The sequence below is a fragment of the Pedobacter sp. KBW01 genome, from assembly GCF_003852395.1.
GTDB lineage: Bacteria > Bacteroidota > Bacteroidia > Sphingobacteriales > Sphingobacteriaceae > Pedobacter.
This window is the reverse complement of the sequence record NZ_QAJQ01000010.1, coordinates 173,015-288,357: the sequence shown is the minus strand read 5'-3', so window position 1 is coordinate 288,357 and position 115,343 is coordinate 173,015. Positions and strand designations below refer to the sequence as shown.

96 protein-coding genes and 1 pseudogene (2 of these 97 running past the window's edge) are annotated in these 115,343 nt (G+C 39.9%); 43 read left to right on the top strand and 54 right to left on the bottom strand.

Annotation, left to right across the window (positions count from 1 at the left end):
- The 5 genes from DBR40_RS11820 to DBR40_RS11800 all read right to left on the bottom strand — a co-directional run.
- Positions 1 to 1,408: the 5' portion of a SusD/RagB family nutrient-binding outer membrane lipoprotein gene (locus DBR40_RS11820; RefSeq protein ID WP_124559944.1), read on the bottom strand. The gene continues 176 nt to the left of window position 1, outside the view; 1,408 of the gene's 1,584 nt are visible here — the first part of the coding sequence; the start codon lies at positions 1,406 to 1,408; its stop codon lies off the left edge, out of view.
- A 10-nt stretch (positions 1,409 to 1,418) separates the two neighbouring features.
- Positions 1,419 to 4,913: a SusC/RagA family TonB-linked outer membrane protein gene (locus tag DBR40_RS11815; protein ID WP_233603871.1), complete on the bottom strand. Its 3,495-nt coding sequence runs from the start codon at positions 4,911 to 4,913 to the stop codon at positions 1,419 to 1,421.
- 119 nt (positions 4,914 to 5,032) lie between these two features.
- The gene (locus DBR40_RS11810) at positions 5,033 to 6,037 is read right to left on the bottom strand and encodes a FecR family protein (RefSeq protein WP_124559943.1); all 1,005 of its coding nucleotides are present in this window, start codon (positions 6,035 to 6,037) and stop codon (positions 5,033 to 5,035) included.
- 123 nt (positions 6,038 to 6,160) lie between these two features.
- Complete coding sequence (locus DBR40_RS11805) at positions 6,161 to 6,727, bottom strand: RNA polymerase sigma factor (protein ID WP_124559942.1); 567 nt, start codon at positions 6,725 to 6,727, stop codon at positions 6,161 to 6,163.
- A gap of 63 nt (positions 6,728 to 6,790) precedes the next feature.
- Positions 6,791 to 8,080, bottom strand: coding sequence for a sterol desaturase family protein (locus DBR40_RS11800; protein ID WP_233603870.1), 1,290 nt, complete (start codon positions 8,078 to 8,080; stop codon positions 6,791 to 6,793).
- Positions 8,081 to 8,183: 103 nt separating this feature from the next.
- Between DBR40_RS11800 and DBR40_RS11795 the strand changes: the two genes are divergently transcribed.
- From DBR40_RS11795 to DBR40_RS11775, 5 genes are all read left to right on the top strand, one after another.
- Complete coding sequence (locus DBR40_RS11795) at positions 8,184 to 8,942, top strand: ROK family protein (protein WP_124559941.1); 759 nt, start codon at positions 8,184 to 8,186, stop codon at positions 8,940 to 8,942.
- Positions 8,943 to 9,043: 101 nt separating this feature from the next.
- The gene (gene gndA / locus DBR40_RS11790; RefSeq protein WP_124559940.1) at positions 9,044 to 10,459 is read left to right on the top strand and encodes an NADP-dependent phosphogluconate dehydrogenase; all 1,416 of its coding nucleotides are present in this window, start codon (positions 9,044 to 9,046) and stop codon (positions 10,457 to 10,459) included.
- A gap of 30 nt (positions 10,460 to 10,489) precedes the next feature.
- Entirely contained in the window at positions 10,490 to 12,004 is a 1,515-nt protein-coding gene (gene zwf, locus DBR40_RS11785; RefSeq protein ID WP_124559939.1) for a glucose-6-phosphate dehydrogenase, read from the top strand.
- Positions 12,005 to 12,113: 109 nt separating this feature from the next.
- A complete protein-coding gene (gene pgl / locus DBR40_RS11780) occupies positions 12,114 to 12,839 on the top strand; it encodes a 6-phosphogluconolactonase (RefSeq protein WP_124559938.1) in 726 nt (241 codons plus the stop codon).
- A 6-nt stretch (positions 12,840 to 12,845) separates the two neighbouring features.
- The gene (locus tag DBR40_RS11775) at positions 12,846 to 13,202 is read left to right on the top strand and encodes a DUF5655 domain-containing protein (protein WP_124559937.1); all 357 of its coding nucleotides are present in this window, start codon (positions 12,846 to 12,848) and stop codon (positions 13,200 to 13,202) included.
- A 45-nt stretch (positions 13,203 to 13,247) separates the two neighbouring features.
- Here DBR40_RS11775 and DBR40_RS11770 read toward each other — a convergent pair whose 3' ends face one another.
- The 3 genes from DBR40_RS11770 to DBR40_RS11760 all read right to left on the bottom strand — a co-directional run bounded on the left by DBR40_RS11770 (position 13,248) and on the right by DBR40_RS11760 (position 16,889).
- Complete coding sequence (locus DBR40_RS11770) at positions 13,248 to 14,129, bottom strand: exopolyphosphatase (protein WP_124559936.1); 882 nt, start codon at positions 14,127 to 14,129, stop codon at positions 13,248 to 13,250.
- Positions 14,129 to 16,189: a polyphosphate kinase 1 gene (gene ppk1, locus DBR40_RS11765; RefSeq protein ID WP_124559935.1), complete on the bottom strand. Its 2,061-nt coding sequence runs from the start codon at positions 16,187 to 16,189 to the stop codon at positions 14,129 to 14,131. The genes DBR40_RS11770 and ppk1 overlap by 1 nt, the downstream gene beginning before the upstream one ends.
- A 100-nt stretch (positions 16,190 to 16,289) precedes the next feature.
- Positions 16,290 to 16,889 (bottom strand): hypothetical protein, encoded by a 600-nt coding sequence (locus DBR40_RS11760; protein WP_124559934.1) that lies wholly within the window; start codon positions 16,887 to 16,889, stop codon positions 16,290 to 16,292.
- Between the two features lie 76 nt (positions 16,890 to 16,965).
- On the opposite strand from DBR40_RS11760, the gene DBR40_RS11755 reads away from it, so the two are divergent.
- From DBR40_RS11755 to DBR40_RS11745, 3 genes are all read left to right on the top strand, one after another.
- Positions 16,966 to 17,457, top strand: coding sequence for a YajQ family cyclic di-GMP-binding protein (locus DBR40_RS11755; protein ID WP_124559933.1), 492 nt, complete (start codon positions 16,966 to 16,968; stop codon positions 17,455 to 17,457).
- Between the two features lie 136 nt (positions 17,458 to 17,593).
- Positions 17,594 to 18,037 (top strand): GNAT family N-acetyltransferase, encoded by a 444-nt coding sequence (locus tag DBR40_RS11750; RefSeq protein ID WP_124559932.1) that lies wholly within the window; start codon positions 17,594 to 17,596, stop codon positions 18,035 to 18,037.
- A 146-nt stretch (positions 18,038 to 18,183) separates the two neighbouring features.
- Positions 18,184 to 19,797, top strand: coding sequence for a S8 family peptidase (locus DBR40_RS11745; protein ID WP_124559931.1), 1,614 nt, complete (start codon positions 18,184 to 18,186; stop codon positions 19,795 to 19,797).
- 47 nt (positions 19,798 to 19,844) lie between these two features.
- Here DBR40_RS11745 and DBR40_RS11740 read toward each other — a convergent pair whose 3' ends face one another.
- Positions 19,845 to 20,891, bottom strand: a complete 1,047-nt coding sequence (locus DBR40_RS11740; protein ID WP_124559930.1) for an NAD(P)-dependent alcohol dehydrogenase — start codon at positions 20,889 to 20,891, stop codon at positions 19,845 to 19,847.
- Between the two features lie 195 nt (positions 20,892 to 21,086).
- Here DBR40_RS11740 and DBR40_RS11735 point away from each other — a divergent pair, with 195 nt between their 5' ends.
- On the top strand, positions 21,087 to 21,740 hold the full coding sequence (locus DBR40_RS11735; protein WP_124559929.1) for a YceH family protein: 654 nt from the start codon (positions 21,087 to 21,089) through the stop codon (positions 21,738 to 21,740).
- A 246-nt stretch (positions 21,741 to 21,986) separates the two neighbouring features.
- On the opposite strand, the gene fabF is transcribed toward DBR40_RS11735, so the two are convergent.
- The 3 genes from fabF to DBR40_RS11720 form a co-directional block, all read right to left on the bottom strand.
- A complete protein-coding gene (gene fabF, locus DBR40_RS11730) occupies positions 21,987 to 23,237 on the bottom strand; it encodes a beta-ketoacyl-ACP synthase II (protein ID WP_124559928.1) in 1,251 nt (416 codons plus the stop codon).
- Positions 23,238 to 23,399: 162 nt separating this feature from the next.
- The gene (locus tag DBR40_RS11725) at positions 23,400 to 24,164 is read right to left on the bottom strand and encodes an SDR family oxidoreductase (RefSeq protein ID WP_124559927.1); all 765 of its coding nucleotides are present in this window, start codon (positions 24,162 to 24,164) and stop codon (positions 23,400 to 23,402) included.
- Between the two features lie 12 nt (positions 24,165 to 24,176).
- Positions 24,177 to 24,662, bottom strand: coding sequence for a PaaI family thioesterase (locus tag DBR40_RS11720; protein ID WP_124559926.1), 486 nt, complete (start codon positions 24,660 to 24,662; stop codon positions 24,177 to 24,179).
- A 248-nt stretch (positions 24,663 to 24,910) separates the two neighbouring features.
- Between DBR40_RS11720 and DBR40_RS11715 the strand changes: the two genes are divergently transcribed.
- From DBR40_RS11715 to DBR40_RS11705, 3 genes are all read left to right on the top strand, one after another.
- Positions 24,911 to 25,822: a helix-turn-helix domain-containing protein gene (locus DBR40_RS11715; protein ID WP_124559925.1), complete on the top strand. Its 912-nt coding sequence runs from the start codon at positions 24,911 to 24,913 to the stop codon at positions 25,820 to 25,822.
- Positions 25,823 to 25,905: 83 nt separating this feature from the next.
- Entirely contained in the window at positions 25,906 to 26,745 is an 840-nt protein-coding gene (locus DBR40_RS11710) for an SDR family NAD(P)-dependent oxidoreductase (RefSeq protein ID WP_124559924.1), read from the top strand.
- A 28-nt stretch (positions 26,746 to 26,773) separates the two neighbouring features.
- Entirely contained in the window at positions 26,774 to 27,625 is an 852-nt protein-coding gene (locus tag DBR40_RS11705) for an SDR family oxidoreductase (RefSeq protein ID WP_124559923.1), read from the top strand.
- 89 nt (positions 27,626 to 27,714) lie between these two features.
- Here the strand turns inward: DBR40_RS11705 and DBR40_RS11700 are convergent, their stop codons facing one another.
- The 3 genes and pseudogenes from DBR40_RS11700 to DBR40_RS27270 all read right to left on the bottom strand — a co-directional run.
- Complete coding sequence (locus DBR40_RS11700; protein WP_124559922.1) at positions 27,715 to 28,134, bottom strand: arsenate reductase ArsC; 420 nt, start codon at positions 28,132 to 28,134, stop codon at positions 27,715 to 27,717.
- Positions 28,135 to 28,146: 12 nt separating this feature from the next.
- Positions 28,147 to 28,713 carry a DUF6428 family protein gene (locus DBR40_RS11695; RefSeq protein WP_124559921.1) on the bottom strand — a complete coding sequence of 189 codons (567 nt, stop codon included), beginning with the start codon at positions 28,711 to 28,713 and terminating at the stop codon, positions 28,147 to 28,149.
- Between the two features lie 157 nt (positions 28,714 to 28,870).
- Positions 28,871 to 29,080: pseudogene (locus DBR40_RS27270) on the bottom strand (ArsR/SmtB family transcription factor); the annotation flags it as partial.
- A 140-nt stretch (positions 29,081 to 29,220) separates the two neighbouring features.
- Between DBR40_RS27270 and DBR40_RS11685 the strand changes: the two are divergent.
- Positions 29,221 to 29,634 carry an EamA family transporter gene (locus DBR40_RS11685; protein ID WP_124559920.1) on the top strand — a complete coding sequence of 138 codons (414 nt, stop codon included), beginning with the start codon at positions 29,221 to 29,223 and terminating at the stop codon, positions 29,632 to 29,634.
- A gap of 124 nt (positions 29,635 to 29,758) precedes the next feature.
- Here the strand turns inward: DBR40_RS11685 and DBR40_RS11680 are convergent, their stop codons facing one another.
- On the bottom strand, positions 29,759 to 32,044 hold the full coding sequence (locus DBR40_RS11680) for a GH92 family glycosyl hydrolase (protein WP_199748323.1): 2,286 nt from the start codon (positions 32,042 to 32,044) through the stop codon (positions 29,759 to 29,761).
- 320 nt (positions 32,045 to 32,364) lie between these two features.
- On the opposite strand from DBR40_RS11680, the gene mnmA reads away from it, so the two are divergent.
- On the top strand, positions 32,365 to 33,456 hold the full coding sequence (gene mnmA, locus DBR40_RS11675) for a tRNA 2-thiouridine(34) synthase MnmA (RefSeq protein WP_124559919.1): 1,092 nt from the start codon (positions 32,365 to 32,367) through the stop codon (positions 33,454 to 33,456).
- Between the two features lie 124 nt (positions 33,457 to 33,580).
- Here the strand turns inward: mnmA and DBR40_RS11670 are convergent, their stop codons facing one another.
- Entirely contained in the window at positions 33,581 to 33,895 is a 315-nt protein-coding gene (locus tag DBR40_RS11670) for a hypothetical protein (protein ID WP_124559918.1), read from the bottom strand.
- A gap of 291 nt (positions 33,896 to 34,186) precedes the next feature.
- Between DBR40_RS11670 and DBR40_RS11665 the strand changes: the two genes are divergently transcribed.
- Positions 34,187 to 34,549 carry a response regulator transcription factor gene (locus tag DBR40_RS11665; RefSeq protein ID WP_124559917.1) on the top strand — a complete coding sequence of 121 codons (363 nt, stop codon included), beginning with the start codon at positions 34,187 to 34,189 and terminating at the stop codon, positions 34,547 to 34,549.
- 48 nt (positions 34,550 to 34,597) lie between these two features.
- On the opposite strand, the gene DBR40_RS11660 is transcribed toward DBR40_RS11665, so the two are convergent.
- Positions 34,598 to 35,194: an FMN-dependent NADH-azoreductase gene (locus DBR40_RS11660; RefSeq protein WP_124559916.1), complete on the bottom strand. Its 597-nt coding sequence runs from the start codon at positions 35,192 to 35,194 to the stop codon at positions 34,598 to 34,600.
- A 196-nt stretch (positions 35,195 to 35,390) separates the two neighbouring features.
- On the opposite strand from DBR40_RS11660, the gene DBR40_RS11655 reads away from it, so the two are divergent.
- Complete coding sequence (locus DBR40_RS11655; RefSeq protein ID WP_124559915.1) at positions 35,391 to 35,615, top strand: hypothetical protein; 225 nt, start codon at positions 35,391 to 35,393, stop codon at positions 35,613 to 35,615.
- Between the two features lie 44 nt (positions 35,616 to 35,659).
- Here DBR40_RS11655 and DBR40_RS11650 read toward each other — a convergent pair whose 3' ends face one another.
- On the bottom strand, positions 35,660 to 36,484 hold the full coding sequence (locus tag DBR40_RS11650; protein ID WP_124559914.1) for an ion transporter: 825 nt from the start codon (positions 36,482 to 36,484) through the stop codon (positions 35,660 to 35,662).
- A 304-nt stretch (positions 36,485 to 36,788) separates the two neighbouring features.
- On the opposite strand from DBR40_RS11650, the gene DBR40_RS11645 reads away from it, so the two are divergent.
- Positions 36,789 to 38,138 carry an alpha-L-fucosidase gene (locus tag DBR40_RS11645; protein ID WP_124559913.1) on the top strand — a complete coding sequence of 450 codons (1,350 nt, stop codon included), beginning with the start codon at positions 36,789 to 36,791 and terminating at the stop codon, positions 38,136 to 38,138.
- Positions 38,139 to 38,239: 101 nt separating this feature from the next.
- Here the strand turns inward: DBR40_RS11645 and cobA are convergent, their stop codons facing one another.
- Positions 38,240 to 39,004 carry a uroporphyrinogen-III C-methyltransferase gene (gene cobA, locus DBR40_RS11640; RefSeq protein ID WP_124559912.1) on the bottom strand — a complete coding sequence of 255 codons (765 nt, stop codon included), beginning with the start codon at positions 39,002 to 39,004 and terminating at the stop codon, positions 38,240 to 38,242.
- A gap of 241 nt (positions 39,005 to 39,245) precedes the next feature.
- On the opposite strand from cobA, the gene nirB reads away from it, so the two are divergent.
- Genes nirB through DBR40_RS27010 form a run of 7 tightly spaced genes read left to right on the top strand, consistent with a single transcriptional unit; the run spans position 39,246 to position 49,589 of the window.
- Complete coding sequence (gene nirB, locus DBR40_RS11635; RefSeq protein ID WP_124559911.1) at positions 39,246 to 41,756, top strand: nitrite reductase large subunit NirB; 2,511 nt, start codon at positions 39,246 to 39,248, stop codon at positions 41,754 to 41,756.
- A 43-nt stretch (positions 41,757 to 41,799) separates the two neighbouring features.
- The gene (gene nirD / locus DBR40_RS11630; RefSeq protein WP_124559910.1) at positions 41,800 to 42,150 is read left to right on the top strand and encodes a nitrite reductase small subunit NirD; all 351 of its coding nucleotides are present in this window, start codon (positions 41,800 to 41,802) and stop codon (positions 42,148 to 42,150) included.
- Between the two features lie 51 nt (positions 42,151 to 42,201).
- Positions 42,202 to 42,597: a hypothetical protein gene (locus tag DBR40_RS11625; protein WP_233603869.1), complete on the top strand. Its 396-nt coding sequence runs from the start codon at positions 42,202 to 42,204 to the stop codon at positions 42,595 to 42,597.
- Positions 42,598 to 42,633: 36 nt separating this feature from the next.
- The gene (locus DBR40_RS11620; RefSeq protein WP_124559909.1) at positions 42,634 to 44,001 is read left to right on the top strand and encodes an MFS transporter; all 1,368 of its coding nucleotides are present in this window, start codon (positions 42,634 to 42,636) and stop codon (positions 43,999 to 44,001) included.
- 40 nt (positions 44,002 to 44,041) lie between these two features.
- Positions 44,042 to 47,587, top strand: a complete 3,546-nt coding sequence (locus DBR40_RS11615) for a nitrate reductase (protein WP_124559908.1) — start codon at positions 44,042 to 44,044, stop codon at positions 47,585 to 47,587.
- A 15-nt stretch (positions 47,588 to 47,602) separates the two neighbouring features.
- Entirely contained in the window at positions 47,603 to 48,100 is a 498-nt protein-coding gene (locus DBR40_RS11610) for a nitrate reductase associated protein (RefSeq protein ID WP_199748322.1), read from the top strand.
- Between the two features lie 10 nt (positions 48,101 to 48,110).
- Positions 48,111 to 49,589 carry a rubredoxin gene (locus DBR40_RS27010; protein WP_124559907.1) on the top strand — a complete coding sequence of 493 codons (1,479 nt, stop codon included), beginning with the start codon at positions 48,111 to 48,113 and terminating at the stop codon, positions 49,587 to 49,589.
- Positions 49,590 to 49,600: 11 nt separating this feature from the next.
- On the opposite strand, the gene DBR40_RS11600 is transcribed toward DBR40_RS27010, so the two are convergent.
- Together DBR40_RS11600 and DBR40_RS11595 are read right to left on the bottom strand one after the other, a co-directional pair.
- Positions 49,601 to 50,185 carry a molybdenum cofactor guanylyltransferase gene (locus DBR40_RS11600; RefSeq protein WP_124559906.1) on the bottom strand — a complete coding sequence of 195 codons (585 nt, stop codon included), beginning with the start codon at positions 50,183 to 50,185 and terminating at the stop codon, positions 49,601 to 49,603.
- Between the two features lie 11 nt (positions 50,186 to 50,196).
- A complete protein-coding gene (locus DBR40_RS11595) occupies positions 50,197 to 50,841 on the bottom strand; it encodes a Crp/Fnr family transcriptional regulator (protein WP_233603868.1) in 645 nt (214 codons plus the stop codon).
- A gap of 236 nt (positions 50,842 to 51,077) precedes the next feature.
- On the opposite strand from DBR40_RS11595, the gene DBR40_RS11590 reads away from it, so the two are divergent.
- On the top strand, positions 51,078 to 51,287 hold the full coding sequence (locus tag DBR40_RS11590; protein WP_124559904.1) for a hypothetical protein: 210 nt from the start codon (positions 51,078 to 51,080) through the stop codon (positions 51,285 to 51,287).
- A 46-nt stretch (positions 51,288 to 51,333) separates the two neighbouring features.
- Here the strand turns inward: DBR40_RS11590 and DBR40_RS11585 are convergent, their stop codons facing one another.
- Genes DBR40_RS11585 through DBR40_RS11575 form a run of 3 tightly spaced genes read right to left on the bottom strand, consistent with a single transcriptional unit; the run spans position 51,334 to position 56,310 of the window.
- Positions 51,334 to 52,647: a PepSY-associated TM helix domain-containing protein gene (locus tag DBR40_RS11585; protein WP_124559903.1), complete on the bottom strand. Its 1,314-nt coding sequence runs from the start codon at positions 52,645 to 52,647 to the stop codon at positions 51,334 to 51,336.
- Positions 52,648 to 52,686: 39 nt separating this feature from the next.
- Entirely contained in the window at positions 52,687 to 53,913 is a 1,227-nt protein-coding gene (locus tag DBR40_RS11580) for a DUF4374 domain-containing protein (RefSeq protein ID WP_124559902.1), read from the bottom strand.
- A gap of 30 nt (positions 53,914 to 53,943) precedes the next feature.
- Positions 53,944 to 56,310 (bottom strand): TonB-dependent receptor, encoded by a 2,367-nt coding sequence (locus tag DBR40_RS11575; protein WP_124559901.1) that lies wholly within the window; start codon positions 56,308 to 56,310, stop codon positions 53,944 to 53,946.
- 251 nt (positions 56,311 to 56,561) lie between these two features.
- On the opposite strand from DBR40_RS11575, the gene DBR40_RS11570 reads away from it, so the two are divergent.
- Positions 56,562 to 57,149, top strand: coding sequence for a DUF4142 domain-containing protein (locus DBR40_RS11570; protein WP_124559900.1), 588 nt, complete (start codon positions 56,562 to 56,564; stop codon positions 57,147 to 57,149).
- A gap of 36 nt (positions 57,150 to 57,185) precedes the next feature.
- Here the strand turns inward: DBR40_RS11570 and DBR40_RS11565 are convergent, their stop codons facing one another.
- Both DBR40_RS11565 and DBR40_RS11560 read right to left on the bottom strand, forming a co-directional pair.
- Complete coding sequence (locus DBR40_RS11565; protein ID WP_124559899.1) at positions 57,186 to 57,581, bottom strand: LytR/AlgR family response regulator transcription factor; 396 nt, start codon at positions 57,579 to 57,581, stop codon at positions 57,186 to 57,188.
- A 169-nt stretch (positions 57,582 to 57,750) separates the two neighbouring features.
- Positions 57,751 to 58,413: a competence protein gene (locus DBR40_RS11560; protein ID WP_233603867.1), complete on the bottom strand. Its 663-nt coding sequence runs from the start codon at positions 58,411 to 58,413 to the stop codon at positions 57,751 to 57,753.
- A 194-nt stretch (positions 58,414 to 58,607) separates the two neighbouring features.
- On the opposite strand from DBR40_RS11560, the gene DBR40_RS11555 reads away from it, so the two are divergent.
- The 6 genes from DBR40_RS11555 (at position 58,608) to DBR40_RS27120 (ending at position 64,183) form a co-directional block, all read left to right on the top strand.
- Positions 58,608 to 58,826 carry a DUF6965 family protein gene (locus DBR40_RS11555; protein WP_124559898.1) on the top strand — a complete coding sequence of 73 codons (219 nt, stop codon included), beginning with the start codon at positions 58,608 to 58,610 and terminating at the stop codon, positions 58,824 to 58,826.
- Positions 58,827 to 58,887: 61 nt separating this feature from the next.
- Positions 58,888 to 59,271 (top strand): transmembrane 220 family protein, encoded by a 384-nt coding sequence (locus DBR40_RS11550; RefSeq protein ID WP_158674035.1) that lies wholly within the window; start codon positions 58,888 to 58,890, stop codon positions 59,269 to 59,271.
- 139 nt (positions 59,272 to 59,410) lie between these two features.
- On the top strand, positions 59,411 to 61,498 hold the full coding sequence (gene pta / locus DBR40_RS11545) for a phosphate acetyltransferase (RefSeq protein WP_124559896.1): 2,088 nt from the start codon (positions 59,411 to 59,413) through the stop codon (positions 61,496 to 61,498).
- A gap of 1 nt (position 61,499) precedes the next feature.
- Positions 61,500 to 62,702: an acetate/propionate family kinase gene (locus DBR40_RS11540; RefSeq protein WP_124559895.1), complete on the top strand. Its 1,203-nt coding sequence runs from the start codon at positions 61,500 to 61,502 to the stop codon at positions 62,700 to 62,702.
- 74 nt (positions 62,703 to 62,776) lie between these two features.
- Positions 62,777 to 63,847 carry an aminotransferase class V-fold PLP-dependent enzyme gene (locus DBR40_RS11535; RefSeq protein WP_124559894.1) on the top strand — a complete coding sequence of 357 codons (1,071 nt, stop codon included), beginning with the start codon at positions 62,777 to 62,779 and terminating at the stop codon, positions 63,845 to 63,847.
- 201 nt (positions 63,848 to 64,048) lie between these two features.
- Complete coding sequence (locus DBR40_RS27120; protein ID WP_255420103.1) at positions 64,049 to 64,183, top strand: hypothetical protein; 135 nt, start codon at positions 64,049 to 64,051, stop codon at positions 64,181 to 64,183.
- 191 nt (positions 64,184 to 64,374) lie between these two features.
- Here the strand turns inward: DBR40_RS27120 and DBR40_RS11530 are convergent, their stop codons facing one another.
- The 6 genes from DBR40_RS11530 to DBR40_RS11505 all read right to left on the bottom strand — a co-directional run bounded on the left by DBR40_RS11530 (position 64,375) and on the right by DBR40_RS11505 (position 71,615).
- Positions 64,375 to 66,939, bottom strand: coding sequence for a M1 family metallopeptidase (locus DBR40_RS11530; protein WP_233603866.1), 2,565 nt, complete (start codon positions 66,937 to 66,939; stop codon positions 64,375 to 64,377).
- Positions 66,940 to 66,943: 4 nt separating this feature from the next.
- Positions 66,944 to 68,128 carry an NRAMP family divalent metal transporter gene (locus tag DBR40_RS11525; RefSeq protein ID WP_124559893.1) on the bottom strand — a complete coding sequence of 395 codons (1,185 nt, stop codon included), beginning with the start codon at positions 68,126 to 68,128 and terminating at the stop codon, positions 66,944 to 66,946.
- Positions 68,118 to 68,885, bottom strand: a complete 768-nt coding sequence (locus DBR40_RS11520) for a LamB/YcsF family protein (protein ID WP_124559892.1) — start codon at positions 68,883 to 68,885, stop codon at positions 68,118 to 68,120. Before DBR40_RS11520 ends, DBR40_RS11525 begins: the two co-directional genes overlap by 11 nt.
- Positions 68,882 to 69,883 carry a biotin-dependent carboxyltransferase family protein gene (locus DBR40_RS11515; protein ID WP_124559891.1) on the bottom strand — a complete coding sequence of 334 codons (1,002 nt, stop codon included), beginning with the start codon at positions 69,881 to 69,883 and terminating at the stop codon, positions 68,882 to 68,884. Before DBR40_RS11515 ends, DBR40_RS11520 begins: the two co-directional genes overlap by 4 nt.
- Before the next feature lie 3 nt (positions 69,884 to 69,886).
- Positions 69,887 to 70,624 (bottom strand): 5-oxoprolinase subunit PxpB, encoded by a 738-nt coding sequence (gene pxpB, locus DBR40_RS11510; RefSeq protein WP_124559890.1) that lies wholly within the window; start codon positions 70,622 to 70,624, stop codon positions 69,887 to 69,889.
- A gap of 208 nt (positions 70,625 to 70,832) precedes the next feature.
- Complete coding sequence (locus DBR40_RS11505) at positions 70,833 to 71,615, bottom strand: LytTR family transcriptional regulator DNA-binding domain-containing protein (protein ID WP_124559889.1); 783 nt, start codon at positions 71,613 to 71,615, stop codon at positions 70,833 to 70,835.
- A 223-nt stretch (positions 71,616 to 71,838) separates the two neighbouring features.
- Here DBR40_RS11505 and DBR40_RS11500 point away from each other — a divergent pair, with 223 nt between their 5' ends.
- Together DBR40_RS11500 and DBR40_RS11495 are read left to right on the top strand one after the other, a co-directional pair.
- Positions 71,839 to 72,147, top strand: a complete 309-nt coding sequence (locus DBR40_RS11500) for a hypothetical protein (protein WP_124559888.1) — start codon at positions 71,839 to 71,841, stop codon at positions 72,145 to 72,147.
- A gap of 97 nt (positions 72,148 to 72,244) precedes the next feature.
- Positions 72,245 to 72,469 carry a helix-turn-helix domain-containing protein gene (locus tag DBR40_RS11495; protein WP_124559887.1) on the top strand — a complete coding sequence of 75 codons (225 nt, stop codon included), beginning with the start codon at positions 72,245 to 72,247 and terminating at the stop codon, positions 72,467 to 72,469.
- Between the two features lie 13 nt (positions 72,470 to 72,482).
- Here DBR40_RS11495 and DBR40_RS11490 read toward each other — a convergent pair whose 3' ends face one another.
- Both DBR40_RS11490 and DBR40_RS11485 read right to left on the bottom strand, forming a co-directional pair.
- Positions 72,483 to 73,256 carry a GDSL-type esterase/lipase family protein gene (locus DBR40_RS11490; protein WP_124559886.1) on the bottom strand — a complete coding sequence of 258 codons (774 nt, stop codon included), beginning with the start codon at positions 73,254 to 73,256 and terminating at the stop codon, positions 72,483 to 72,485.
- Between the two features lie 46 nt (positions 73,257 to 73,302).
- Positions 73,303 to 74,586, bottom strand: coding sequence for an ATP-binding protein (locus DBR40_RS11485; RefSeq protein WP_124559885.1), 1,284 nt, complete (start codon positions 74,584 to 74,586; stop codon positions 73,303 to 73,305).
- A 233-nt stretch (positions 74,587 to 74,819) separates the two neighbouring features.
- On the opposite strand from DBR40_RS11485, the gene DBR40_RS11480 reads away from it, so the two are divergent.
- The 4 genes from DBR40_RS11480 to DBR40_RS11465 all read left to right on the top strand — a co-directional run bounded on the left by DBR40_RS11480 (position 74,820) and on the right by DBR40_RS11465 (position 77,661).
- Positions 74,820 to 76,406, top strand: a complete 1,587-nt coding sequence (locus DBR40_RS11480) for a 7TM diverse intracellular signaling domain-containing protein (protein WP_124559884.1) — start codon at positions 74,820 to 74,822, stop codon at positions 76,404 to 76,406.
- Between the two features lie 209 nt (positions 76,407 to 76,615).
- Positions 76,616 to 76,804, top strand: coding sequence for a hypothetical protein (locus tag DBR40_RS11475; protein ID WP_124559883.1), 189 nt, complete (start codon positions 76,616 to 76,618; stop codon positions 76,802 to 76,804).
- Between the two features lie 150 nt (positions 76,805 to 76,954).
- Complete coding sequence (locus tag DBR40_RS11470) at positions 76,955 to 77,272, top strand: hypothetical protein (RefSeq protein WP_124559882.1); 318 nt, start codon at positions 76,955 to 76,957, stop codon at positions 77,270 to 77,272.
- A gap of 14 nt (positions 77,273 to 77,286) precedes the next feature.
- Positions 77,287 to 77,661: a response regulator transcription factor gene (locus DBR40_RS11465; protein WP_124559881.1), complete on the top strand. Its 375-nt coding sequence runs from the start codon at positions 77,287 to 77,289 to the stop codon at positions 77,659 to 77,661.
- A 42-nt stretch (positions 77,662 to 77,703) separates the two neighbouring features.
- On the opposite strand, the gene cysM is transcribed toward DBR40_RS11465, so the two are convergent.
- From cysM to DBR40_RS11445, 4 genes are all read right to left on the bottom strand, one after another.
- A complete protein-coding gene (cysM, locus tag DBR40_RS11460) occupies positions 77,704 to 78,576 on the bottom strand; it encodes a cysteine synthase CysM (RefSeq protein ID WP_124559880.1) in 873 nt (290 codons plus the stop codon).
- Positions 78,577 to 78,588: 12 nt separating this feature from the next.
- The gene (locus tag DBR40_RS11455; RefSeq protein ID WP_124560070.1) at positions 78,589 to 79,401 is read right to left on the bottom strand and encodes a serine O-acetyltransferase; all 813 of its coding nucleotides are present in this window, start codon (positions 79,399 to 79,401) and stop codon (positions 78,589 to 78,591) included.
- Positions 79,402 to 79,582: 181 nt separating this feature from the next.
- Entirely contained in the window at positions 79,583 to 81,466 is a 1,884-nt protein-coding gene (locus DBR40_RS11450; protein WP_199748321.1) for a heparinase II/III family protein, read from the bottom strand.
- A 6-nt stretch (positions 81,467 to 81,472) separates the two neighbouring features.
- Positions 81,473 to 84,082 (bottom strand): c-type cytochrome, encoded by a 2,610-nt coding sequence (locus DBR40_RS11445; protein WP_124559879.1) that lies wholly within the window; start codon positions 84,080 to 84,082, stop codon positions 81,473 to 81,475.
- A 476-nt stretch (positions 84,083 to 84,558) separates the two neighbouring features.
- Between DBR40_RS11445 and DBR40_RS26690 the strand changes: the two genes are divergently transcribed.
- The 3 genes from DBR40_RS26690 to DBR40_RS11435 all read left to right on the top strand — a co-directional run bounded on the left by DBR40_RS26690 (position 84,559) and on the right by DBR40_RS11435 (position 86,361).
- Complete coding sequence (locus DBR40_RS26690; RefSeq protein ID WP_158674034.1) at positions 84,559 to 84,726, top strand: hypothetical protein; 168 nt, start codon at positions 84,559 to 84,561, stop codon at positions 84,724 to 84,726.
- Positions 84,727 to 84,979: 253 nt separating this feature from the next.
- On the top strand, positions 84,980 to 85,567 hold the full coding sequence (locus DBR40_RS11440) for an SGNH/GDSL hydrolase family protein (RefSeq protein ID WP_124559878.1): 588 nt from the start codon (positions 84,980 to 84,982) through the stop codon (positions 85,565 to 85,567).
- Positions 85,568 to 85,632: 65 nt separating this feature from the next.
- Positions 85,633 to 86,361, top strand: a complete 729-nt coding sequence (locus DBR40_RS11435) for an esterase family protein (RefSeq protein ID WP_233603865.1) — start codon at positions 85,633 to 85,635, stop codon at positions 86,359 to 86,361.
- A gap of 20 nt (positions 86,362 to 86,381) precedes the next feature.
- Here DBR40_RS11435 and DBR40_RS11430 read toward each other — a convergent pair whose 3' ends face one another.
- On the bottom strand, positions 86,382 to 86,912 hold the full coding sequence (locus DBR40_RS11430) for a hypothetical protein (RefSeq protein WP_124559877.1): 531 nt from the start codon (positions 86,910 to 86,912) through the stop codon (positions 86,382 to 86,384).
- Positions 86,913 to 87,116: 204 nt separating this feature from the next.
- Here DBR40_RS11430 and DBR40_RS11425 point away from each other — a divergent pair, with 204 nt between their 5' ends.
- Positions 87,117 to 87,899, top strand: a complete 783-nt coding sequence (locus tag DBR40_RS11425; RefSeq protein WP_124559876.1) for an HAD-IIA family hydrolase — start codon at positions 87,117 to 87,119, stop codon at positions 87,897 to 87,899.
- Between the two features lie 244 nt (positions 87,900 to 88,143).
- Here the strand turns inward: DBR40_RS11425 and DBR40_RS11420 are convergent, their stop codons facing one another.
- The 11 genes from DBR40_RS11420 to DBR40_RS11370 all read right to left on the bottom strand — a co-directional run bounded on the left by DBR40_RS11420 (position 88,144) and on the right by DBR40_RS11370 (position 107,623).
- Entirely contained in the window at positions 88,144 to 89,553 is a 1,410-nt protein-coding gene (locus DBR40_RS11420; RefSeq protein ID WP_124559875.1) for an alkaline phosphatase, read from the bottom strand.
- 28 nt (positions 89,554 to 89,581) lie between these two features.
- Entirely contained in the window at positions 89,582 to 89,854 is a 273-nt protein-coding gene (locus DBR40_RS11415) for a hypothetical protein (protein ID WP_124559874.1), read from the bottom strand.
- A 538-nt stretch (positions 89,855 to 90,392) separates the two neighbouring features.
- Complete coding sequence (locus DBR40_RS11410) at positions 90,393 to 91,895, bottom strand: alpha-L-fucosidase (protein ID WP_233603864.1); 1,503 nt, start codon at positions 91,893 to 91,895, stop codon at positions 90,393 to 90,395.
- Positions 91,896 to 91,911: 16 nt separating this feature from the next.
- Positions 91,912 to 93,498 carry a beta-N-acetylhexosaminidase gene (locus DBR40_RS11405; protein ID WP_124559872.1) on the bottom strand — a complete coding sequence of 529 codons (1,587 nt, stop codon included), beginning with the start codon at positions 93,496 to 93,498 and terminating at the stop codon, positions 91,912 to 91,914.
- Positions 93,498 to 94,886 (bottom strand): alpha-L-fucosidase, encoded by a 1,389-nt coding sequence (locus tag DBR40_RS11400; protein ID WP_124559871.1) that lies wholly within the window; start codon positions 94,884 to 94,886, stop codon positions 93,498 to 93,500. Before DBR40_RS11400 ends, DBR40_RS11405 begins: the two co-directional genes overlap by 1 nt.
- 52 nt (positions 94,887 to 94,938) lie before the next feature.
- Positions 94,939 to 96,306 (bottom strand): M60 family metallopeptidase, encoded by a 1,368-nt coding sequence (locus tag DBR40_RS11395; RefSeq protein ID WP_124559870.1) that lies wholly within the window; start codon positions 96,304 to 96,306, stop codon positions 94,939 to 94,941.
- An 11-nt stretch (positions 96,307 to 96,317) separates the two neighbouring features.
- Positions 96,318 to 97,766: a hypothetical protein gene (locus tag DBR40_RS11390; protein WP_124559869.1), complete on the bottom strand. Its 1,449-nt coding sequence runs from the start codon at positions 97,764 to 97,766 to the stop codon at positions 96,318 to 96,320.
- A 358-nt stretch (positions 97,767 to 98,124) separates the two neighbouring features.
- On the bottom strand, positions 98,125 to 99,870 hold the full coding sequence (locus DBR40_RS11385) for a RagB/SusD family nutrient uptake outer membrane protein (RefSeq protein WP_124559868.1): 1,746 nt from the start codon (positions 99,868 to 99,870) through the stop codon (positions 98,125 to 98,127).
- Positions 99,871 to 99,880: 10 nt separating this feature from the next.
- The gene (locus tag DBR40_RS11380; protein ID WP_124559867.1) at positions 99,881 to 102,970 is read right to left on the bottom strand and encodes a SusC/RagA family TonB-linked outer membrane protein; all 3,090 of its coding nucleotides are present in this window, start codon (positions 102,968 to 102,970) and stop codon (positions 99,881 to 99,883) included.
- 108 nt (positions 102,971 to 103,078) lie between these two features.
- The gene (locus DBR40_RS11375) at positions 103,079 to 104,707 is read right to left on the bottom strand and encodes a RagB/SusD family nutrient uptake outer membrane protein (RefSeq protein ID WP_124559866.1); all 1,629 of its coding nucleotides are present in this window, start codon (positions 104,705 to 104,707) and stop codon (positions 103,079 to 103,081) included.
- A 9-nt stretch (positions 104,708 to 104,716) separates the two neighbouring features.
- The gene (locus DBR40_RS11370) at positions 104,717 to 107,623 is read right to left on the bottom strand and encodes a SusC/RagA family TonB-linked outer membrane protein (protein ID WP_124559865.1); all 2,907 of its coding nucleotides are present in this window, start codon (positions 107,621 to 107,623) and stop codon (positions 104,717 to 104,719) included.
- A gap of 756 nt (positions 107,624 to 108,379) precedes the next feature.
- Between DBR40_RS11370 and map the strand changes: the two genes are divergently transcribed.
- The gene (gene map / locus DBR40_RS11365) at positions 108,380 to 109,180 is read left to right on the top strand and encodes a type I methionyl aminopeptidase (RefSeq protein ID WP_124559864.1); all 801 of its coding nucleotides are present in this window, start codon (positions 108,380 to 108,382) and stop codon (positions 109,178 to 109,180) included.
- Between the two features lie 143 nt (positions 109,181 to 109,323).
- On the opposite strand, the gene DBR40_RS11360 is transcribed toward map, so the two are convergent.
- The 3 genes from DBR40_RS11360 to DBR40_RS11350 all read right to left on the bottom strand — a co-directional run.
- Complete coding sequence (locus DBR40_RS11360; RefSeq protein ID WP_124559863.1) at positions 109,324 to 111,531, bottom strand: alpha-galactosidase; 2,208 nt, start codon at positions 111,529 to 111,531, stop codon at positions 109,324 to 109,326.
- Between the two features lie 38 nt (positions 111,532 to 111,569).
- Complete coding sequence (locus DBR40_RS11355; RefSeq protein WP_124559862.1) at positions 111,570 to 113,540, bottom strand: alpha-galactosidase; 1,971 nt, start codon at positions 113,538 to 113,540, stop codon at positions 111,570 to 111,572.
- Positions 113,541 to 113,619: 79 nt separating this feature from the next.
- Positions 113,620 to 115,343: the 3' portion of a glycosyl hydrolase family 95 catalytic domain-containing protein gene (locus DBR40_RS11350; RefSeq protein WP_233603863.1), read on the bottom strand. Its footprint extends 619 nt past the window's final position; only the last 1,724 of its 2,343 coding nucleotides appear in the window; its start codon lies beyond the right edge, outside the window; its stop codon occupies positions 113,620 to 113,622.

Genomic DNA, 115,343 nt, shown 5'->3' with positions numbered 1-115,343 from the left:
GACGGAATTCAACCCATTGTTGCAAATCTTCCAAAAACAACGTGTAGTATTTTTGCAAATGGATTTGCTCCATATGATCATCAACCGAACCTGCTGGCGACCAAACGATATCTGCATCAGTTAAATAGGTTAAAAATGCAGCATCAGTAATGGTTGCTGGCGTAGTTGGTGTGGTAGTAGCCGTTAGGTTAGGCCAAATTGGCAACCATGTAGTAATTGTACTTAAAATACCTGTTTTATAATAATTATCAGCTGTTCCAGTGGTAATGAAGCCTTTTAATGCAGCTTCTGACAGAATAAAGTTTAACTCTCCATAGGTCATAATCATACCATCTAAAGGCTCTACCTGAAGATTTGTAACCAATGCACTGCTTACAGTAGATGCACTTGAATAAAAATAGGCTTGCTTTGCTATACCTGCTCCTGGAAGGTAACCGCCAGGTACACCAACAAAACCATTCGAACCTTGTGCTATTCCCCATCTGTTTACTCCGCCTTTACCATATTTGGTAATATCTAAACACGGATGTTGCCAGTCTCTTAAGTGATCGATAAAGAATGAACCAATTGAAGGTGCGGTAAAATCCTGCGTACGTACGTTGGTTACATATGGATTGGTATAAGGGCCTGTTCCCACCCATCTTAAAATTGCCGAATCGTCGTTACTCGTCATTTTAGGATATGTAGAGGCTTTGGTATCAACCATCTCTTTAATCTTTGCAATCATATCCGAAGACACTTCTGCCTTACCCGACAAACGCAACAACATTCTCAAATACAAAGAATTACCAAATTTTCTCCATTTAGAAACGTTTCCTGAATAAACAGGATCACTCGATGCTAAAACAGCCGGACCTGTTGCCAATAAAGTATTAGCTTCTTCCAGTTTTTTAAACAAATCGAGATAAATATCCTTTTGAGTATCAAATTTCGGTTCCGTAATACCGTTTTTTGCCTGATTAGATTCAGAGTAAGGTGCATCACCATAGGCATCGGTTATCATTGAATAAATCCATGCCTGGCAGATTAAAGCAATACCTTGATACGATTTATTTGCGGTTAAAGGTTCGCCTGCTTTTGTATAAATATCTTTAAAATTAGTTAATTGAACATACCAGTTATTCCATAAATAATCTGCGTAGGTTCTTCTGTATTCGTACCGGAATACTTGCGCATCTGCATCGCTTAGCGATACGGTAACCTGCATTAATTCGTTATTAAAGTTACGGTTACGAACCATATTTGCCGTTACTGTGTTGACTAAAGCGGGTGCCAGCAATTGTGCCGGTGTACTTGTTGGCGAATTGTTTGGATCTGTATTGATTTCGGTGAAATCTTTTTTACAAGCGGGTAATACCATCATACTAATGGCTACCATACCGATAAATGTATATAATCTCTTTTTCATATTATTAGAATTAAAAACCAACCGTTAATGTTACCCCAAATGTTCTGGTTGATGGAAATTGTGCTGTTTCAAAACCTTGTACAATATCAGTTCCTGAAAGCGTACCAAACTCCGGATCGAAAATTGGCCATGGCGACCAGATAAATAAATCACGACCGTATACACCAACTGAAGCTCTTTGTAAACCTAATTTTCTGGTTAATTTAGGTGTTAAAGTATAATCTAAACGGGCCTCTCTGAATTTTAAGAAATCGGTACTAAACGTACTTCCTTCAGCGTTATCTGCTCCCATTTGCGCCCTGTAATAGGCATCAACATCATAGGCAACTACATCATTCGGGCGATATGTTCCGTTAGTATTTTGAACAACACCAGTACCAATTATACCATTGTATCTTCCCGGAAGTGTATTGGTTGTTTTTCCTTGCTCCACTAATTTGTAGTTGGTTAAAGAGTGTGCTACTGCACCAACCTGTGCATCGAACAATACGTTTAAGCGAAATTGTTTGTACCTAAACTCTGATCCAAAACTTGTTTTAAATTTTGGTGATGTATTTCCTAAATAAACAACATCGTCGGTAATTTTTGCAGTTCCGGTAGTTGCATCGTACACAATTTGTCCATCAGGAGAACGTACAAATCCACGACCATATAAATCGCCCATGCTACCGCCAACCTTCGCTACAACCTGTCCACCGGCAACAGGTCCGGTTCTTAATACTACTGAGCTATCGCCATTTATATCGACAATCTTATTTCTATTGGCAGCATAGGTAAAATTCGCGTTCCAGCTAAAATCTTTTCCTTTTATTATCGTTCCGTTAACCGCAAGCTCAATACCTCTGTTATCTACACGACCCGCATTGATAACCATTTGATTATAACCTGTTGAACGATCCAGAATACGGTATAAAATTTGATTTTTTGAATTACCAGCATACATAGCAAAATCAAAATTCAATCGATTCTTAAACAAACGTATATCGGCACCCACCTCGTAAGTACTGGTGGTTAATGGTAACAAATCCGGATTAGGTAATATGGTTGGGTTTTGCAATGCACCACCCGTATACAAACCACCAGCAGCTGACGGATAAGTATAAGAAGTGATGTAAGGTGTATTTGTGGTACCACCTACTTGCGAATACGAAGCCCTTAGCTTGGCATAATTAATAACTTTGGGTAACTTAACTACTTCAGATAAAATAAAACTTAAACTTGCTGATGGATAAAAGAATCCAACATTGTCTGTTCTTGAAGGTGTTGCCAAAATACTAGACCAATCCTTTCTACCCGTTAAATCTAAATACAGGTAATTTTTATAGGTTAATGAAAGCAAACCATAAAAACTATTGGTAGCATATTTATTCCGAAGCGGTAAGGTTACCAATGGGCCTGCTGCATTCGAAAAAGAATACAAGCCTGGATAGATTAACGAATCGGCTCTGATTTCATCTCTAATGTATTTATTCTTAAGCATGCTACCACCTGCTGTCGCGGTTAATTCGAAATCCTTTGTTACTTTTTTGTTATATCTTAATAAGAAATCGGTACTGGCTTCCTGCGAATAAATATTTTGCGTACGGTATGATCCTTTTGGTAATTTAGTACCTGCATCATACGGACGATCTTGTTCACGTTGCTCGTAACTAAAATCGAGCGATGTTCTCACTTGTAAGCTTAATTCCTTAGTAAAACTATAGGCAGCCTGCACATTTCCAGTCATTCCGTTTCGTATCGATTTATTTATAAATTCGTACGAAATAGCATATGGGTTTTCAGGAAATGAACTAAATGGATATTGAATTGCTCTACCTTCCTGACCAGTTTTCCAATAATCTCTTAATCCATTTGGATCAGCATTTGGTTGCCAGAAAATGTACCAGTACATTAACGATTGGTTGCCATAACCTGCACCGGGTAAGTTATCGCTAAACTTGTTGGTATAGTTAATTTTAGATGAAATAGTTAACTTATCGTTTACTTTCGAATTAACCGATAAAGCTACCGAATTACGTCCGTAACCTGTATTTGGTGTAATCCATTTATTATCTACATTGGTAAATGAGAAACGGGCCGTAGTTTTATCGGTACCACCATCCACACTTATCGAATTGGTATATGTTTGGCCGGTTTTAAAAAAATCGTTTACTCCGTTTACATACGGAACCCATGGAGTTCTTTCGGTACCCACTTTTTGGGTAGCCGGATCGTATTGGTAAAACATTTGACCATTAAACCTTGGTCCATATGCCGAACTCGTACCACTCGTACTTGCTCCGTCTGCACCAGCACCATACGAATAATAATCGGCACCCGCTAAACCCTGTCCGTATTCATATTGTAAATCTGGAGAGCGGTTCATGCTCTCGAAAGAAGCATTCGAATTAACAGTAATTCCCAATCCTTTACGTTTTGGATTACCAGATTTTGTGGTAATCAAAATAGCACCATTTCTACCACGTTCGCCATAAAGTGCAGCTGCACCCGGCCCTTTTAAAATTGAAACCGATTCTATATCCTCCGGATTAATATCATTTAAACCACTACCGTAATCGGCAGGCATATTATCGCTGCTTGTTCCGTACACAGATTCGCCAGCAATTGCCGTAGAACGACCACTACCACCGCTAATTGCAACTCCATCAACTACGATTAACGCTTCACTACTTCCACTTAAATCGCTCTCGCCACGTAAAACTACCTTAATTGATCCTGTAGGACCTCCATTTGAGCGTATTAAATTTAGACCGGCTACTTTTCCCGAGAGGGCATCCAACCAGTTACCCGAAATGGCATTCGTTAACGCTTCGCCTTTAACGGTTGTATTGGCGTACCCCAATGCTCTTTCTTCACGTTTAATCCCTAAAGCAGTAACCACAACCTCATTAAGCGAATTATCTGCCGATTTAAGCGTAAAATTTATTTTTGTAGTTAATCCATTGCTTACTTTTATCAATTGTTTCCGCGCAATTTCATACGAAATAAACCGGGCTTCAACAGTATAAATTCCTGGCGTTACATTGAGGTTAAACTCGCCATTATTATTGGTTTGCACCGACAAATTTAGCTCTACAACCCTTATGGTTACTGCGGGTATAGCCACATTGGCTTCGTCTACAACAATCCCAGCAAGCTTGCCTGTGCTCATGTTCTTTGCCGTAATTACAATATTATTACCGCTTATTTTATAGCTAAAAGGCAATCCCTTTAAAAGCAGGTCCATCACTTCGCCTACCGAACGCTGCCCGCGCGAAACATAAACCTTTTTCTGATCGTTTAACTGGGTATTGTTGTAAGCAATAGTATTTCCGCTAAGCTTCTCTACACTTTCAAAAGCTTTTTTCAGTGTAATTCCATCTGCTTCGAATAAAATTTTCTTATCCGATTGAGCATATGCATTATTCATAATCGAGAACATACTAACGGCAATGAATACCATCATTATGATCAGTTTTGAGTGATACTGATGGATGTTTTTCATCCACCCGGTATTAATTTTCATATCTTTACTAAGTTTTACTTTTTCAAATGAGTTTAAACAGTTTTCCGGGTCCGGAATGTGTCCAGCATTTCGGACCATTTTCATTTTTGTAACCTTTATATCATATCTACTTTCATAATTTATTGTTCATAAATAATTACCTTGTTTTCATAGATTTTATATTTTGAACCAGATAGTTTGGCAATAACTTCCATAACCTGGTTTACGGCACTCTTGTTAAATTTTGCGGTAAGTTTCATTGCTTTTAAGCTTTTGCTTTTAATTTCCACTTCCACATCATACTCGCGCGCTATGACATCGGCAATCTCGCTAAGCGGTTTATCATAAAAAAACAGCTTATACTCCCGCCAGCTGTCAAAATCAACTGCATTTACCACCTCTCTTGTGGCCACCCCACTTTCTTTTATAATGTTTAGCTGTTCGTTAGGTAAAAGAAATTTAACAGGATCTGCTTTGCCTTTATTTTTAACAATTACGCCTACCTTACCGGTTTGTACAGTAATGCTGATGGTTTTGGCAGATGTATAGGCGTTAATGTTAAATGAGGTACCTAAAACGGTCGTACTAACCTTTCCGGTATAAACCACAAATGGCTGTTTATCCCGATGCTGCACATCAAAAAAAGCTTCACCTTCCAGGTAAACTATTCTTTTACCTGTATTAAAGTTTTGGGCATAACGGATTTTACTATCCCCATTCAGGTAAATATTCGATCCATCGGGCATGGTTACTAGTCTTTTCTGGCCTTTTGGATTATAAATTTGATGGTAGGCAATACTAACAACAGGTTTTGAACGGTTTACATTAAAATAGATGACTGGCAACATTAAAATAACAATTGCAGCGGCAATGCTGATGTACCTGCGGTAGTTTAGCTTGCTAATCACTGCGGCCTGAACAGACGTATTTTTTGCCGTGTGCTGCTGAATGGCTGCCCAGCTTTTATGTTGATTTGCCGGCTTGTTCAAAAATTGATCTGCTGTTTCGAAAGCCTGAAGGGTTTCCCTAAAAAGTTGTTGGTTTTGCTGATTGCTGTCAACCCAGATCAATAAATCGGTAAGATCTTCGCTTCGGATAGTTTTCTTGCTGTAATCTTCAATTAATTTATAATAATGTTCGTCCATTTAATTATGCTGTTCTATGGGTAAGACAGCAGAAACGGAAAGAATACGTAGTTAAAAAAGTTAAGTTTAGATTAATAAAATGTTAACACCATTAAAAAGGTAACATCGAATTAAAATAACGGATTAAATGGCCGATCTGTCAGCCGCGAGATGCCTGAAGCTTTTTACAGCCTGATACAATAGTGTTTCTACGGTTCTTACAGATATTCCCAATATTTCCGAAATCATATTTTTTTCGAGCAAGTCTATCCGGCTCATTAAAAGTACCTCGCGCTGGCGCCCAGGCAATAAATTAATTAAATTTATAATCTCAGAATATGATTCGCGACTAGCAAGCAGATCGTGTGGATTTAAGTAAGTATCGGGATAATTTAAGCTATCTTCATGATCGTTTAAACTGAGGGTATTTAATTTCACCCGTTGTATTTCGTTAAATGAAAGATTCTTGGCCGAAGCAAAAAGATATTTCCTGATCGATTTGATCTGTAGCTCATTCCGTTTGTCCCACAGTTTCATAAACAAATCTGCTATAAGTTCTTCAGCTTTGTTATAATCCCTGATGTAAATAGATGTAAACTTACATAAGGCGGGGTAATACCTGTTGAATAGGGTTTCAAGAGCAAGACTATCCTCATTGATTAACAAAGACACTAAATCTTCGTCACTTTTGCCAAAATACATATCCTTCATCTGGTAGCAAAATTAGACTGCTAACGTTAGGGAATTATTAAGAAGACTTTGCGTTTAGGTTACCTATGTATTAATTTGGTTGGATTCATATTTAAAAACATATTTCTTATACAGCTTGTTCAACGAAAAAACACGTTCCAAAATAATTAATCCCACAACTGGAAATATGAGTAACTCCAGAATATTAAACTGGTAAAAAAAGAAAGCAAAAAGCACAATCAGCCTAAAACATTCCAGGTAATAAATCCACCTGCGCTGTTCTAACAATGCGCCGATGTTAACGAGAGTAATGAGGATAAAACTTAAAATAGCCGCTTTATTAACCCCAGTTAGAAATTGGTAATACATGGTGGCAAAGGTTAACAAACCTACCACCAGCAAAAGCTGTAAATTTAAATAGATTTTGAATGTAGGTTTACTGGCAGGTGCTATCTTATCCTGGAAATAACGCTTTTCCAAAACCGGCCTGATATTCTGATCCATTAAGGCCGGGCTTCCAAAAACAGCATTCCACTTGGCCTTAAAACCACTTGCTCGCCTGTAAGCCTCTCCTATCTCGAGGTAATAATGAAAATGTTGCCACAAAAAGCTATAACTTTTAATGGGATGCGTTAACCCATACTTAGGAGCTTCCTCTTCAGCTTGGAAAGTCCCGAAAAGCTTATCCCAAAAAACAAAAACATCGCCATAATTTTTATCCAGGTATTTTTCATCCGATGCATGATGCACGCCATGCAATGAAGGCGTAATCAGTACGTTTTCCAGCCAGCCAATTTTGCCAATTAGTTGTGTATGCGTAAAAAAAGAATAAGCCCCATGTGCCAATAATATGGCAATAATCATATTGGGATGAAAACCGATTAACGGCAGTATACACCAAAAAACATTGCGAAAAACGGCCTGAATAGTCGTAATCCGTGCGGCTGCAGAAAGATTAAATTCTTCGCTTTGGTGGTGTACTATATGTGCCGCCCATAAAAAGTTAATTTCGTGCCCTAACCTGTGGTACCAGTACCAAACCAAATCGGTTGATAGCAGTAATAAAATCCACACGTACCAGGCTGTAGAAATATTAAACAAGGCATAATTTGCATATACCCATTGGTATACCTGATAAAAACTGGCTGCTATAAACAAATTCAATAAACGCTCGGCAATACCTACACTAAAATTTGCCACTGTACTTTCGTATTTAAAAACCTTAGCCCTCTTTTGGTGCTGAGCTATTTTAAATTCAATAAAAACGAAAATAAAAAACGCAGGAATAGCAAATGCAAGGTAGTTTACCGTCATAACAGTTTTAATATTTTTAAGTTTAACGCTGCAAACATAAATATATTCTACTAAATACATAGATTTTATAGATTTATTTTATTACATATTGATTACTACTATATCTATTTATAGTTTGCCGTTTTAAAATATTTGCAGAACTTCGATCCCATAAATACATACTATGGCTACACAGAAAAAAGTTGACAATAACAATATATTATCTATCGATATTGGCGGCACAAGTATTAAATCGGTGCTGTTGGATGAAAGCGGCAACATGCTTAACGAATATGTAAAAAGTAAAACACCGCCAGAGGCTACACCTAAGGATATTGTTAGCGGAATAGCAGAACTGGTAAAACCTTTCCCTCAAACCTACAACCGGATTTCGATTGGTTTTCCAGGTTATGTTAAAAATGGCGTGGTTAAAACGGCCCCTAACCTGGCTAAAAACAAGTGGGAAGATATAGATCTGGCACAGCGCGTAGCCAATGTATTGGGGCACCCCGTGCGTTTGGTTAACGATGCCGACCAGCAAGGTTTGGGCGTGGTAGCTGGCAAAGGCTTTGAAATTGTTTTTACCGTAGGTACAGGCTTTGGTACAGCTTTATTATTTGATGGCGAACTGTTGCCTCACTTAGAACTGGCCCACTTTCCCATTAGTAAAGAAGAAGATTACGACGATTATATTGGCAATAAAGCCTTTGAAAAAATTGGTGCTGAGCGCTGGAACAAAAGGCTAAAAAAGGTAATCGAAACCTATAAAACAGTATTTAATTACGATACGCTCTACATAGGTGGTGGTAATTCGAAGCAGATTGATTTTAAACTCGAAAGTAATATTAAGATTGTAACCAACCGCGATGGCATTAAAGGTGGTGCAAAACTCTGGAAACTGGCCGATAAGTACAATATTTTCACGGTATCTCCAAAAAAATAGCACTACTTTATAAATTCACTGTTTATTACAATCTTTTAACAACAAAATCTGCAATATTAATTTGTAAACCCTATTTTTGGGTGCATTCAAAAAAATAAAAAATGGCAAATAACGATTCGAAAAAATATAAATTGGGAATGATTGGTTTAGGCACTATGGGCCGTAACCTTTTGTTAAACATGGCTGATAAAGGTTTCTCGGTAACCGGTTATGATAAAGACACCAAAATGATTGCTAAGCTTGAAGAAGAAGGCAAAGCACATCAGCTGGAAGGATTTAACAACATTGAAAGCTTTATTTCGAGCTTACAAACACCGCGTACCCTGATTTTATTGGTACCTGCAGGCCCGATTGTAGATAGCGTTATTGCCGAATTGAAACCACTTTTAAGTAAAGGCGATATTATTATCGATAGCGGAAACTCACATTTTACCGATACTAACCGCCGTGTAGATGAACTTGAAAAAGATGGTTTACATTTCTTTGGTATGGGTATTTCTGGTGGTGAAGAAGGTGCGCGTTTCGGTCCGAGTATGATGCCAGGCGGTGATAAACAGGCCTACAACGTAGTAAAAGATGTTTTTGATGCCGTAGCAGCTAAAGTTGGTACCGATCCTTGCGTAACTTACATTGGCCCGGGTGCTTCTGGTCACTTTGTAAAAATGGTACACAATGGTATCGAGTATGCCATTATGGAACTGATTGCCGAAGTATATGGTATTCTTAAAAATGGCCTGGGTTATTCGAACGAGGAGATTTATAAGGTATTCAAAAAATGGAATGAAGGTAAATTGCAGTCCTTCTTGCTAGAAATTACTGCGGAAATTTTCTTGGTTAAAGATACTGAAACCCAAAACGATCTTTTAGATCAGATTAAAGACGAGGCTCGTTCAAAGGGAACCGGAAAATGGACTTCAGAAGTTTCTATGGAACTTCAGTTACCTGTACCAACCATTAACGAAGCTGTTTCTAACCGAGATTTATCTAAGTTTAAAAAATTAAGGGTATCGCTTGAAGAAGCATTTGGTAAAAAAGACACTAAAATCGATGTTACCGTTGAAGAATTAGAAGATGCTTTCTATTTCTCTATGATCAGCGCTTATGCACAAGGTATGCACTTATTGGTGCAGGCATCAAAAGAATACCAGTACGATTTACAATTGCAGGAAATAGCAAAAATCTGGCGTGGTGGCTGTATCATCAGAGCTACTTTCTTAGCCGATATCTATAAAGCTTACGATAACAACAATGCTTTAGAACACCTTTTTGGTGATGCCGGAATCCAGCAGATCATTAAAGGTACTTTAGCGGGAACACGCAAAACAATAGCTGCCTGTATTAACTCTGGCTTAGGCATCCCTGCATTTGCTTCTACGCTAACCTATTTCGATACCATTACCACTGGCCGTATGCCTTCTAATTTAATACAAGCTCAAAGAGATTTCTTTGGGGCACACACTTTTGAACGTATTGATAAAGATGGTGTTTTCCATGCCGATTGGAATAAATTATCATAAACTATACTAGACTCACGGAGAAAAAATAAAATGAAAACTAAAACCGCATTAAACCCGACCATATTCGTAATATTTGGCGGAACAGGTGATTTAAACAAAAGAAAATTAGCGCCTGCCCTATACAATTTATTTATGGAGGGTTACATGCCAAATAAGTTTGCCATTATTGGTACCGGTAGAACCGAATTTACTGATGATAGCTACAAAGCTGCCCTGGAAGATGCTGTTAACCAATTTTCGCGTAGCGGAAAAGTTAAAAAAGACAGATGGGATGATTTTGGAAACACCATTCACTATTGCCCAACTGATTTTGCGCAGCCTAAAACATTCGAAAACCTTAAAGCAGCAGTAGAAAAATACCAGAAAGAATATGGTGTTGGCACACAGGTAATTTTCTACCTTGCCGTTGCACCTAACTTCTTCCCTATTATTGCCGAGTGTTTACAGAAATATAAACTTACGCAAGATGAAGATAACAGCAGAATCGTAATCGAAAAACCTTTCGGTCATGATTTAGAATCTGCAAAAGAGCTGAATACTTTATTGAGCACCATTTTTACCGAAAAACAGATCTACCGTATCGATCATTATTTAGGTAAGGAAACTGTTCAGAACATGATGGCTTTCCGTTTCGCTAATGCGTTATTCGAACCACTTTGGAACAGATCTTATATCGACCACGTACAGATTTCAGTAACCGAACAGTTGGGTGTTGGAGATCGTGGTGGTTACTATGAAGGTTCGGGTGCTTTAAGAGACATGATCCAGAATCACTTGTTACAGCTACTCTGCCTGATTGGAATGGAAGCCCCGATTAATTTTGACGCCGATGAGATCAGAAACCGTAAGGTAGAAGTTTTAAAAGCCATGCGTCCATTCTCTGCCGAAGATATCCGTTTCCATACCGTTCGTGGTCAATACAGCAAAGGCTGGGTTGAAGGCAAGGAGGTTCCGGGTTACCGTCAGGAGAAAGGTGTTGATGATCATTCAAATACAGAAACATTTGCGGCGGTTAAGTTCCATATCGATAACTGGAGATGGCAGGGCATTCCGTTCTACTTAAGAACAGGAAAACGCTTAAACCAAACTTCATCGTTAATTACTATCCAGTTCAGAGATGTACCACACCAGATTTTCTCTTCAGGTGTAACTGAAAACTGGCAACAAAACCGTTTGGTAATCAGTATTCAGCCAGAAATGAGTATCCGTATGCAAGTACAGGCTAAACGTCCTGGATTAGATATGGTATTAAACCCGGTTGATATGGTTTTCGATTACAAAGGAACTTACGAAGGTGATACCCCCGAAGCTTACGAAACTTTGTTACTGGATGCAATGATGGGCGATCAAACCCTGTTTATGCGCGGCGATCAAGTAGAAGCAGCTTGGGAATTGGTGATGCCGATCTTAAACACCTGGGAAAGCAAAAAATCAATCAATTTCCCTAACTACCCTGCCGATAGCTGGGGACCTGAAGAAGCTGAAGCACTGATTGCAAGAGATGGTTTCCATTGGTTTAACCTGCCACTGAAGAATAAGGATTAAACAAAAAACCCGTCATTGCGAGGTACGAAGCAATCCTACTACGTTTGTTGTTCAAAACCAGACGCTTTAAGATTGCTTCGTACCTCGCAATGACGATTAACTTATAAAAATGAATCTACTTATATACAAAACCCTCGAAGAGTTAAACCAGGATTTAGCTGACTACGTAATCAAAATCGCTGAAATGTCGATTGAAGAAAACGATCGCTTCAATTTTGTTTTAACCGGAGGAAGTTCTCCAAAAGCCTTATATCACCTTTTGGCTACAGAGTGCCAACACAGAATTGACTGGGAAAAAGTTTATTTCTTTTTCGGCGATGAGCGTAATGTACCCGCCAACGATGATAACTACAATGGATTAATGGCTAAAAAAGCAATTTTAGATCCATTGGGCATTAAAGAAGATCATATTTTTTATGTAGATACCACTTTAGCACCTGAAAAAGCGGCTATAGAATATAAAAAAGCAATTGATAAGCATTTTAATGGCGAAGATATTGCGTTCGATCTTATTCTTTTAGGTATGGGCGATGATGCACACACGGCATCTATCTTCCCACATACTACTTTGGTTAAAGATGAGGAGGTAAACGTAGCTTCGGTATTTGTTGAGAAATTAGATACCTATCGCATCAGCTTTACTGCACCATTAATTAACAAGGCAGATAATGTGGCCTTTTTAGTTTTCGGCGAGAATAAGGCTGAGGCTTTAAAGCACGTGATTGGCGATGAGCAGAAAGATGTAAATACCTACCCTTCTCAACTGATCAATCCAATTGACGGAAAATTAACCTGGTTTACCGACGAGGCAGCTACAAAATTATTAGAAGATTAAAATACCATGTCTGACGAGCAACAATTATCAGACTTTTTAAACGGAAAAACGGAATATACCTTAGGGTTATTCCGTTTTTTTATTGCACAACTTACCGGGTTGGGCACAGTTAACTTACGTCCTACTAAATCGATGGTTGCCATTGAAGGCAAAAAAAGCTTTGCCTACATTACCCAACTGGGTAAAAATTTCATCCATGTCGTTATTCCTTTCGATAAAGCTTATGAAGACAACCTTTGCTTTACCAAAATTGTACAGGTACCTGGAACCAATCAGTTTAACCATCATTTAAGGATCTTTTTTGAAGAAGATGTAAATGATGAAGTGAAAGGATTTCTGAAAATGGCTATGGAAAACGACTAGCTGGCCTTGGCTCGTGCAGACACGAACCAAGAACTAGCAACCAACTTAATCCAGTTTTTCTTCTATCAACAGCTTAATGATACCATCAGCTAATCCTACCTTCGGCACATAAATTTGCTTAATGCCCGTCCATTTCATTAAGGTCAGGTAAATCTCGCAGGCTGGAATAATTACATCGGCACGATCAGGATTTAAGCCCAAAGTGTTGATCCGTTCCTTTAAGGAGTAACTGGTTAACTTATTGTACATCGCATTGAGCTTTTGCAGTGACAAAGGCGCGTTTTCCTTCTCGTCCGACATGCGGAAAAGCTTGTTAATGTTTCCACCCGTTCCAATACCAGCCAAATGTTTGTAAGCTTTGGTATGCTCTTTTACCCAGTCTTTCATTTCATCCCAGGTTTCTTCCTTATCCTGATTATCAAGCATCCTGATGGTACCGATATTGAACGATCTCGAAGCCTCGGGCACCCCCTTTACAAAGACAGATAATTCGGTACTACCACCACCTACATCAATGTACAGGTAGGTTTTATTCTCATCCAGTTCCTCTTCAATATGGTTGGCGTAAATAATATTGGCTTCACGTTGTCCTTCGATAATTTCCAGCGTCACATCGGTTTGTTGCTTAATCAGCTTTACAATATCCTGTCCGTTGTTGGCTTCACGCATAGCTGAAGTTGCACAGGCCAGGTATTCGGAAACGTGATAAACATCCATCAGGTTTTTAAAAGCCGTCATGGTTTTTACCAGATCTGCCGATTTTTTCTCAGAAATATGCTGATCCAAAAAAGCATCATCGCCAAGCCTTAATGGCACACGGATGAGTGTATTTTTCTTGTATTTGTATTTTCCGTCCTGTTTGCTGATATCGGCAATGAGTAACCTCACGGCGTTCGAACCGATATCTATAGCTGCGTATCTTAACATTATGATTGATGCTTGGTTTTTAAATAGTTGTAGATGTCTACCTGCGCTCTTATTTTTTTACTTAATCTGTTTTTATGGTATTTATTGTTGTTTAGGGCATTAATTTGCCTCGATTTGGTATTATCCTGCAATTGCAGATCAATAATATCCTGTATCTCCTGTTTAACATCCTGGTCCAGTACCGGAAAACCTACCTCTACGCGGTGTTCAAAATTCCGGCTCATCAAATCGGCTGATGATAAATACATATCGTTTTTGCCGTTATTACCGAAAATGTAAACACGTGCATGCTCTAAAAACTTATCGATAATGCTGATGGCCGTAATATTTTCGCTAAAGCCCTTAACACCCGGAATTAAGCAACAAATACCACGCACAATCAGTTGAATTTTAACACCTGCATTGCTGGCATCGTAAAGCTTAGCTATAATACCTTCATCAGCCAAACTATTCACTTTAAGCAAGATATAAGCAATTTTGCCGGCTTTGGCATTTCTAATTTCGCGGTTAATGAAATTAACCAATTTCGACCGGCTTTCTAATGGCGAAACAATTAAATGCTTAAAGCCACCAGTAACCGTTCTTTTGTTCAGGGCATCGAAAAGTTTCACCAAATCGTTGGTAATTTCCTTTCTGGCCGTAAAAATACTATGGTCGCAATATAAACCTGCTGTTTTCTCGTTAAAGTTACCGGTAGCCAGATTGGCGTAATATACTGGCTTATCTTTCTCTATCCGTTTAATCAGACAGATTTTTGAGTGCACTTTATAATCGGTAAGGCCATAATTTACCTTTACGCCTTCTTCCATTAAACGGGTTGTCCAGAAAATGTTGGCCTGCTCATCAAAACGGGCTTTAAGTTCTAGTACAACCGAAACAGTTTTACCGTTTTTAGCAGCGTTGATTAAAGCATTGATTACTTTCGAATTTTCGGCCAAACGATAAAGTGTAATCTGTATTTCGGTTACTTTAGGATCGATAGCCGCTTCGCGAAGAAACAAAATGATATAATCGTACGATTGGTATGGCAGGTTAACCAGATAATCCCTTTGTGCAACCTTGGCAAAAACACTTTGCGTACGATGCAAATCGCGCACTTTTAGCGGAACATTAGGCGTATACTCCAATTCCTTTTTACCCACATTTGGGAAAGCAATAAAATCTCCAAATTTGTGGTAGCGGTTACCCGGAATTAAACTCTCGGCCTCCAATTTTAGTTTGTTAACCAAAACAGTAAGCATATTTAAAGGCATGGCCGAATCGTATAACAAACGCATCGGTTTACCTTTTTTACGCTTTTCAAGGCTGTTTTTAAGGTCTTCGATAAACTTATCACTCACATTGTTATCAATATCCAGCTCCGCATCTCGGGTTAACTGAATAGAGTAAGCTTCTAAATTATCGTAAGTAAAAATATAGAAGATATCGTCCAGGCAATAGCGGATAATATCTTCGGCCATGATGATAAATTTTAAATCGTTTGTTTCGGGGAGAACGAGAAAGCGCGGTAAACTGGGCGGAATTTCGATCAGGGCATATTTTTCCCTTAACTTGGTATCCTTTTTCGATAATTTAACGAAGAAATACAAAAACCTATCCTTTAATTCGGGAAAAGGTTTATCCATATCCAGCATAATGGGTACCAGATTCGATAAGATTTTATCTCTGAAATGGTTTTTAACAAACTCGCCCCGACTCACATTGAGCTGAGTATCGTTTAAAATAAAAATCCGGTTCTGAGCCAGCTCATTAATTAGGGTTGCCTGAAAAAGCTGATCAAATTTGCGTTCCTGTTTTACGACTATGTTTTTAATCTCATTCAGGATTTTTTTAGGGTTAAATCCTAAGAGTGCTTTGGCTTTATCGTTCAGATTAGTCAACCGGGTCATGGTAGCTACACGAACGCGGTAAAACTCTTCTAAATTTGACGAAAAGATAGAAAGAAACTTAATGCGTTCAATTAGCGGCACAGTTTCATCGGCTGCTTCCTGCAGCACACGCTCATTAAAATAAAGCCAGCTAATTTCGCGGTTAAAAAACGGTATCTTCTTCTTACTCATTTAAAAAAATAAAAAATCCCTGCCAAAACAGGGATGTTCAAAACTGCATATTAATTTGTTAAATCGATGTTAATTAATTGACGCATTAACGTTAACAAATTTATTTTTTGGCTGGTGTTTTAGCTGTTTTCTTAACTGGTGTGGCGGCTTTTGTTGTTGTTTTCTTAACTGGAGCAGCCTTTTCGGTTTTCGGAGCAGTTACCGTTTTTGCAGGTACCTTACTTGCGGGCACAGCTTTTTTAACGGCTGGGGCTACTTTCGTCACAACCTCTTTAACTGCTGCAGCTGGTTTGGCCAGTACTTTTTCGACTTTTTCTTCGGTGGCAATTGCGGCAACTTTCACACTCTGTACCACGGGTTTAGCTTTAGCAACTGCTTTTTTAACCGTTTTTTCGGCAGTTTTTTCCGATTTACTTAATGGCTTTGCCGCCGTTTTTTTAACTTCTTTAGCTTTCTCTTTTGATGAATGTACCAGATCATCTATTTTTTGTCCAACCTCGGCTTTTACAATGGTAAATTTCTTGGTCAGTTTTTTTGCAACGCGCTTACTGGCTTTCCCTACTTCCACACTGATTTCCGATACATCATGACCTAAACTTTTGATTACTTCCAGAAATTTGTCGGTGATAGATTGCTCCAATTGTTTCTTAACTTCCTTTTTCGTTATCTTTTTTTGAGACTTCGGTTTAGTGGTTTTCATATTATTTTTCGTTTTTTTGTGAGGACAGAATAATTTCTACTAAATCTACTTATTTTTTTACTTTAAAGCTAAAACCATGCCTTCTTTTGATATAGTAAGTAAAGTTGATGCGCAAACGCTCGACAATGCCGTTAACAATGCAAAAAAAGAAATCCTTAACAGATACGACTTTAACGGTTCGAAAAGCACCATCGATCTGGATAAAAAAGCAAACGTAATCACCATTGTTACCGAAGATGATATGCGTTTAAAAGCCATTGAAGATTCGATCATTTCAAGGATGATGAAACAGAACCTTGATCCAAAAAGTTTAGATTTTGGCGACGAACAACACTCTTCGGGCAATATGATCCGCAAAGAAATCAGCATTAAAGAAGGATTAGACAAAGAAGCCGCCAAAAAAGTGGTTGCGAAGATCAAAGCCAGCGGCTTAAAAGTACAACCCTCTATCATGGATGATCAGGTAAGGGTTACCGCTAAAAAAATCGATGATTTACAGGCGGTGATCAGTTTATGCCGGGGCGAAGATTTCGGACAACCATTGCAGTATATTAATATGCGTAACTAATAGGGTTAACTGTCTTAGATGGTTAACTGTTTAAACTGGTTAATCGGTTAACTGTTTTGGTGGATTCCATCAGTTAACCAATTTATACAATTAACCGATTAACCATTAGATACGCTTAACCGATTAACCTAAAAAAATGGAAATCAGCGAAAACGGATTCATATTCTCTGATAAAAAGGAGCTTTTAAATATCGAAGCCATACACCATTATTTAAGTGTAGAATCGTACTGGGCAAAAAATATCCCGTTAGAAACGGTAAAACGCTCAATTGCAAATTCACTTTGTTTTGGTATCTATAAAAACCAGGAACAGGTGGGTTTTGCCCGTTGGGTAACTGATAAGGCAACATTTGCCTGGCTTTGTGATGTTTACGTAGCGGAAAATTACCGTGGACAAGGTTTATCTAAAAAACTGATGTCGTTTATGATCTTCCACTCCGATTTGCAGGGGCTGCGCCGCTACCAGCTGGCTACTTTAGATGCACATGGCTTGTACGAACAGTTTGGCTTTGCAGCAATCGAAAACCCCGAAAGGCAAATGGGTATTGTAATCCCCAATATTTACAGCGAGCCTAAATAAATTAACTTATTTTAAAAACATACAATCCAGATGAAAAACCTTCTGGATTTTTTTATTTGGAATGTGCCGAAAACATCATTTTTAATACATTTTCGTCTAATAGAAAAATTAAAATTAACTTTCGGCGTTTAATTCAAAAATATAGAATGAATAAAAGTAGAATTTTCAGCGCGCTTTTAAGTGCAGCGCTCGTAAGTGCGGTACCAGCTTTGGTGCAGGCACAAAAAGCAAACTGGCAAAATCTTGATCTTAAAAGTGATAGTACATTCGGTATCAGTACCGAAAAAGCATATAAAGAGCTTTTAAAAGGCAAAAAATCGGTTAAGGTAATTGTTGCCGTTAACGATGGTGGTGTGGAAGCTACACATGAAGACTTAAAACGCATCATGTGGGTAAACAAAAAAGAAATTGCCGGCAATGGTAAAGACGATGATAAAAACGGTTATGCCGATGATATTAACGGCTGGAACTTTATTGGTGGCCCAAAGGGATCGGTAAACTTTGAAACCTTAGAGTTAACCCGTTTGGTACGCCGCGATATGGCCCGTTTTGCCAATACAACTGATGCAAACGTTGCAGAAAAAGACAAAAAAGACTGGGAAACTTTTAAGGCAGAAAGAGCTGACCTCGAAAAACAACTGGGAGAAGCCAAAGCAAACTTAGCCGGTATTAGCGGATTTAAAAATGCACTTGATGCTGTGGTAAAAAAAATCGGTAAAGAAAATCCTACTGCCGAAGACTTTAAAAACTTTAAACCTAGCACACCAATTGAAGGCCGTATACAAAGTGTATTGGCAAAACAGCTTGAAGAAGGTAGTTTTAAAGATTTTTACGAAGATCAGATTAAGGAAGGTTTCGATTATTACACCCGTCAGGCAGAATATAACCTAAACCTTGATTATAACCCACGCGATATTGTTGGCGATAATCCGGATGATGTTAACGAGAAATTTTACGGAAACAATGATGTTGCTGGTCCGGATGCCATGCACGGTTCGCACGTTGCCGGTATTATTGCGGCAGATAGAACCAATAAAATTGGAATCTGGGGCGTTGCCGATAATGTTGCCATTATGGGCGTACGTTGTACACCAAACGGCGATGAGCGCGACAAAGACGTAGCAAACGGAATCCGTTATGCGGTTGATAATGGCGCTAAGGTAATTAATATGAGCTTTGGTAAAGCCTATAGCTGGAATAAAGCTATTGTTAATGATGCCATGAAATATGCTGCTTCTAAAGACGTATTGATTGTACAAGCTGCCGGCAACGAAAACAAAGATATCGATGTAGAAACCAATTACCCTAACCATAAAGACCTGGATGAAAAAACCATCGCATCGTGGATTACAGTTGGCGCTTCTGGCCCAACTGACGATGAGACATTAAAAGCCAGTTTCTCTAATTTTGGTAAAACACAGGTTGATGTTTTTGCGCCAGGTGTACACATTTACTCTACTGTACCGGGTTCTAAATACAAAAACTTAGATGGTACCAGTATGGCCTCTCCTGTTGTTGCAGGTTTAGCGGGTTTAATCCGTTCTTACTATCCGAAATTAACGGCTGCTCAGGTTAAAGAAATCATTGTTAAATCGGTCACAAAAGTAAACCACAATGTTTCTTATGCTAAAGGCGAAGAGCCAGGTGCTGAGAAAGTATCAGTTCCTTTTTCTGATCTTTGTATCAGTGGAGGTATCGTTAATGCTTACAATGCGTTGAAATTAGCAGCTACCTATTCAGGTAAAACTACTGCTAAATAAATATTTTTAAAGAAGTCAAGTTTTAAAAACTTGACTTCTTTATCGAATTACAATGTATCCATATCAATTACAAAGCGATACTTTACATCGCTGTTTAATACCCGCTCGTAGGCTTCGTTTACGTAATTGATGTTAATTACTTCCACCTCCGAAACGATATCGTGCGCTGCACAAAAATCGAGCATCTCCTGTGTTTCTTCAATACCACCAATACTCGAAGCTGTTAAAGCCCTGTTGCCATGCATTAAAGCCGAACCCGGGAATTTAATTGGCTCTGCCGGTAAACCTACGCAAATGTGTACACCATTAACCTTTAAAAGCTTAAAGTACATTTCGTAGTTATGTGGTGCTGAAACCGAATCGATAATAAAATCGAAATGCTTGGTATATTGAGCCAGTTGTTCAGCATCTTTTGTTACTACAAAATTATGGGCACCTAATTTTCTGGCATCAGCTTCTTTTGAAGGCGAAGTACTTAAAACCGTAACATCGGCACCAAATGCAACGGCAAATTTAACCGCCATATGACCTAAACCACCAAGACCTAAAATGGCAACTTTATGTCCTTTGGTAATGCCCCATCTTTTAATGGGCGAATAGGTTGTAATTCCGGCACAAAGCAAAGGTGCTACCCCAGCCAGCGGAAGTTTATCTGATACATGAACCACAAATTCTTCGGTACACACAATTTTGTTCGAGTAGCCACCGTAAGTTGGCGTAGTTTTATCGCGCTCTACGCTGTTGTAAGTCCAAACGGTTTCGCCTTTTTCGCAAAACTGCTGCTGACCGCCTTTACAGGTTGGGCATTCCTTACAACTATCAACCATACAGCCAATACCAGCTAAATCGCCTACTTTAAATTTAGATACCGCCGAACCTACTTCGGTAATACGGCCCACAATTTCGTGGCCCGGAACCATTGGGTACCTCGCAGGCCCCCACTCGCTACGCACCTGGTGAATATCGGAATGACAAATTCCGCTGAATAAAATTTCGATCAATACATCTTTTGGTCCAACGTTTCTTCTTTCGAAATTCCATGGAGCCAGTTTATCGGTTTGGCTGTGAACAGCGTATCCTTTTGCAGCTATCATATATTTTAAGTTTTATTCAAAGCTAGAAGATTAAGCTTTAGCATTCGTCATGCCTGCTTCATTTCGGGATATGCCATATTGTTGCATTTCTATTTTCAGCGACTAAAAAAACGAGCTATTTTACACTAATCCCTTATAAATTAAGCTATAGCAAAATAATTTTCAAAATATTCATTCAATTTATATTTTTATAAAATGGACAACGTAAAACCACTACCCGATTTATCTGCAGAAGAACAACGTGTTTTAGGCGCATTAATAGAAAAAAGCCGAACCACACCCGATTATTACCCAATGACGCTGAATAGCTTAACCGCTGCATGCAACCAAAAAAGCTCGAGAAACCCGGTAGTAAATTACGATGAAGAAACAATTACCTTAACCTTAAACCAGCTTAAAATTAAAGGGTTAATCTCAACAGCTACAGGTGGTTCCAGTCGTGCAACTAAATATAAACACAACCTGGCAATCGTTTACCTACTGTTACCTTCTGAGTTGGCCATTATTTGTCTTTTATTATTACGTGGTCCATTAACCCCGGGCGAAATAAATAGTAATTCGGGCAGGTTATATGAGTTTGAAAACATTGAAGAAGTTTTAACACAGCTGGAAAAACTATCAGAAGATGAACCCGGTTTTGTAAAACAGCTGCCCAAAAGAACCGGACAAAAAGAAGCACGTTTTGCACATTTATTAGGCGAACAGGCAGAAACCACTACAGAACCCGAAACAGAAAGCTCCCCGGTGGTCTCCGCTTTTGATTCAACCGAATTGGAAAACCGTATCGAAAAACTGGAAAAGGAAGTAGAAGAGCTGAAAGAACTGGTTAATTTGTTGATGGATAAATAGTTTGGTCGTCAATGGTTTATTGGTCAATAGTTCATTATTTCTACCCATAGCCCAAACGTCATTTCGAGCGGAGCTAAATCTTCATAGCCAAACCGTCATTTCGACCGTAGCGGAGAAATCTATTTAGTCTCTCGATCATTACCCAATAATTTCTCCGTGTTTTTCCGTGCCTCCGTGGCAAAAAACTCAAGGAAAAAAAAATGCCCGGCTATGAACCAGGCAATCACTTTATAATAAAAAAATAAATTAAGCCGTGTACTTTTTAAATATCGTACTGGCGGTATGCCCTCCGAAACCAAAAGTGTTGTTTAATACATAATTAATTTCTTTTTTAATTGGCTCGCCCAGAACAATATTTAAACCTTTAGGAATATTTTCATCCAGGTTTTTCGTATTAATTGTTGGCGGAATAATACCATCTCTGATGGCTAAAATGCTGATCACACTTTCAATCGCACCAGCCGCACCTAACAAGTGACCCGTCATAGATTTAGTTGCACCAATTACCACAGGCAAGCTATTAAAGACGCGATTGATAGCCTGTAGCTCACTCAAATCGCCCAAACCGGTTGAAGTAGCATGTGCATTAATGTAATCAATCTGATCAGCAGTAATTCCTGCATCTTTTAAAGCGCTGGTCATACCCAATCCGGCACCAACCCCATCAGGAGGCGTTCCGGTTAAGTGATAAGCATCTCCGGCCATACCGCCACCAACAATTTCGGCATAAATATGTGCACCACGGCTAACAGCATGCTCCAGTTCCTCTAAAATCAAGGCTCCTGCTCCTTCACCCATCACAAATCCGTCGCGATCTGTATCAAAAGGTCGTGACGCACCCTGTGGATCATCATTTCTTTTCGATAAAGCCTGGGCTGCATTAAATCCACCTACTGATGATTTGGTAATGGCAGCTTCCGAACCTCCGGCAATCATAATGGCTGCTTTACCCAAACGAATGGTATCAAAAGCATTAATAATAGCCGTGTTAGAAGAAGCACAAGCGGAAACGGTACAATAATTTGGACCGCGTAAACGGTGTCTGATCGAAATTACACCTGCTGCGATATCCACAATCATTTTAGGGATAAAAAACGGGCTAAACCTCGGCGTACCATCACCAGCATGGAATTCTTCAAGCTGCGCTTCAAACGTACCGATACCACCATTTCCGGTTGCCCAGATTACCCCTACTTCGGCCAGTTCATCATCGATCATTGTACTAAAATCGAGGCCCGAATCGGTTATCGCCTGATCGCTTGAAGCGATTGCATACTGCGTAAAAACGTCGTATTTTTTTATTTCCTTTTTATCCAGAAAGGTCTCGGCATTAAAGTCTTTTACCTCGCTTGCAAACTGGGTTTTAAACTTTGAAGCATCAAATTTTGTAATCGGACCAACACCACTTTTGCCAGCCAGTATCTGTTGCCAAAAGCTTTCAACGGTATTTCCAAGTGGGGTTATTGCGCCCAAACCTGTTACTACTACTCTTTTCATGTTAATTATTTTTAGTCAATGCCTTTAAATCAGCTTGTAATTAAAGGCAAGCGCAAATCCGGGATTTACACTTATCGCGGCAAAAGTACTATTCCTGTAGCTAAAATTGATATGATAAATGTAAAGCCTGAATCCTTTTTGTTCCTGCTTATCCCCTGCTTGTTAAACAGATTCAATCCAGGCTTTTCGGTTTGCATTCATGACATTTAAGGCATCTGCAGGCGATTGTCTGTATAATTCGTATATTTTTGCCGTATCACCAACCCTGATTTCAAAATCATCGTTTGCCAAAGCAGCAATCAGTTCATCAGCTACCATACTTGGTTTTATACCGTTATGCCCACCAATTTCTTTAGAGAATTCGGTATCAACCAATGGCGGCATCAATTCGAAAACCTTAACAGGCGATCCTTCCAAACTCAACCTTAACGAAGTAGAATAAGAATGTAAAGCTGCTTTACTGGCCGCATAGGTTGGCAAGGTAACGCCTGGTACATAAGCCACAATTGAAGAAACATTTACAATAGCTGCTGATTCTTGCTGAGTTAGTACAGGCAGTAATTTCTGATTAACCCTAATGATGGATAAATAATTGGTCAGCATTTCGTCTGCTGCATTGGCATAAGCATCCTCATTATGATCTGCCAGGTTATACAGAATGGCTCTCCCAGCATTATTAATCACGATGTTTAACTGCGGATAATCGGCTTTAATACGTGCTACCAAAGCCTCTACATCTTCGGCCTTGCTTACATCCGACAGGATGGTTGTAACATTACTTAACGATGCCGCAACAGCGTCTAAACGCTCCTGGTTCCTTCCGGTAACAATTACATGGTTGTTTAAAGCAGTTAATTGTTTAGCAATTTCTAAACCGATACCGGCAGTACCGCCGATTAATAAAACAGTATTTTGTGAAGTTTTCATTTTATATTTTTTTTAAAATTTTAAGATTAAACAAGTGCTCACCGCGTGAGCATAAGTGGTATTATTTTCATCAAGTAATTGAGCTTCAAGCAAAGCAGTGCGACCACCCAGATTAATCACTTTAGCCTGTGTTTTTAATTTTCCGGTTTTGATGGTAACCGCTTTCAGGAAATTTACTTTAAGTTCTAAGGTGGTGTAGCCCGTTCCGGCGGGCAAAAGCGAATGCACCGAACAGCCCATAGCCGAATCTAAAATAGCCGTAATTACGCCACCATGCACTGTTCCGATAGGATTATAATGGAATTCCTGTGGGGTAAATTCGAAAACTACATTCCCTTTTTCTATTTCGGTTACGCTAAAATCCAAAGTGTATAAAAGTGGTGGCAAGGGAAACTGATTGTCACGCATGGCCTCTAAATAAGCTATACCATCCATTTTCATGGCTTCTTGTGCGCCTTTCATTGGGTCTTCCCAGGTTATTTCTTTAGTTCGTTTCATATTAAATACCGATCGGTATATTTTATAGCAAAAAAAATATTTTTCAGGCTCTGCTTCTTTCCTTCATCTCGAAATACAAGATTTCCAGACATCAATTCATAATAACAGGACAAATATATACCGATCGGTATATTTATTTGTCACCAGAAAATCTTTTTTTCAAGTGGAGTAGAATACTGGCTGAATTGCTTTGTATAACAGGAAAGCAGATTTTAGTTTTAACGTTTGAATTTTGTAACTTTGATTTTATGAGCAAACCAGAGAGCATAGAAGATTTTTACAGAAACAAATTCAGTTTTCTACCCGAAAACCTACAGAATGACGTAGGTCACTTTAATGTTTTTAAGCTGGAAGACTGCCTGAAAGAAGACGCCAGACCGATGAGCTATAACCGCCGTGATTACTATAAAGTTTCGCTGATTCGCGGTCACAACGTATATCACTACGCAGATAAAAGTGTAGAGATAAATGGCACCGCATTGATATTTTTCAACCCGCTTGTTCCTTACACCTGGGAATTGGCGAGCGGGCAAAAAAGCAATGTTACCGGTTTCTTTTGCATTTTTACTGAATCCTTTTTTAAGGAAAAAATCCGCGGGAACATTGGCGACTTACCCATGTTTATACCCGGTGGCAAGCCAGCTTACATTTTAAATGAAGCACAGGAAGCACATGTAGAAAGCATCTTTTCGAAAATGTTTGAAGAGATTAATACCGATTACGTGTATAAATACGACCTCTTAAGGAACTACATTACCGAGATTACGCACTTTGCCTTAAAAACACAGCCTTCGGAAGCTTTATTTAAACATGTAGATGCAAACAGCCGGATTACATCGGTATTTACCGAGCTGCTGGAACGCCAGTTCCCAATCGAAAATACTACCCAGAGGTTAACCATGCGCTCGGCAAAAGATTACGCCTCGCAACTTTCGGTACATGTTAACCACCTTAACCGCGCCATTAAAGAAACTACAGGTAAAACCACTACCCATTACATTACCGAACGCTTACTAAGCGAAGCTAAAGCCTTATTAAAGCATACCGACTGGAATATATCGGAAATTGGTTACTGCCTGGGCTTTGAAGAACCTACCCATTTTAATAACTTTTTCAAAAAATTAACCAACCACACCCCTACCTCTTACCGAATTGTTTGAATTTCGTAATCATCGGTTTGAATCATGTAATAGGTAGCATGCCTCTTGTTTGTAATTTTGTCTAAACAAAAAAAGATAAAATTATGGACAAGAAAAAAGTTTGGTTTATTACCGGAGCTTCGAAAGGCTTAGGATTAAGTTTGGTTCATCAATTGTTAAAAGCCGGCCAATATGTTGCAGCCACTTCGAGAAATATTGCCGAACTGAAACAAGCAGTAGCTACTGATTCGAAAAAATTCCTTCCGCTTTCGGTTAATCTTTCAGACGAACAAAGTGTAGAAAAAGCCATTAAAGCAACTGTTACCCAATTCGAACGCATTGATGTGATTATCAATAATGCTGGTTATGGCATTGGCGGCAGTATAGAAGAACTTAGCGATGCAGAAACACGCAATAGTTTCGACGTAAATGTATTCGGTACCTTAAATGTAATCAGAAAAGCTTCTCCTTATTTGAGGGCGCAACGCTCAGGGCATATTATCAATATTTCTTCAATTGCCGGCATTACAGGCGCAACTGGCTGGGCTATATACGCTGCTGCTAAATCGGCAGTAATTTCCCTATCCGAAATATTGGCCGAAGACCTTAAAGATTTTGGCATTAAAGTTACCGTAGTTGCACCTGGTGCATTCAGAACCAGTTTTTTAACCGCCGAATCTTTGGCACTGGCCGCTAATCCAATTGCCGAATATGAAGCAGTAAGGGAAACGCACGCCCGGTATCTAAAAATGGATGGCCAGCAAATAGGCGATCCGGAAAAAGCAGCTGCAGCCATGATTTCGCTTGCCAGCATGCCCAACCCACCATTGCACTTATTATTAGGTAGAGATGCATTTGACCGCGCTACAGCCAAAATTGAAGCATTAAGTAAAGAAATTAATGCATGGAAACCGATTTCTATCTCAACAGATTTCGACCAGTAAACCCTATTTAAAATTTAAGAAAAAGATTATGGACAACCAGAAAGTATGGTTTGTAACCGGCGCTTCAAAAGGCCTGGGACTAACCTTAGTAAAAAAATTATTGGGCAATGGATATCATGTTGCAGCAACTTCGAGAAATTTAAGCGATTTATCCAAAGCAGTTGGCGAACACGAAAACTTTTTGCCCTTAGCTGTAGATTTAATCAACGAAGGCAGTGTAGAAGCGGCGATCAGCCAAACCATCAGCAAATTTGGCCGTGTAGATGTAGTGGTTAACAATGCAGGCTACGGCATGTTGGGTGCGCTTGAAGAGTTGAGCGACAAAGAATCACGTGAGAATTTCGACATCAATGTTTTCGGTTCACTGAATGTAATTAGAAAGGTATTGCCACAAATGCGAAAACAGCAATCAGGGCATATTTTCAATATTTCATCTATCGGTGGTTTCTCAGGAAATTTCCCTGGATTTGGCATCTATTGCGCTACCAAATTTGCTGTAGCAGGCTTTACCGAATCGCTGGCGGCAGAAGTAAAATCGCAAGGTATTAAGGCAACAGTAGTAGAACCGGGTTATTTCCGGACAGAATTTCTGAACGCAAGCTCTTTAGCTGTTCCGGCGAACCCTATCGATGCCTACAAAGAAGTGCGCGATTCGCAGGCTATGCACCAGAACGATATTAACAACCAACAGCCCGGCGACCCGGCCAAAGCTGCTGAAGTAATGATTGAAGCTGCTAAAAGCGAAAATCCACCATTGCATTTATTCCTGGGACCCGATGCCTATCAGGTTGCAGAAGCAAAAATAACTGATGTACAAAGGGATATGGCTAACTGGAAATACCTGGCAACAGCTACGAACTTTGAAGCGGCGAATGCTTAATTAGAATTTTATCACGAACTGGCAGATTAGCGGGTTCGTGATAATTCTTTTTATCCTATTAATATAGTGTACAAACATTTATTGCCAGGCTACTCGCTTAAATTTTTGCTAACAAAATCTTCCATGTAAACCTTTACCAAATCTCTGGTTCTCTTAAATTCAGCCATAATTTCTGTTTCCGTACCAATAGCTTTTGCCGGATCGGGAAAATTATGGTGCAGCTTGATGGCTTGTGTTGGAAAATACGGACAGCTTTCTTTCTCATGATCGCAAACCGTAATCACATAATCAAACGGAACATCAACATATTCATTAATATTGTTTGACGTTTGACCGGATATATCAATTCTATCTTCTGCCATAATCAATACCGCTTTGGGGTTAACACCATGAACTTCAATTCCGGCACTGTAAATTTTAGCTTTGGTTTGCGCAAAATGTTTCAGATAACCTTCTGCCAGCTGACTTCTGCAGCTATTACCTGTACACAGCACTAATACATTTTTCATAAATTTAAGTGATTAACAACAGCCGCTTCCAAGTTTACAATTGGTTTCGTTTGCAGCCAAATTTACCAGCTCAACTTTTCTTTTTTCAGGTTGTACTGGCGCACAACACTCTTCGCCTGTTGCTGTAGTTCCGCAGCTGCCACCTCTGCCAATGGCTTTACATTGTGTTGCATCGGGTGTTAGGTCCAAAATCAGGTTTTCGCCATCAATTTTAAATTCACCAGGAAACATTTGCCTGGTGTCAAAAGCAGAATTTCCAAATTCAATTTTAACAATGACATTAGGGTTTAACGGCAGTTTACTTTCAACTAAATCGATGATAGACAATGCCTTTTTCACCTGCATGGCCCTAGCTTCTTCCTGCATTTCAGGTTCCCAAAGCTGCACAATAATTTCGGTCCATACGTTCATTACTCCACCACAATCAACCGACACAATGGGGGCCTGTTTAATTTCGGTGATGTGATAATTGGCTTTAACCAATTTATCAGAGGCATACCGGAATTGTAGTACCAATTCTGGATGTTGTTGAAGTTCAGTTTTGAAACTGCTCCAATCAATAGAGATGTTATTAATCATAATATTGCAATTTAACGATTGATTTGTATAAAAAATTTTAACAGCAGTTTTGCTCACCCTGATATGATGAGAAAAAATCGCCAAGTTGTTTTTGTAAGAACTTCAACATTTTAGATTCAATACAATAGCAAATGCTTACTCCTTCTATGGTTCCCTAGATAATACCTGCATTTTTAAGTTCTTTTAAATGCTGCGAAATGGTTGCTTGTGCTAAACCAATTTCCTCTACCAAATCGCCACAAATGCAGGTATTTGACTTAAGAATACGCTGTAGAATAGCAATACGGGCAGGATGTGCCATCGCCTTAAGCAGTGCTGCCAGCTGGTTTTGTTCTTCGGTAAAAATTTCTGTTTTAGTAAGTCCCATAATTATATATCGCAATATTACGATAGTTAGATTGAATATTAAAATTTATTTCCAGTATAATGGCCAAATACAACCTTACAATAGATTTGGACGTTCTGTTTAGTGAATAAAAATTAGTAATTTAATAAAAAAATCAATCTATGTGGAAATTTTACGCCATACTTTCGGCCTTATTTGCTGCTGCAACAGCCATTTTAGCTAAAGTTGGGCTTAAAGGGATTAATGGAAATGTTGCAACGGCCATTAGAACGGTTTTAATTCTGTTTATTGCCTGGGGCATTGTACTGGCAACCGGAGAAATTACCCAACTCAAAACATTGAGCAAAAACAACCTCCTCTTTTTAGGATTATCCGGGCTGGCAACTGGCCTTTCGTGGATTTTTTACTTCAAAGCGCTCGAAACCGGCGATGTTTCTAAAGTAGCACCCATTGATAAACTCAGTGTGGCCATTGCCATGGGACTTGCATTTTTAATTCTAAAAGAACCCATCGATGCTAAAACACTTATTGGTGGCGGGCTGATTGTTGCCGGAAGCATTGTAATTTTGCTATAGTTTTTTATCCTAAAAACATAAAAACTACCTTAAAACCTTATACTCGAAACCTTAAAAATTTCAACAAAAAAAACCGCTGACTAATACATAGCCAACGGTTCTACATTTATATAGGGATGAGTAATTACTTTTTCGGTTTTGCGCTCATAAAGAAAGTAAGTTTACCACCATTGGTAATATCCGCATGTTTAATTTTATGATTGCTGATTTCTTTGCCGTTCAATAAAACTTTTTCTACATACACATTTTTGTCACTTTGTTTAATGGCCTCAACGGTGAAGGTTTTGCCATTTTCTAAATTGATTACCGCATGGCTAACCAGTGGACTACCCAACGAATACACATCAGAACCTGGTGCCACCGGATAAAATCCAAGCGAAGAGAACATATACCAGGCGCTCATTTGTCCGCAGTCATCATTTCCGCCCAAACCATCGGCAGTTGGTTTATATTGCATGTTTAAAATGTGGCGTACCTGAGCCTGTGTTTTCCAGGGCTGATCGGCCCAGTTATACAGGTAAGCAATGTGATGCGCAGGCTCATTTCCATGAACATAACCACCAATAATGCCTTCGCGTGTAATATCTTCGGTGTGTGCAAAAAATTCATCAGGTAAATGCATGGTAAATAAAGTATCCAGGCGTATTGCGAATTTCTTTTTGCCACCCATCATTTCAATCAGCGTTGCCGGATCTTGTGGTACAAAGAAACTGTAGTTCCAGCTGTTACCTTCAATAAAACCCTGTCCTTCGGTATCTTTCGGATCGAATTGTTTTTTAAAGGTACCATCGGCCAGTTTAGGGCGCATAAAGCCTGTGGCGCTATCATAGTTATTTTTCCAGTTGTTAGACCGTTTAATAAATTCATCATAAACATCCATACGGTTCAGTTTCTTAGCCAGTTGGGCAATTGACCAGTCGTCGTAAGAATACTCCAGATTGTTAGAAACAGAGATACCCGATTTTTCGGCAGGAATGTAACCCTTATCCATATAGTAACCAATCCCTTCGTAATCGCGGTGCTTCGCTGTAGCTATACAAGCATCCAATGCCTTATTCGCATCGCCTGTATAGGTACCTTTAATAATAGCATCTGAAATAACTGAAACGCTGTGGTAACCACTCATACACCAGTTATCGTTGGCATAGTGCGACCAGATTGGCAACATGTGTAAACTGCTTTGATCGTAATGAGCGAGCATCGATTTCACCATATCGTTACTGCGGCCAGGCTGCGTAATGTTAAAAAACGGATGTAATGCCCGGTAAGTATCCCAAAGTGAAAAAGTAGTGTAATTGGTAAAACCATCAGCTTTATGTACCCCCTGATCTAAACCTTTATATTCGCCGTTAACATCGGTGTAGGTTGTAGGGTTAATGTAAGCGTGGTATAAAGCAGTATAAAAATTAATTTTATTATCCTTAGAGGTAGTTACCTGCACTTTATTCAACTCCTTGTTCCAGGTAGCCTGCGCCTGTGCTTTAACTTTTTCAAAATCCCAGCCCGAAATTTCGGCACGCATGTTCTGCAAGGCATTTTCCTGGCTAACCGGCGAAAGCGCAAACTTAATTTTCACCTTCTCTCCTTCCTGCGTATCAAAATCGAAGAACATTTTTAACTTTTTGCCTGCAATTTCAGGGAAGTTCTGTTCCTGATTAAATTTACCCCAGAATCCGCGGTAAGCTTGTTTGGCATCGTAACTTTTACGCCCATAGCTTTTAAAAGGTTTAGAAAAACTCATCGCAAAATATACTGTTCTGGTTCTGGCCCAGCCATTGGTTTGGCGATAGCCGGTAATCAGCGTATCGTTTACTACGCGAACATAGGTCCAAACTGTTTTTTCTTCATAATTATAAATCCCGGCCATCAAATCTAAGATAATATGCGATTGATCTGATTTAGGAAAAGTATATTGATGCATCCCCACGCGTGTGGTCGAAGTAAGTTCTGCAGTGATATTATCATCATCCAGCTTCACTTTGTAATAACCTGCTTCGGCCACTTCGTTTGCATGCGAAAAAGCCGAACGGTAACCGCCTTTAGGATTTGATGCAATACCCGGATTTAACTGTAGCTTGCCTTGCGTTGGCATGATTAAAAAATCGCCCAGATCAGAATGTCCGGTCCCGCTAAAATGGGTATGGCTAAATCCGGTAATGGTTTTATCTTCATATTTATAACCCGCGCAATATTTGTACACGTCACCATTGTACTTACCGTTTACTTCGTAAGATAAGGTATCGGTTTCGGGACTTAACTGTACTGCACCAAAAGGAACAGTTGCACCGGGATAGGTATGCCCCATTTTTGAAGTACCAATAATCGGCTTAACATACTGCACCAGATTCTGCTGTGCCGAAGCAACCATGCCTGAAAGCAAAAGACAGGGCAGCATAACTTTTTTAATCATATCCGTTTTGAGATTAGCTTGTTTTCTTTAAAATTCTAAGGTAGAAATTTATTTTCAAATATGCGCAAATAACAAGACTAAAACGTTTAAGTAAAACAAAAAATACATTTTATATGGTTTAAATTTAGGGAAACCCGGTTTATTGGTTAACCGGTTAATTGTTCAAACTGCTTAACCAGAGATGCTCAACAATCGGGCAATTTAGCAATCGCACAATTCTATTTTACGGATTTTACAATCCAAAGCTTTTTACAAGTAACTGACTTCCTTTAAACAATTTCAGCTAAATAAACCTTATTTTTGCATCCTATATTTTTAAAATGAGTAAACACGGTAGAATTCTGGTTGCCATGAGTGGCGGGGTTGATAGTTCGGTAGCGGCTGTAATGTTGCATGAGCAAGGTTACGAGGTGATTGGATTAACCATGAAGACCTGGGACTATGCTAGCTCTGGCGGTAGCAGTAAGGAAACTGGTTGCTGCTCTTTAGATAGCATTAACGATGCCCGTACACTTGCTGTAAACTATGGTTTTCCGCATTATATATTGGATATCAGAGACGAATTTGGCGATTATGTAATCGATAATTTTGTAGATGAATACCTGGCCGGAAGAACACCAAACCCATGCGTATTGTGCAACACGCACATTAAATGGGAAGCTTTATTAAAACGTGCCAATAAACTCGACTGCGAATTTATTGCAACAGGGCATTATGCTAATATCCGCCAGCAAGATAGTGGCCGTTATGTAATTTCGAAAGGAAAAGACGAAAATAAAGATCAGTCGTACGTATTGTGGGGTGTTTCGCAAGAAAACCTTTCGCGCACCAAATTTCCTCTTGGAAGCTTCGCAAAATCTGAAATCAGACAAATGGCTTTAGATATGGGTCAGGAAGAGTTGGCTAAAAAATCGGAGAGTTACGAAATTTGTTTCGTTCCGGATAACGATTACAGGGCTTTCTTAAAACATAAAGTTGAAGATTTAGAAGACAGAGTTGCGGGTGGTAATTTCATATTGAGCAATGGCATGGTGGTGGGCCAGCACAAGGGCTACCCTTTTTATACCATTGGCCAGCGCAAAGGCCTGGGTGTTGCTTTTGGCGAGCCTATGTTTGTAACCCAGATCCTGCCCGAAAGCAATACGGTGGTTTTAGGCAAAGCCGAAGAACTGGAGCGCCGCGAAGCGATGGTAAGGAATATTAACCTGATTAAATACGCCAGCATTGAAGAACCGATGAGCGATATCATCACTAAAATACGCTACAAAGATGCAGGGATGCTGAGCACAATTGTGCAGGAAAAAGATAAAATGCGCGTAGTGTTCGATCACAATGTATCGGCTATTGCACCCGGCCAATCGGCAGTGTTTTACGAAGGAAACGATTTATTGGGTGGTGGTTTTTTAATTTAAGAGGAGCGTCATTTCGAGCGAAGTGCAACACAGCCGAGAACCACGGAGTGCTCAGCGAAGCTAAATCTAATTACAAAAGATCTCTCCGTTTCGCTGCGCTTCAGTCGAGATGACGAACACCCTATTATTCACTCCCTTTAAAAACATTTAGGGTAGCTGTTTTCCAATGAATATATCCTAAATCACCGCACACCTGAGCAACAAAATGCTCTACATCTTCGGGTACATCATTTACTACGCGCCACCTGATTTTGTATTTGGGGTTATAACTCACGTAAACTACTAAATCATCATTTCGCTGCCCCACTGAATGTAAAGATTGCAGGTGAATATCCTGTAAATCTGCAGCAGCTATCCTTAATCTTTCATTCATAATTTTCCCTAAGGAAAGATCGGGTCTGAAATCTGTTTCAAATATGGCTAAAACGGTAACGGTCATAAAAAATAAATATATCAGCAAACAAACGAAGCCATAAGCTTTTTGTTTAAAATAATTACACACCATACGTTGGGTTTAAACATCAGCCTAACGTATTTTCGGTTTCTCCAAAAGCAAATCTATACTAAAAAAATTAGTATCAAAATTTATTCTGACATTTTTTTCAGTTAAAGTAAAAATTAGATACAGCCATGACAAGGGCATTATCAATGGTGAATAACTTGATAAATGTGTACAACTATTTTAAACATCTGATAACTAGATCGGTTATCTATTTTAAAAGGAGGACTTATGAAAAAGTGCATCTATGTTGTAGAAGATAATCCAAATATCAGGGAGATTATAGAATTTCTGTTGATTGAGGAGCTTTACGAAGTAAAAACCTGCCCCAACACCAGCGACTTCTGGTTACAAATGAATAATCACCTGCCTGATATGGTGATTTTAGATGTGATGTTGCCTGATGGCAACGGACTGGATATTTGCAATACTTTAAAAGAAAATATTAAAACACACAACATTCCGGTAATGATGATGTCGGCCAATAACCACTTAAATACAGTTAAAGCCAAATGCGCAGCGGAAGATTTTATTAATAAACCTTTCGACCTGAACGATTTTGCAGGAAGAATAGAAAAACACCTGATGAATTAAATTTAGTATTTCAACAGCGGCAAATCTGCCGCTGTTGAAATATATTAACTATAAAGCTATTGCTGCAACAGCTTTATCCAAAGCTTCGTCTTTCAGGTTTGGCATGCTTAAGCCCTCTACCCTATAAGCGGTAACATCTACCATTCCTAAAAAGCCCAATACCGATCTCAGGTACGATTCTGTAAAATCGTAAGCCTTCATTGGCCCGTCAGAATATACTCCGCCTGATGAAATGGCCAGATAAACCTTTTTACCTTTTACCAATCCCTCAGGACCATTTTCCGAATAACTAAATGTTTGGCCAGCACGCGCAATGTGATCGATCCAGGCCTTTAAAGTAGAGTGAATCCCAAAATTGTACATGGGCACGCCAATTACAATGACATCAGCAGCTTTAAGCTCAGCAATTGATTCATTAGAGTGCTGAACCGCTTCGGCCAGTTGAGGGGTATGGTTTTCGGCCGGCGTAAAGAAAGAGTTGATATGCACCTCTTCTAAATGCGGAAAGGGTGTATTGGTAAGATTGCGGGTAGTTACCGTACTACCCGGATTTGCAGCCTGTAACTTTTCTACAATCGCATCCCCTAATTTAACACTGAAAGATGCTTCGCCTCTTGGGCTTGATATTAAATGTAATATTTTCATTTTTTGCCTTTATTTATATCTGGCAAAATTATAGACACGAGCTATCAAAAAGTTATTACTATACTAAAGGATAGCGCTATCCTTTAGTATAGTAGCGGCAGCAAAGTAGCTAAAAACAGCTACAACCATGATGGTTTAACATTTTAATTTTCTATAAACTTAATCCAGCCTCAATCTGTTTATAAAAGAAAATGCTATGGAAAATCAGGAAAACAATCAACCAAAAGATGATGAATACACGGAAGATGAAGTGCAATTTGCTGGTGGCGAAGGCACGCAACCGAATGAACAAATTACTGGCCCCGACGATGAGGACGAGGATGATGAAGAAGAAGCAACAGATGATTACAACGAATCGGACATTGAAGAACTCGATAACGATCCCAATGCTTACGATAAAGATGATAGCGAAATGTTATAAATCAGAAAAAAAATGCCAGATTGATAGCCACTCTGGCATTTTTCTTATCTAAACAACGATGATCCGCAATATTTACAAAACAAAGCATCGCTGTCATGCCCTTCCCTGCTACAACCAGGGCACGATTCGGGTAATTCCTTTTTATGCCTGGCAGCCATGGCTATATCGTGCGTAATAATGCCGGTAGGCACCGCAATAATAGCATAACCAATTAACATAACAACCGAGGCCACGAATTTACCCAATGGCGTAATTGGAGAAATATCGCCATAACCCACCGTTGTAATGGTAACAATGGCCCAATAAATACTTTCTGGGATATTTGAAAAACCATTTTCGCGCTGCTCTACCAGGTACATTACCGAACCAAGTATAACTGTAATGGTTAAAACCGTTAGTAAGAAAATACTGATTTTGCGGATACTGTTTTTTAAAGCAGTTGTTAAAAAATTAATCTCTGTTAAAAAATGTCCGAGTTTAAAAATCCTAAAAACCCGTAATAAACGCAGCGCCCTGAATACCAGCAAAGATTGTGCGCCAACAAAGAATATACTTAAATACGAAGGCAGTAAAGCAACCATATCAATAATGCCCAGCGGACTAAACACATAGCTCAGTGGCTTACGGATACTGATGAGCCGCAAAATGTATTCGACAGTGAAAAGTGCGGCGAAACCCCATTCCATCACATTAAAAAGCTTACCGTAGTGTTGATGAATACTCACCACACTATCGAGCATCACAACAATAATACTCGAAAAAATAGCAATCAGAAGCCCTACATCGAAAGCCTTACCCGCCGGCGTATTCGATTCGTAAATAATTTCGTGCAATTTAAAACGCCAACCTTTCGAAGGACCTGATACCATGTAAGCTTTTTTGACTAAGATACAGAATTAACCATTAATCACTTCGCCGCCTATTATTAAAGCAATTTTACCATTAAGTTTTGCCGCAGCTTTGCAACCCGATTTGCTAATATTTCAGGTTAAACTTCTCTTCTAAAACAAACAAGCTTAAGAACTGTAAAGTTTTACAATCAAAAATTAAGCTAATTTCAATACCCGCATTCATACATGGTAATTTAGCTTAATCATTTGCTCATATCCGATTATTTTGATCAGATGTACCTCATTAAATTAGCTCTTCATATCCTAACCAAAAAACCACACAATGAAAAAACCAATTTTACTTATTTTACTATTGCTCAATCTGGCTCTAACCGGTTCGGCACAAAAAAGACTGGGTAAAGAAACTGCCGAAGAAAAAACCAAAAGAATGGAATGGTGGACGGATGCCCGCTTTGGTATGTTTATACACTGGGGCTTATATGCGCTACCTGCACGTCACGAATGGGTGAGAAATTATGAGCACATTACCAATGAGAACTACCAAAAATATTTTGATAATTTTAATCCCGATTTATTCAACCCAAAACAGTGGGCAAAGGAAGCCAAGGCTGCCGGCATGAAATATGCTGTTTTAACTACCAAGCACCACGAAGGCTTTAACCTGTTTGACAGTAAATACACCGATTATAAAGCCACCAATACACAGGCAAAAAGGGATCTGGTAAGAGAATTTGTTGATGCTTTCCGCGCAGAAGGTATAAAAGTTGGTTTCTATTATTCGCTTATTGACTGGCACCACCCCGACTTTACGGTAGACAGGGTTCACCCTTTACGTCCTGAAAAAGAATCTGAAGAGGCTTATGCAGCCTTAAATAAAGGTAGAGATATGGCCAAATACCGTAAATACCTATACGATCAGGTAACAGAACTCCTAACCAAATACGGCAAAATTGATATCCTTTGGGCCGACTTCTCTTATCCTGGTAAATATGGCAAAGGTAAAGACGACTGGGGATCGGTTGAATTACTTAAGCAAATCAGAAAACTGCAGCCGGGCATTATTGTAGATAATCGCTTAGATTTAAATGATTACGAAGACGGTACCGATTTTGAAACACCTGAACAGGTTGGACCGAAAGAACTGGAAAAATACCGCGGAAAGGTATGGGAAACCTGCCAAACCTTTTCAGGATCATGGGGCTACCATCGTGATGAAAATACCTGGAAAAGTAACAGAAAACTACTGGACTTACTAATTACATCAGTAGCAAATGGCGGTAATTTACTATTAAACGTTGGGCCAACCGCCCGTGGTGAATTTGATTACAGAGCTGAAACGGCATTAGATAGTCTCGGTATCTGGATGCATGCCAATTCTAAATCTATTTACCATTGTACTTTTGCACCGTCAGCTTTTAAAGCAGCCGAAGGGACCCGACTTACTTACAATAAAGATACAAAACGTTTATATGTTCACCTGTTCGAATACCCTAATACCGGCACCATTGCTTTAGACGGCTATAAAGACAAAGTAAAATACGCACAGTTTTTACATGATAATTCGGAACTTCAGGTTGACACCGAAAAATCTAAAGACAATACCCTGGTTTTAAAATTACCGAAGAAAAAACCCAACTTCGAAATACCAGTAATCGAACTAATATTAAATTAACCCATTAATATTAATAATCGGGCCTGCAAGCTAAACCTTGCGGGTTTTTTTTTAACCCAATCTCGATCATCCATCTCACCTCTTCCATCATCCATCATATTTTACGCCGACAACAAATCCGACTGATGCAAAGCAGCATAAGCTTTTGCCTGAACTACATTACCTATAATAATAATAGCAGGATAAGTTAAACCAGCATCTTCAGCTGCTTCCTGCAGGTTATTAGCCAAACATACCACCTGTTTCTGATTAGGAAGTGTAGCATGCTGAATAATTGCAGCTGGCATGGTACCTAAACCTGCATCACAATAAGCTTTAGAAATTTCGGCAACCTTTTTCATACCCATATAAATAACTACAGTTGCCGAGCTCTTCATTGCACATTTTAAATCTTCGGTTAAACTTCCATCCTTTTTGGTACCGGTTAGTATCCAAACACTCTCGCTAATGCCGCGATGGGTTAAAGGAACATCAATAAAACCAGCCCCCTGCATGCTGCTGATACCTGGAATATAGTGACATTTAATGCCCCGGGCTTCCGCATAAATCAATTCTTCGAAGCCACGGCCAAAAATAAAGGGATCGCCACCTTTTAAACGCACTACTACCTTATATTGATGTGCATTTTCTACAATTAATTCATTTATTTTCTCTTGTGGTGTATATTCTCCATAAGGTTGCTTACCAACATAAACCATTTTACATGTTTTCGGTGCAATTTCAAGCAATTTTTCATTACTTAAGTTATCATACAGTATAACTTCTGCTCTTTTTAACACATTAAACGCTTTCATAGTGATCAATTCCGGATCACCAGGACCTCCACCCATTACAAATACTCCAAAATCTCCTGTTTTTTGATTCATAATTTTAATGTTTTAACTATTTAAAGATAAAAGTGATGAAAATATCTTAAAAAATTAAATATTTTATGATAAAAATCACAAAATAATAAGTTTTAACTCATTTTTAACCTATATTTGAATATTAAAAATCATAAAACAAACAAATAAAGTGTTTTTAAAATCAAAACAACCTAAAAAAACACAACAAATAAACCAAACAACTAAAAAACAATACCATAATCACAATATACCTTTAAGATTTATGAAAGAACCACAAATAATCGTAATCGGAAATGGAATGGTGGGATACAAGTTCTGCGAAAAACTGAGATCAAAAACATCTTCCTTTAATCTTATCGTTTTTGGAGAAGAACCCCGCAGGGCATATGACCGTGTTCACCTAAGCGAATACTTTAATGGTAAAACAGCAGACGATCTTTCGCTTTCTACCGAAAACTGGTACCAGGAACAAAACATTACACTCTTTCTAAACAATCCTGTAGTTAAAATAGATCGCGAACAACAAAAGGTATATACTGGCAATGGTTTAGAGTATATTTATGATATATTGGTTTTTGCCACGGGCTCCGGCGCCTTTGTTCCGAACATCCCAGGCATAGAAAAAGAAGGCGTTTTTGTTTACCGTACCCTCGAAGACCTCGACCTGATTAGCGCATACGCAAAAAAAGCAAAAACAGCCTCAGTTATAGGTGGTGGCTTGCTTGGTTTGGAAGCCGCAAAAGCACTAATAGATTTAGGAATCGATAAAACCAGTATCATCGAATTTGCTCCGCGTTTAATGCCCAGACAAATTGATGCCGCAGGTAGTGATATGCTAAAATCGAAATTAACTGACCTGGGCTTACAAATCCACTTAAACAAAAACACCTCTAATATTGAAGGTGAGGGCAAGATTACTGCATTAAAATTTACTGATGACACAATACTAGAAGCCGACATGCTGGTTATATCGGCAGGTATTAAACCCAGAGATGAACTGGCAAAAGCCTGTGGAATTGAAGTAGGTCCGCGTGGTGGTATTGTTGTGGACGAGAAAATGCAAACCAGCGACCCGGCAATATTTGCTATTGGCGAATGCGCCCTGTTTGATGACATGATTTACGGATTGGTAGCACCTGGCTATGAAATGGCCGAAGTTTTAGCCACCAACCTGTGTGCAGGCAATAAAAACTTCAGCAGCTTCGACATGAGCACGAAGCTGAAACTCATTGGTATAGATGTAGCCAGTTTTGGCGATAACTTTATTACCGAACCTGATTGCCGCACCATTATTTTCGAAAACAAACACAAAGGTGTTTATAAACGGATTAATGTAAGTAACGACGGACAATACCTTTTAGGCGGTATACTTATTGGAGATGCATCGGCCTACAACATGCTCTTACAAACGGCCATCAATAAAATTGCATTACCCGAAGACCCTGAAGAATTAATACTGGGTTCACGTGGTGGCAGCGAGCCGGCAGGCGCAGGCATTACCAGTTTGCCCGATAGCGCGTTAATTTGCAGCTGCGAGGGAGTTAGCAAAGGCGATATCTGCGCTTCGGTTACCAGCGGTGGATGCGAAAATATAGATGATGTAAAAAAATGCACCAAAGCCGGTACAGGTTGCGGCGGTTGTATGCCAATGGTGAAAGATCTATTGAACTACACTTTAAAATCGCAAGGCAAATACATAAAAAATGTGATCTGCGAGCACTTTAACTACAGCAGACAGGAGCTTTACGACCTCATCCACATCCATGAGCTGAAAAATTACGACGAAGTATTGAATGCTTTGGGCGAAAACGATGGTTGCGAGATATGTAAACCATTGGTTTCATCAATCCTGGCCAGTCTTTGGAACGAAATGATCCTTAAAAAAGGAAACGATGTAGCTCAAGACAGTAATGACCGCTTTTTGGCTAACATCCAAAAAGGAGGCTCCTACTCTGTGGTACCACGCATACCTGGCGGAGAAATAACTCCTGAAAAACTGATCGTTATTGGCGAAGTAGCTAAAAAATACAACTTGTACACCAAGATCACCGGCGGTCAGCGTATCGATTTGTTTGGTGCACACCTGAACGATTTGCCTGTAATCTGGGAAGAACTGATTGCCGCAGGCTTCGAAAGCGGCCATGCTTATGGAAAAGGATTGAGAACGGTAAAAAGCTGCGTGGGCAGCACCTGGTGCCGTTTCGGATTGCACGATAGCGTAAGCTTTGCCATCCGCATTGAAGAAAGATACAGAGGTATACGTGCCCCACATAAATTTAAATCGGCAGTAAGTGGCTGTATCAGAGAATGTGCAGAGGCTCAAAGCAAAGACTTCGGCATTATTGCTACCGAAAAAGGCTGGAATTTATACGTGTGTGGTAACGGCGGTAGTAAACCGCAGCACGCACTCTTGCTTGCCACCGATTTAGATAGCGAAACCTGCATCAAGTATATCGATAGGTTCTTAATGTTCTATATCCGCACAGCCGATCCACTTACCAGAACCGCAACCTGGTTAAATAAAATGGAGGGTGGCATCGATTACCTGCGCAACGTAGTGATCAACGACAGTTTAGGCATGGCCAAACAATGGGAGCACGAAATTGAAAAACTGATCAGCTCGTACAAATGCGAATGGAAAGAGGCAGTAGAAAACCCGGCAATCAGAAAACGTTTCTCTCATTTTGTAAATGCACCTGAAGAGAAAGATCCTTCGATCGAATTTGTAGAAATGCGCGGACAAAAAAGAACCGCTGAATGGAAAATAGTCTAACCAAATATAATCAACCAACAATTTTCAATTTAAACTTAATCTTATGACAGAAACAACAAACAACTGGTTAGCCGCATGTCGTGTTGAAGACGCAGTAGAAAATGGCGGGGTATGTGTAAAACACGGTAAAGAACAAATTGCGTTATTCTATTTTACCAGAAGAAATGAGTGGTATGCCACCCAAAATGAGTGTCCCCACAAAAAGCAAATGGCTTTAAGCCGTGGAATGATTGGCTCTATTACCGACGAACCTAAGGTAGCCTGCCCTTTCCACAAAAAAACGTTTTCGTTAAACACCGGTGAATGCTTAAGTGGCGATGAATGCGCCATAAAAACCTACCCGGTAAAGGTAGAAAATGGAACTGTTTATGTTGGAATCAATCCAAAATCTTAAATTGTATTATTAAGAGAAAACAAACCAAAGTTCAACCTAAACCAAACCAAAATGAAAACTCAAAATCGCGTAGCTATTATTAGCTGCTTAGTATCCACTGTGTTCTTTTTTCAAGCCAAAGCACAAACCAAAGCTGTTTTATTTGATGGCATTTTAACTGCAGGCTATGTTGACCACGGCGCTTTTATAAATTGTGCAGGTCCAAGTATCAAATTCAGCAAAAAGCCTTATACAGTTTTACTAGGCATGTTACCTAGCTTAAGAATTAAGGAAGATAAAGTTGCAACTGGTGCTACCAAAAACTCAGTACTTACCCCTAATCTGGGTTTTGGCTTAACTGCCGCCTTCCGTCACATTGCCATTCAATTACCCGTTTTTTACAATGCTAAAACTGCGGTAAAAAATGGTGAATGGAACCTGGGTGCTGGCCTGGGCTATAAATTTTAATCCAACCATTAAATCAACCCCGCTTAACTGAACATTATGACAACTAACCTTAGCCCCAAACCGTTAGATAAACTGAATATATTTTCGCTTAAAGGCGTTCAGATGAAAACCTTCCACATTACCTGGCTTACCTTTTTCTTCTGCTTTTTTGCCTGGTTCGGAATGGCTCCACTGATGAAAATTGCCCGCGAGCAGCTGCATTTAACCAAAGATCAGGTTGGTAATATCCAGATTGCCTCAGTATCAGCCACTATTATTGCACGCTTGCTGATTGGAAGACTGATTGATAAATTTGGCCCGAAACTCATTTATACCTGGTTACTCGTACTTTGTGCCATTCCGGTGCTGTTAATTGGCACCAGTCAGTCTTACACTTCCTTTTTGCTTTTCCGTTTGGCTATTGGCGTAATTGGCGCATCATTCGTTATTACACAGTTCCACACCTCTATTATGTTTGCCCCAAACATTAAAGGCACAGCCAACGCTACAGCAGGTGGTTTTGGTAATGCAGGTGGCGGTGCTGCAAATTTGTTTATGCCCCTGATTGCCTCTGCGTTGACTGCTTTAGGCTTTTGCAGTACTGAAGATAGCTGGCGTTATGCCATGATTTTCCCTGGAGTAATGCTTTTAATCTGCGCTTTCTTATATAATCGCTACACGCTCGATAGTCCGCAGGGAGATTTTAAAAACATTAAAGACGAAAACATCAAAAGCACCCAAAACACTTTCCTGATTGCAGCAAAAGATTACCGTACCTGGATTTTAACCATTGCCTATGCAGCTTGTTTCGGTGTAGAAATTACGGTCGACAATTTTGCGCCGATTTTCTTTACCGATTCATTTGGTGCAACAATAGCTGTAGCAGGCATGGTTGCAGGTATTTTTGGCTGGATTAACGTTTTTGCCCGCCCACTTGGTGGCATCGTAGCCGATAAAATAGGTAAAACCTGGGGCTTTGACGGCAAAACCCTCTTGTTAGCCATATTATTACTTGTAGAAGGTGTTGGATTGATCTGGTTTGCCAAATCCGGCAATATCAGCATGGCTATTTTCATGATGTTCGTATTTGGCCTGAGCCTAAAAATGGCCAACGGAGCAACCTATAGCCTGGTTCCCTTCATCAATCCGCTTGCTGTGGGCAGTGTGGCAGGTATTGTTGGGGCCGGCGGAAATATCGGTGCCATGTTAATTGCCTTTATGTTTAAGGCTAAAGCCAGTCATGCTTCAAAAAACATAGTCGAAAATGGCATAAACGTACATAAAGACTTAATTGATTACACCAGTGCATTTACCTTACTGGGCTTCATCATTTTAGCAATCGGCGTTGTGGTATTCATTTTCAGAACGATTATGGCTCAGAAAACTGTAGAAATGGATGAGTTGGTACTAAGCACCGGTAAATAAAGACTTAATCCGAAAAACTACCTATAACCTTGTTTATCATTTGAACAACGAAACAAACATATCGCCAAATACCACTACCTGCTGCTATTGTGGCGTGGGTTGTGGTATTGTGGTAAATAAAGACATCCACGAAAGGATTACGGTTGAAGGCGACAAAACCCACCCGGTAAATAAGGGCATGTTGTGCAGCAAAGGGCTGAACCTGCATTATACCGCAAACGATAAAAGCGACCGCCTGCTTTATCCTGAAATGCGCTACAATAAAAACATGCCTTTGCAACGGGTAAGCTGGAATACGGCGCTGGATAGAACCGCAGCGGTATTTAAAGCGCTTATTAAAAAATATGGCCCTGATAGTGTAGCCTTTTATGCCAGCGGGCAATGTTTAACCGAAGAATATTACGTAGTAAATAAATTAATTAAAGGTTTTATCGGTAGTAATAACATCGATACCAACAGCCGCTTATGTATGAGCAGTGCGGTTGTTGGTTATAAAATGAGCCTGGGCGAAGATACCGTACCCATTAGCTACGACGATATTGAAATTGCCGATTGCATTTTTGTGGCTGGCGCAAACCCGGCTTGGTGCCATCCCATCCTGTGGCGCCGGGTTGAAGCCGCTAAACTAAATAACCCCAATTTAAAAATTATTGTCAGCGACCCGCGTAAAACCCAAACCTGCTCACTCGCAGATGTGCATTTACAACTAAACCCGGGTACAGATATTACGCTGCACCATGCTGTTGGCCGCTGCCTGATTGAAGACGGGAAAGCAGATGCTGATTTTATCATCAACAGTACCAACGGTTACGAAAAATACCATGAAACTGTTTTTCAAACCACCATAGCAGAAGCCGCTGCCATTTGTGGCATCGAAGAAAGCGCCATCCGTTTAGCTGCCAGTTACATTGGCAATGCCAAAGGTTTTATTACCATGTGGACCATGGGGCTTAATCAAAGCGTGGTGGGCACCAATAAAAACCTTTCGTTAATTAATCTCAACCTGATAACGGGGCATATTGGCAAACCCGGCAGTGGTCCATTTTCACTGACCGGGCAACCTAATGCCATGGGCGGTCGCGAAGTAGGCGGATTAAGCAATTTATTACCCGCGCACCGCAACCTTGCCAACGAAAACCACCGTAACGAGGTAGAAAAATTTTGGCAAATCCCTTTGGGCACCATCCAGTCTAAACCGGGCTTAACTGCCACAGAAATGTTTGACGAGCTGAACTCAGGAAAACTGAAAGCTGTTTGGATACTCTGTACCAATCCCTTAATCAGCCTGCCCGATGTACGTATAGCAGAAGCTGGCCTAAAGAATGCCAGATTCGTAGTGGTGCAAGACATCAGCAATAAGGTAGAAACACTGAAATATGCCGATGTAGTACTACCCGCAGCCGCCTGGGCCGAAAAAGAAGGCACCATGACCAACGCAGGACGTTATATTGCCTATCTGAGTAAAATTACCGAGGCGCCCGGAGAGGCTTTACCCGATTCGGAAATCATTTGCCGCTTTGCACAAAAAATGGGCTACAGCGGTTTTGGCTTTAAAAATGCTGCTGCTATTTATGATGAACATGCAGCACTTACCGAAGGTACCAATATTGATATAAGCGGGCTTAACTACCAGATTTTAAAAGAAAAAAGAGCGGTACAATGGCCATACCCAAAAAACAAAAACACAGAGGGAACTGCGCGTTTATTTACCGATCATCAATTCTTTACACCCGATAAAAGAGCTAACATTGTATCGGTGAGCGATGCCAACCAATCGGAAGCCCTCAGCCCTGAACACCCACTGATTTTAACCACAGGCAGGATCAGAGACCAGTGGCACACCCGAAGCAAAACGGGGAAGGTTAACAAACTGAACCAACACATCAGCGAATCTTTTTTAGAAATAAATCCGGTTGATGCAGCAGCAAGAAACATCAAAGACAACGATATAATCGAAGTGTTAAGCTTACGCGGTAATGTGCGTGTAAAAGCCAAATACTCTACCGATATTAAACCCGGTGTTGTTTTTATGCCCATGCACTGGGGATTGATTTTAAAAAGCGATTTAAACCGCGTAAACAACCTAACCAACAACCTGGTTGATCCGTTAAGTAAAGAACCCGATTTCAAGTTTACCGCTGTAGAAGTAAAGCTATATAAAAAAGCAAGGCAAAAAATTATTGTAATTGGTGCAGGAGCCGGAGCCTGCGGTTTTGTTAAAAGCTACCGGGCACTAAACACAACCGACGATATCGAGATTTTTAGCAAAGAAGATTTCCCTTTTTACAACCGCGTACTCCTTCCCGATTACATTATCGGTACGCTCCCATGGCACAACCTCATCAAAATGAGCGATAGCGAAGAGGAAGATTATAGAATTAAGCTACACCGTGGCTTAAGTATCGAAAAAATAAATAAAGCAGATAAAACCGTTACCGATAGCAAAGGAAAAACGCATCATTACGATGTACTGCTCCTTGCAACCGGAAGCAGAGCATTTGTGCTTAAAGACCTGCCCAAACTGAATGGCATTTTTACCATGCGTAGTCGTACAGATGCAGATGAATTTAAGAAACATGTACCCCAAACCAATGGCAAAGTAGTCATTGTAGGTGGCGGTTTGCTGGGAATCGAACTGGCTACATCACTAGCCGAAACAGGCTCAAAAGTAGCCATAATCCAAAGGATTTCGCGTTTAATGGGCCGCCAGCTCGATGCTTTAGGTAGCCAGCTATTACACGAAGAATTGATTAGCAAGGGCATCGAAATCTTTTACAACGATGAGGTAGACCGTGTGATCGGCGAAAAAAACATCACTGGTGTACGTTTAAAAAGCGGGTTGATGATTGATTGCGAATCTTTTGTAACTGCCATCGGCACCGTACCCAATATCGAATTAATTAAAGAGGCTGGCATAACCTGCAAAAGAGGTGTAGTGGTTGATGAATACCTGCGAACCAACGAAGAAGACATTTTTGCCATTGGCGAAATTGCCGAATTTAAAGGTGAAATGTATGGCATTACCGCAGCAGCAGAGCAACAGGCAGAAATAGTAGCACGATTTCTATGTGGCGATATTGCCAAATTTTACCAGGGCAGTTTGCTGATGAATATTTTGAAAATGCACAGTCTCGAACTTTGTTCGTTAGGTCTGGCCGAAATACCCAACAACGACCCTACCTACGAAGAAATTGTTTTTATTGACAAGGCCAAACGCTATTATAAAAAATGTATTGTACACAACGACAAACTGGTAGGCGCAATATTAATTGGCGATAAAGGCGAGTTCCTGGAGTTCCGCAACCTGATTGAAAACAAGATGGAGCTGAGTGAAAAAAGGCTTCAGCTTTTAAGAAGCGGCAAAACAACGGAACCGCTTATTGGCCGAACCGTTTGCAGCTGTAACAATGTGGGCGAGGGTAACTTAATCAACAAAATAAAAGATGGCTGTAAAGATCATTTACAACTTTGCCAGCTAACCGGGGCAGGCATGGGCTGTGGCAGTTGCCGCCCCGAAGTTAAAGCCATTCTCGATTCTTTTGTAAACGTACTCAAAACCGAACCTAAAGCCGCTCTGGCCGAATAAATTAAACTGAAAGCGATGATGAAAACAACTCTTGGTCCTTCTGAATTTATTAACGTTAAAGGCATCGAATATTTTAAGTTCGAAGAAGATTTTATTGAAGAAAATGTACGTTGCATCCCGATGATTGTCCGTTTTAAAATGGATGCTGCAGGGATAAAACTCAAACTGGCCGAATGGAGCAGGTTTCATCCGCAAGAGCGGGTTCAACTGGCCTTACTGCCTGTATTTACGCAAGAGGAAACCAACAAATACCACCAGTTCTTAATTAGCCTGATTGCCAAATACACCGGAAACCAGGCTACCACCCTCCCTATTGATCCGCTGCCCGACTGGGCCAATTTACACCAAATCCCAGCCATGCTTCAGGAGAAACTGGCAGAACTACAGCTACAGATTTCCATTAGCCAATGGCGAAAGCTCACTAATATACAGCGATTTGCGCTTTTAAAATTATGCAGGCCCGGGCACGAAAACAAGAACTTCCCCAAAGCCATTATCGAATTTGGAATTTAACCAGCTGAGCATGTACAAAACAATTATTATTAACTTTCCAGGGGGCATTATCTCGCCCGGCAAGCTATTCAACATCCTTGTAGCAGCGAGTAAAGCACGCATTCAATACGTACGCTTTGGCCTGCGCCAACAGTTATTAATCGATACCACGACTTACAACATTGATATTTTTACGGCAGAACTAGATAAGCTGGAAGTTGACTATGAAGAAAACACCAATAATTCCCCCAACATCATTAGTTCTTACCCTGCAGAAGAAATTTTTATCCAAAAAACATGGCTAACAGAAGGCGTATATAAGGATATTCTTGATAGTATCGACTTTAAACCAACTATAAAAGTAAACATTTGCGATAACGACCAGAGTTTCACTCCGATGTTAACGGGTAACATTAACTGGATAGCCTCTTCACAATCGCAACATTACTGGCATCTGATTATCCGTTTTCCGAAAACCAATGTAATATACGAGTGGAACCAGCTCTGCTACACCAACCACATTGCCCAGGTTACAAAAGCTATAGAAACGATTATTAAGAACAACCCTGATAAATTTATCGATAATCCCACAGCCAATGGCGAGGAATTGTTTGCAGCACTGGCGCATGATCATTTCATCATTAAACCTGCACAGCAGTCCGTTTCCTTATCATCATTTAACCTTCCATATTACGAGGGCTTAAACCGTTATAACAATAAATACTGGTTAGGCATATACCGCCGCGATGAGCTGTTTAGCATAGCCTTCTTAAAAAAACTATGTCAGCTCTGTTTGGCTACCAAATTAGGTCAGCTTTGCTGTACCTCGTGGAAAACGATTATTATCAAAGGAATTAACGAAGAAGACAAAAAGCTTTGGAATACCCTGCTCGAAGAGTTTGAAGTGAACATGCGCCACGCCGCCAATGAGCTTAATTTTCAGGTAGAAGACAATTGCAATGAAGGTTTGGCGCTCAAAAATTTTCTGGTAAAAAGCTTAAGCATTGATGATACCCGCACCTTCGGGATTTGTTTCGGCATTAAAACCCGCAAAAAGAGCGAAGTTTTTAGCAGCATATTGATTCAAAAACGACATTTAATCGATTTGTTTGGCCTAAAACTCTTTCCGGTATACGATATTCTATGCGCCAAAGATTTTAACCCTAATGAGCGCACGGGAGAAATTTTTAGTCGCAGTAACCCAAGCTTTCTGCTACCTGAGCAAGTGAGGCGTGCGGTGTTCAAATTTTACAAATACCGTTTAAATACCATCAAAACAGATCAGCAGCAACCCATTATTACAGAAGAACCTGCTAAAAAAGGAAGCGATTTTTTGTACCAATGCAACAGTTGCCTCACGGTGTATAACGAAAAAACGGGAGATGAAACTCAGGGTATTTTACCGGGCACAACATTTAAAGATTTGCCAGAAAACTATTGCTGTCCACTTTGTGAAGGAGATAAAAATGATTTTAGCAAGATCGATCAATCTGCATTGCAATTGTTGTAAACACAATCGCCTTACAATCCATTAATTTCGGCATGGGAATTAAAATTCCCGAAAAAACGATCGTCGTTATCTTCAACAGCTATTTCGCACACCTGCAGCTTACTCAATACAAATTTCATACTGTGTTTGGTTAACTGATGCGTTTGTAATAAATGCCAGATGCTTTTTAAACCTTTGGCGGTATAAATACCACACAAAGGCTCTTGTTGGCCATTCCGCGTAAAAATATAGGCATCGAAAGCCTCAGCGGCAAGGTACGCTTCTGATAATTGATTGAGCAACCGGTTCTCCATCAGCAGTAAATCGCAGGCCAGTACAAATAAATCATGCCTGGGGCTTAACAAATGCGCAGAAAGTACGCCAAGTAGTGGTCCTCTAAAGTCAAGCGAAGTATGATCGGCCACTAGATGCTCTTCTCCGAAATAGCCTGCATAAGCTACCTGTTGGATGGCATTAACAGAAAATATAACCGGAATTTGCAATAAAGCAAGTTTATCGGCAGCCAATTGTGCCCAAAGCTTATCCTGATGGCTTAACAACCCCTTATCGGAGCCCATCCTTAAACTTTGACCGCCACATAAAACTACGCCTAACATAGCCAATTGCTTTATTTATTACTCAATTCTTTTAGCCCCGCTTCATTTAAAATACCAATTTGCTTACCCGCTACCACAACCAGTTGCTCTGCAAGCAACTCGTTCATGGTCCTGAAAACCGTTTCGTAAGTTGCACCAGTATAAGCTGCCAAATCTTGTCTGCTTAAAGCCAGGTTTAAAAAACCACCTTCATTTAAGCCAAACTGATCTTTAAGGTTCAAAATAGCCATAGCCAACCTGCCTTTAACCGACATTAAGGCCAGGTCTCTCATTTTCTTCTCAGAAGTATGCAGCTCATCGGCATAAAACATTAACAAACCATAGGCAAACTCCTGGTTTACTTTTATGGTAGCTTTAAAAAATTCGATATCAACAAAACAAAGCTGTGTTGTTTCTAAAGCTGTTGCCGATATCGGGTAAGTAGAAATGTTATTGCTGATTCCCCGATGGCCGATAATTGCACCATCGTTGGCAAAACGCAAAATCAGTTCTTTATCGCCCCAATGCTTATGCACTTTTACATTACCCGAAGTTACGAAATAAACCCCGCTCACGGGATCGCCTTCTTTAATAATCACCTCTCCTTTTTTGGCTGTAAAATTCCTTTTATGGTTATCAATAGCTGCATGCCATTCTTTTAAGGTAAGTTGGCACATAAAGCAAGTTTTAAGATCGCAACTACTGTTTTTTTTCATTTATAATGGGGATATAAACGTAAAATTAACAAATGTTACCAGCTTTTGGTCCTTTTCTCCCCAAATACCTGCTTATTAACCATTGTTGAAAATTTTATTACAACAAAACTCCCTGAATGTGAACGTTTAGCGTTTTTTGCCGGCTAACTATGCATAAAGAAGTTTAAAGATATGCCGTCAAATTTTAATTTTGTGTTATGGCAAATACGAACGTTAGAAAATCAATTCAGAATAAAATCGAATCATTGGGTAAGGAAATTGAAACCCTGCAAGGCGAATTAAAAAGATGGGAAAAAATCGCTGCTGATTATGAAACCAACTCAGAAAGTATCGATCTGATTTTATCGATTCAATTACCTGAAAAAGCTGAACCTAAAGCTAAAAAAAGTAAAGCCGTATTGGCTTAAAAAAGAATTCCCGGACAATGTCCGGGAATTCAACTCATTCAAAATCTCAGTGTTCATATGCAGCAACAGTTTCGCCTGTTTTACGTGCCGGAATTTTTGCCCTTGGCTTTACCTGTGCCAGCAAAGCTTTACCCCCTGTTTGTACGGGTTCCTTTTTCGTTGATTTTTTCTTGAATTTACGTCCGTACCAGATCAGAAAACCGGTAATGGGCAAGCTTGCACCAATTAAAGCGGCCAAAAATGCAAGCACTTTCCCCGGAAAACCTAAAATGCTGCCCACATGGATATCGTAATTCATTTTTCGCAGCTTACCACCAAAACCTGCCTCATCGTAAGGAATGGCATAAACTCCCTTTCTCTGAAATTCTTTTAAGGTATGCTGATCAAAAGTATAGCCCTGGTTATTGTAAAACTGACCTTTGTTGGGATAAACTGTAATGTTGATGGTAGCTTTCGCTTTACTGGTATCGGGGAAATTATAATAAAACCCTGCTGATTTCGGGTGTCTGCTGATTACTTTGTTCCAGGCCAGATCCATGGCTTTTTGTGGGGTATAAAATTTACCTAAAGCCAGCGAATCGGATTCTAAACGCTGAAAATCACCCAGCTTATCGCCACCCGAGGTTACCCAATAAAGGCCTTCGCTATACCACCTGATACCGTATACCATACCAGTTAGTGCAATAAACAATAAAAAGATAAGCGAATAAAAGCCCAGTACGTTGTGCAGGTCTAAATTAACCCGCTTAAATGAGGCACCCCACTTAATCTTGAAACTCTTATCGCGGGTAGATTTGTTCCATTTTTTAGGATACCACCAAATCAGTCCGGTAATGAGCAAGACCACGAAAACCAGCGTACCATAGTTTACAATTGGCCGGCCAATGGCATAAGGCAACCACAAAAAGCGGTGCCCGTTTAAAATAAACCTGAAAAAGTCTACCTCGCCTTTTTTATGCACCACCGTGCTGATTACCTCGCCAGTATATGGATTGATTTTAAGGCTTGTTCCGCCACCTCTTCTGCCCTCGTCTTTTTTGCCCCTTAAATTTAAATTAATAGCCCTTCCCTGCTGGTACTGGGCATAAGAAGGCACCTTATCCGGGTAAAGTTTAAAAGCAATAGCGCTCAGCTGCGAAGGTGGAATAACCGGTGTATCCTGTCTTTCAATTTTCGTTTCCGGTTCTAACAAGGCAGTAATTTCTTCGTTAAAAACCCAAATACAGCCTGTAATACAAACAATTAGGACAATAACGCCCGAAACCAGGCCCAGCCAGAGATGAAGCCATTTATTGATCCTGTTAAATAACGAATCTTTATTCTTTTTCTTTGCCTGAGTAGTTTTGATTACCGTTGCCATTGTCCTGTTTTGTTTGATGTTGAAATGATGATTTTAAGCTTATTTTAAATGCTGGATTGCGGTAATTAAACCACCTTCTACTTTTAGTCCTTTTGTTGCGGTTAGTGCTGATGCATCAACTTTGTACACGTAGCTGGTTCCATCTTTCAGGTTTAAACCGATGTAAGCTGTTTTACCATCTTTGGGTGTATAATTATTGGTGGTAATGCTCGAAATATCAGTAGAAGCAGGTATTCCGTTAACTTTTTTAAATGTTTTATCAACCACATTCAAAATTCCGATCGTTTTTCCTACTGTATAAGCACCTTTTTCTGCTTTTGGTATGGCGTTTACCACAAAATTATTGTTACCGATATACAACCAGTTGGTAATTACGTTACCACCAGAAACTGATTCAAAATCAACAAAATAACTTAAATCGAATTCGGTAGTACCGGCCTTAATTTTGGTAATGGTTGATGGCTTTGTAGAGCTTAACACACCATTGGTAACGGCTACAGAAGAAGAGAAAGCATACACATCACCATTTTCTACCAAACCTAAACCATCGGTAAAATACCTGCCGATAAAGCTGGTTCTGTCGTCTTTAATTACCTTTTCAAGTTTCATTTCCGGGTAAGAATAAACAGCAATCCAGGCATTGTTAGGGAAATTTGTACCAAAAGATTCACCACAGCAGGCCTTAATTGAAAAGTACGGCGCATAAACCTTATTGCCTACTTGTTTAATCCAACTAAAGTGGGCCGATTCGCCGTTGTTTGATGGCGCCTGAACATCAATGGTTCCTTCGCCTGCAATTAATAAACTATTGGTATTTACCCTGTACCAGTTGGCCAGTGGCGTAGCAATATTTCTCGGTATTTTAACCAAAAGGATATCATCGTTTACAGGAGCAAAAGCCTGCACCGTTTCGGTCTGGAAATTAGATAGTTTATTTAGCTTACCCGACAGGATGTTGTAAGTAGTTACAGCACCTGGATTTCCCTGCCCGTAAAGCATGCTGAAAAATTTATTGTTGTGAGTAACATAGTAACGGTAGGTTCCGTCTTGTTCTACCCCATTACCAACGGTAGAAATGCTGCCTTTATCTAAATCGCTTGCAGTAAGCAGGTAATCGGCTACTCCGGTTGATGCTACTGGTGTTACTGCCAGAATAAAATTACCCGGGTTGTTGGGAATACTTTCGCCTTCTTCTTTTTTAGAACACGAGGTTAGCACAGCAGCAAAAGCTAAAGCTATAAACGCTTTGGTTAAATTTGTTTTCATTATGAACTGTTTTAATAATTAATTATTGATTTAATTGATAAAATATCTTAGGTTCAGGTAGAAAGCCCTACCCGGTTTTTGGAGACTAAAATTGTCGAAGAGATTGGCGTTGGTGATATTTTTGGCTTCCAAACCAATGTTGTAGCGACCTTGTTTTAAGCTGTAAACGAGATTTACATCGTGATTAAATTGTTGAGGAATAACCTTTTTATCGTCGCTGATGGTTTTACCACCCTGGCTTGGCCAGTACAGCCAAAAGGCATGCACATATAGTAAATTATAGCCTATAGTAAGGTTATTGCCTTTATGACCTACATCTTTTAGCGATACCGAAACATCTCCGTTTCCGTACAAATAAGGGATATTGGGCATCTGATCGAGGTATACGATACTGATTGAAGCGAATTTTTGTCCGGTACTGGGGTCGGTTTCGTATTTCTGCAGGTTTTTAAGGTTTTGATAGGTTACGGTTGTACCTATGCTTAACCAATTTTTGTAAGAATACCTGATTTCTGCATCACCACCAACTGTTCTTACTCCGTCGCGGTTATCGGCTACCAATTTGGATTGGTTTTGGTTTAAACGGCTATAAATGAAATTGGTAGCATTTCTATAAATTCCATTGGCCGAGAAAGCAAAGTTATGATCGTGCGAAACCGAAAAAGCATAGCTCAATCCCAAATTAAAATTATCGCTTTTTTCGGGTTTTAAGCTAGGGTTGGCATCCTGGTTTTCTACATCACCAAATATTTCCTGGGCTTCGGGCATGCGGTTGGTTAATTCGTACGAAGCTTTTAACTGAAGGTTTCTGTTTAAAAAATAACTGGCTGCTGCACCATAACCCAAACGCTCCAGATTATTTTTACCTGCACCAGTACCGCTTCCGTTAACATTATTCTGGTTAATGTATTTACCAAAAACCGTAGCACTCCATTTATTTTTTACGTCAAAATTATAACCCAGACCTAAAATATTCTTGTTGGTTTTCTTTGTACGTTCGTGCTCTGCATTGGTTGGATTCAGTTCATCACTTCCCTTACGGTTAAAAGTGCTGAAAACATTGCTCAGCGCTACCGATTGATTATCGTTAATGCGGTAATTGAGCATGGTTGTGGCCAGGCCATTGTTGTTTTTGTATTTGTATAAACTTCTTGCGCGCTCGCCATTCGATCCGTTTGGTTTACTATTGCCATACCAATCGTAACGTACATTTAGTGTATCGATATTTTGCTCGTTACCCAGGTTGTAATTGGCATTGATGGTTACATCCAGCCCTTTAACCAGGTTTTCTTTCTTGTATTTTAAGCTGGGCATTAAAATATTCCCCCGGCGGTGCCAGCCTCCAAAAACCGAAGCCATCCGGGCACCAGTTTGTATTTCTTTATAATTCTGACCAACAGTAACACCAAATAAGAGTTTATCGGCATAGCTTTTTCCTACTACGCCTACATTGGCAATTAAAGTTTCGTTATGGTAGGTATCGTTAAACCTCCGAAGTTTAGCGGCTGGTGCATAAGCCCCGGTCCAGATATCTGATGCTTCAACGGTTACTTTGTAGTCGTTATCAGAATAGTTCTGAAATGCATTTAACTGAATAGTAAAGCCATTTTTTGAAGTTGTGGCGGCATTAATTACGCTTCTGTGGGTGTTAAACGAACCAAAAGAATAAGAAGCATCGATATAGTTGCGGTAGCGATCGCCGGTTACAATGTTAATTGCACCACCAAGGGCATCCGACCCCAGCCACATCGGCACCACGCCTTTATATACTTCAACCCTGTCTGCAATGTTAATCGGGATATTGTTAATCTGAAACGAGGAACCAAAATTATCCATTGGTATCCCATCTATAAAATACCTTACGTGGTTGCCCGAAAAACCATTTAATGAAAGGTTAAAGTTAGAACCCACCCCGCCCGATTCTCTTACCCGTATGCCTGCAACGCGATCGAGGGCTCCCGAAATATCGAGTGTGGTATTGTACAGCTTTTTGGCATCTACCGCAGTTACGTTAAAAGCCTGTCGGTTTACCTCCTGCGTAGCCGTTCTGCCAATTACATTCACGGTTTCCATCTGTTCTGCAGATTCGGAAAGATTAAAATTGAGTCCGCTTAACGGTTTATCGCCAATGGTAATTTCTTTCTTAAGGGTTTTAAAACCAATGGCCGATACCTGTAAAGTATAATTTCCGGCGGGGATTTGTACGATTTTAAAATTACCGCTACCATCGGTAAGGGTACCAAAATTTGTTTTATTAACTTTTACGGTGGCACCAGGAAGCGGATCGCCGCCGCTGGTTTTAACTTGTCCTGAAATGCCCGGTATTGGATTTTGGGCTGAAGCAAAAATTACACAGGCACATAGTATGCCCAATAGCAAAATTTTCTTAATTTGCATGGCTTTTAATGGAGATTAAAGGTGAGCCGGATTTCCGGTTTAGCCACACGGGTCCGAAACCGTGTGGCATTTTTATTCCGGGCAAAGATAGTCTCTATTTAGATCAAGTCCAAATAAGAATAAATAAATGTTAAATTTCGTTAATCCCCACCTTTAAGCCTGGCAGAAAAAACACTTACGATAAATCTTTTAAAACACTCAAACCCTTTCACTTAAAAACATGTTCTTCCTATACAACAAAAACAATGTATATGAAAAATTTAATTTATTTGATGGCCATTTCGGCATCGGTTTTAACTTTCCAGGCATGTAGCGGAGGGAATAAAGATGCTAAAGAAAGTGCCGACAGTTTAAACATGGCGAAAGATACCACAACAAATGTGGCGGCTACCGGTGGAATTGCAGTAGACGAAGCTGATGCCAAATTTACCACTCAGGCTGCTGTGGGCGGCATGGCCGAAGTAGAACTGGGAAAAATGGCGCTCGAAAAAAGCAGTAATGCAAAGGTGAAAGAATTTGCCACCATGATGGTAAAAGACCACGGCATGGCCAATACCGAATTAATGGCCATAGCCAAACTCAAAAACATTACCTTACCAGGTACGGTTGATGATGAGCATAAACAGAAAATGGACGACCTGAGTAAAAAAGCAGGGACAGATTTTGATAAAGCTTATGTAGATGCTATGGTAAGCGGGCATAAATCTACACTGAAATTAATGGAAGATGAAGCTAAAGACGGAAAAGATGCCGATCTCAAATCATTTGCAACCAAAACTGCTCCGATCGTTCAGAGCCATTTGGTAATGATCAATAAGATAAACGATAGTATGAAATAAAAAACGTTAATCACCTTCAACAATGGTTGAAGGTGATTAATAATTGCCTTTAAAATTATCTCTTTTAACCAAATGGGCAATTGCCTGCCTGATTTGCTCGTAACCAACAGGTTTTACAAAGAATTTATCGCAATACACCCTAAAGGCATCGAGCGCATGCCTTTCATGGGCAGTCACAAAAATGAGGTACTTAACGCGATCGCGTATTACTTTGGCTATATCAATGCCCGACACTTCCATGCCAATATCAAGGAAAAGGAAATCAATTTCACCATATGCGCGGATCGCCTCAACCCCAGCAATCGGATCGGTATAGGTAGCTAACATGGTAAATTCTTTTATGCGCGAAATATAAGCTTTCAGGATATCGATACTGATCTGGTCATCATCGATTATGACACAGGTATATGGTTCAAGATGAGGTAACTGCATTAACTTTTCTAACCAGTTAGCAAAGCTCAAGCCAAACCTGAAGGTAAGCCAGGCAAATTGAGCTGTTTAATCGCTAAACCCCTTTAAAACACGACCTATACAAATGGTTATTCCCCTTAAAAAATAGCCTTAAAACACATTTAAACAACGATTTTAGCTTGGTCTGAAATTATAACTCTGGTGGTGTATAACGTTCTATAAATGTCTTCCGGCTTAGCAATTTTAAATAGGGATAATTTCCGTTTAACTGCGGTCTTTGCTTAAGTTCATATAGAAAATGGCCGCCTAAATCGATGATAATCTTTGCGGTAGCACTATACCATACCATATGAGGCTGTTTCCAGCAAAAAGAATAGAGATTGGAAGTGAATTTTATGTCCTTTAACTCACTGTGGTAAAAATTCAACGGTTTGGGGAATAAATTCCCCTGTTCTATCTCTACTTTCCTCACCATCGAAAGATGATCGCTATGGCAAAACTCATAGTCCATTAATTTAGGATCATCCACATCTGGAAGGTGTTTAAGCACTTTAAAGCCTTTAAATTTCTTTCCATTCAGCACCCAAATCAGGTTTGGATAGAAAGCTTCCCGGCTATTTAATTCGACCAGTGTAATTGGGGAATTCTGAAACTCTATGGTATAGCCCGAAGGCGTAAAAATATCAGCCCGGTGCAGGTTATTATTGGCCGCATCGTAAAAGGCAATTTCCCGGAAAGAAGGCGGAAAAGCCAGTTTCCAATCGCGGTGCCAGACGGTTTCTTTTCTATAAAATTCTTCTTTTAGCATAGAAACATCCAAAACGGGTTCGGGAAGGGGATTAAATTTCTTCATCAGCTATTGCCCGCAAAATTGCTTAATTAGGGATACGCAAAATTAGACTAAAAATATTAGCATACAAAAAATATATCCACTCCCGGTATGACTAAATACTTCGAACTGAAATTATTCGGTCTGAACCAGAGCCATATATCAGATTAAAACAAACTTGTTTTTAAGGACCAGCAGTATAATGGTAACTTTGTGGCATGACCGTGGAAGAATTAAAACAGTTAGAAGATTTTTTTGCCAACGCCGAGCCCCAGCAGGTTCCAATCTATCTAAACGAGGCTACCGTAATTACAGATTATAAACATTTTCTGGAGAGCCATTTTCTTCCTTTAAGGCTTAATCCCGATGCCAAGGTAAATGCGCCGCTGGTATACCGGCTTAAAATGCTGAAGTTGCTGATCGAATCGAATGCCTAAATACACTACTCATTTTTTTTAATAAAATGGTGTATTTTAGCCTATTAAACAAATTCAAAATTTGAAAGCTTTTAATCTCTTATTCTGCATCCTGTTTATTGTTTCTGCCGGTTTACAGTACAACGATCCCGATCCCTATGTTTGGATGCCCATCTATCTTTTTGGCGCCTGGCTATGTTGGATGTATTTCCGTGGAAAATATTACCGCAAAGCTTATTTAGGTGGAATACTGGCTTACAGCGTGTATGCCATATACCTGTTTTTTGATAAATACGGCGTATTGAACTGGTATAACGACCATGCTGCCGAAAACATAGCCATGAGTATGAAAGCAACCAAACCATGGATAGAAGAAACCCGCGAATTTGGGGGCTTACTGATCCTGATTGTTGTACTTGCCATTGATTATCTAACCACCAGGGTAGCTTCGAAACGACTGGCCTAAAGTAGCTTTTAACTGATAAAAGTAAAATTTAGAATTATTGCGGGCAGATTTTAAAACTTGACGAGCATCAGTTTTTAAAACAAATATTTCCAACTATATTGGGCATAATTGGTTATACCTATACCTTGATGCTTCCTTTATGACAAAAAATATTTTCATTGCCTCGGCCGAACCTTATACCGGAAAATCGGTAATCGCTTTCGGCATGATCAATATGCTGTTGGCAAAAACCCAGAAAGTAGGTTATTTTAAACCCATTATTGCCCAGGATGACCCGAATGTTAGAGACGAACATGTAGAGGCCATGCTCGATTATTTTTCGCTCCCGGTTAAATACGAAGATGCTTTTGCTTTTACCCGGCAGGAAATGCTGCATCAATCAGACGATAGCAGTACCATCATCAATACCATTATCAGTAAGTATAAAAAACTGGAAGACAATTATGATTTCACGGTAATTGAGGGTAGCGATTTTTTAGGCGAAGGCATGGCATTTGAGTTTGAATCGAATGCGCTGATGGCAAAAAACCTAGGTGCACCGGTGCTTATTGTCGTATCAGGAAAAAACAAAACAGCCAGTCAGCTTTTTAAAAGCGCCATTAATATTTACCGCAATTTTTTATTAAGGGATGTACAGGTGCTTGGCGTGGTGGCCAATATGGTTAATCCCGAAGAGGCCGAACGCATTAAACAGGCGCTAACCAACCAGCTACCAGCCGAACTATTGATAGCGGTAATACCAACAGAAACCGGATTGCAAAGCCCAACCATGAAAGAAATTACATCGGCACTGGGTGGTGAAATACTTTTTGGTACAGAGTTGCTCGACAATCAGGTTGATAATTTTGTAACCGGTGCCATGATGTTACCTAACTTTTTAAGACACATTAAAGATAACCTGCTTATTGTTACGCCAGGCGATCGTGGCGATATTATTATTGGTGCACTTCAGGCCAATTTATCGGCCAATTACCCAAAAATCGCGGGTATTGTTTTAACAGCTGGCAGTTTACCCGATGAGCCGATAATTAAACTGATAGAAGGTTTACAGACCATTATCCCAATAATTGCAGTACAAAAAGGAACTTTCGAAACCACTACTACCATTGGTGGTATTCATTCTAAAATTACCATAGCCAACAAAAAGAAAATTGCCCTTGCCATTGAGTTGTTCGAAAAATATGTAGACAGCAAGGCCCTGGATAATAAAATTATTACTTTTAGCTACCAGGGGATTACGCCGCACATGTTCCAATACCAGCTGGTTAAATGGGCCAAACGCGATAAAAAACACATTGTTTTGCCAGAAGGAAACGACGAGCGGATTTTAAAGGCAGTAGAAAAACTTATTGCCCAGGATATTGTTGACATTACACTCCTTGGCGACCCGGTTGAAATAGGCAACAGCATAAAAAGGCTTGGTCTTAATCTGGATATCAATGTGTTAAAAATTTACGATCCTATCCATTCTGAGCAGTATAATAATTATGTAGATACACTGCACGAATTGCGCAAAGCCAAAAATGTAAACCTCGAAATGGCCAGGGATATGATGACCGATGTTTCTTACTTCGGCACCATGATGGTCTATAAAGGCGATGCCGACGGCATGGTATCAGGCGCAGTACACACTACTCAGCATACTATCCGTCCGGCGCTGCAATTTGTTAAAACGAAGCCGGGGGTATCGGTTGTGTCGTCTATTTTCTTTATGTGCCTGCCAGAACGTGTGGCCATATTTGGCGATTGTGCGGTTAACCCCAATCCTACTGCCCAGCAACTTGCCGAAATTGCCATTTCTTCGGCTGAGAGTAGTGCCAGGTTTGGCATCGAGCCCCGCATAGCCATGCTTTCCTATTCGTCGGGTACATCGGGCGAAGGCGAAGATGTAGAACGGGTAAGAGAAGCTACGGCAATTGTAAAAAGCAGGTTTCCTGAATTAAAAATTGAAGGGCCAATACAATACGATGCCGCTGTTGACCCTTTGGTTGGCCAGCAAAAACTACCAGGATCAGAAGTAGCGGGCCGTGCGAGTGTACTTATTTTCCCGGATTTAAATACCGGTAACAATACCTACAAGGCAGTACAGAGAGAAACTGGCGCACTGGCCATTGGCCCCATGCTGCAGGGTTTAAACAAACCCATAAACGATTTAAGCCGTGGCTGTACGGTAGATGATATTTTTAACACTGTTGTTATTACAGCAATTCAATGCCAGGATCTTTAATATGAACATTTTAGTAATCAATTCAGGAAGCAGTTCTTTAAAATACCAACTCTTTAAAATGCCAGAAAAAAGCCCCGTTTGCAGTGGCTTGGTAGAACGCATTGGCATTGAAGGCTCCTTTATAAAACATACCGTTTATACAGCGTGCAGTAAACACAGTATAGAACAATCGGCATTTATTGCCAGCCACAGCGAAGGCTTAAAACAGGTACTCGCGCTACTAAGTGAAGGTAAATATGCCGTAATAGCAAGTCCTGATGATATTGCTGCTGTTGGCCACCGTGTTGTACATGGTGGTGAGCATTTTAACGGACCAGTGCTGATTACCGATGAAGTAAAAAAACAGATCAAAAAGCTGTTCTCACTCGCTCCCTTGCATAATCCGGTCAATTACAAATGTATTGAAGTAGCCGAAAAGACTTTTACCAAAGCCAAACAGATTGCCGTTTTTGATACTGCCTTTCATCAAACCATACCCGAGCAGGCTTACCGTTATGCCATCCCCGAGTGGTACTATAAAGAAGATGCCATCAGGGTTTATGGTTTTCATGGTACCAGTCACAAGTATGTGAGCGAACAGGCTATAAAATGGCTGGGTAAAAGTGATACAAAAATTATCAGTGTCCACTTAGGAAACGGCTGCAGCATTACAGCCATTAGCAATGGCAAATCGGTTGATACGAGTATGGGTTTTGGCCCATTAAGCGGTTTGATGATGGGAACGCGATCTGGCGATATCGATCCTTCGGTTATTTTTCACCTCATGGAGCATTCTGGCTATACTTTAGAGCAGCTAAGCACTTTACTCAATAAACAATCAGGGCTTTTGGGCGTTGGCGGATCGAGTGATATGCGCGACATTAGAAAGCTGGTAGCAGAAGGTAACCAGGCTGCTGTTTTAGCCCTTAAGTTATATGCCTACCGCATCAGGAAATTTATAGGTGCCTACACTGCCGTTCTAAATGGCGTAGATGCGATCGTTTTTACAGCGGGTGTAGGCGAAAACGACAAGCAGATGCGCGAAGCAGTATGCACTGACCTTGATTTCTTAGGCATTAGCTTAGACTCCGAACAAAATAACACTTATGCGGGCGAATTGAAGGAAATCAGCAGTTCTTCATCAAAAGTAAAAATACTGGTTATCCCAACAAACGAAGAATATGAAATTGCCAATCAGTGTTACGATCTTTTAACAGTTAACTAATCCACAGTTTTGTATAATATTCATTTTCTGCATGCATTTTGGCACTTTGCCTTCTAAATCTTTTATTTTTGGTTATGAACCTATCTTTTCCGATCCTCGACACTTATACTTATTTAAATACCGCCAACTCTGGCTTACTATCAACCGAGCTGGCTGCCTGGCGTAAAACACATGATGAAGCATTTATTGCCGGCGGCAGTATTTTCAGAATGGAAAATGCGGCAATTATTAACGATCTCAGAAATAATTTATCAAAATGTTTTGGTGCTAAAGCTGATAACACCTATCTGGTTCCTAATTTTTCGGTAGGTTTTAATACGCTATTAAACGGATTGGATAAAAGCCATCGTTTTTTACTGTTGGAAGAAGAGTACCCATCAGTTAGTTATCCGGTAATTAGTATGGGATTTGAATACCAAACCGTAAAAATTGATGCAGATTTCGAAAATAACCTGATCCGGGCCATTGAAAAATTTAAGCCAACAGCACTGGCTTTTAGCATGGTGCAATACATTAGTGGCCTTCGGATGGATAATGAATGGATACAAAAGTTAAAAAGCAGTTACCCACAACTGTTGGTGATTGGCGATGGTACTCAGTTTACCGGTACTACGGCCTTTAATTTCGAAAAATCGGGTTTAGATGCCTTGCTAGGAAGTGGCTATAAGTGGCTGCTGGGAGGTTACGGCAATGGCTATGCCTTTCTTTCTGATGCGTTAAAAGATCAGCTTTATCAAATAAACAAACTTGCTGCTTTGCCTACTGCTCCGTTTTTACAAGGCAAGGATCATTTATCGCTATATTTTGAACCTGGTCATTTAGATACTTTAAACTTTGGCACACTGAACCAAAGCCTTGTACACCTTAGCGCTATTGGTTTTGATGAAATTGAAAGGACGACACAAGCACTCAGCAACAAAGCCAGACTGGCGCTAAACTCGAGAGGGTTAATTCCAAACTGGTTAATGGAAAGGAAATATCAATCGACTATTATCAGTATGCCTCTCGATCAAAAAAAGGTAGAACAGCTTCAGGATGCACAAATCATTTGCTCACCAAGAGGTGCTGGTACCCGCATTTCTTTCAACTTTTACAATACCGAAGAAGAATTGAGCAAGCTATTAAATGTTTTAGACAAGTCTTAAATCTGTCGATTCGATAAAAAACAACACATTAAAATACAATAGTATAGAGGCAATAAACTTAACAAACACTTTTGATAAAACACTATTATTTTATCAATGGTATTCGTGTGAAACAAGGAAAAATAACGCGTCAAATAAAAAAGTTACAAACTATATCAAAAATTGAGCGTTAAATAAAAAGACATTCACAAAACTATCCTTATGTACACACAAGCCACAGAAAACACAGACCTTACTGTTCACGTTCAGGATGATGCATCGATTGATGATAAAAGAGAAACGCTGCTAAAAAGCTTACTCGACGGATTAAATGCTGAAACAGCTTCCTTTAATTAAAGAACCAAAAATCAAGGCCATTTAGCCTTCAAAAAAACTACCGGAATTACGAAAATCTTTAAAAAAGAAAAAGGGCGAAACAAATTAATGTTCACCCCTTTCCATCTAAATTAACGCTCTCGCGACAAAAGTAGAAATTATCGGCAAAAACCAATGTAACAAATAAGTAACATAGGCCTCGCTAAATCATTTTAGTTTACAATCTCCTGTGCCCTGCACAGGTTGTCTGTAGTCTGCAAAATTTTATCCTTCAATTTTGGGTTGTAATTAGGATGCGATTTCAAAAATGCTTGCACCACCTGATAAGCTTCACGACTATTGTATGTTGAGAATATTGCCGCTAACCACGATTGCGGGAAAAATATGTCGCCGGTTTGCTGTATTTCCTCAAGTAGCTCCAAACTTTGTTTCAGATATTTTATTGAAGTCTGTTGCCTTAACGAATGATGCAGATAAGCCAATGCTGTAGTAGTCCAAGCCTCTTTCTGACGGTTTTTACGCTCTTTTAAACTATCAAAGAAGCGATCTCTTTCAGCTGGGTCCAATGATAACGCTGGCATCAGGTAAATCAGTCTGTTTTTACGGTCGGTATTACTGGTGCGTGCTAACTGCGCTTTTAAAATGCTATTTGCCGTATCGGTTTTAAGGGCCAAGGTTAAAGCCAGGTTACTATAATCATCTTCCTGCAGTTTAACGCCATCTGGTGCCAATTGCTTATCCCAAATCTGGTAAAGCCTTTCACCTGCTTCTTTCCCTATATAAACATTTTGATAGGCATTGAATAAAATCTTTTTATGGTTTTGCTGTTCCTGCTGTTGCATAGCTGTCCAAATAACATTTTCGAGGTCAGTATGCATACCCGTACGCATTTCTGGCGTAAGAAATGTCCAGTAAATATTAGTCAGGTAGCCCGCAATTAACCTTAAATTCATTTCGTTTTTCTCAATCGCTAATCCTTTCAGATAAAAATTAAGCAATTGCTTAGGTTTAAAGTTGTTGCCTGCCAGCATATTTTCGTAAGCATTGATATAAATTGATGCACGCTCCAGCTGATTGCTTTTCACATCCATATTCTCCATCATCAGCATATCAACAGGAAACAAGCCATAACCCGCACCATCGGCATTAAACAGCACGTACTGCGGTTTGGCTAATCCTTTAGCCTCATTAATAATTGTAGTAGCATTCGCCGCATTCACATTCAAAATCTTACTGTTATCACCATAAACCAGTTTAATGGTAAATGCCTGGGGCCATACGCGAGGCTCTCCATTTTCACTTTTTTGAGTTAAAATTAAGCTACTGATGTTATCGCCATCGTATTTAATTTCGTAACCAAATATCGGGCGACCGGGTTGGTTTACCCAAACTTTGTTCCAGCTGTACAAATCCTTTTTGGTGTATTTACTCAAAATCGCAATCAAATCGTTCCAGGTAGCATTTTCATAAGCATAAAGTTTAAGGTACTCGCGAATTCCTTTCTGAAAAGCTGCTTTGCCCATTAATTGCTCCAGCTGGCGCATCATAATTGGCGCTTTGTGGTAAATGATATTTCCATACATCGACCCCGCCTCTTGCAAATTATCCAATTGCTGACGAATTGGATTAGCACCTAAAGTACGGTCTACCCCATAAGCGGCAGGATAATGATCCTGCAAAAACTTCAAATCGAAAGTGCTTTTACCCATCAGCTTTTCGGTAACCTTATCGGCCATAAAATTGGCAAACACCTCTTTCATCCATACATCATTAAACCATTTCATGGTAACCAAATCGCCAAACCACATATGCGCTGTTTCGTGTGAAATAAGATTTGAACGCGAAATAAACTGATCTCTGGTTGCCCCCTGATCTAGAAACAAGGCTGATGATTTGTATTGTACTTCGCCCGGGTGCTCCATCCCCCCAAACTGAAAATCGGGAATTGCAGCAAAACCAATTTTTTGAAAAGGATATTTAATGGCTGTCCAATCTTCTAAAAAATCGAGTGCATCATTATGGCCTGTAAACACCGAATCGACACTGAGCTTAATTTTAGCAGAATCTGTTTCACGGTGCAGAAATTCCATGTTGCGATTTTTCACTTTTCGGCTTAGGTAAGTATATTTTCCGGCAGTAAAAGAGAACAGATACGTAGGGAGTTTATCCGAATTTTTAAAATGATAGGTAACCATATCCCCATTAACCAGCGAATCCTTTTTGGCAGCATTAGCCATTACTTTCCAGTCATTTGGAACGGTTAACGAAAGTAAAAAATTAGCTTTTAAATCGGGCTGATCAAAACACGGAAAAACCATACGGGCATGATCGGGAACGAAGAGTGCGTATAAGAAATCTTTATTCCTGTTTAGTGATTCGTTGCCTGCAACAAACTCAATAGCAATGCGGTTATTGCCCAGATGTAAATCCTTATGGGCAATGAGAATATGTTCTTCTTTAAAGTTAATAGCAACTTGCTTTCCATTAACCACAATGCGTTTTAAATGATCAGCACTTTGCTTAAAGTCAATTTGCACATCACTTAACTTATTCAACTTAAAATCAATATTTTCTGTCGATTGAATTGCCGCACTAAGCTCTTGCGGTATATTAAAATGAACCTGGTATTGAATATTGCTAATTGTTGTGCTTCTGTGACTGGCCAGCGCTAGCGACACGCCTGGCTCAACAGGTATATCAGTGTTTTTTTGTTGAGCAAAAGCCACCTGCCCGAGTAGTAAAAAGGAAAAAAAATATTTAGGGTTAATCTTCATCATTGGGTTATTCTCCGTTTATCATTTGAACTATGGTGCCGTAACTCATCCAAACCATGGTAATTACTACGGCCAAACCAGTTAAGGTAAGCCATAGCGGCTGTTTGTAACTGGCAATTATTTTAGTGCGATAGGCTGCAACAAGCATCACTCCTAAAGCAATGGGCAATATAAAACCGTTAATTGCCCCTACCGTTAGCAATATTTTAACCGGCTTGCCAATGAGGATAAAAATAACACAGGAAACAGAGATAAAAGTAATGATGATGGCCCGGTTAAATTTAAGAATTAAAGGGTGAAAGCTCTTAATGAAAGATATAGATGTATAAGCCGAACCAACTACCGACGAAATGCCTGCAGCCCAAATTACCACACCGAATATTTTATAACCTATTTCGCCACTGGCCAGTTTAAATACCGAAGCTGCCGGGTTATCAGGATCTAAAGTAAAACCTTTACTTACCACACCTAATGCAGCTATAAACAACAATAAACGCATAACAGATGCCAAACCTATTGCGCTTAAAGCCCCTTTATTTACGGCGCCTAAATTTTGTATACCGGTTTGGCGGGCATCTAACAAACGGTGTGCTCCCGAAAAGGTGATATAGCCACCAACCGTTCCGCCAACTATGGTTAAAACTGCCGTAAAACTAAATTGCGTAGGGTTAACCGATCTTAAAGCTGCCTCTGCCAGGGGCGGCGAACTGGTGTAAGCAATAAACAGGGCAAGTAAAATTTTAATCAGCCCCATGCATTTGGCAAAAAGATCCATGGCTTTCCCGGCTTCCCTGTAAATAAAAATACCAATGGCCATAATGGCGCTAATTACTGCCCCCTGCCCAACGCTGATGCCGAACAGCACATTTAAACCAAGGCCGGCACCAGCAATATTACCGATATTAAAAGCTAAACCGCCTAAAAAAACCAGAAAGGAAATAAAATACCCCAATCCTGGAAACACCTTATTGGCAATATCCTGTGCAGGTTTATCGGCAACGGCTATAATGCGCCAGATATTGAGCTGGGCAATGGCATCGAGTACGATTGAAAGCAGGATTACAAAAGCAAAACTAGCGCCCAGCTGCTGGGTAAAAACGGCTGTTTGGGTTAAAAAACCTGGGCCAATTGCCGATGAAGCCATTAAAAATGCAGCACCCAAAAGTACGCTCCAATTGTACTTAGCTTTCATATCGTGGTGCTTTAACCAAAATCCCTTCCGATTTTAATTTTTCGGCAATGCGTTTTGCAAAGGTTACTGCGTGTGCCCCATCGCCATGTACGCAAATGGTTTCGGCATCAACGGCAATGATTTTACCACTTACACTGCGCACTTCCTGTTTTAATGCAAAAGCAACAACCTGATTTAAAGCTGCCTCCTCATCAGTAATCAATGCACCGGGTTCGGTGCGCGGCGTTAACGATCCGTTATCCTGATAACTCCTATCTGCAAAAACTTCCGAGGCAGTTGCAATACCCTTATTTTGGGCTTCAGCAATCATTTTACTCCCCGAAAGCGCATACAAAATTAATTTCGGATCAAAATCATACACCGCTTGTACAATGGCTTTAGCAAGTTCAGCATCTTTAGCAGCCATATTGTAAAGTGCGCCATGTGCTTTTACGTGATTTAATTTTCCTCTTGCGACCTTTACAAAAGCGCTTAGAGCCCCAATCTGGTACAAGGTGAGCTGATAGGCTTCCTGTGCCGAAATTTTCATCTCCCTGCGTCCAAAACCCTGCAAATCGGGCAAGCCCGGATGTGCGCCTATAGCCACTCCTTTTTTGATGGCCAGGGCCACGGTGTGCTGCATTACGGCAGGATCGCCTGCATGAAAACCACAGGCAATATTGGCTGATGAAATGTAATCCATCAGTTCAACATCATTGGGCATGGTATAATTTCCAAATGCTTCGCCCATATCGCAATTCAGATCTATTTCTTTCATATAGTGCTGGTATATTTTATATTTATAGCCTTGCTAATCAACAACAAATCATGCTCTTTCTGAAGGTAAAGTTCTTCTGCTTCATCTCTCGATATTTCTGAAAAACTGATCTCATCTCCTGGTTTTAACTGTGCACATAATGGTAAATCTACATCGGCAACGTGTGCAATACGCGGGTAGCCGCCCGTTGTCTGGCAATCAGCCATTAATATAACCAAATCACCATTACCTGTTACCTGTATAACGCCCGGAGTAACCGCAGTGCTAAGCAGCTCCTTTTTTGTTTTCCGAACCATCGGTCTACCTGATAAATGGCAACCCATTCGATTGCTCTTTAAACTGATTTGGTATGTTTTGGTTAAGAATGCAATAATTGAGCTGGCATCAAACCAGTTAAATTCGTTGGCCAGTACCACCCTAATGGTTTTCCGGTTAGCAGACAATAAAATTTCGCGCGAGATGCGCCAGTTAGGATAAATTAAAGCCCTGCTGTTCAACTCATGTATAATAGCTGCAGAAACAGCACTGATGGCATCACCATTGCGCAACACATCGCCTTCTGCCAGCTTACGCCCTTCAAAACCGCCAAATTTAACCGGCAGGTAAGTGCTTTTACTCCCCAGTACCTCGGGCACCTGCCAACCACCCGCCATCGCCAGATAGGTACGCATACCTAGTGGATTATGGATTAAAGTAAGTATTGCCCCTTTCGGAAAAAGCAGTGGTTTTTCTGCAGGCATTACCTCGCCCCCGTACATCAAAAAAGCGCCATCACCCGAGTAAGCAAGCAAAACAACTGTATGGGTTGTAAATGAAGCATTTGCATAGGTAAATTCGAGGGTGGCCATATCATCATCATTGCCAACAGCTTTATTGGCCAACCGGTGGGCCAGCTGGTCCATAGCGCCCGAAACGGGTATGGCCTGCGCAAGGTGTTTGTATCTGCCCATATCTTGCACCGTAGTTAACAGGCCGGGTTTTATGATGCTTATCTCCATATTTTATTCAGGATAAGCATTAAATTCTTCAATGGTTATGGCTTTAAAGGTAATCGAATCGCCACCTTTTAAAAGCGCAGGTTGTTGGCGCTTTGCATCAAACAACTGCAATGGGGTTCGGCCAATTATTTGCCAGCCCCCAGGTATTTCAATCGGATAAATACCCGTTTGTAATCCGGCTATACCAACCGATCCGGCAGGTATTGCGGCAGCAGGAACCTCTTTTCGGGCTGTGGCCAATGTTGCTGGCATACCACCCATGTAGGCAAAACCAGGTACAAAACCTATCATATAAACACTGTAACTGGCACCACTGTGTAAGGCAATTACCTCAGCTTCGCTAAGGCCGTTATTTTGGGCCACAGTTAAAATATCAGGGCCAAAATTTCCACCATAACATACCGGAATAACGATATGGTTACCCCCAAGCCCTGTTTGGCTGGGCTCATTGTGACTAATTGTCTTTAAATAAGCCGAAACCTTTTCGTAACAGGTTTTACCCGGCAAATCTGCCGAGGCAACCACTAAAGGATCGAAAAAAACTGTTAATGTGCTGTAAGCAGGTACGGTAGTGGTAAAGCCCGAAAATGGATTTTGTGTTAAAAGCCAGTTAAAACTGCTTACCAGGCGCCACAATGTTTCACTTATAACATGGCCAAATACAACGGTTACGGCTTTTTCGCTTAATGCATAAATAGAAATGGAATAATCAGACGCAAAGTCTCCCTGCTGTTCGCTCATACTAATTACGCCAAACTATTTTTAGAATAAATAAGCTTCATACCTGTTAAACAAACAAAGTGTAGCCATAAAAATGATTATATAATATCGAAATAGCAAGTTTAATGCATTTTAGGCTAAAAAGCTGTAAAAACAGGAGGCATTTGATATATATCGGAGCAAATAATCTTGTAATTCTGAATAAACAATCTGTTTAAGCTCCCTTATACTATCGTTTAAAAGCCACCACTTTACGTTGGCTAACTATTAAACTGCGGTTATGGGGTAAAGTAATTTTTAAAATCAGTTTTAACCGCCTCGAATGGCCTAACTCAAAGCCTTCAATAATAGCCCGGTTTACAATATCCGACCGGTTAATTAAAAAATATTGATCGGCCGGTAATTCGCTTAAACTTTGTTCGATTGTTTTACTCCATATTACCGATTCGCCGTTTTTTAAAACCGCTAAATAACCCTGCCCTAGTGGATAAATAGCTGCGACTTCAGTTTTAGTTTGGTTAACTTCTGTTGGTTTATGTTTACTGGGCAAGCGTAATTTTGCCAATTGTTGCCGCCCCTGCATTTGAGCAATAATTAAGTATATTAAATTTAGAAACAGCACAAAGCACACCACCAGGGTAAAATCGTATTTAAAATAGTCTGCAGTAATAATATTCTGCCCTCTGATGTAAAAATATGCCGCAGCGAGTAAAATCGCCAGCAATAGGGTTACCAGTACCCCCAAAACCAGTTGCAACCAAAGTCTGCGCCTAAAGTGAGCACCCCAGGGTTTTACTTTATCTAAATACCGCGTAACCACCAAAATAAACTCGGCAGTAGCCATGGTAATTATAAAGCTACCTAAAACAGCATAATAGTAATAGGGCAATTGCAATAAAGTAAAAAAGCTTTCGGGTTCGCCATAGGCTACCAGATAATGGGCAGTTAATAAAAAAATAGGTGTTCGGTAATAAATTGCTGGATAAGTAATATTGCGTTTGGAGAGGTACATAGCGCGTTGAATTTAATATGATAGACCAACTTCAGATTTCAGATACTTAGAAACCTACAAGCGCAACTGCAAAAGGTTCTCCAAAATTACCGGATGTGTATCGTTCAGCTCGTTTTTTGCTATCATTCGGCTTCAAAACCGCTTTAAATCCACAAAAAATATTAAATGGAGATTATGTTTGTTTACCCAACTGGGGAATTTATTAACCATAACACCTACTATTATGCAAAAATTTCCATTCACCGATTTAGGAGTTCAAGACCTTCAAAATCAACTTTACCAATGCACCGATGCCCAACTTAAAGCAGAAGAAGATCTGATTTTGTTAAATTTCAGAAAATGGGTTGCTGAGCATTTTACATTAAGTACTGATCAGTTGCTTTTTATAGAGAAACAAGATCGAAAGATGATTAGTTTTTTAGCTAGTCAAACTGCTATTGCAATTATTAACCGCTTGCCCATTACGTTAATAAAACCTGCATCAAAATCAAGTAATCAACTGTCATATAGCGAGTTAATACCTAATTATTAAATCAAATATAATACAAATAAATGAAATTGCGGTAACAAACAACCGCAATTATTTAAAATAAGTTAGAGACTTTAAGTGCTAAATAATTATAACCTTAATGATTAAGAAAGAAGGCTCAGAAATTCAAAAGAAATTTGGTTTCCATCTGAAAAAGATCAGGAATCAAAAAGGCTTGAGTTTACGCGCCATGGCCCGGAATTGTGAGATTGATGACAGCAATATTTCTAAAATCGAAAACGGTAAGTTCGATGTACAACTTACCACCATTATCGAGCTGGCCAAAGGCTTAGATATTCATCCTAAAGATTTACTGGATTTTTAACCAGTTTATCAGGCTAAAAATTCTTGCGTACTATATTTCCTATTGCATTAGCCCAGAAGCGGCCTAATGATGCTGCCCCTAATTTATTTGGATGCAAGTAAAAAGTGCCTGCCTGTCCTTTCTCAGGTATCAGTTCAGTTAAGTGGTGTTTCTTAAAATAGGTAAATGCTTTTTTATCTCCAACAAACACATGTTTTGGATTAGTTAACTGATAACTTTTAGCCAGACTATCTATTTTTGGAATATAACTTTGCAACCGAGATAAACCTTCCTGCAGGTATTTAGAACTATTGTAGGTATTTGGGCTATACCATATTGGATGCTGCAATACCACTACAGCTTTAGGAAAACCGGCAAGCAATTTATCGACAATAATTTTCACATTTTCAATATAGCGTTCTGCAGATACGGGTGAACCATGGGGCCCTTGTATTGCACTATCGTTCGTGCCGAGTTTCACAGAAAAAATAAGCAGTGCTTCTTTATCTGTAAAAGCACTTGCAGCCTCCTCTATTTTAGTAAACGTGCGTGTTTCAGCAGGTAAAAAATCGAAAGTAGTATACCCGCTATGCCCCTGGTTACTGAAATTAACCTCTCCTATTCCTTTTTGTTTAAGCAAATAGGCAACAGCGTTAGCTGGCGGAGCTTCTACAACATTAGCCAATTGTACCCCCTGAGTTATACTGTTACCAATAAAAACAATATTCAGGTTTCGTTTTTCGCTTTGCGCATATAAAAACGATGCGCTAAATAATAACAAAGCTAAACAGGTCAGTATTTTCTTCATCTCTACGGGTGATTTAATTTTGGCTAACCTACAACAAATTAACTGGTTAATGCTCCTGCGATTCCATTTTTTTTATAATACTTAAAAGTGCTTCCTTTTCCTCTGTTTCGAGGTCAATCATACTATTAAAGAGCTCAAAAATCTGATCGCGCTGGTTAGAAACAAGCAAAAGATCCATTAATCTTACCAACGTTCTTTTCTGCCCGGTATTTAAGCTGCCAAATAATTTAGGTTCGGCTTCGTAAATAGCCTTAATTAAATTAATCAACTCGGGTTTTCGCTGTTGTTTTTCTCTTTCTGTGGCATATACCGGAAATACATCTTCCTGCTCATAGGCATCAATTAATCTACTTGCATATTCCTTTAAAAAAGGTTTTCGCTTACTTTTTAAGTACTCAGTAAGTTCTTTAATCAGAAAGCGGTATTCAGCCGACGATTTTGCAGCGCCAAATATGGCCACCTGACCTTCATTTTCAAAGCTTTTAAAATCAAAATCGCGAAAGAAATCGCTGTCGATATAAATACTATGGAAATAATCATCACTTTTTTTATTGAGCGTAGTGTAATCTTTATATACTTCTTCTCCCCCTGCCAAAAAATAATACTTAGATAGCTCCCTGTGCAGGTTATCTTTCCAATGCACATATTTAATCTTAAAGTTAACAGCCGTATCGGGATAAAAAATATTAAACTCCTCTAAACTTTTAATGTTATCGTTAAAATTAAGAGGGGTACCATTTACAATAAGCGAATAGTTTTTATGCTTATTCAGCTCAATGAACCAGCAGAATTCATTGATTAGGAAAGGAATCACAGTTTCTTCCAAATCCTGTTGCCCAATGCGCAAATTGGAAAAAGAAACCACCGTACCTGTTTGGGCATTAGCAGTCGGTGGAGCGGTAAAATCGTGACTATAACTGTTAAGCCCGCCTGTACTGATATATATTTCTCCATGCCTGAATCCATTTTCGGTCTGGTAAGTTGTACGCCAGGTAGCATTATGGGCAAATGTAAAAAAGGTAAGCCTCCCCACACCGTTACGTCCATGCATTTTAGATGTGTGTTTTGGCGCAATAATCTGTATGGCTTTCTCCGATTCAAAAAACGGATCGAACTTCTTTTGCAAACGATCGAAATTTATTCCATAACCATTGTCAGCAATATCCAAACTTTCTAAATGGCCTAACGCATTGGCTACATAATCCAGTTTAATGGTATCTGCATTGGCATCAAAACCGTTCCAGATGTACTCTGCAATAGCTTGTTTTTCATTATAGTTTTTTAATACTTTTTGAATACCCTTTGAGGTGATGTTAACACTTACCGACATGATACTAAATTAATTAGCAAATATAATATTAAATTCAACCTTGTTGGAAATTTTCAATCTTAAGTTTTAAACATGATGAAATTTGTATCTCAATCGAGTTATATTCTACTCATAAATTAACTCAATTACAGAAGTATTGCTCTTTTTTAAGATAAAATTTGGATTTTCTGTAATAAAGCTATAATTTCTCCCCTGTAATAGATCATCCCGAGTCTTTTGTATTGGTTTAATTAATGAGGGCCATATTTATTATTGTTGCTTGCTGTATAGTAAGCGGCCTATGTGTTGCACAGCCCGTGATAAAGGTTGAAGGGCAAAACTTCATCAATTTAGGTAAATCGGCTTATTTTTGGCGCGATACTACCGAAAAAACCCCTTTCGAAACGGTAGAAAAGTTTAATTCCAAACGGTTTAGTCCAGGAAAATCGCCTGTTTTTAACGGCGGAACCGATGGTCATGTATGGTGGATGAAATTACGTTTCAGCCGAAAGCCAGAAACCGTACCCTATCTTTTTATTGATTATGCCAGTATTGATACGCTGTGCTTATTTTACCGCGATACTTTGGGCAATGTACAGCATGTACACTCGGGCATGCTTGGTTTAAAACAAAATGATGCCGTGCTGGGCACAGGATATATATTTCCATTACAACAAGCCAAAGGGCCAGTAAGCGAAATTTACATCCGAATGCAGACCATGAATACGCTGCTGGTACCATTTAAATTAATTACCGAACCTGTATTAAACCGTGCATTAACTAAGGAGTATAGTGCGCAGTTAATTTATGTAGGTATTGCACTCATGATCATCATTTTCCATTTGTTTATGTTTGTAATGACGCGGAGTAAGCTTTTTGCCCTTTACATGGCGCGCGTAGTATTGCTTTTCTTCATTACCATGGTCTGCTATCTTCAGGGCTATGGCCCGATGCTTGGTTTACCCGCAGCCCGGTTTATTTTTTTGCATGCGCATTTCTTTATTGCACTTGGCTATATCTGTACCATTCTTTTTAACAGTTATTTTTTAAAACTAAAAAGGCAACTTCCGTTTTTGCATAAAATATTCAAAATACTGAGTATGGCATGGGGCATAATTTTAATCTGCTCGCTTTGGGATGCCAGAAGTATTACGAATGCGCTCACCCAGCTTTTATTTCTAATTACCTCACTGCTTTTTTTATTTAGCAGTATAAAAGTTATTGTGATACGCGGCTATGCCAAAACGGCCCCTTTTATTAGTTTTTATGTTTTAGGATGGATCCCTGTAGCACTGGTTTCTATTTATCTTGTATTAAGTTTAATGGCCATCATTCCTTTTCAGTCTTATACCTTTAACCTGCTTACTTTTGCAGCCATAATTGAAGGGATATTAATTAGTTTGGGGCTGTTCGGACAAAGATTGCGCCTGCTTTCACGTCATAATGCACACTTTCGCCGCCAACGTATTCTTTTACAAGAACAAATGGAAGGCTACAAAAAGCAGCTAAGCGAAAAAAAGATGGCTCCCACTGTACATTTATCACTTAAGGAGTTGACTAATCTGGCACAAACAAAAGATCCGTCATTTATGGAAAGATTCCGTGAAAGCGAAGCTGGGTTTATAAAAGAGCTTTTACAGCTTTCGCCACAGCTTCTTACAGCCGAACTTGAATTGTGTGCTTACATGCGGTTAAATTTTGACACCAAAGAAATTGCACGGGCCTGCCGCTTAAGTGTTCGTGCGGTAGAAAGCCGAAAATACCGTGTACGTAAGAAATTAGGTATCGATGCTGAGGCGAATTTGCAAACTTGGATACTTGATCTGGCTAGAACGTCCTAAATAATATACAAGAAACATACAGTATAAACCATTAGCATTGCCAATCTATACAGGCTAAGAACTTTAATAAAACGCTTAAAAGCAACAACTTAACAATACGTGAGTAGAAATGCGTAGTTTGAAAATGCACCTACCGCATCTTCTTTGCATAAATTCAAGTGGAGTACTGGCGGTGCGATGCCGTTTATTGACCAAACAAACTCATGTTTATGTCTGATAAGTACCCGATTTTAACCATGTCGGTAGCAACGGTCTTATCCGGGATGATTTGTTACACGACTATCGGCATGGTTTATTTAATTGAACGCGAATCAAACCAAAACAACATGAACAAACTAACTGCAGACATACATTTATTTTATACACCTGGAAAACAGCACTTTAAAAAAGATGCGTAGGAGTGAGTAGAGAATAATTTTGATAACTTTTAAATGCGTTATTTCTTTGTCCCTGTCTGCCTTAATAAAGATTTTAAACAGATGCTGCGCTTTGGGAGGTCTGGACAGGGGACGGTCCAGCCTTCTAGATGCCAGCACATATAGCAAACTATGAAACCAAGTGCCACACCCGCAAAAATTATTGAAAGCATACAAGAATTTTATAATGGAAAAGAACCGGAACTCATTTATTCAGAACTGGCAATAGACAAAGATTGCTTTGATGCCTGGATACGGGATTTCGGAATTCTTGCCAACGAACTAATGGAGCTAAAGGATGAAAATGAAAAATTACGACTTATGTTTACCAATTTAAGCCTCGTAAATCAAAGCCTCCGTAGCTCGCTTGATAGTTTAACACGTTCCGATTCTAAATTAATTGATTTACTGATCGAAAAACGAAAGACAGGAAGCCTCCGATATCCCTAAAATATACCCGTAACATGCCCAAAATCATTATCATAGAAAATTACCCTGCAACGCTTGATGCCATTAGAATGATTTTCGAATTTGAGGGTTACGAAGTATTGGCGCTTTCAGGACTGCATCATTTACATACACAGGTTTCAACTTTTCAGCCTGATGTTATCTTAATAGATGTTTTGCTTGGATTAACAGATGGCCGTTCCATTTGCACTGAACTAAAATTATCAGTTCATGCAGAAATCCCGATACTGCTCATGTCGTCACATTCCAGTTTTCTCAACAATCCTCATTTTGCTGTTCACTGGGATGATTATATCGAAAAACCCTTTGAAATGATGACCATAGTGAATAGAGTAAAAATGCTACTCACAAAAAAAGTCAGCCAGGATTAAACTATTTCAATCCTGGCCGACTTATAAAAATGAACGGGTAAATTACCCAAACAAGTCACTGCTTAAATATCTGTCGCCCCTATCGCAGGCAATAAATACAATAGTACCCGATTCAAGTTCGGAAGCTAGTTTTATTGCAGCAGCACACGCACCACCCGAGCTCATACCGGCGAAAAGTCCTTCTTCTTTGGCCATTCTGCGCGACATTTCAGTGGCTTCGGCCTGCGCAATATCCATAACACGGTCTACCCTTTCAGGTTCGAATATCTTTGGCAGGTATTCTTCAGGCCAGCGCCTGATCCCTGGAATAGATGATCCTTCGGTTGGCTGACAACCAACTATCTGAATATTGCTGTTTTTTTCTTTAAAATACCTCGAACAACCCATAATGGTGCCTGTTGTACCCATTGAGCTCACAAAATGGGTAATCTGCCCTTCCGTATCCCGCCAGATTTCAGGACCAGTAGCTTTATAATGGGCCAAGTAATTATCCGGATTTGCAAATTGGTTTAATAAGAAATGTCCTGGAGTAACTCCTTTTGCTTCTGCATAATCGCGGCACTCCTCAATGCTCTCTAACAACGTTACTCTAGCACCAAATGCCTCCATGGTTACCTTACGCTCTCGCGTTGAATTGGCGGGCATTACCAGCTCAATTTCTAAACCATATAAACTTGCAATCATAGCCAGGGCAATGCCTGTATTTCCACTGGTTGCTTCTACCAACTTAGTTTCGGGAGTTATCTGACCACGTTCTATCGCACTTCTGATCATATTTAACGAGGCCCTGTCTTTTACACTTCCGCCAGGATTATTGCCTTCCAGTTTAGCAAATATCCTTACTGCGGGATTAATGTTAAGTTTTTGGAGTTCGGCCATCGGTGTGTTACCAATGAGATCGATTATTCCTGCCATATTATTCTTATTTTAACTTGTTTCTTTATGGTTTCTGATGGTAATTACCGGCGAATGGTAAGCGGTAGAAAATGGCGCTATGCTATCGGTAAGCCACACATTTCCGCCTACTATGCTATCGTGCCCAATAACAGTATCGCCACCTAAAATAGTTGCGCCCGAATAAATTACAACGCGGTCTTCTACTGTTGGGTGCCTTTTACTGCCGGCAAGCACTTTTTTCACACTCAGGGCACCAAGCGTTACGCCCTGATAAAATTTTACATAGCGACCAATTATGCTGGTTTCGCCAATCACAATCCCGGTTCCGTGATCAATATAGAAGTACTCGCCAATACTGGCAGCAGGGTGGATATCGATACCTGTTTTTGAATGTGCGTATTCTGTGAGTATGCGTGGAACAAGCGGAATACCAAAATTATACAAAAGGTGCGCAATGCGGTAAAAACAGATGGCATAAAAACCTGGATAAGTCCTGATCACTTCGAACCTGCTCTGAGCTGCCGGATCGCCTTCATAAATGGCCGAAATATCGGTATTGAGTACGCGGTATAACTCGGGGAGACCGGTAAAAAACTCGCCAGCCATATTTTTGCATTCGCTGTTTTTCAGCTTGCAACTGGCCGAAATGATCATGAAAAGCTCGAGTTCCAGTCCTGACACATATTGTTTCAATGCTGAAATATCTGAAAATTCCTGACCTGCATTTTCGGGAAAAATGACCTTAATCAGCTTTTCTGCCCAATTCGATATGACTTCGTTTGGTGGAATATTTGGCTGCTCGAGGGGATTTTTAAAAATATGCTCAAAAAAATGGTCCTCCATCATTATTGTCTGCCCCACTAAAATTTGTTTTGTTGATTAACTATATAGATTTAATCGTTAAATGTAAGTTTTGTTTTTTTAAACCAAAACTTATCAGGCATTTTTTATTACAAAAATTGCCTTATCCTAACAATAAGATCAATAACAACCCCAAAACTATGAGGAATACCAGAATCGGAGATTAATTTTTAGGCCACGCAGCCAGATCGGCTGTTGCAGGTCTTTTAAGTAAAGGTTTTTCAGGAGTTAAAAAAACAGATATGTTTTTCCTGCTGTTCGCCTTAAGCTGAGTAGTAAAACCAATAATAGTAGTTCCGGGGTTTGGAGCATCGTAACTGGTAACCGGAGCGGCAGGCCATTGTTTCACCTCAATTTTGCCATCCGTTTCGATAAATAAGTAACATTTTTTGCCTTCACTATTCAATTCGATAGTATGCGCATTTAACACTTTCGCTACAGCAGGTGTAACCATCGACCAGCGTAAGGTAACACCCTGATCTCCTGTTTCTACTTCATCACGAATTAGGACAGTCTTTTTATTGATCAGCGCTACTCCCCTATGTGATTTTTTGAGTTTACCGGCATAAAGCGTAGTCATATCAACCACAGCATTCATAAAATTACTCTTATCGGAGCTGCTTTGAAAATTTCCCTTTCCGCCAACCAGCTGAAAAGCACTATCAATTGACAGCGTATTGTGTGCGAGATTATTGTACCTGAATATTTTCCAGCGTTGGGCATCCTGCCTGCTGTTCCATAAATCAATCCCTTTCGATTCCAGGGACTCGTATTCCTGCATGCCCAGATCCATTGCCCATCGCACACCCTGTGCTTCCATAACAAAGGAACCTATATCCATGTGTGCATGACTTGTTGCTGGCGAACCTCCTTTAAAGCCCACAAAAGTAACCAGGGGATCAGTCCACGAGCTTCGCATTAAAACTACTGGCGTAGTGCCATTTCCAATCCAAAAGGCGGCTTTAGGCGCATTTGCCTTACTAAAAGATATTCCATTGGCCCATAACATAGCCGATGGCAATAAACGATTATTTAGGAGTTTAGCCTCATTTACCTGCTTTTTGCTTACCCACAGCAATGAGGGGTCTTTTAATTTTGAGGCAAACCAGAAAAGTGCCGGATTAAATTCTGCTACAGCTCTGCTATCCGAATAATTAAACGGCTTACCCGATGGGCCTGTCATATTTACCATGTAGCCCGCAGTTTTTAGAAAACCAGGCTGGGTACTCAATTCAAAATCCTGTTTAAACACACTTTCCAGTGCGCTAATCAACATCACATTAAAAGAAGTTCCATACTCCCAGTAGGCATATCCCTCCGGATAGGCTCCATCAGGTGCATATTGTTTCATGGGTAACACCACGCTTTTGATGGCGCGGTTAACCAATGTAGCCGAAAGTGCCGGGTGCGATTCGAAGGTGGCTATTGCGCCATAGGTAATGCCTGTATTGCATACCTGGTTCCAGTTATTGGTAATGTTAAGCCAGTTATTATACCGTCTATCCATTGAGGGCATAATCCCTTTCTCCAGAATGGCAAGTGATACTGTGTTGCGTGTTTCAACGGCTAAATCATGGTAAAGCCAATCGTAACCGATAGCTAAACCCAATGTCATTTCCCCAACATCGAGGAAATGATTTGGGTTCCAGTCTTTAAAGGCAGAAACAGCCAGCATTTCCTGTTCTGCTCTGCGTATGTATTTTTTATCGTGCGTAATCCTGTAAGCGTAAGCCAGGTAATAAATTCTTTTTAGTGCTTCTCTCGATACATCCAGCAATCTTTTGCCAATCATAACTCTTTCTAACACCGGCTGATTTAACATTTTACCAGCACCAGAAAGTATAGCCTGATGGATTTGCCTTAAACCTGTATCTGCATTTACACCTGCTATAATTTGTTTTTCTTTAGCAGCCGAGATCAGCAAACGGGGATGATCAGGGAGTTTATAAGAAGAATCGATTACAGTAATTTGCCCAATAGCCACGCCCCTGTAAAGGAGCATGGCTACCAGACATAAACCGGTTATAAATGACCGTTTTTGAATCACTTTTGCTTATTTTTTCTGTTCTGACAGGAAAGTAACCAATGAAGCAAGTTCCTCATACGATAGTGAGTTGGCCAGTCCTTCCGGCATCATAGAAGTCTCCAATTCTTTACGTGAAAGAATATCGCCAGCTTTGATGGTAAAAACTTCGCCAGCAATGTTACGCAATACCACTTTGGCAGCAGTTTCTTCTTGAACAAATCCCATATACGTTTTGTCGCCTTTTGCACTGATCATTACCGAAGCAAAACCTTGCGAAATAGAAGCATTTGGCTTTAATATCGATTCTGCAATTTGCTCACGGTTCATAATCGAACCAATTTGCCCCATAAAAGGACCTTTCATTTTATCGGTTTTGTTTAAGCTGTGGCAGGCAATACATCCCTGGTTGTTGAAAATATTCTTTCCTTTAACCGGATTGCCCTGTAATTTATTAATGGCAAGCAATACATCCTCGATTGAAGATTTACCTACCTGTCCTTTTTGGTTTTTAATCTTTTCTAAATCAATTTTTGGCTCTTCAGCTGCTGCAACTTTTTCCTCTTCGGCAAATTCAGCAATATCCATGCGGTGGCGTGCATTTAAATCAACAAAAAATTGTTTTTCTTTTGCACCTTGTTTAAGCGCTTCTTCTTTCAAGAATTTCTCAATTACAGGAGACTCCGACCAGGTAACAGCTTTAAAATACGGACCATGCGAATCCGGACGTGTTCCCCACCACCAGCTTGCATCGTAAGCAATTTCTTCTTTATACAAGCGGGCCAAAGTAATTAAGATCTGCTTTTTCAGTTTTTCATCCTGTGCAGTTTTATAATTGTCGATTAATCCATTTACCGCTTTAGCGTTGTGCATATAGCGTAATGCCCATAAAGCAAGGTCAGCATTTTCAGTTTTAATTGCGGCTACCATAGCATCAGTAGCTTGTAATGACACCAATGCTCTAACTGCCAGGTGAGGCAAAATAATGGCCGAATTAGGTGTAGCGTGAGGTCCCTCTACTCCTTTTGCAGGTGCAGTAAAAGAAGCCGGAACTTTAGTCGCTAAAAGTGCTTTTGCTGCTTCATCTACTTTACCCAAGCGGTTTAAACCAATGATTGAAACGGCATGTACTCGCGGAGAAGCATCCTGAAGTCCTTGTAAAAATGGCTCAATTGGCACATTAGCCAGATAAATTTTACGGTCGGTTAATGCTTTTAAGGCAAATTCTTTTACAGCAGCATCTTTCGTTAATTCTACCAGCGCAGCTGTACCATTTTCTTTAGCTAACTGTGCGTAAGTGTATATACCTGCAACACGAACATCAAGCGCTAAAGCCTGATCTGAAGCGATTTTTAAAGCCGCCTCAGTAGCTTGTTTATTATTGCGAGCAACCAATTCCTGCGAAGCAGAAAGGCGAGCCACTGAACTATTCGATTTAAGCAAATCGGTTAGTTTTTTTACTGAAAGCTTTTTAACATCTGGGAATGCTTTATAAGTCCAGTCGGTAGGTACTGTACGTACAATGTAACCTTTATCAGGACTGCCAGAGTAACCAGCACCATCCCATGCAGAAAGGTAAAGCCTTCCTGATCCATCCACATCCAAATCGGTAATTTGTGGAAGTTTAATAAACTCTTCGTCTTTTTGGGTAAAAGTTGGTCCATCGGCAGTAACCCTGTGAATGTACAACATGCTTCTACCCCAATCAGCCATCATAGGCACATTATTATATTGTGCAGGCCAGTTTGGTTCATTCATAAATAATGCACCAGTACCCGAGCCACCACCTAAATCGGCAAGTGCGGGAATAATTTCATCGGTAAAATTTTGGAATAAAACCGGGTAACCGTATTCGCCTGATTGAATATGATGCGAAAAACGCACATTCCATCCGCCACCATCATTGGTGTTTTCGCGGGTAAATACGTTCATATATGGATCGATAGCCACATCATACACATTACGTGTACCATGTGTAAATACTTCCATTTCGGTGCCATCAGGGCGTACACGTACGATACCACCACCAAGCATGGTCATTTTCTTGCCAGAGCGGTCTATGGCATCGTGGAAACCAAAATCACCTACTGAGATATAAATCCAGCCATCAATACCCATTCTAATACCATTGGTAGCATGATCGGTACCACGTTCGCGGATGTATTTTTCATTGCTAATGTGTTCGATTAGCGGTTTTTCTGGCCCATCGGCTTTGCCATCGCCATCTTTGTCTTCAAAAACCACTAAATTCATACCTGTAGCCTTTCCGGTTTCTTTAGAGAAGGTGGTATGTAGTACAAATACCTGGCTGCCCTGAACAATTATACCGCGTGGATTATCTACATCGGCAAAATCGATGTGTGCATCCATTTTACCATCGTTATTTTTGTCAACGAGTTTAAGAATACGGCCTTTGCCAGCATCCTTACCCAGCGAGCCAATCATATCCACACCAACAAATACCTCGCCCGTTGGCGCAACCGCCAAACATGCCGGGCTTGGGGTAACATCGGGACCTGCAAAATTAGTAATGGTTAATCCAGGGGGAGCAAAACGTGGTTTCTCGGGTTCACTGAAAAGGTTTTTAAAACCCAGGAAAATGACAGATAAGTAAATTAAACTTAAAGAAAATTTGATCATTGTGTGTGTTTGTTATTGTTTTTTTTGGTTAGTGTCGGGTAAACTTACAAAAAATACAAATTAACTCTTGCCAAAATTTTGTTATAATTAACTTTTTTTTGAATTACTCACGCTAAACAGCGCTTAATGTAATCATTCTCGTAAAAAAATCAGGAATTATTGATTCCTGCCCCACTCCATATTAATCAAATACAAACACGATGACAGAAAGTTGAATAAAACAACAATCGTTACAATGAAACACAAATACTTTAGAGAAGAGCTTATTTCACAACAACTAAACCAAAAATTAACACAAAATTCACGCAAACCACAACAGAAACCTCTCAAAAAGATCAAATTAAGCAATTACACTCTCAAAATTTCATCAAAAAACTGTCAATTATCATTAAAATGCAAATAAAAAAAATTTTAGCTAGGTAAATCGAATATTTTTCGCTATATTTACTTTACAAATTTCATTAAATCAGTACGTTATGAAAAATATCCTTTATTTTTTCCTGACTGCCCTGATCTCTTCTATTGCTTTATTAACTACGGATGCTACTTTTGATCCCGAATTGGTTTATAGCACCGTAATATTAATCTGGTTACTGTACATCTGGTACCATGTGTATGCAAACAAGAGAAACTACAGCGAGTAGTCTGTATTTTTAACTTAATTATTCCCAATCAACAGATCAGGGGTTAAATTTTAATGGTCTATTAATTGGTAATGGTCAATAAGTAATGATCAATATTCAATCATCAATGATCAGACGGGGATTTCGGCAAGTAACAAGATTTGCACTATGGCCTGGATTAATGACCAATTAACCAGCGAACCAATAAACCTATTTACATAAACTTAACATAGTAAGCAGTTCTTCAAATGGCATATCTTTTTATCTTAGCCATATGTACTGGTACGAAGAAGAGGTTAAGCATTTAGAAAAAACACATTGGTTAGACCGGGAACATCCTGGTATTGTATTCTATGGCAGTTCATCCATACGTTTGTGGCATAGCCTTGAAGATGATTTTCCTACCAGTAAAGTAACTAACCTGGGCTTTGGTGGCTCTACTTTAGCGGCGTGCGTATGGTTTTTCGAAAGGATAATGACCAATTACCACCCGAAAGCACTTGTAGTATACGCTGGTGATAACGACCTTGGCGATGGTAGAAACCCTGAAGAAATATTCATCTTTTTTCAGCAGTTGATGGTAAAAGCTAATACCAGATTTAATGACCTCCCCTGCTATTTTATTTCATTAAAACCCAGCTTAACCCGCTGGCACATGGCCGATCAGTTTAGGTATACCAATAACCTGATTGAAAGCGAGATTATTAAACATAATGGAAACTGGAAATTTATTGATGTTTTTAAGAAAATGCTCACTAAAGAAGGTAATCCCGATCCGGCCTTTTATGATCATGACGGACTACACCTTAGCGAAGCGGGTTATCGGCTATGGGCACAAACGGTTAGGGAGAAATTAGGTTAATCATTACCATTAATTAATATCCTGATAATATCGAAGCCCTATTTTTCCCTCAAAGATTTAAATCAATGAAAAGGGAATACCATAAATGGCTTAGCCATAACCTACAAAGAGATATGGAACTTTTGGTTTTCGGTCATGGCGGAAGGGCTGTAATCTTTTTCCCTACCCGGATGGCGAGGTTTTATGATTATGAAAACTGGGGGATTATCGGCTCACTAAGTCATCAGATCGAAAATGGCGAAATACAGGTGTTTTGTTTGGATAGTATTGATGGCGAGAGCTTTTATAACGACGGTGTATTTCCATCGGTACGGATAAACCGGCACCTGCAGTATGAAAAATACATTTTAGATGAAGTAATACCTTTTATTGAACAACAAAATAATAGTGGTTATGTAGAAACGGCAGGTTGCAGCATGGGGGCTTACCACGCCATTAACCTCGCCATGAAATATCCATGGCTGTTTAAAAAAGCTGTTGGCATAAGCGGAAGATACGATTTAACCGACAATATAGGCGATTTTAAGGATTTGCTAAGCGGATTCCATAATGAAGAAGTATATTTCAATATGCCTGCCCAATACATTGCCAACCTTAGCGACGACCGCTTATTAACGGCAGTACGAAATATGGAAATAATACTGGCAGTTGGTGAAACCGATCCATTTTTAAATGGCAATCAACACCTGAGCAGCTTACTTTGGGAAAAAGGTATTCCGAACCAGTTCCACACCTGGGAAAGCAATGCGCACCGCCCCCATTATTGGCGTAAAATGGCGCCAATATATATCTAAATTCAAAAAACAGGCTATAATTACTCTACAGCAGCTAAGTAATACTGTTTTAAAACCACGGTAGATACAGGTTCTGTTGCACCTTCCGCGCCAATACCTACACGGGCTTCAATCAACCATTTCTCGGGCGAGGAATCGGTTTTAGCGATCTTAATCCCTTTAACCGTTCCGCCTATTGCTTTATAATCAATGCCGTAACAGGCCGCACAGTAAGATACATATTTTACTTTACCTGCTTTAACATCGGCATCGCTAAGTAAAAACTTGTCGCCCAACATTGGTGCCTGCATGTACAACCAGTAAGTCCGGCCATCGCCCTGGCTCCTTACCCAAAATATCCGGTATTGCCCTTTCGTCAAGGTTAAGTTGTTGCCAATCATCGCGGCATTATCGGCATAAAGGAAACTACAATTGGCTCCTTGCGGGCATTCGGTTAAATTTTGTTCATCAATCGTAAAATCCAATGGTGCATCAGCTTTCTTTTTGCAGGCCATTAAAACACTTATTATCAACAAAGTAAAAGCTGTGGTTTTGAAAGCGTTTTTCATCATCTTGTTTTTTTAATACTAACACGTACAGGCAAAACCATTCGCTACAGCAGTTATATTAAGTTTTTGTTAAATAAATTAATGAGTTTAGGGCTGTACCAGCAGGGAATTTAATTCCAAAATAAACCCTTTCAAATACATTCTCTTAACCTGGATTGAACAAGAAAATATTATGTTTGCATCTGAACATTAAATCGACGAAAAAACATGAAACAAGGCTTATTGATAGATATGGATGGGGTGATTTATAGTGGGGAGGAATTGATATTTGGCGCAGATAAATTTATTAAACATTTAATTGATGAAGATATCCCTTTTGCTTTTATGACCAACAACAGTCAACGCACTGCACTCGAAGTGGTACGTAAACTGAAAGGCCTGGGCATAAAGGTTGAGGAAAGCCATGTGTACACCAGTGCAATGGCTACCGGAAAATTCCTTTCCGACCAAAGTCCAAACGGTACTGCTTATGTATTGGGTGAAGGTGGTTTATTGAGCAGTTTGCACGACCATGGCATTACGCTGGTAAATACCGATCCGGAGTTTGTGGTGTTGGGCGAAGGAAGAAATTTCACCCTCGAAATGGTACAACGTGCTGTGGATATGATTCTGGCAGGGGCCAAATTCATTACTACCAACCGCGATCCGTCACCTAAAAAACCAGGCTGGAACAACTTAGGTATTGCTGCTACAACTGCTATGATTGAAGAAGCTACCGGAAGAAAGGCTTTTGTTACAGGTAAACCAAGTCCGGTAATGATGCGTTCGGCACGTAAATTTTTGGGATTAGAAACCAGTGAAACTACCGTTATTGGCGATACCATGGAGACTGATATTCAGGGTGGTGTACAGATGGGGTACAAAACCATTCTGGTACTTTCGGGTATATCAACAAAAGATACGCTTGGCCATTATGCTTTTAAACCGGATATGATTGCCAGTTCGGTTGATGAAATTAAATTTCCGCTCAACTGGTGGGAAAGTAAGTAGTTAAGTTTGGAGTTGGAAGTTAAGCACCTATAACAATTCCTTCAGCTGAATTTGATCGACTGAAGGAATTGTTTTTTATTTACTAAGTAGTTTTAGCTTTGCTGAGCACTGCATGGTGCCCGGTTCTGCTGCGAGTAGATAGATTTCTCAACTCCGTTGCACTCCGCTCGAAATGACGATTTTGGTTACAGATGGCACGAATGACTAATGAACCAGTGAACAAATGAGCTAATGAACCAATAAACTACTTCCCTACCGATACCATAAAGCTTTCGGGCATTTCTGCAGCCTTTAGCATAAAGTTGTGTAGTTCGTAATTTTTAACAAAAGGCTTTAATTGTTCCGAACCGGGGCCAAACATGGTTAATTCTACATAATCGCCGGTATGGTTCATCCCAGCCCATTGCACATCGGTATATTTGCTCAAAATTTTACCATATTCGTAAAACGGCAGATTAGATTCGTTGTACAATTGACCCGGAACGATTTCTTTAAAATGGTTCAGTAACGATTTTACATCATCAGCTTTCATTTCAACACCCTGGTTTTCTTTAATCATTTCCATGATTTTTTGCTCACTAAACGATTGGTTAAGCTGACCCAGCAACCAGGTATTGCTATGTTTAAACCGTTGAAGACTATCAAACTTTTTATTGGCTTCGTCTGCATAAAACAAACCGGGATTGGCATTACCATGATCGGTTGTAATAATTACCAATGTTTCGCCATCCTTTTCGGCAAACTCAATTACCTTACCCACGGCTTCGTCAAAAGCCAGCTGATCGAAAATAAGTCCGCTTAAATCGTTGGAATGTGCAGCCCAATCCACCTTTCCACCTTCAATCTGTAAAGCAAAACCCTGCGGATTATCTTTCATCAGTTCAATGGCTTTCATGGTCATTTCGGCCAATGTGGGTACTTCTTTTTGAAGTTTAACATCGTGCAGGCGATCTATCTCGTAAGGCAATCCATCTTCGGCAAAAAGCCCTAAAACAGGTTTCGATTTGTCTAAAGCCAGCATTTCGTTACGGTTTTCGGCCACTTTATAACCCTGGGTTAAAAATTTAGGCAATAGGTTTCCTCCAGCCCTTTTCTCTCCAAAGTACTTGCTTCCGCCGCCCATCATCACATCAAATTTTAAACCCAGGTAAATTTCTGCAATTAGATCCTGTCCGCCACGATTATCGATATTGACACAGAAACCGGCAGGTGTAGCATGAGTAATAGGCACAGTGGTTACACAACCTACTTTTTTACCCTTTTCTTTAAATTTCTGTAAAATAGGTTGAGGTTTTTCGCCATTCATACCCACATTTAACGAACCGTTTTTAACACGTATGCCTCCACCCCACGAAGAGCTGGCAGCAGCAGAATCGGTAACCATCGAACTGGCCGAAGCAGTATCCATCAAGGCTCTTACAGCTTTATTGTCGCGGTAAAGTCCTAACCATTTACTGCTTCTTCCAAAAGTGCGATTGGCATATAAATCGGCCATATTTAGAGTGCCTGTGCTCATGCCGTCGCTCACCATCATGATGATGTTTTTTGCTTTTTTGCTTCCGCCAACGGGTGCGGCTATTACATCTTTCAGGCCAATTAAAGGCAAGCCAAAGCCAGCCAATAAGCCGCCTTTTAATAACGATCGTCTGTTCATATATTTTTATGGCATCAAAATGCCTTAATTATGGTTTGGTAAATAAAGGAATGGAGCTGAAATAGCTTCGCCCATCAAAGCGTGGACTGCAACCGGCTTTGTACGATTCATCTTTACCTGAATTATCTTTTACCGTTGTCTGAGTTGCCGATAAGTGTACCACGTTTAAGTGCCGGATATTTTTTTTAAGCTGTTTCGAATCTCTATCAGTTGATTTACTAGCTGGCAAGTCTTCTGCTTTAATTAATAAGGCCACTGCAGGTATAACCATTAACAAGGCGACACAAGAAATCAGTCTCATATTATTTCGCTTAAATTATCTGCCTCCGGAAGCTTTCAATACTGGTAATGTATGGGTAAAACAATAACCTATTGATGTGTTATTGTTTTAACTTCCAGAAATATAATACAAAGATGAAAAGCTGCTATTACCGCTGTGGTTAATTAGGATTACGAAATTGTTAAAAGGAGGCTGCCAGTTTTAATTGAATATTAATTGGGCTAAAAATCATTAATCGTCCTCGTTTGTAACGAGGATGAAGGAAATATGCATTTGCAATGCATGGCGATACAATCGCGGCTCTCGTTTATCCTCGTTACAAACAAGGACAATAAAAGGATTGCGCAGCAACATCCATCGCTACGCAATTATTAACTAACTAATCAAAATGTTTATACTGCTGTACATTAGATCACCAATCCTACGTACGTTGTCAGTATTTCTGGTAATTGTATTGGATATCCTAATAAACCAAGACTTTATACTACCACTTTGTCTCCATTTAAATTACATTAATTAAGTTTTCAGCTCACTGAGCATGTCAAAAGAAGATGTCCAACTACATTTTGGCATCCATTAATTTTGTTGTTTTAGTTTTTGCAGCAACCAGTTTCATCTTGATTACAAATGCCTGGCTGGGCTCAAAATCTTTTGGAAGGAGCACGTCAAAATAAGTGTTCTTATCCAGGTCGATTCCAATATCTGATTGTTTTAACGTTAAGCTTTTAGCACCAATTAGCAGTGCAGCACTACCTGGAACCTGTGTAGCATTTTTAGGCACGGCAATACGCACAATGCCATTAACAGGCTTATTGAAAACAGTTAGGTACAACTGATCTTCTTTTTGGGTAAAATAGCCCAGTTTGGAAGGCGTTAAGGCTGCGTGACGTACTCCATACACAGCTTCTGCATTTAATTTCATCCACTCTCCTATTTCTTTTGCAATTTTATCTTCTTCGGGGTGCATATTTCCGTTACCATCGGGACCAAAATTTAACACGAAATTGCCGTTCATCGATACTGAATGCATCAGCATATCCAGCAAATCGTCGGTGGTTTTGGTGTAAATGCCCGACCAATCTTTCATATAGCCCCAGCCATTAGGAGGAATAGTCATTACCGCATCCCAATCGTGCCCGTTTAACCATTCGAACTCTCCAGGTAGTTTACGTTCCCAGCCCTGCTCATAATCGCCCATAATATTGCCATTTGAATCGAAGTGACGTGATCCATGTTCATCATTACGGAAACGCGAACCGATAATTAACCCCGGGTGTTTTTCGCGGAGTTCTTTTTCCAAATTGTAAGTAAACTGATATGCACTTTTCCACGAAGCATCCCAGGTGCCATCAAACCAAAAACCTTTTATCTGCGGATAGTTCTTCAGCTGCTCTAATAACTGATTACGCGTATATTGTAAAAATTTGTCAAATTTTGTTTTTTCTTCATCAGTTTGTGGTGCCTTACCCATATAGTTTGGATTGTTCCATTCCAGAATGGAGAAGTAGAGGTACACATCAATTCCTTCGGCAGTGTAGGCATCAACAATTTGCTTTACAATATCTTTTTTATAAGGAGTATTGCTAATGTTGTAATCAGAATATTTGGTTGGCCAAAGTGCAAAACCATCATGGTGCTTGGTAGTAAAAATTACATACTTCGCGCCCATGTCTTTAGCCTGTTTAGCCCAGCGTTTGGCATCAAAGTCCTTTGGATTAAACTGCTTATATAAATTATCGTAAGTTTTTGTCCAGTCTTTAGGGGCCGTAGGCCCACCCCATGAGCGGATCCACTCTGAAGCAGCTGCGCCGCCACGGGCACTTACCCCGTTCCATTCGTTGCCGGCAATAGAATAAATGCCCCAGTGGATAAACTGGCCTAAACCGTAACTACGGAAAGCCTGCATATCTTTATCGGTACGGTTAGGCGGTGTTAAAGTGCCGTATTTCACTTCAACTTCTTTGGCAGGCTTACTTTTAGGCCCTGTCCACTGTGCATTTGCCTGGCTTATACCTGCAAATGCCGAAACAGCAATTAATGCGCATCTTAACGTATTTTTCATGTATATTTTTGTGTGTTTAATCTTTATAGTTTAAAGGCTTCTTCCTTTTTACAGGCAATTCGGGGTTTTGCAGCGGTTTGGAAGGATTGTAATAGTACAAACCTGCCTGGCCATAAAGGGTTAAATGTGGTTTTAAGCTGTTGCTGAATACAGTAAAATCTTTACGGGAGTTTTTGGTCCAGGCGGCTTCAGCCAGTGCAGCAATACGTGGAAAGAGTAAATAATCCAGGCGAAAATCACCATCCACGGTTTCGGTCCAAAGGTCGGCCTGAATACCTAAAATGAGCTTTTGTTCTTTTGCATCTGCAGCAAAACTGCGTGCATCGAACTGATATACCTGCTCAATCGGGTTATATAATTTATTCCATTTGCGGCCGTACTGATGGGTACTATCCTGCACAAAATCGAAATAAAGCGGTAGTCTTGGACATAAAACAGTTTGATAGCCTTTAGTAAGTGCTGTACGCAACTGGGCTGGCTTATCATGCCGCCACCAGAAGATAATTGTTTTTTCTTTTGGCACGTTAACATCAACCATTTCATCCCAAAAAATTGCTTTGGCACGGAGGCTGTAAAGCGAATCTGCCATGCGTTTCATGAAATATTGCTCTACTTCTGTATCATTATTAAGCTTTTCACGCTCACGTAGTTTTAATATATCGGCATTGCTTTTCCATTTTTCGTTGCCATAGCTCACTTCGTCGCCCCCTAGGTGGATCATACCGGCAGGAAAAAGTACATTGGTTTCTTTTAATATATCGGTTAGGTAACTGTACGTTTTTTCTAAACCGGGGTTAAAGGTAAACTCAGGGTGCCCAGCTGAGCCACCGCCCGAAAATTCGGGATAAGCCTTGTTGGCTGCTGTTGCGTGACCTGGCATATCAATTTCGGGGATTACCTTGATGTATCGTTCTGCAGCATAAGCCACAATTTCTTTAATATCGGCCTGGGTATAAAACTGAGCCGGTAAACCGGGATTTAAATAATCGCCAATTCCGCCGATAAGTGCCAGGTTTGGATATTTCTTAATTTCTAAGCGCCAGCCTGGTTCATCGGTTAAATGCCAGTGAAAGGTGTTGAGTTTGTAAAAGGCCATCCAGTTTAAAATCGATTTTACCTTTTGTTTACCAAAAAAATGGCGCGATTCGTCGAGCATGAAGCCGCGCCAGCCGTAAGCTGCCGCATCACTGATTTCTGCTGCCTCGATCTGATTATTTTTACTGGTAAGCGCCATTTGCAATAACGAAATTACGCCATAAAAAACGCCGTTTGGGTGACTGGCCGAAATGGTAACCTGATCAGGTTTTATATCCAGCTGGTAAGCACTCGAATCGGTATTTTTCGCATTCGGTTTAAGCACAAGCGCAATATTTGCCGCTTTAATTTGCCGCTGTACCACAATACCCTTTTGGCTCAACAGCTCATTTTGAAAATAGTAGGCTATTGTTTTTAACTGATTATTATTGTAGCTAATGGTACTGCTGTTATTCAACACAAAAAAGCCGTTGCCTTTAACATATTTATCGGGCATGGGGATAATGTTGCCAACCTGGGCAAATGCAACAGTAGTAAAAAACGAAAGGGCCAGAACAAGTAATTTCATTAATTGGTAGTTATTTTTAACACGTAAACTGGTACATCGGTTATATTTTTAAAATCAGCAGGCAAATCCAGCTTCAACTCCTGATTTGTACCAGTCCATTTAATTTTCTTTTTGCTGCCCAACAGGCTAATGTCTTTTACAGATGCGGTTTGGTTATTGATCTGTTTCAATATTACCTGTGGTGTTAGCCAGCTTCTCAAAAACACATAAATAACTTTACCTTTCGCTGTGTAATATACATCTGGTGCGATAGTTTGCGGTGTGCCATCAAAAACAGCATCTTTAGTAGCGTTTTTACTGGCTTCAATGGTGCTGCTTTCTTCAGCGGTTGCAGTGCTTTCCTTAACTGCCAGCCAGGGTTGTGTACCATAAATGGCTTCGTGGTTGGTTTTCATCCACCCGCCTATTGCGTTTAATCTTGCCGTAGTCCAATCCGGAAATGTACCATCGCCTTGTGGACCAATGTTTAATAAAAGGTTGCCACCGTTCGCTACCACTTCTACCAAATGGCGCACCAATACTTCGGGCGATTTCCAGGTACTATCGTGCCGGTTATAGCCCCAGTTTTTGCCAATGGTTAAGCACGATTCCCATGCTTTTTTTGATGATGGTGTTAAAGATTGCTCTGAAATCGAAAAATCGCCTAAACCATTTCCAATGCGGTTGTTTACCAAACAATTGGGTTGTAATTTATGAACAAGTGCTTTTAGTTCGGCACTTTCGCTTTTACTGATTAACTCTGGCGTATCAAACCAAAGTACGCCAATGGGACCATAATTATTCAATAGCTCTGTAATTTGCGGTTTAACCTTTCTTTCAAAATAACGGTTAAAAACCTTTCCGTCTTCATTCGGATAATCCCAGGTGTTGCTTCTTCCGGCCTTTACCGGCCAGTTGGTTGGTACATCAGGATCTTGCCAATCTCTGCCCAAAGAGTAATACAGGCAAAGCATTAAATTATATTTTTTGCAGGCTTTGGCCAGCTCTGCAACCGGGTCGCGTTTAAACGGACTCCGTTTTACAATATTGTAATCGCTGCTGGCCGAATTGTACATCGCAAAACCATCGTGGTGTTTTGCTGTAAACACAACATATTTCATTCCGGCAGCTTTAGCCTGTTTAACCCAGGCATCGGCATCGAATTTTATTGGATTGAATTGATTGGCAATAGTAGCATACTCGTTTACCGGAATACGCTCGTACAGCATAAAATGTTCACCTCCTTTTACGATATGGTTTTTCCAGTCGCCGGCAGTTTGGGCATACAATCCCCAATGCAGGAACATGCCAAATTTATAGGCCCTAAACTGATCAATCGGACCGGATTGTGCCAATAGTCTCAAGGTCTGGCACAACATGAATAAAGTAAACAGATATATTTTTTTCATTTGTAATATTTTACACTCCGGAAAATGCTTCCGGAGTGTAAGGTATTAAATTTTAATCTCTTAAAGTTGTCAAATCAGTTGCTGGTGCAGGTAATCCCAAGGCAGTTATTTCATCATATACAGACTGTGTTACTGGAAGCCCCCATTTCTTAAAAAAGTCGCTCAAATCCTTACCACTGATTGAACAGGCTTTCAACATAAAATAACGCATTTTTGCCGCATCAGTTGTTAGCGAAGGGTTTTCGGTACGGGTTTGTTTATGCAGGGCAATATAAAAACTATCGCCATAGGCCATCCATAACTGATAAAACATGCCCAGCCTCACATCATTGGCATTGGTAATGGTGCCGTTAAAATTACGGCTAGCCTGTGCAATAGCAAAATAATTATCAACAGAAGTCCATTTCCCATCGCGGTTCATCCGGGATGGCGTAACGGCAAAATACCTTTCAGCAGCCAAAGCATACAGGTTAACTGTAACCTCAGTTAAGCCGGTCCAGGTCCACGGGCCTTGTTGATGAATGTGCCCAACTTCGTGCCATAAGCCCCAGCCCGAAACACCACTTACATTGGCATTTTGCAAAATGCGGTAGGTTAAAGAACGGATGTAAAAAATACCGATTCCCGCTGCCATATAATCGCCCGAATTTGCCGGATCTTTAACGGTAATGAGGTATTTATAAGGTCCTTTAGTGTGCAATGCGGTCGATCCGTCTATACCGCTAAAGGCATCTTCGGCATCAACAACCTGGTCAATTTTGGTGCTCAACACCTGCTGATCGTCGGTTTTGTAGGTAATGGCATCGTCTCTTCGCGCCACTACAAGTGCACGGTCGGTTTCGATGATAACATCTGGTACATTACTCAAACTATCGAGCATGGTTAACCAATCGGCATGGCTGGTTACATTTTTCTTAAAATAAGGTACTGGTTTAAAACCTTTGCCAAAACTCAGGCTTGCCGAAGCAGCCGGAGTTGCACTGCTTACATATTTCACCCAGGCCATTCCGCCATATTGATCAGCTTTAATTTTATTTAAACCCACCTGCAAAGTATAATAGGTACGCACGGGCCTGATGTTATCTCTAAAAGGTGTACCCAATACCAGTTGAGGTAAACGGGTGCCGCTTACCTGAGCAACTGTAACATAAATAGAATCGTTTGCGGCAACATAATAACCGGTTGGCAGCATTTCGTTGTGGTTCGACTGGATTAACCGGTTAGCCACAGCCTGACTGCCTACATTTTCGGTATACGTTTGGGTTACGGGAGCCACCATACCCGATACCGGGCCAGTGGCTGAAATCTTATTTTTTAACGAAAATGTTTGACTATCGTTCTCTGTATTTGCCTTTTTGCAAGCCGCAACCAACAGTAAGAAAGCTAAGCTTAGTAAGCTTAAGGGATATATCTTTTTCATATCGGTTTAGTTTACAGGGCTATTACTTTAATTGATGAGGCTTTATCATTAAAGGTAGGCATATACCAAATTTGGGAGGTAACCTCATAGCTGCTACCGGTAAAATTGTCGCCATCGTACATAATTACCTTTACACCGAGACTAGCCTTTACTGATGAAACGGTATTATTACCAATACCCAAACTAATTAGATCGGCGGTGGTATAATTGCCAACTGGCAACGATACAGCAGTGCCGGTATAACTGGTATTCGGGAAAAAACTAGCCGATCCGTTAGCTCCTATTTGCGGTACACCGTTCAGGAACGAGAATAAATACGTTTGGGTTATCGTATTGCCGTTTTTTAGCAGCAATTTAGCTTTTAACTCATAAGTCTCATTATTTTTATAATAAAGTTCACTTAATGGCATAGATCCGGAAAGAGTTTGACTTGCCCCCGGGTTAAATCGCCAGGTTACTGCATTATAATCTTTATTGGTGCCTACCCCTTCGTTATTCACATTTGGATCGAGGTAAACTAATACATCACTAACCTCTTTATCGCTGGTAAAACTACCAGATAAGTTAATTGTTTGATTGGTACTGTTAAATGAAGCATTGGCACTAATTGTTGTGGTTGCAGCCTCATAAGGGATTTCGAGTGGCAATGGATCCTGGAAAATTTCGTTTCTGTTTAGGATTGCAGCATCAACTTCAGTTAAAAAAGTAGGCTGTCCTTTACTAAATGAAACATTACCCGACCCCATTAATGAAGTACCCAACGTTGGTTGTTCGGAAGCATATTTGGCGTGATCGTGTGGTAAGTTTAAACCATGTCCCAATTCGTGCAACATTCCACCTAGATAATTGGAGCTTGGATTTGGAATTTTATCGACTGCCATATTTGCATTATCAACGGCAAAACAGTTTTTGCCATAACCATAAAAGGGTTGATCACCGGCAGCAACATCTGTTCTTTGTGGCAATAGAATAAGTGTGTGGCTCGAATTTGAAAATTCTGATGCATGTGTAGCTTTGTAGGCCGCAATTTCGTTTAAGATTTTGGTTGCCGATACGCTCGAAGAATAAGGATAATCTGCCTGTGGGCCCGCTGCCGGGATTTCAATAAACCTGACCAATCCGGTCGAATCGATTTTAGATAGTCCCATGTACTTGTCGTATCCATACCTTAACATTTCGGTATGAAACCAGCTCTGAAAATGAACCATTAAACCGGTTAATCTGGTTTTGTAATCGGATAGTGCCGGATTATCTGTAGGCACGAACATTACAATGTTTAAATTTTTGGTATTGGTAACAAAGCTCGGCGGAGTGGTTCCCGAGCCTAATGCCAATGTGTTTGGTTTTGCCAGCGTTGTTGCTTGTGGTTCTGCAACAGGTGCTTTTTTGCAGCCGCTCATTAAAATGCCGCTCGAAGCAGTAAAGAGCAGGGCCAGGCAAATTTGTTTGGTGTTTTTCATTGTTTAAGTGGTTTAGGTTATGGATTATTTAGTTGTATTTCATTCGTAATTGTTTTAATAATTCCTAAAAAGTAAATTTTAATACCCGTCCCATCTTTTCTCCCTGTTTGTAATGCTTTACGACTCAACGGTAAAGCTTTTTCCAATGTATTGTTTATTCAAAAGCATTGTTTCCATATTCCAATTGCTTTCGTAAGCAATGACGGTGGACTTTAACCTATACGTTGTTGCACACACGTCATTGCGAACTAAAAACTGAGTAAATAGGTTAACTGTTTAATTGTTGCAATTGGTTAATTGTAAACGACTCGACAATTGTTAATTATCAACTTAAAACTGCTAACTGAAAACCGATCCCTTACCAACCCGGGTTTTGGATCAGCACCGCACTTTTATTAATCTCTGATTGTGGAATGGGGAAATAATACATTTGAGGATTTGTAAATCTTCTGGTTTCGAAAGAAAAACGGGCACCGGTAACAGTCGATCCGCTACGCGTCCACCTCATGCCGCCAGCTGGACCGTTTATTAAAGTTTCTGCCAGTTTCCATCTTTTGATATCGAAGAACCTGATTGCTTCTTCGTAGGTTAGCTCTACCCTTCTTTCATTTCTAATTACCTCTCTCATTTGCTCTTTAGTAAGTCCTAAAGGCAATTGAAACGGAACTAAACCAGCTCTTTCCCTAATTTGCTCTACAGCCTGATATACTTCTGTACCCGGCCCGCTAAATTCGTTAAGTGCTTCGGCATAGCTGAGTAGTATTTCGGCGTATCTGATGGCAACCAAACCAATGTTATTGGATATACCAAAATTGCCACCAGCACCTTCGTGACAGAATTTGCGGTATAAATAGCCGGTTTTAGTAGAACCCGAAGTCCCTAAACCATCGCCAGGGGCATTGGCATATAAATTCACTACAGTTTTGGTATTAGTGGTGTTGTTTAACCACAAACTGCCATCGTATAATATAGAGTAATAAAAACGGGGATCTCTGTCTTTATACATATCTGCTTCTACATAACCCGATCCAGCTTCTTTAATGTTTTTGCCATTTTTCATTGGATAAGTGTCAACCAACTCTTGCGTTGGATAGGAATAAGCCTGTCCGCCGCGGGAAACCGGAAGCAGAAAACCTTCGTACCATCTGTTTGTCGATTTCATTACCTGAAATATATGTTCAGGCGTATTTCTGGTAATCATCATCTGATAATAGCCATAACCCGGAGCAGTGGTATTATCTTTAACTAAGCTGTAAATCCCCATATCCATTACTGCTTTTGCAGCATCGGCAGCGAGTTTCCACCTGTTGTTATCTAAATTATCGTAACCTGCCAGGCTTTTATTGGTACCAGTACCCGGATTTTGCCCATTAAACAGCGGACTTGCAGCCAGAAGTAAAACTTTTGATTTTAAACCCAATGCAGCACCCTTGGTTGGGCGTCCGAAATCTTCAATTTTTGTGGTTACAGGTAAAGCAGCACAAGCATCCAGTTCGCTAACAATGTAATTTACCGTTTCAGCAAATGTAGATCTGGCCAAACCGAAATCATCTGTAATTGCATACACTTTATCACCAATAACCGGAACACCGCTATAATTACGTAGCAAATGCCAGTAATAATAAGCCCTCAAAAACCTGGCTTCTAACTTCAGCGTTGCCCTTCTGGCTGCCGAAATTGGAGATCTATCTACATTTGCAAGAAAAACATTCGCACGCCTGATGTTGTTGTAACAGTTGTTCCAGTGATTTTTGAACCGGCTAAAATCGGCCTGACTTTGAAAGGTTGCCGAATTAAATGCAGGCGCTATTTGTGCAGTAGCGCCGCTCCATACGATATCCGAATCGTCGGATGCATCGCTGTACGACCATAAGCCGCCACCGGTTAAGCCATTATCCAGGTAATATGTTCCTGCCAGGCCGGTGTAAATACCTGTTAAAAAGCGGAATGTTAATAAACTATCTGCAAATACAGTAGCCTCATTAAGCTGCCCCACATCTGTTTTATCCAAAAAACTACTGCTATCAGTTTTTTTGCAGGCAGCAGCCCCCATGGCTAATAAGCCTACAAACATTAGGGTTTTTAAATAATTAATATTTTTCATTTTCTTATGATTAAAATGTTACCTGTAAGCCGAGGTTTACAATTTTTTGTTGAGGATAAGATGAGTAGGCCTCTACTGTTCCTGTAGAATTTATAGACTCAGGGTCTACATCATAAATTTTCAGTTTAAACCAGGTAATCAGGTTTGCCGCGCTTCCGTAAATCCTTGCGCTTGATAAACCGATTTTACTTACCAGTTTATTATCAAAGTTATAACCCAGTTCAACGTTCTTAAGCCTGATATAATCCGTTGGACGTAACCAAAACGTAGACTGATCGAAATTGGCACCACCTAAACGTGGCAACAGTGCGGTTTCTTTGGTTTCGGGTGTCCATCTGCTTAAATGTATTTCGGATGGGGTACCATTAACATTTCCTATCTGGAACATGGTTGAAGCACTTAAACTTCCCTTTGCAGCGCCTTGAAAAAGCACAGATATATCAAAGCCTTTGTAGCTTGTTCCCAAAGAAAAACCATAATTTATTTGAGGAATATTGGGATTACCAATTGGACCAATATCGCTCTGATCGATCTTTCCGTCGTTATTGATATCGGCATATTTCAAATCGCCTGGCTTAACTGCCCTACCAACAGATGTTGGACTATTGGCGATATCGGCAGCATCGTTGTAGAAACCAATGTTTGTATAGCCATAAATCTGACCAATAGGCCTGCCGGTACGCATCAGCAATGGATTACCCTGGTTGTAAGGTTCATCGCGATAAATGATTTTGTTCTTATAGATGGAAATGTTCCCTTTAACAAAATAAGAGAAGTTTTCTGATAGCTTATTTTGGTAAGAAAGATCGAGTTCAAAACCTTTATTATTTACGATACCCAAATTTACCGGAGGCAATGTAATACCAGAGAAATTAGGAACCGTTTCCCTAACTGTTAAAATATCGTACCTCTTGTGATTAAAATAATCGAAGGTTATCCCTAGTTTACTATTCAGCAATTTAATATCGGTACCAATATCCAGCTTACGCTCCTGTTCCCACCTTACATCTTCGTTTGCGAGGGCACCAGGCGTAATTCCATACTGCAGGGTATTATTCTCGCCAAACCAATAAGAGTTTGCAGCTGTTGACGGGGCATTATAAATTTCTTCGTAGATATAGCGGTAAGTATTCGGAAAATCATCCGAACCAACAGTACCCAGCGAGCTTCTGAATTTCATGTAGTTGATAAATGGAAGCGCTTTTTTAAAGAAAGGTTCTTCGCTAATGTTCCAGGCAACACTTACCGCTGGAAACAAGCCATTTCTTTTATTGGCTTTAAACCTATCGGTACCATTATATGCGCCGTTTAATTCGAAAATATACTTCGATTTGTAATTGTATCCTACCCTTGCAGAATACCCTCTGAAATTTGCAGGAATGTTTGATCCCGAAATATCAGCCAACTGGTTATAAACAATCAGACCGTATAAATTATGGTCTCCGAACTGGCGGTTATAATCTAAAATACCTTGTGCATTGATTTTGCGAAGCGGATAAGCAGATACATTGGCATCGAATGCAGTAGACGCAGTTAAAGGGTCTAACCTGCTTAACTCAGGAAAAACAGGATCTAAAACATCAGAACCTGGCAGGTACGCATAAGTTGGGAAACGTCCTCTTGTTAACGAGCGGTTAAACTCTACATTATTGGTGTAGGCTAAAATTACCCTTGCAGCAAGGCCTTTGGTTAAAAAATCTAAATTCTGATTGGCCTTTAAGTTTAAGTTAAGGTTATTACTGTATCTTCTGTTATAACCTGCATATTGTAAAATACCAACTGGATTTAATGTAGCAGATTTTCTACCTCCATAGCTTCCATCTTCATTTTTTACAGGATAGTTCCATGGGTTTAAAAGCCCGCTACTTAATCTTCTCCAAATAGAAATAGCACCGCCGGCAAGAACATCTGGCAGGTTTGGTTCATTAATTTCATTAAACCTGGCCGAAAGATCTAACTTTAATGTTAGTGTTTTGGTTACATTTAAATCAACATTCGATCTGATATTGTATCTTTTTAAATAATAGTTACTGTTAAAGTTTTCGTCTTTTTGGATCTCTTTTAAAATACCGTTTTGATTAAGGTTGCCCAATGCCACGAAATACTTTAAATTTTGTGTACCCCCAACGATATCAATATTATTGCTTTGCTGCAAAGCACTTTTGCGCATTACTTCATCGTACCATTTTACACTCGGGTAGCGATATGGGTCATCGCCCAATTTAAAATGATTCAAGGCTTCGTCGGTAACCAGACCGGGATAAGTGAGGTTAGGATCTCTTCCTTCATTTACCTCTTGTTCTTTTAATAAGGTTAATGCGTTGTAAGAATCGAGCGGTTTTCTTCTTATAGTTGGCATTTGCAAACCAAAATCACTTCTAAACGTAATTTTCGGAGCAGAAAATGTACCTCTTCTTGTCGTAATCGCAATTACTCCATTAGCACCCTTAATACCGTATATAGCTGTTGAAGAGGCATCTTTTAAAATGGAAACCGTTTCGATTTCATTAGAACTTAACTGGCTTAACTGCTCGTAAGGATATTCTACATCATCGACAATGACCAAAGGTCTGTTAGAAGCACCCGTATAAGTACTTACCCCACGAATGTAAATATTAGCTGCATCGGCACCTGGCTGACCGCTGGTTTGCTGTTGGAATAAACCGGGTAGTCTACCTGCCAGTGCATTTTGAAAACTTGCGGTTGGGCTCTGCCTTAATTCTTTACCAGATACGGTACTGGTTGCCCCGGCATTGGTTATCTTCTTTTGTGGTGTAAAACCAACCACAACCACTTCGTTTAAATTTGAATTATCTTCTTTTAAAACAATATTTAATGGTTGGTTGGTAATGGTAACCACTTTTTTAATGTAACCTATAGAACTTATAATTAACCTGGTACTGTTTGCGCCAACTTTTATGTTAAAAGCGCCACTGGTATTGGTGATTACGATGTTCTTCGGGTTTGCTTCTTCGGTAACTGTTGTGGCAATTAGTGTTGTACCCTTATCATCTACAACAACACCCCGTACAACTTTCGTTTGGGCATAAACTAAATTAGTTATCAGCACAAGCAATATTATATTCAGTATTTTTTTCATCTGTATATAGTTTCTTTTTTATCGGCGATGAAGCCATCATGATTTTATTTCATCTATACGATTCGAAAAAATCGTGATGGTTCCATTATTTTTTAATGATGCTCCTTACTAATTAGACCATCCTGGATTTTGAACCATTTTGTTATTGCTTAATATTTCGGCCTGTGGTATAGGGTACCAATACATTTTAGTATCGAAAACAGCATTGGCAGCATTGAAATAGCTGTAAGATAAGGTCGTTCCGTTTTTGATAATCTGCACACCTCTAACTGGTTTATTTAATTCAATTTCAGCAAGCTTCCACCTTCTCAAATCCCAGGTTCTATGCTCTTCAAAAGCAAATTCTATACGGCGCTCGTTTTGAATTATTTTACGCAATTCGTCTTTGCTCAGTGTGAGCGATAAGCCGTAAAGATTATTGCTACCTGGAAGAATACCTGCTCTTTTTCTAATTAAAACCAGGTTGTTAACGATATCTGCAACCGGGCCACCCGACTCATTTAAAGCTTCTGCGTGGTTTAATAAAATTTCGGCATACCTGAATAAGATTACATGATGTGCCTGGTTTGTGTATGTTGTAGAAGTTTCAAATTTCCCCATGAATTTTCTGAGGTAATAACCGGTTCTGGTTTGCGTTCTGTTTCCTCCGGGCTTATCTTGTCCACCCTCAAATGTTTCAACTGGTCTGCTCAGCCAATTTTTGCCATTATGCATAATGGTTGCCGTTAACCTTGGATCTCTGTTTAGATAAGGGTTGTTCTGATCGTATGTCGATCCTGCATCAGAAATCGCCTTTCCATCAAGCATCAAAAACGCATCTACCAGGTTTTGCGACGGACTGGTTAATCCAACACCCTGTAAATATCCTATTGGCCCATTATTGATTTCGATATTTGTATTTAATGCGTTCTGTTTAATAAAAATAAACTCGGTATTTTTAGTGGCATTGAAATTGGCAATCCAATCGGTTACCAGGGTATAACCTAATGCTTTAACATCCGCAGCTGCCTGTGCGGCCAAAGTCCATTTCTGCGTATTATTTGTTGGATTGCTTAAAGGGCTGGCAGCATACAAAAGCACTCTCGATTTTAGTGCCATTGCAGCTCCTATATTCGCCCTGCCCCAATCTCCATCGGTAATGCCGTATGGCAACAGATCGTTTTTTATGGCGTCTAACTCAGCAACGATATAGGCATAACATTCATCCAGGGTATTTCTTGGCACATTTATATTGTCATTAATGGTATATACCTTATCGCCAATTAAAGGTACACCGCCCCAACGCTTAACCATTTCGAAGTAAAAATAGGCCCTCAAAAATCTTGCTTCAGCTTTAAATTGTGTTTTTAGCACCGCAGTAGTTGGTACTACATCAATTTTGCTTAAAAAAAGATTAGCTCTTCTTATGCCCAGATAATTCCTACTCCAAACATCATCAGGAAGTGTTGTAGATGATATTCTGCCGGTACGATAAAACTCGGCCTGTGTACCAATCCTCGAAGGCACCGCATCGTCTGTTCCGGCATCTAAAAAGCTGCCATCTATCCTGTTATACCAATCGGGTAACAAGAGATAGGTTCCGTTTAAAAATTGTTTTGCATAGTCGGCATTCTTATCAACCGGATCAAAAATTAAATCCCCTGTTATCCGGTCTAAAGGCTCTGCTTCGAATCTTTTCGAACAGCCAAAAGCAAATAACAAGCAGATTATAGCGAAGTATTTTTTATAATTATTCATAATCAAGATTTAAAACTGAATGTTAACACCAAAATTGAATATCCGCTGATTGGGCACATTTCCAATCAACACTTCCGGATCTACCCCATCTAAATTTGTCGAGGTTAACAGATTAAGTCCATTGGCAAATAACCTGACATTGGTAAGTCCGATTACTTTGATTAAGCTACCAGGCAAACTATAACCTACTTCTACATTCCTTAACCTTAGGTAGTTGCCATTTTTAACCCAAAAAGAAGATATTTGATTGTTATTTGGGTTAATCCCCACACTTAAACGTGGATATTGTGCCTGCAACGCCGTAGCTGGTGTCCATCTTTGTAAACTGCTTTCTAGCGCTTGTCCGTAGCCGGCACCCGCACCTGTAGATGCAAAATTGGCGAAATTGTAATACACGTTTCTATTTGCAGTACCGTTTAAGGTAAACGAGAAATCAAATCCTTTGAAATTAAAGCCCCCTGTTACACCATAGTAAAAAACGGGTTTAGTACTGCCAATTGCAGTCATATCATAGGTATTAATGATACCGTCGTTATTTAAATCTTTATATTTTAAATCGCCGGGAACCGGAAGATAGCCATCAACCTTTGGGCCGTTGTTAATTTCGCTGGTATTATTATAAAAACCATCTGCTATGTAACCAAAGGTTTGCCCTACAGGTTGTCCGGTTCTATATTCGTAAGCATTTTTTCTAAAAGGCTCATCGTTAAATATTACCTTACTAGCATTCCAACTACCATTTGCAGAAATAAAATACTTAAAGCTGTTTATTTGATCCTGATATCCAACACCAAGCTCAACTCCCGAATATTGGTTTTTCCCAATATTTTCTTGCGGTAAAACAGCTCCTATTACAGCACTTGCATTTGTTCTCCTGATTTGCAACAAATCGTAGTAATTATTTTTATAATAATCTGCAGTAAACCATACTTTATCTTTTAGCAAGGAAACATCAATACCAACGTTAAGTTTCTTTGCTTTCTCCCAGGTAATATTTGGGTTAGCCAGTGTTCCTTCATCCTTTGTATTAGAACTTGTTAGCGGATTTCTACTGTAAAATGTATCGCCATTATCAAAATTTTGCAGGTATTGAAAATAACCAGCAGCTGCATTTGTGGCTGTTAAACCATAAGAAGCTCTCAATTTTAAAGTATTAATGGTGTTTTTTAAATTAGCAAAGAAATTTTCGTTGGCCATATTCCAGCCTAAACCAACTGAAGGAAAAAGACCCCACTGATCTCCTTTTTTATACCGGTCGTAACCCATGTACGATGTGGCAATTTCGAGCAAATACTTATTGTCGTAATCGTAGTTAAAACGCCCGCCTACCGATTGATTAACCTGCGATAAATTACCGCCTAAAACGTAACTATCTCTAATGAATAATAGCTGGCCCTTGAAAGTATTTTTATCAATTATTTTATCATAACCCAGATCAAAACGCGAAAATATTTGTTGGTTTAAATCTGTAGGAGAAGAACTATTAGATTGCGTACCGTCGCCACCTATTGCTTTATAAGTAGTTTGGTTTGTTACCGGGTTTACTACCGGAGAATATACTGCAAAAGATTTGCTCCTGTTTATATTTTCGTTGTAGTACGAATTGAAAGATATTGCACCACTTGCATATAAGCCTGGTAAAAAGGTATCGAGCTTTTGCATTAATGAGATATCTGCCCCTAAATTTCTATTTACCGATGGTCTATAGCCCGATTTGATGGCCATACCATACAGGTTATTCTGAAATTCGGTATTTCCACCTAGCGAACCATTTTCATTAAATTTCGGATAGGCATTATTAGGTGTAGTTAATAGCGCACTATAAATGCTGGCTACCGTAGCGCCTGGTTGATTACTGTTTCTTATTCTACCAAATAAGCTTACGCTAAGTGTTGTACTATTGGTTAAATCTACATCGATGTTACTCCTGAAAGAGAAGCGCTTGAAACTATTGTTTGTTTCATAAGTATTTATGGATGGATCTGTAGCCAAAAAACCACTTTGGCTCAAATAGTCGAGGTCTACAAAATACCTTACCTTTTTAGTACCCCCTCTTAAATTAAGATTTTGCCTGCTTACAGGTGCTGTTGCCTTTAAAATCTCATCGGTCCAGTTTACATTCGGGTGCGTAAACGGGCTCGTACCATTTTTATACTTATCCAAATCAGACGCCGTATAAATGGCTTGCCGGCCATCATTTGCTAATGCCTCATTAAATAAAGTGGCATAATTAAAAGCATCCAAAAATTTAGGCCTATCTATTTGCTGCTGAATACCATATTGACTGGTAAAGGTTATTTGTTTAGGCATATTTGCACCACGTTTTGTGGTTATCAATAACACCCCATCAGCAGCCTTCATGCCATACAATCCAGTCCCTAAAGCATCCTTTATTACGGAAATGCTTTCTATTTGTTCCGGATCAATACTTAAATACGAGCGTGGAACACCATCAATAACCACCAAAGGAGATCTTCCTCTTAACGATAGAATTGGCTCATCAGACCCTAATTGGAAATTATTTTGCACTACGTACAAGCCGGGCAATTTTCCGTAAAGCATTAAACCAACCTGCGGCGTAGGAAAACTCTTAAGTTCTTCCCCGCTTATCGTTGCCGAAGATTGAATCTTCTTTACATTTTTTTGTGTTCCAAATAAGACCGGAACATCGCTATCAGGCAAGGTTACATCTATAGAATTCTTTAATCTAGTTCTTAAAGAATCTCTTAATTTCGATAATGAATCGTTGGGAATTTGTTTATTTTTCTTCGCGGTCGCTAACGGCACCTGAAATTTCTTATTTCCTAAAGAATTAGCAAGACTTGGAAATGCCAAAACATCAGCGCTGTTTGCAAAAAATAATATCACTCCAAACAGAGTCATCCGTTTTATAATCAAAGTATATGTTCTGTTCATTTAAAATAAATTTATTTTATTGATCAATTTAATTTTGCCCTGCAAGAGTACGCACAGGCGTAAATTCTGCTAGCCTAATTATTTGTCAGTATTTACTGTTGTATGAATTCTAGCTATGCTTAAGGCATACGAATCAGCAGATTTGATTCTGTTCTTGTAAATAGCAGATTGAAAGTGCGGGTATATGCAAATCGGCATAATCCCCTGATCAGGGTTAAATTTCATTAGTTGGTTGAATTTGGTTTGTTGATATTGGGTATCATTTTTAAAGTCGTGATTCGACTTTATTGGTTAGTCTCTTTAGTTAGTTTTTGTGCATAAATTTATTTTGGTTAGCAAATTGGTTGTTAAGCTTGCGCAGCGTTTGCCAAATAAGATCATTTACAAAGCATTCCGATTTGACAATTGGGCGCTCTGTTTTTTCAAATAAAATCTATATGGTTCTACGTGCTTTTGGTTAAATCAAAACTGGAGTATTATCTGATTAAAAAAGATGAAAATTGTAAACAAAAAGGTAGAAAAAACATAAACAAGCCCCTTTTTGAAGCCTTTCAGCTAAAAAACCATGAAAACCATCTGGTTGGGGTGCATGATTACTTAAGAGGAAAATTTCGCATTTTACTTGAATCTTTTTCGGAGATATGAGTCGGTAAGAAAAGGCCATATTAACAACCTATGTCTTGCCCTAATCAGTAACGAGTAAACTTTTGAAGTGAAAATTCGGTACACAAAATGATAATGTTACCTTTGCGCCAAATGATTTTATACAAAACAGACGAACAGGTAGAACTGATGCGAATCAGTGCCTTATTGGTGAGCCAAACCCTTACAGAAGTTGCTAAAGTTTTAAAAGCAGGCATGAGTACGCTTGAAATTGATAAACTGGCTAATGAATTTATTCTTGATAATGGTGCTGTTCCGTCATTCTATAATTATAATGGTTTTCCGGCCCATATTATCACCTCTATTAACGATGTGGTAGTACATGGTATTCCGGGCAAAGAAGAACTGCGCGATGGTGATATTATTTCGGTCGATGTGGGTACCATTAAAAATGGCTGGCATGGCGACCACGCTTATACCTTTATTATTGGTGAGGTTAAGCCTGAGATCTTAAAACTGGTTAAAACAACCAAAGAATCGCTTTACGAAGGCATTAAAGAGGCTATTGTAGGCAAGCGACTTGGCGATATCGGATTTGCCATTCAAAACTATAATGAAAAGCAAGGTTATGGCGTAGTGAGGGATCTGGTTGGACATGGCCTTGGCCAGAGTATGCACGAAGATCCACAAGTGGCGAACTACGGCCGCAAAGGTAGCGGAACCATGTTAAGAGAAAATCTGGTAATGGCTATTGAGCCTATGATTAACATGGGTACCAAAGATGTATTTCTGGATAAAGATGGCTGGGCGATCAGAACTGCTGACGGACAACCCTCTGTTCATTTCGAACATGATGTTTGCGTTAAAAAAGGTACAGCCTTAATTCTTTCTGATTATACGATTATAGAAGCCGCCGAGAAAGCGAATGCGAACCTGAATACTTCTTACTATTAAGAGACCTTAAAGGTGTTAAAATAATATAGGGAGAGATGCTAAAATAAATTCAACATGTCGTACGTTGGTTTCCCCTAACATTTGCCATAAAAAAGCCCGGCAATTCTTGCCGGGCCTAAAACCAATTCTTAAATATTATATTGCTATTTCGCTTCTTCCAGTTTTAATACTACACTGGTTCTGTTGTTGTTCAAATTCGGGTTGAAACCCACTTTCATCAGAAAATCGCCTGTGTAAGTTTTGGTACTATCAATGGTTGATTTTTTACCCGGAAAAAGGTTAATTTCTTTAATCTGGTATTTTTTAGCAGCATCTAATCCAGCCAGTTTAATAGGGTACTTACTTCCCTCCTCATAGCGGTAATTTACCAGGTAATTAAAAATCACAGCTTCTGTTTTTTGTTCATTTACATACAACATCGATGCTACGCTACCTGTGCGTGGGTTGGCTAAACGGTATTGTTCGCCATGCCAGATAATCGGTTTCACTTCGTTATAGTTTTTGATAGCCTCCTGACAGAACTGAAGTTCCTCATGTGGTAATTTACTCACTACAATATCAAAGCCCAGTTTCCCCATCATGGCTACATCGGTACGAAATTTTATTGGCTGTTTACCCCAATCGGTTACATGGTTAGAACTGCTGATGGCCGGGTAAAAATAAGAGTACTCCCATTGCATAAAAATGCGCTCTAAAGGATCGGTATTATCACTCGGCCAAAACTCGGTAAAGTATTGTAAAGCACCATAATCTACCCTACCACCACCACCAGAGCACAACATCATCGGAATAGTTGGATATTTAGCCCGGATGCGCTGCAACACGCTGTACAATCCCCTTACATAATCAATGTAAAAATGCGATTGATTTTTTAAGTGTGCAGAATAGGCATTATAAATTACGGCATTACAATCCCATTTAATGTAAGCCAGTTTCGGGTTTTTGGTCATGAGATCATCAACCACACCGAAAACGAAATCCTGAACTTTTGGGTTCGACAAATCGAGTTCTAACTGGTGCCTGAAATAATATTCGGGACGTTTAGGTTGTTTCACTACCCAATCAGGGTGTTTTTCGTACAATTCGCTTTTTGGGCTTACCATTTCAGGTTCAATCCAGATCCCGAAGCGGGTACCTGCCTGATCGGCCTCCTTAATTAAGGAGCTGATACCATTTGGAAGTTTTTGCTTGTTCTCCTGCCAATCGCCTAATGCGGCGGTATCGCTGTTGCGCGGATATTTGTTTCCAAACCAACCGTCATCCAGCAGGAAAAAATCGACCCCCAATTTTTTGGTATCTTTTAATAATTCGGCCAGTTTTTGTTCATTAAAATCGAAATAAGTAGCTTCCCAATTGTTTAAGAGGGTTAACCGATCTCCCTTTCCATCCAATATTTTATAGTTGCGTGCCCAGTTCTGCAATTTTCTACTGGCCGCCCCTTTACCCTGATCGGAAAAAGTGTATAAAAATGCAGGTGTTGCAAAAATTTCTCCCGGCTTTAAGCTATAAGGCGAAGCATAATTGTTCATCCCGGCAATAATGCGGAGGTTATCCTGATAATCCAGCTCGAGATCAATTTTGAAATTTCCACTCCACTCTAAGGCACCATATAAAACACTCCCTTCGTTTTCCTCTGCAGGTTTATCTAACGAAATCATAAAAACCGATGGCTGAAACAGGTTGGCCCTCGTTCCCAATTTACTATCCAATGTTTTAATGCCATGGGTAATTTCGCTTTGCTCTGGCTGCATTTCCTTTGCCCAATCGCCATGATATTGGTTTAACCAGAAATGTGGCGATTTTAAGTGCAGGTTGGCTGAAGCATATTTATGCAATACCACTGCTCCCTTTTCGCTGTGTTTAATTTCGGTCCATTGTTCTATTACATCCTGCTTATAAAACGATTTGTAAAACAAGGTAACTTCGAAATTGTAAACCGGATCTTTTAGCCTGATTTTCAGCAAGCTTACATTATCATCAACAGCAGTTACGGTATGATCGACATATTTAAGATCGAGCGAATTATTGCCGTCGGCATGGGTAACTGTAATGGCAGGTTCTACCAGGTTACGAGATCCTGATGGTGTGTAAACCGAATTTAACTGACCAGTATAATCGGACGTTTGCTTATACTGACCGGCAACTTGCGTGTATTCTTGCTTATTGGCAAGTTTTTTCCCGAAGAAAATGGTATTCACATCTTTATTTGCACCGGCTTGTAATACTAAGGCATTGTTTGCCGTTTCTATGGGAATGATGGTTTGGGCATTTAAATTGCCAAAGCCCAGGCAAAGGGCAATGGCCAGAACCCCTGGTTTAAAGTAATTTGAAAATTGATCTGTTTTTTTCATTTGTGGTTAAAATATAGGCTAATGTTTTAGATAGGTTTTTATTTTTTTAAGATTATTTTGAAAATCAGTGCATCTTTTGCAGCCAGTTTTAGTAAATGATTATCCTGAATGGAAGCTGTTTTTTGAGTAATGAGATCAGTAGCGTTGTATTTTTCGCTGGTTTTTAACCCAATACGGGAAAAGTCGAGGTTGATTTTTTGTTCAGCATTGCTGTAATTGAATATGGCCAGATAAGTCACATTTCCAACCTGTTTTACAAAAAGCGGCGAGGCCGATTTGCCTTTGTTCCCTTCTACCGGTACAAATGCTTTTCCATCCTGCAAAATTTTAAGGATTTCGGTGTTATTCAATAAGCGTTGTGCCCTGTTTGTCCATTTACCCTGGCGGGAAAAATCATCGCCTGTAATGCAGGTACCTGTAACAATGGCTGATAAAAAGCGGGCAGTATTTTCTGAGTCGGATTGATCGCCAAACACCACATGGTCGGCATCAATAAAATCGTACAAATAGGTTTGCCACCACCCGTTGCTTACACCATTTAAAGTATATTCGGTATCGTGTATCGATTTAAAGGCATCGCAGGCAATCCGGCGCACATGTACATACCTACCAGAAGCCAAACTGGGCGAAATAGCAGCATAAACCAACATTTTATCATCGAGCTGTTTAAGCAAAAATTCCATACCAGCCTGGTAAGCCTGCATGCCCGTGCTAATTTTAGGATCGTAAAAATGTTCCGATTCGATTGCAGCATGACCTAAAAAGTCGATTTTAATCATTTCAAAACCGCATTCCTTAAACTTATTAATTACAGTTTCAATGCGTTGTTGGGTTCCCGGATGTGTGGGATCTAAAGCACGTGTACCATCAATATCGTGATAACCCGATCCAACTTTGGTCCACATTTCGCCAAAAGTATAATTGGTTCCCTCGGCCCTGCGGTTGCTGCCACCTGCAAAACCCCAATCTACAAAAGGTGCCCAGTAGATCCCGGGTTTTAAACCTCTTGCTCTCGCATGGTCGGCAAAAGCTTTGAGTTTTGAATAATCACCGGTTAAACCTCCTTTAAGTAAATTATCCCAGTACGAATCGAGGTCGATATAAGCTACCCCTTCACTCCTGAATGATTTAAGGCTATCGGCAAAAAAATCGACTACCTGATTGGCTTTTTCTAAGGTAATTTTCTCCTGCATGGCTCCCCAACTATTCCAACCCACTGGCGTAGGGCTTTTCCACTTAAAAATTACAGGTGGCTCGGCTATTCGGTTTGCTTTAGCATAAGTTTCCATCCCTGAACGCCAATCGCTAAAACTGCCAAAAAATATACTGGCCGAAGCCACTGTATTTCCTTTCAGATAACCGTGCGCTATTTTATCGCGGGTAATGCTTTCGTTGGTGTAACCGCAAATGGCCTCAACAGTTATTTCTTTAGCAGCATCCATTGTAGTGATGACTCCGGTTTTCCAGTTGCGATGCTCAACAGAGCCTATCACATAACCCTTTCGCGATGGATTATAGTATAAAGCCGTAACCTCGGCACTCGGATTGGTAACATTGGCTTGAAATGGAACGGCCTGATAAGAAATAAAGGTATCGTTATCAAAAGGCACAAATAAGCTGGTGGCTTCATCCTTCATCTGGCTATCCATCAGATTTCCCTTTAAAGGTACCATTCGGTTTGTGGCCAGATTACTGCCTGTTATGCTTACAGAAATGAAGAAGTAATCGCGCTGGGCATAGGTATAAATGATTTGCTGCATGTTGGGCAACCCATCTTGTTTTAATAAAAAGGTATGCTTGATTCCCTGTCCAAAAGCATCTTTTACTGCCCTTTTTGTATAAGTAATTTGCGTGTAGTTTTTGGAGCTAAGCGTTTTATTTTGATAGCCCACTTCCGAAAAGCCCTGGGCCAGCAGCAAAACCTCTCCGTTAAAAACAGTAAAAGTACCAGTTTTAAGGTTATAATCTATTTTGCCTGCTTCACCATATGGAATAACGGTTGCCGACACCGGTTTGAAAGTCGACAGCAGCACAAAAAAAACAAACAAACACCTGAATTTAAATGCATTACAAACAACCATATCAGTTTTAAAGTTTGGTTGAAGTTATTTGGTTCAATATACCGTTTATTTTAAGTTTTACTTTTTGCGGTTTTGGCGAGGCAATGCGGTAATGGGTAATCTTACCATCTCTCCAGCTCATATCAACTGTAAAATTGCCACGGGCTTTTAGTCCTTTAATTTCGCCAAATGCTTTCCACGCGTCGGGTATAGCGGGCAACAATTCGATAAAGCCATCGTGACTCTGAATGAGCATTTCGGCAATACCTGCTGCAGCACCAAAGTTTCCATCAATCTGGAATGGTGGTCCGGCCGATAACATATTTGGATAAACCCCGCCACCGGCACCGTAATTCATATCGGTACGCAAGGTAGGTTTTAAAATTTCCCTTAAAAGCTTAAAAGCACGGTTTCCATCCAGTAAACGGGCCCAGAACAACTGTTTGTAGGCAATCGACCAGCTTGGTCCATCGTCACCGCGCACTTCCAGTGTTTTTTTAGCAGCCTCGGCCAAAGCAGGCGTAGTTACCGGCGTAATTAAACCAGCCGGATAAACGCCGTATAAATGTGAAATATGGCGATGTTGCGGATCGGTTTCCTTGTAATCTTCCAGCCACTCTTGTATGCGGCCATCTTTGCTGATTAGTCCAACCGGCGGGATGGATTTTAGTTTTTCCTCTAGTGAAGCACTGAACGTGGCATCGGTTTTAAGCAATTTGGCTGCAGTAATTACATGGTTAAAAAGCTCGCGTACAATCTGGTTATCAATGGTTGGTCCCATCGAAATGCTGGCCGTTTTTCCATTCGGCAGATAAAAAGTATTCTCGGGCGAAACCGATGGTGAAGTAACCAGCCAGCCTGTTTTCGGGTCTTTAACCAGGGCACTTTTATAAAATTCGGCCGAACCTTTTAGTACTGGATAAATGCTTTTCAGGTAATTTAAATCCTGACTAAAGGCGAAATGATCCCAAAGGTTACTGCATAACCAGCCTGAACCTGCATTGGAGGCACCCCATGAGGCACTTTCGCCCGGTTCTGTACATCCCCATACATTGGTAATTACATGGGCAATCCATCCGTTTGCATTGTAATAAGCTTTTGCGGTTTTTGCGCCCGGTATGGTTAAGCTCCTCACCAGTTCTGCCAGGGGCAGATTAAGTTCCGAAAGGTTAGCTTGTTCAATAGCGAAATGGTTCATTTGCACGTTCACATCCAGGTGGTAGTCGCCATTCCATGGGGTATTGATCTGGTTGGCCCACAAACCCTGCAAATTGGGTGGCAAAAGTCCGACCCGGGTACTGCTGATGCTTAAATAGCGGCTAAATTGAAAAAACAGGGCAGCTAGCGAAACATCGTTTTGGTAGTCTTTGTAGAAATGCTCGAGCCTTACATCGGTAGGTAGTTTAGCGGCTTCGCCTTCGCCCAAATTGATTTTTAAACGGTTAAAAAGCTTCGCAAAATTAGCATTGTGTTTGGCCAGTTCAACTGCATAGGCCGTTTTTTTGGCCTGTTGCAAAGTATTCTTAACACGTGCCTCAAAATCAGCATGTTTAAAATTGGTTTCTGCTGCAACGTAAATCAGTATTTCGGTAGCATTTTTTATCTGAATGATATTATCTGTGGTAATTACCGAGCCACCTTTAATACTTGTACTTACCCGGCTCTGGTATTTCATGCCTTTGCCATCGGTGCCATTATCCAGCTGACCAAACATCAACAGGTCCTTACCTTCGCTGGCCAAAGTCGCTTTTT

Bases quoted from the DNA above. Each gene is read 5' to 3' on its own strand.
- DBR40_RS11735 (WP_124559929.1), top strand. From the start codon at position 21,087: ATGGACAACGTAAAACCACTACCCGATTTATCTGCAGAAGAACAACGT.
- nirB (WP_124559911.1), top strand. From the start codon at position 39,246: ATGAAAGAACCACAAATAATCGTAATCGGAAATGGAATGGTGGGATAC.
- DBR40_RS11390 (WP_124559869.1), bottom strand. From the start codon at position 97,766: ATGAAAAACACCAAACAAATTTGCCTGGCCCTGCTCTTTACTGCTTCG.
- fabF (WP_124559928.1), bottom strand. From the start codon at position 23,237: ATGAAAAGAGTAGTAGTAACAGGTTTGGGCGCAATAACCCCACTTGGA.
- DBR40_RS11560 (WP_233603867.1), bottom strand. From the start codon at position 58,413: ATGAAGAAATTTAATCCCCTTCCCGAACCCGTTTTGGATGTTTCTATG.
- DBR40_RS11480 (WP_124559884.1), top strand. From the start codon at position 74,820: ATGAGGGCCATATTTATTATTGTTGCTTGCTGTATAGTAAGCGGCCTA.
- DBR40_RS11715 (WP_124559925.1), top strand. From the start codon at position 24,911: ATGAGCAAACCAGAGAGCATAGAAGATTTTTACAGAAACAAATTCAGT.
- DBR40_RS11505 (WP_124559889.1), bottom strand. From the start codon at position 71,615: ATGTACCTCTCCAAACGCAATATTACTTATCCAGCAATTTATTACCGA.
- DBR40_RS11745 (WP_124559931.1), top strand. From the start codon at position 18,184: ATGAATAAAAGTAGAATTTTCAGCGCGCTTTTAAGTGCAGCGCTCGTA.
- DBR40_RS11540 (WP_124559895.1), top strand. From the start codon at position 61,500: ATGAACATTTTAGTAATCAATTCAGGAAGCAGTTCTTTAAAATACCAA.
- DBR40_RS11600 (WP_124559906.1), bottom strand. From the start codon at position 50,185: ATGTTAGGCGTAGTTTTATGTGGCGGTCAAAGTTTAAGGATGGGCTCC.
- DBR40_RS11370 (WP_124559865.1), bottom strand. From the start codon at position 107,623: ATGAACAGAACATATACTTTGATTATAAAACGGATGACTCTGTTTGGA.
- cysM (WP_124559880.1), bottom strand. From the start codon at position 78,576: ATGGCAGGAATAATCGATCTCATTGGTAACACACCGATGGCCGAACTC.
- DBR40_RS11415 (WP_124559874.1), bottom strand. From the start codon at position 89,854: ATGAGACTGATTTCTTGTGTCGCCTTGTTAATGGTTATACCTGCAGTG.
- pta (WP_124559896.1), top strand. From the start codon at position 59,411: ATGACAAAAAATATTTTCATTGCCTCGGCCGAACCTTATACCGGAAAA.
- DBR40_RS11705 (WP_124559923.1), top strand. From the start codon at position 26,774: ATGGACAACCAGAAAGTATGGTTTGTAACCGGCGCTTCAAAAGGCCTG.
- DBR40_RS11565 (WP_124559899.1), bottom strand. From the start codon at position 57,581: ATGCAGTTACCTCATCTTGAACCATATACCTGTGTCATAATCGATGAT.
- DBR40_RS11475 (WP_124559883.1), top strand. From the start codon at position 76,616: ATGTCTGATAAGTACCCGATTTTAACCATGTCGGTAGCAACGGTCTTA.
- DBR40_RS11590 (WP_124559904.1), top strand. From the start codon at position 51,078: ATGGCAAATACGAACGTTAGAAAATCAATTCAGAATAAAATCGAATCA.
- DBR40_RS11800 (WP_233603870.1), bottom strand. From the start codon at position 8,080: ATGTATTTAGTAGAATATATTTATGTTTGCAGCGTTAAACTTAAAAAT.
- DBR40_RS11445 (WP_124559879.1), bottom strand. From the start codon at position 84,082: ATGATCAAATTTTCTTTAAGTTTAATTTACTTATCTGTCATTTTCCTG.
- DBR40_RS11595 (WP_233603868.1), bottom strand. From the start codon at position 50,841: ATGTGCCAACTTACCTTAAAAGAATGGCATGCAGCTATTGATAACCAT.
- DBR40_RS11655 (WP_124559915.1), top strand. From the start codon at position 35,391: ATGGAAAATCAGGAAAACAATCAACCAAAAGATGATGAATACACGGAA.
- DBR40_RS11660 (WP_124559916.1), bottom strand. From the start codon at position 35,194: ATGAAAATATTACATTTAATATCAAGCCCAAGAGGCGAAGCATCTTTC.
- DBR40_RS11420 (WP_124559875.1), bottom strand. From the start codon at position 89,553: ATGAACAGACGATCGTTATTAAAAGGCGGCTTATTGGCTGGCTTTGGC.
- DBR40_RS11680 (WP_199748323.1), bottom strand. From the start codon at position 32,044: ATGATTAAAAAAGTTATGCTGCCCTGTCTTTTGCTTTCAGGCATGGTT.
- DBR40_RS11805 (WP_124559942.1), bottom strand. From the start codon at position 6,727: ATGAAGGATATGTATTTTGGCAAAAGTGACGAAGATTTAGTGTCTTTG.
- DBR40_RS11585 (WP_124559903.1), bottom strand. From the start codon at position 52,647: ATGGCAACGGTAATCAAAACTACTCAGGCAAAGAAAAAGAATAAAGAT.
- DBR40_RS11695 (WP_124559921.1), bottom strand. From the start codon at position 28,713: ATGATTAATAACATCTCTATTGATTGGAGCAGTTTCAAAACTGAACTT.
- DBR40_RS11400 (WP_124559871.1), bottom strand. From the start codon at position 94,886: ATGAAAAAAATATATCTGTTTACTTTATTCATGTTGTGCCAGACCTTG.
- mnmA (WP_124559919.1), top strand. From the start codon at position 32,365: ATGAGTAAACACGGTAGAATTCTGGTTGCCATGAGTGGCGGGGTTGAT.
- DBR40_RS11645 (WP_124559913.1), top strand. From the start codon at position 36,789: ATGAAAAAACCAATTTTACTTATTTTACTATTGCTCAATCTGGCTCTA.
- DBR40_RS26690 (WP_158674034.1), top strand. From the start codon at position 84,559: ATGAAAAATATCCTTTATTTTTTCCTGACTGCCCTGATCTCTTCTATT.
- DBR40_RS11410 (WP_233603864.1), bottom strand. From the start codon at position 91,895: ATGAAAAATACGTTAAGATGCGCATTAATTGCTGTTTCGGCATTTGCA.
- DBR40_RS11405 (WP_124559872.1), bottom strand. From the start codon at position 93,498: ATGAAATTACTTGTTCTGGCCCTTTCGTTTTTTACTACTGTTGCATTT.
- DBR40_RS11815 (WP_233603871.1), bottom strand. From the start codon at position 4,913: ATGAAAATTAATACCGGGTGGATGAAAAACATCCATCAGTATCACTCA.
- DBR40_RS11750 (WP_124559932.1), top strand. From the start codon at position 17,594: ATGGAAATCAGCGAAAACGGATTCATATTCTCTGATAAAAAGGAGCTT.
- DBR40_RS11435 (WP_233603865.1), top strand. From the start codon at position 85,633: ATGAAAAGGGAATACCATAAATGGCTTAGCCATAACCTACAAAGAGAT.
- DBR40_RS11740 (WP_124559930.1), bottom strand. From the start codon at position 20,891: ATGATAGCTGCAAAAGGATACGCTGTTCACAGCCAAACCGATAAACTG.
- DBR40_RS11685 (WP_124559920.1), top strand. From the start codon at position 29,221: ATGTGGAAATTTTACGCCATACTTTCGGCCTTATTTGCTGCTGCAACA.
- gndA (WP_124559940.1), top strand. From the start codon at position 9,044: ATGGCAAATAACGATTCGAAAAAATATAAATTGGGAATGATTGGTTTA.
- DBR40_RS11650 (WP_124559914.1), bottom strand. From the start codon at position 36,484: ATGGTATCAGGTCCTTCGAAAGGTTGGCGTTTTAAATTGCACGAAATT.
- DBR40_RS11535 (WP_124559894.1), top strand. From the start codon at position 62,777: ATGAACCTATCTTTTCCGATCCTCGACACTTATACTTATTTAAATACC.
- cobA (WP_124559912.1), bottom strand. From the start codon at position 39,004: ATGAATCAAAAAACAGGAGATTTTGGAGTATTTGTAATGGGTGGAGGT.
- DBR40_RS11485 (WP_124559885.1), bottom strand. From the start codon at position 74,586: ATGTCGGTAAGTGTTAACATCACCTCAAAGGGTATTCAAAAAGTATTA.
- DBR40_RS11380 (WP_124559867.1), bottom strand. From the start codon at position 102,970: ATGAAAAAAATACTGAATATAATATTGCTTGTGCTGATAACTAATTTA.
- DBR40_RS11470 (WP_124559882.1), top strand. From the start codon at position 76,955: ATGAAACCAAGTGCCACACCCGCAAAAATTATTGAAAGCATACAAGAA.
- DBR40_RS11385 (WP_124559868.1), bottom strand. From the start codon at position 99,870: ATGAAAAATATTAATTATTTAAAAACCCTAATGTTTGTAGGCTTATTA.
- DBR40_RS11810 (WP_124559943.1), bottom strand. From the start codon at position 6,037: ATGGACGAACATTATTATAAATTAATTGAAGATTACAGCAAGAAAACT.
- DBR40_RS11610 (WP_199748322.1), top strand. From the start codon at position 47,603: ATGATGAAAACAACTCTTGGTCCTTCTGAATTTATTAACGTTAAAGGC.
- DBR40_RS11755 (WP_124559933.1), top strand. From the start codon at position 16,966: ATGCCTTCTTTTGATATAGTAAGTAAAGTTGATGCGCAAACGCTCGAC.
- DBR40_RS11525 (WP_124559893.1), bottom strand. From the start codon at position 68,128: ATGAAAGCTAAGTACAATTGGAGCGTACTTTTGGGTGCTGCATTTTTA.
- DBR40_RS11625 (WP_233603869.1), top strand. From the start codon at position 42,202: ATGAAAACTCAAAATCGCGTAGCTATTATTAGCTGCTTAGTATCCACT.
- DBR40_RS11795 (WP_124559941.1), top strand. From the start codon at position 8,184: ATGGCTACACAGAAAAAAGTTGACAATAACAATATATTATCTATCGAT.
- DBR40_RS11770 (WP_124559936.1), bottom strand. From the start codon at position 14,129: ATGTTAAGATACGCAGCTATAGATATCGGTTCGAACGCCGTGAGGTTA.
- DBR40_RS11760 (WP_124559934.1), bottom strand. From the start codon at position 16,889: ATGAAAACCACTAAACCGAAGTCTCAAAAAAAGATAACGAAAAAGGAA.
- DBR40_RS11430 (WP_124559877.1), bottom strand. From the start codon at position 86,912: ATGATGAAAAACGCTTTCAAAACCACAGCTTTTACTTTGTTGATAATA.
- DBR40_RS11375 (WP_124559866.1), bottom strand. From the start codon at position 104,707: ATGAATAATTATAAAAAATACTTCGCTATAATCTGCTTGTTATTTGCT.
- DBR40_RS11710 (WP_124559924.1), top strand. From the start codon at position 25,906: ATGGACAAGAAAAAAGTTTGGTTTATTACCGGAGCTTCGAAAGGCTTA.
- nirD (WP_124559910.1), top strand. From the start codon at position 41,800: ATGACAGAAACAACAAACAACTGGTTAGCCGCATGTCGTGTTGAAGAC.
- DBR40_RS11425 (WP_124559876.1), top strand. From the start codon at position 87,117: ATGAAACAAGGCTTATTGATAGATATGGATGGGGTGATTTATAGTGGG.
- DBR40_RS11465 (WP_124559881.1), top strand. From the start codon at position 77,287: ATGCCCAAAATCATTATCATAGAAAATTACCCTGCAACGCTTGATGCC.
- DBR40_RS11490 (WP_124559886.1), bottom strand. From the start codon at position 73,256: ATGAAGAAAATACTGACCTGTTTAGCTTTGTTATTATTTAGCGCATCG.
- DBR40_RS27010 (WP_124559907.1), top strand. From the start codon at position 48,111: ATGTACAAAACAATTATTATTAACTTTCCAGGGGGCATTATCTCGCCC.
- DBR40_RS11520 (WP_124559892.1), bottom strand. From the start codon at position 68,885: ATGAAAGAAATAGATCTGAATTGCGATATGGGCGAAGCATTTGGAAAT.
- DBR40_RS11575 (WP_124559901.1), bottom strand. From the start codon at position 56,310: ATGCAAATTAAGAAAATTTTGCTATTGGGCATACTATGTGCCTGTGTA.
- DBR40_RS11775 (WP_124559937.1), top strand. From the start codon at position 12,846: ATGTCTGACGAGCAACAATTATCAGACTTTTTAAACGGAAAAACGGAA.
- DBR40_RS11440 (WP_124559878.1), top strand. From the start codon at position 84,980: ATGTACTGGTACGAAGAAGAGGTTAAGCATTTAGAAAAAACACATTGG.
- DBR40_RS11555 (WP_124559898.1), top strand. From the start codon at position 58,608: ATGACCGTGGAAGAATTAAAACAGTTAGAAGATTTTTTTGCCAACGCC.
- pgl (WP_124559938.1), top strand. From the start codon at position 12,114: ATGAATCTACTTATATACAAAACCCTCGAAGAGTTAAACCAGGATTTA.
- DBR40_RS11530 (WP_233603866.1), bottom strand. From the start codon at position 66,939: ATGATGAAGATTAACCCTAAATATTTTTTTTCCTTTTTACTACTCGGG.
- DBR40_RS11500 (WP_124559888.1), top strand. From the start codon at position 71,839: ATGCAAAAATTTCCATTCACCGATTTAGGAGTTCAAGACCTTCAAAAT.
- DBR40_RS11665 (WP_124559917.1), top strand. From the start codon at position 34,187: ATGAAAAAGTGCATCTATGTTGTAGAAGATAATCCAAATATCAGGGAG.
- DBR40_RS11620 (WP_124559909.1), top strand. From the start codon at position 42,634: ATGACAACTAACCTTAGCCCCAAACCGTTAGATAAACTGAATATATTT.
- pxpB (WP_124559890.1), bottom strand. From the start codon at position 70,624: ATGAGCGAACAGCAGGGAGACTTTGCGTCTGATTATTCCATTTCTATT.
- DBR40_RS11570 (WP_124559900.1), top strand. From the start codon at position 56,562: ATGAAAAATTTAATTTATTTGATGGCCATTTCGGCATCGGTTTTAACT.
- DBR40_RS11495 (WP_124559887.1), top strand. From the start codon at position 72,245: ATGATTAAGAAAGAAGGCTCAGAAATTCAAAAGAAATTTGGTTTCCAT.
- DBR40_RS11725 (WP_124559927.1), bottom strand. From the start codon at position 24,164: ATGAAAACTTCACAAAATACTGTTTTATTAATCGGCGGTACTGCCGGT.
- DBR40_RS11670 (WP_124559918.1), bottom strand. From the start codon at position 33,895: ATGACCGTTACCGTTTTAGCCATATTTGAAACAGATTTCAGACCCGAT.
- DBR40_RS27120 (WP_255420103.1), top strand. From the start codon at position 64,049: ATGTACACACAAGCCACAGAAAACACAGACCTTACTGTTCACGTTCAG.
- DBR40_RS11455 (WP_124560070.1), bottom strand. From the start codon at position 79,401: ATGGAGGACCATTTTTTTGAGCATATTTTTAAAAATCCCCTCGAGCAG.
- DBR40_RS11360 (WP_124559863.1), bottom strand. From the start codon at position 111,531: ATGAAAAAAACAGATCAATTTTCAAATTACTTTAAACCAGGGGTTCTG.
- DBR40_RS11720 (WP_124559926.1), bottom strand. From the start codon at position 24,662: ATGAAACGAACTAAAGAAATAACCTGGGAAGACCCAATGAAAGGCGCA.
- DBR40_RS11515 (WP_124559891.1), bottom strand. From the start codon at position 69,883: ATGGAGATAAGCATCATAAAACCCGGCCTGTTAACTACGGTGCAAGAT.
- map (WP_124559864.1), top strand. From the start codon at position 108,380: ATGATTTTATACAAAACAGACGAACAGGTAGAACTGATGCGAATCAGT.
- zwf (WP_124559939.1), top strand. From the start codon at position 10,490: ATGAAAACTAAAACCGCATTAAACCCGACCATATTCGTAATATTTGGC.
- ppk1 (WP_124559935.1), bottom strand. From the start codon at position 16,189: ATGAGTAAGAAGAAGATACCGTTTTTTAACCGCGAAATTAGCTGGCTT.
- DBR40_RS11395 (WP_124559870.1), bottom strand. From the start codon at position 96,306: ATGAAAAAGATATATCCCTTAAGCTTACTAAGCTTAGCTTTCTTACTG.
- DBR40_RS11700 (WP_124559922.1), bottom strand. From the start codon at position 28,134: ATGAAAAATGTATTAGTGCTGTGTACAGGTAATAGCTGCAGAAGTCAG.
- DBR40_RS11580 (WP_124559902.1), bottom strand. From the start codon at position 53,913: ATGAAAACAAATTTAACCAAAGCGTTTATAGCTTTAGCTTTTGCTGCT.